General features: G+C 58.0%; 105 protein-coding genes and 2 tRNA genes (2 of these 107 only partly in view). 43 read left to right on the top strand and 64 right to left on the bottom strand.

Going from position 1 to position 114,031, the window contains the following annotated elements:
* From GOV91_RS11265 to GOV91_RS11230, 8 genes are all read right to left on the bottom strand, one after another.
* Positions 1-120 carry the start of an NADH-quinone oxidoreductase subunit A gene (locus GOV91_RS11265; protein WP_050602775.1) on the bottom strand. 246 nt of this gene lie to the left of the window's left edge, so the window shows 120 of its 366 coding nt (coding positions 1-120); its start codon is at positions 118-120; its stop codon lies off the left edge, out of view.
* Between the two features lie 192 nt (positions 121-312).
* On the bottom strand, positions 313-1,095 hold the full coding sequence (locus GOV91_RS11260) for a crotonase/enoyl-CoA hydratase family protein (protein ID WP_171235570.1): 783 nt from the start codon (positions 1,093-1,095) through the stop codon (positions 313-315).
* A gap of 1 nt (position 1,096) precedes the next feature.
* Positions 1,097-1,948 (bottom strand): hydroxymethylglutaryl-CoA lyase, encoded by an 852-nt coding sequence (locus GOV91_RS11255; protein WP_171235569.1) that lies wholly within the window; start codon positions 1,946-1,948, stop codon positions 1,097-1,099.
* 78 nt (positions 1,949-2,026) lie between these two features.
* Positions 2,027-3,958 (bottom strand): acetyl/propionyl/methylcrotonyl-CoA carboxylase subunit alpha, encoded by a 1,932-nt coding sequence (locus GOV91_RS11250; RefSeq protein WP_171235568.1) that lies wholly within the window; start codon positions 3,956-3,958, stop codon positions 2,027-2,029.
* A gap of 3 nt (positions 3,959-3,961) precedes the next feature.
* Entirely contained in the window at positions 3,962-4,387 is a 426-nt protein-coding gene (locus GOV91_RS11245; protein ID WP_171235567.1) for an ASCH domain-containing protein, read from the bottom strand.
* 1 nt (position 4,388) lies between these two features.
* On the bottom strand, positions 4,389-5,996 hold the full coding sequence (locus GOV91_RS11240; RefSeq protein WP_171235566.1) for a carboxyl transferase domain-containing protein: 1,608 nt from the start codon (positions 5,994-5,996) through the stop codon (positions 4,389-4,391).
* Positions 5,997-5,998: 2 nt separating this feature from the next.
* Complete coding sequence (locus GOV91_RS11235) at positions 5,999-6,367, bottom strand: hypothetical protein (protein WP_171235565.1); 369 nt, start codon at positions 6,365-6,367, stop codon at positions 5,999-6,001.
* Positions 6,360-7,826, bottom strand: a complete 1,467-nt coding sequence (locus GOV91_RS11230) for an AMP-binding protein (RefSeq protein ID WP_171235606.1) — start codon at positions 7,824-7,826, stop codon at positions 6,360-6,362. The genes GOV91_RS11235 and GOV91_RS11230 overlap by 8 nt, the downstream gene beginning before the upstream one ends.
* Before the next feature lie 199 nt (positions 7,827-8,025).
* Between GOV91_RS11230 and GOV91_RS11225 the strand changes: the two genes are divergently transcribed.
* Positions 8,026-8,628 (top strand): OmpW family protein, encoded by a 603-nt coding sequence (locus GOV91_RS11225; protein WP_171175189.1) that lies wholly within the window; start codon positions 8,026-8,028, stop codon positions 8,626-8,628.
* 50 nt (positions 8,629-8,678) lie between these two features.
* On the opposite strand, the gene GOV91_RS11220 is transcribed toward GOV91_RS11225, so the two are convergent.
* From GOV91_RS11220 to GOV91_RS11210, 3 genes are all read right to left on the bottom strand, one after another.
* Positions 8,679-9,842, bottom strand: a complete 1,164-nt coding sequence (locus tag GOV91_RS11220) for an isovaleryl-CoA dehydrogenase (protein ID WP_171235564.1) — start codon at positions 9,840-9,842, stop codon at positions 8,679-8,681.
* A gap of 158 nt (positions 9,843-10,000) precedes the next feature.
* Positions 10,001-11,191 carry a DegT/DnrJ/EryC1/StrS aminotransferase family protein gene (locus GOV91_RS11215; protein WP_171235563.1) on the bottom strand — a complete coding sequence of 397 codons (1,191 nt, stop codon included), beginning with the start codon at positions 11,189-11,191 and terminating at the stop codon, positions 10,001-10,003.
* Positions 11,192-11,230: 39 nt separating this feature from the next.
* Positions 11,231-11,902 carry an HAD-IA family hydrolase gene (locus GOV91_RS11210; RefSeq protein ID WP_171235562.1) on the bottom strand — a complete coding sequence of 224 codons (672 nt, stop codon included), beginning with the start codon at positions 11,900-11,902 and terminating at the stop codon, positions 11,231-11,233.
* 134 nt (positions 11,903-12,036) lie between these two features.
* Between GOV91_RS11210 and glmU the strand changes: the two genes are divergently transcribed.
* From glmU to GOV91_RS11190, 4 genes are read left to right on the top strand one after another with little or no spacing between them, the layout of a single operon-like run.
* Positions 12,037-13,389 (top strand): bifunctional UDP-N-acetylglucosamine diphosphorylase/glucosamine-1-phosphate N-acetyltransferase GlmU, encoded by a 1,353-nt coding sequence (gene glmU, locus GOV91_RS11205; RefSeq protein ID WP_171235561.1) that lies wholly within the window; start codon positions 12,037-12,039, stop codon positions 13,387-13,389.
* 3 nt (positions 13,390-13,392) lie between these two features.
* Complete coding sequence (gene glmS / locus GOV91_RS11200) at positions 13,393-15,216, top strand: glutamine--fructose-6-phosphate transaminase (isomerizing) (protein ID WP_171175200.1); 1,824 nt, start codon at positions 13,393-13,395, stop codon at positions 15,214-15,216.
* Positions 15,213-15,782 carry a GNAT family N-acetyltransferase gene (locus GOV91_RS11195; protein ID WP_171235560.1) on the top strand — a complete coding sequence of 190 codons (570 nt, stop codon included), beginning with the start codon at positions 15,213-15,215 and terminating at the stop codon, positions 15,780-15,782. The genes glmS and GOV91_RS11195 overlap by 4 nt, the downstream gene beginning before the upstream one ends.
* Complete coding sequence (locus GOV91_RS11190) at positions 15,779-16,468, top strand: DNA alkylation repair protein (protein WP_171175204.1); 690 nt, start codon at positions 15,779-15,781, stop codon at positions 16,466-16,468. The genes GOV91_RS11195 and GOV91_RS11190 overlap by 4 nt, the downstream gene beginning before the upstream one ends.
* On the opposite strand, the gene GOV91_RS11185 is transcribed toward GOV91_RS11190, so the two are convergent.
* Entirely contained in the window at positions 16,456-16,887 is a 432-nt protein-coding gene (locus tag GOV91_RS11185) for a hypothetical protein (RefSeq protein ID WP_171235559.1), read from the bottom strand. The two genes, GOV91_RS11190 and GOV91_RS11185, sit on opposite strands and share 13 nt — an antisense overlap.
* A 91-nt stretch (positions 16,888-16,978) precedes the next feature.
* On the opposite strand from GOV91_RS11185, the gene moaA reads away from it, so the two are divergent.
* Complete coding sequence (gene moaA, locus GOV91_RS11180; protein WP_171235605.1) at positions 16,979-17,986, top strand: GTP 3',8-cyclase MoaA; 1,008 nt, start codon at positions 16,979-16,981, stop codon at positions 17,984-17,986.
* 1 nt (position 17,987) lies between these two features.
* Positions 17,988-19,310, top strand: coding sequence for a 3-deoxy-D-manno-octulosonic acid transferase (locus GOV91_RS11175; protein ID WP_171235558.1), 1,323 nt, complete (start codon positions 17,988-17,990; stop codon positions 19,308-19,310).
* A gap of 42 nt (positions 19,311-19,352) precedes the next feature.
* Here the strand turns inward: GOV91_RS11175 and GOV91_RS11170 are convergent, their stop codons facing one another.
* The 5 genes from GOV91_RS11170 to GOV91_RS11150 are packed head-to-tail and all read right to left on the bottom strand — an operon-like array spanning position 19,353 to position 25,915.
* Positions 19,353-20,516 (bottom strand): M20 aminoacylase family protein, encoded by a 1,164-nt coding sequence (locus GOV91_RS11170; protein WP_171175209.1) that lies wholly within the window; start codon positions 20,514-20,516, stop codon positions 19,353-19,355.
* 17 nt (positions 20,517-20,533) lie between these two features.
* Positions 20,534-21,697: a M20 aminoacylase family protein gene (locus GOV91_RS11165; protein WP_171175211.1), complete on the bottom strand. Its 1,164-nt coding sequence runs from the start codon at positions 21,695-21,697 to the stop codon at positions 20,534-20,536.
* A 15-nt stretch (positions 21,698-21,712) separates the two neighbouring features.
* Positions 21,713-22,879 (bottom strand): M20 aminoacylase family protein, encoded by a 1,167-nt coding sequence (locus tag GOV91_RS11160; RefSeq protein WP_171235557.1) that lies wholly within the window; start codon positions 22,877-22,879, stop codon positions 21,713-21,715.
* Between the two features lie 43 nt (positions 22,880-22,922).
* Complete coding sequence (argE, locus tag GOV91_RS11155; RefSeq protein WP_171235556.1) at positions 22,923-24,089, bottom strand: acetylornithine deacetylase; 1,167 nt, start codon at positions 24,087-24,089, stop codon at positions 22,923-22,925.
* 5 nt (positions 24,090-24,094) lie between these two features.
* Positions 24,095-25,915, bottom strand: a complete 1,821-nt coding sequence (locus GOV91_RS11150) for an ABC transporter ATP-binding protein (protein WP_171175217.1) — start codon at positions 25,913-25,915, stop codon at positions 24,095-24,097.
* A 284-nt stretch (positions 25,916-26,199) separates the two neighbouring features.
* On the opposite strand from GOV91_RS11150, the gene GOV91_RS11145 reads away from it, so the two are divergent.
* From GOV91_RS11145 to GOV91_RS11135, 3 genes are all read left to right on the top strand, one after another.
* Positions 26,200-27,906 (top strand): peptide ABC transporter substrate-binding protein, encoded by a 1,707-nt coding sequence (locus GOV91_RS11145; protein ID WP_171235555.1) that lies wholly within the window; start codon positions 26,200-26,202, stop codon positions 27,904-27,906.
* Between the two features lie 94 nt (positions 27,907-28,000).
* Positions 28,001-29,008, top strand: coding sequence for an ABC transporter permease (locus GOV91_RS11140; protein WP_171235554.1), 1,008 nt, complete (start codon positions 28,001-28,003; stop codon positions 29,006-29,008).
* Complete coding sequence (locus tag GOV91_RS11135) at positions 29,001-29,981, top strand: ABC transporter permease (RefSeq protein ID WP_171175221.1); 981 nt, start codon at positions 29,001-29,003, stop codon at positions 29,979-29,981. Before GOV91_RS11140 ends, GOV91_RS11135 begins: the two co-directional genes overlap by 8 nt.
* A 6-nt stretch (positions 29,982-29,987) precedes the next feature.
* Here the strand turns inward: GOV91_RS11135 and GOV91_RS11130 are convergent, their stop codons facing one another.
* The 6 genes from GOV91_RS11130 to GOV91_RS11105 form a co-directional block, all read right to left on the bottom strand.
* The gene (locus GOV91_RS11130) at positions 29,988-31,124 is read right to left on the bottom strand and encodes an MFS transporter (protein ID WP_371732304.1); all 1,137 of its coding nucleotides are present in this window, start codon (positions 31,122-31,124) and stop codon (positions 29,988-29,990) included.
* Positions 31,125-31,192: 68 nt separating this feature from the next.
* Positions 31,193-32,470: a DUF3422 family protein gene (locus GOV91_RS11125; protein WP_171235552.1), complete on the bottom strand. Its 1,278-nt coding sequence runs from the start codon at positions 32,468-32,470 to the stop codon at positions 31,193-31,195.
* A gap of 107 nt (positions 32,471-32,577) precedes the next feature.
* Positions 32,578-32,934 carry a VOC family protein gene (locus tag GOV91_RS11120; RefSeq protein WP_171235551.1) on the bottom strand — a complete coding sequence of 119 codons (357 nt, stop codon included), beginning with the start codon at positions 32,932-32,934 and terminating at the stop codon, positions 32,578-32,580.
* 148 nt (positions 32,935-33,082) lie between these two features.
* Entirely contained in the window at positions 33,083-34,534 is a 1,452-nt protein-coding gene (locus GOV91_RS11115; RefSeq protein WP_171235550.1) for an NAD(P)(+) transhydrogenase (Re/Si-specific) subunit beta, read from the bottom strand.
* 13 nt (positions 34,535-34,547) lie between these two features.
* Positions 34,548-36,119, bottom strand: a complete 1,572-nt coding sequence (locus tag GOV91_RS11110; RefSeq protein ID WP_171175231.1) for a Re/Si-specific NAD(P)(+) transhydrogenase subunit alpha — start codon at positions 36,117-36,119, stop codon at positions 34,548-34,550.
* 127 nt (positions 36,120-36,246) lie between these two features.
* Positions 36,247-36,696, bottom strand: a complete 450-nt coding sequence (locus GOV91_RS11105) for an isoprenylcysteine carboxylmethyltransferase family protein (protein ID WP_171175233.1) — start codon at positions 36,694-36,696, stop codon at positions 36,247-36,249.
* A 174-nt stretch (positions 36,697-36,870) separates the two neighbouring features.
* On the opposite strand from GOV91_RS11105, the gene kynU reads away from it, so the two are divergent.
* Positions 36,871-38,064 (top strand): kynureninase, encoded by a 1,194-nt coding sequence (gene kynU, locus GOV91_RS11100; protein ID WP_171235549.1) that lies wholly within the window; start codon positions 36,871-36,873, stop codon positions 38,062-38,064.
* On the opposite strand, the gene GOV91_RS11095 is transcribed toward kynU, so the two are convergent.
* Entirely contained in the window at positions 38,057-38,635 is a 579-nt protein-coding gene (locus GOV91_RS11095; protein ID WP_171235548.1) for a TetR/AcrR family transcriptional regulator, read from the bottom strand. The genes kynU and GOV91_RS11095 overlap by 8 nt on opposite strands.
* Positions 38,636-38,734: 99 nt before the next feature.
* Here GOV91_RS11095 and GOV91_RS11090 point away from each other — a divergent pair, with 99 nt between their 5' ends.
* Positions 38,735-39,199, top strand: a complete 465-nt coding sequence (locus GOV91_RS11090; protein WP_171175239.1) for a (2Fe-2S)-binding protein — start codon at positions 38,735-38,737, stop codon at positions 39,197-39,199.
* Between the two features lie 3 nt (positions 39,200-39,202).
* Positions 39,203-41,443, top strand: a complete 2,241-nt coding sequence (locus GOV91_RS11085; protein ID WP_171235547.1) for a xanthine dehydrogenase family protein molybdopterin-binding subunit — start codon at positions 39,203-39,205, stop codon at positions 41,441-41,443.
* Between the two features lie 45 nt (positions 41,444-41,488).
* Here the strand turns inward: GOV91_RS11085 and GOV91_RS11080 are convergent, their stop codons facing one another.
* The 3 genes from GOV91_RS11080 to GOV91_RS11070 form a co-directional block, all read right to left on the bottom strand.
* On the bottom strand, positions 41,489-42,262 hold the full coding sequence (locus GOV91_RS11080) for a gamma-glutamyl-gamma-aminobutyrate hydrolase family protein (RefSeq protein ID WP_171175243.1): 774 nt from the start codon (positions 42,260-42,262) through the stop codon (positions 41,489-41,491).
* Positions 42,263-42,481: 219 nt separating this feature from the next.
* Positions 42,482-42,907, bottom strand: coding sequence for a heme-binding protein (locus GOV91_RS11075; RefSeq protein WP_171235546.1), 426 nt, complete (start codon positions 42,905-42,907; stop codon positions 42,482-42,484).
* Positions 42,908-42,986: 79 nt separating this feature from the next.
* Positions 42,987-45,122, bottom strand: a complete 2,136-nt coding sequence (locus GOV91_RS11070) for a malate synthase G (RefSeq protein WP_171235545.1) — start codon at positions 45,120-45,122, stop codon at positions 42,987-42,989.
* Positions 45,123-45,331: 209 nt separating this feature from the next.
* On the opposite strand from GOV91_RS11070, the gene pepN reads away from it, so the two are divergent.
* The 7 genes from pepN (at position 45,332) to GOV91_RS11035 (ending at position 54,599) form a co-directional block, all read left to right on the top strand.
* Positions 45,332-47,884, top strand: a complete 2,553-nt coding sequence (gene pepN / locus GOV91_RS11065; protein ID WP_171235544.1) for an aminopeptidase N — start codon at positions 45,332-45,334, stop codon at positions 47,882-47,884.
* The gene (locus GOV91_RS11060) at positions 47,881-48,309 is read left to right on the top strand and encodes a hypothetical protein (protein WP_171235543.1); all 429 of its coding nucleotides are present in this window, start codon (positions 47,881-47,883) and stop codon (positions 48,307-48,309) included. Before pepN ends, GOV91_RS11060 begins: the two co-directional genes overlap by 4 nt.
* A gap of 129 nt (positions 48,310-48,438) precedes the next feature.
* On the top strand, positions 48,439-49,698 hold the full coding sequence (locus GOV91_RS11055) for a hypothetical protein (protein WP_171235542.1): 1,260 nt from the start codon (positions 48,439-48,441) through the stop codon (positions 49,696-49,698).
* A gap of 81 nt (positions 49,699-49,779) precedes the next feature.
* Positions 49,780-51,291: an Asp-tRNA(Asn)/Glu-tRNA(Gln) amidotransferase subunit GatB gene (gene gatB / locus GOV91_RS11050; RefSeq protein WP_171175256.1), complete on the top strand. Its 1,512-nt coding sequence runs from the start codon at positions 49,780-49,782 to the stop codon at positions 51,289-51,291.
* Between the two features lie 148 nt (positions 51,292-51,439).
* Positions 51,440-52,696 carry a peptidase T gene (gene pepT / locus GOV91_RS11045; protein WP_171235541.1) on the top strand — a complete coding sequence of 419 codons (1,257 nt, stop codon included), beginning with the start codon at positions 51,440-51,442 and terminating at the stop codon, positions 52,694-52,696.
* A gap of 80 nt (positions 52,697-52,776) precedes the next feature.
* On the top strand, positions 52,777-53,196 hold the full coding sequence (locus tag GOV91_RS11040; RefSeq protein WP_171235540.1) for a DUF4177 domain-containing protein: 420 nt from the start codon (positions 52,777-52,779) through the stop codon (positions 53,194-53,196).
* A gap of 326 nt (positions 53,197-53,522) precedes the next feature.
* A complete protein-coding gene (locus GOV91_RS11035) occupies positions 53,523-54,599 on the top strand; it encodes a PLP-dependent cysteine synthase family protein (RefSeq protein WP_171175263.1) in 1,077 nt (358 codons plus the stop codon).
* Positions 54,600-54,611: 12 nt separating this feature from the next.
* Here GOV91_RS11035 and GOV91_RS11030 read toward each other — a convergent pair whose 3' ends face one another.
* Positions 54,612-54,866 (bottom strand): BolA family transcriptional regulator, encoded by a 255-nt coding sequence (locus GOV91_RS11030; RefSeq protein ID WP_171235539.1) that lies wholly within the window; start codon positions 54,864-54,866, stop codon positions 54,612-54,614.
* 108 nt (positions 54,867-54,974) lie between these two features.
* On the opposite strand from GOV91_RS11030, the gene GOV91_RS11025 reads away from it, so the two are divergent.
* Positions 54,975-55,601, top strand: a complete 627-nt coding sequence (locus GOV91_RS11025; protein WP_171175272.1) for a J domain-containing protein — start codon at positions 54,975-54,977, stop codon at positions 55,599-55,601.
* Between the two features lie 137 nt (positions 55,602-55,738).
* Positions 55,739-56,287 carry a hypothetical protein gene (locus GOV91_RS11020; protein WP_171175275.1) on the top strand — a complete coding sequence of 183 codons (549 nt, stop codon included), beginning with the start codon at positions 55,739-55,741 and terminating at the stop codon, positions 56,285-56,287.
* Positions 56,288-56,453: 166 nt separating this feature from the next.
* Here the strand turns inward: GOV91_RS11020 and GOV91_RS11015 are convergent, their stop codons facing one another.
* Entirely contained in the window at positions 56,454-57,287 is an 834-nt protein-coding gene (locus GOV91_RS11015; RefSeq protein WP_171235538.1) for a Hint domain-containing protein, read from the bottom strand.
* Between the two features lie 378 nt (positions 57,288-57,665).
* Here GOV91_RS11015 and cobS point away from each other — a divergent pair, with 378 nt between their 5' ends.
* The 4 genes from cobS to GOV91_RS10995 all read left to right on the top strand — a co-directional run bounded on the left by cobS (position 57,666) and on the right by GOV91_RS10995 (position 62,986).
* Positions 57,666-58,652 carry a cobaltochelatase subunit CobS gene (cobS, locus tag GOV91_RS11010; RefSeq protein WP_171175278.1) on the top strand — a complete coding sequence of 329 codons (987 nt, stop codon included), beginning with the start codon at positions 57,666-57,668 and terminating at the stop codon, positions 58,650-58,652.
* Positions 58,653-58,775: 123 nt separating this feature from the next.
* Positions 58,776-60,653 carry a cobaltochelatase subunit CobT gene (gene cobT / locus GOV91_RS11005; protein WP_171235537.1) on the top strand — a complete coding sequence of 626 codons (1,878 nt, stop codon included), beginning with the start codon at positions 58,776-58,778 and terminating at the stop codon, positions 60,651-60,653.
* 137 nt (positions 60,654-60,790) lie between these two features.
* On the top strand, positions 60,791-62,581 hold the full coding sequence (locus tag GOV91_RS11000) for an aminopeptidase P family protein (protein WP_171235536.1): 1,791 nt from the start codon (positions 60,791-60,793) through the stop codon (positions 62,579-62,581).
* A 63-nt stretch (positions 62,582-62,644) separates the two neighbouring features.
* Positions 62,645-62,986: a DUF427 domain-containing protein gene (locus GOV91_RS10995; protein WP_171175282.1), complete on the top strand. Its 342-nt coding sequence runs from the start codon at positions 62,645-62,647 to the stop codon at positions 62,984-62,986.
* Between the two features lie 194 nt (positions 62,987-63,180).
* On the opposite strand, the gene GOV91_RS10990 is transcribed toward GOV91_RS10995, so the two are convergent.
* Complete coding sequence (locus GOV91_RS10990) at positions 63,181-64,434, bottom strand: TAXI family TRAP transporter solute-binding subunit (protein ID WP_171235535.1); 1,254 nt, start codon at positions 64,432-64,434, stop codon at positions 63,181-63,183.
* Between the two features lie 374 nt (positions 64,435-64,808).
* On the opposite strand from GOV91_RS10990, the gene GOV91_RS10985 reads away from it, so the two are divergent.
* Complete coding sequence (locus tag GOV91_RS10985; protein WP_171235534.1) at positions 64,809-66,176, top strand: DUF3179 domain-containing protein; 1,368 nt, start codon at positions 64,809-64,811, stop codon at positions 66,174-66,176.
* A 3-nt stretch (positions 66,177-66,179) separates the two neighbouring features.
* Here GOV91_RS10985 and GOV91_RS10980 read toward each other — a convergent pair whose 3' ends face one another.
* From GOV91_RS10980 to ftsW, 16 genes are all read right to left on the bottom strand, one after another.
* On the bottom strand, positions 66,180-67,865 hold the full coding sequence (locus GOV91_RS10980; protein ID WP_171175288.1) for a chloride channel protein: 1,686 nt from the start codon (positions 67,863-67,865) through the stop codon (positions 66,180-66,182).
* Between the two features lie 100 nt (positions 67,866-67,965).
* Positions 67,966-69,615, bottom strand: a complete 1,650-nt coding sequence (gene recN, locus GOV91_RS10975) for a DNA repair protein RecN (RefSeq protein ID WP_171235533.1) — start codon at positions 69,613-69,615, stop codon at positions 67,966-67,968.
* A 36-nt stretch (positions 69,616-69,651) separates the two neighbouring features.
* Positions 69,652-70,515 (bottom strand): outer membrane protein assembly factor BamD, encoded by an 864-nt coding sequence (locus GOV91_RS10970; RefSeq protein ID WP_171175292.1) that lies wholly within the window; start codon positions 70,513-70,515, stop codon positions 69,652-69,654.
* A 126-nt stretch (positions 70,516-70,641) separates the two neighbouring features.
* Positions 70,642-71,562, bottom strand: coding sequence for a UDP-3-O-acyl-N-acetylglucosamine deacetylase (gene lpxC / locus GOV91_RS10965; RefSeq protein WP_171235532.1), 921 nt, complete (start codon positions 71,560-71,562; stop codon positions 70,642-70,644).
* Between the two features lie 213 nt (positions 71,563-71,775).
* Positions 71,776-73,380: a cell division protein FtsZ gene (ftsZ, locus tag GOV91_RS10960; RefSeq protein WP_171235531.1), complete on the bottom strand. Its 1,605-nt coding sequence runs from the start codon at positions 73,378-73,380 to the stop codon at positions 71,776-71,778.
* A gap of 347 nt (positions 73,381-73,727) precedes the next feature.
* Positions 73,728-74,147 (bottom strand): hypothetical protein, encoded by a 420-nt coding sequence (locus GOV91_RS10955; protein ID WP_171235530.1) that lies wholly within the window; start codon positions 74,145-74,147, stop codon positions 73,728-73,730.
* Positions 74,134-75,468 (bottom strand): cell division protein FtsA, encoded by a 1,335-nt coding sequence (ftsA, locus tag GOV91_RS10950; protein ID WP_171235604.1) that lies wholly within the window; start codon positions 75,466-75,468, stop codon positions 74,134-74,136. Before ftsA ends, GOV91_RS10955 begins: the two co-directional genes overlap by 14 nt.
* A gap of 8 nt (positions 75,469-75,476) precedes the next feature.
* A complete protein-coding gene (locus tag GOV91_RS10945) occupies positions 75,477-76,484 on the bottom strand; it encodes a cell division protein FtsQ/DivIB (RefSeq protein ID WP_171235529.1) in 1,008 nt (335 codons plus the stop codon).
* Positions 76,472-77,389, bottom strand: a complete 918-nt coding sequence (locus GOV91_RS10940; protein WP_171235528.1) for a D-alanine--D-alanine ligase — start codon at positions 77,387-77,389, stop codon at positions 76,472-76,474. Before GOV91_RS10940 ends, GOV91_RS10945 begins: the two co-directional genes overlap by 13 nt.
* 109 nt (positions 77,390-77,498) lie before the next feature.
* Entirely contained in the window at positions 77,499-78,425 is a 927-nt protein-coding gene (gene murB, locus GOV91_RS10935; protein WP_171235527.1) for a UDP-N-acetylmuramate dehydrogenase, read from the bottom strand.
* Positions 78,422-78,715, bottom strand: a complete 294-nt coding sequence (locus tag GOV91_RS10930; RefSeq protein WP_171235526.1) for a hypothetical protein — start codon at positions 78,713-78,715, stop codon at positions 78,422-78,424. Before GOV91_RS10930 ends, murB begins: the two co-directional genes overlap by 4 nt.
* 21 nt (positions 78,716-78,736) lie before the next feature.
* The gene (locus GOV91_RS10925; RefSeq protein WP_171235525.1) at positions 78,737-79,003 is read right to left on the bottom strand and encodes a DUF2484 family protein; all 267 of its coding nucleotides are present in this window, start codon (positions 79,001-79,003) and stop codon (positions 78,737-78,739) included.
* Entirely contained in the window at positions 79,000-79,248 is a 249-nt protein-coding gene (locus tag GOV91_RS10920; protein ID WP_171235524.1) for a DUF2484 family protein, read from the bottom strand. The genes GOV91_RS10925 and GOV91_RS10920 overlap by 4 nt, the downstream gene beginning before the upstream one ends.
* A gap of 75 nt (positions 79,249-79,323) precedes the next feature.
* Positions 79,324-80,733, bottom strand: a complete 1,410-nt coding sequence (gene murC, locus GOV91_RS10915) for a UDP-N-acetylmuramate--L-alanine ligase (RefSeq protein ID WP_171235523.1) — start codon at positions 80,731-80,733, stop codon at positions 79,324-79,326.
* Complete coding sequence (locus GOV91_RS10910; protein ID WP_171235522.1) at positions 80,730-81,827, bottom strand: UDP-N-acetylglucosamine--N-acetylmuramyl-(pentapeptide) pyrophosphoryl-undecaprenol N-acetylglucosamine transferase; 1,098 nt, start codon at positions 81,825-81,827, stop codon at positions 80,730-80,732. Before GOV91_RS10910 ends, murC begins: the two co-directional genes overlap by 4 nt.
* Positions 81,827-82,990: a putative lipid II flippase FtsW gene (gene ftsW / locus GOV91_RS10905; RefSeq protein ID WP_171235521.1), complete on the bottom strand. Its 1,164-nt coding sequence runs from the start codon at positions 82,988-82,990 to the stop codon at positions 81,827-81,829. The genes GOV91_RS10910 and ftsW overlap by 1 nt, the downstream gene beginning before the upstream one ends.
* Before the next feature lie 300 nt (positions 82,991-83,290).
* Here ftsW and GOV91_RS10900 point away from each other — a divergent pair, with 300 nt between their 5' ends.
* A complete protein-coding gene (locus GOV91_RS10900; RefSeq protein WP_171235520.1) occupies positions 83,291-84,472 on the top strand; it encodes an NAD(P)/FAD-dependent oxidoreductase in 1,182 nt (393 codons plus the stop codon).
* Here the strand turns inward: GOV91_RS10900 and GOV91_RS10895 are convergent.
* The 10 genes from GOV91_RS10895 to mraZ form a co-directional block, all read right to left on the bottom strand.
* Positions 84,469-84,843, bottom strand: a complete 375-nt coding sequence (locus GOV91_RS10895) for a glycine zipper family protein (protein ID WP_171092324.1) — start codon at positions 84,841-84,843, stop codon at positions 84,469-84,471. The genes GOV91_RS10900 and GOV91_RS10895 overlap by 4 nt on opposite strands.
* A gap of 99 nt (positions 84,844-84,942) precedes the next feature.
* Complete coding sequence (gene murD, locus GOV91_RS10890) at positions 84,943-86,340, bottom strand: UDP-N-acetylmuramoyl-L-alanine--D-glutamate ligase (RefSeq protein WP_171235519.1); 1,398 nt, start codon at positions 86,338-86,340, stop codon at positions 84,943-84,945.
* Entirely contained in the window at positions 86,337-86,882 is a 546-nt protein-coding gene (locus GOV91_RS10885) for an AAA family ATPase (protein ID WP_171235518.1), read from the bottom strand. Before GOV91_RS10885 ends, murD begins: the two co-directional genes overlap by 4 nt.
* Positions 86,879-87,961: a phospho-N-acetylmuramoyl-pentapeptide-transferase gene (gene mraY / locus GOV91_RS10880; RefSeq protein ID WP_171175328.1), complete on the bottom strand. Its 1,083-nt coding sequence runs from the start codon at positions 87,959-87,961 to the stop codon at positions 86,879-86,881. The genes GOV91_RS10885 and mraY overlap by 4 nt, the downstream gene beginning before the upstream one ends.
* A gap of 36 nt (positions 87,962-87,997) precedes the next feature.
* Positions 87,998-89,392 carry a UDP-N-acetylmuramoyl-tripeptide--D-alanyl-D-alanine ligase gene (gene murF, locus GOV91_RS10875; protein ID WP_171235517.1) on the bottom strand — a complete coding sequence of 465 codons (1,395 nt, stop codon included), beginning with the start codon at positions 89,390-89,392 and terminating at the stop codon, positions 87,998-88,000.
* Positions 89,389-90,888 carry a UDP-N-acetylmuramoyl-L-alanyl-D-glutamate--2,6-diaminopimelate ligase gene (locus GOV91_RS10870; RefSeq protein WP_171235516.1) on the bottom strand — a complete coding sequence of 500 codons (1,500 nt, stop codon included), beginning with the start codon at positions 90,886-90,888 and terminating at the stop codon, positions 89,389-89,391. The genes murF and GOV91_RS10870 overlap by 4 nt, the downstream gene beginning before the upstream one ends.
* Before the next feature lie 22 nt (positions 90,889-90,910).
* A complete protein-coding gene (locus GOV91_RS10865; protein ID WP_171175334.1) occupies positions 90,911-92,698 on the bottom strand; it encodes a penicillin-binding protein 2 in 1,788 nt (595 codons plus the stop codon).
* A complete protein-coding gene (locus GOV91_RS10860; RefSeq protein ID WP_171235515.1) occupies positions 92,695-93,063 on the bottom strand; it encodes a cell division protein FtsL in 369 nt (122 codons plus the stop codon). The genes GOV91_RS10865 and GOV91_RS10860 overlap by 4 nt, the downstream gene beginning before the upstream one ends.
* Positions 93,060-94,052 (bottom strand): 16S rRNA (cytosine(1402)-N(4))-methyltransferase RsmH, encoded by a 993-nt coding sequence (rsmH, locus tag GOV91_RS10855; protein WP_171235514.1) that lies wholly within the window; start codon positions 94,050-94,052, stop codon positions 93,060-93,062. The genes GOV91_RS10860 and rsmH overlap by 4 nt, the downstream gene beginning before the upstream one ends.
* 4 nt (positions 94,053-94,056) lie before the next feature.
* Positions 94,057-94,560, bottom strand: a complete 504-nt coding sequence (mraZ, locus tag GOV91_RS10850; RefSeq protein WP_171235513.1) for a division/cell wall cluster transcriptional repressor MraZ — start codon at positions 94,558-94,560, stop codon at positions 94,057-94,059.
* 992 nt (positions 94,561-95,552) lie between these two features.
* Here mraZ and GOV91_RS10845 point away from each other — a divergent pair.
* Both GOV91_RS10845 and GOV91_RS10840 read left to right on the top strand, forming a co-directional pair.
* Positions 95,553-95,777 (top strand): DUF1127 domain-containing protein, encoded by a 225-nt coding sequence (locus GOV91_RS10845; RefSeq protein WP_171175342.1) that lies wholly within the window; start codon positions 95,553-95,555, stop codon positions 95,775-95,777.
* Between the two features lie 371 nt (positions 95,778-96,148).
* Positions 96,149-96,439: a DUF1330 domain-containing protein gene (locus tag GOV91_RS10840; RefSeq protein ID WP_171235512.1), complete on the top strand. Its 291-nt coding sequence runs from the start codon at positions 96,149-96,151 to the stop codon at positions 96,437-96,439.
* Between the two features lie 4 nt (positions 96,440-96,443).
* Here GOV91_RS10840 and GOV91_RS10835 read toward each other — a convergent pair whose 3' ends face one another.
* Positions 96,444-98,837, bottom strand: coding sequence for an ATP-dependent helicase (locus tag GOV91_RS10835; RefSeq protein ID WP_171235511.1), 2,394 nt, complete (start codon positions 98,835-98,837; stop codon positions 96,444-96,446).
* 180 nt (positions 98,838-99,017) lie between these two features.
* Between GOV91_RS10835 and GOV91_RS10830 the strand changes: the two genes are divergently transcribed.
* The 4 genes from GOV91_RS10830 (at position 99,018) to GOV91_RS10815 (ending at position 106,014) form a co-directional block, all read left to right on the top strand.
* On the top strand, positions 99,018-100,793 hold the full coding sequence (locus tag GOV91_RS10830; RefSeq protein ID WP_171235510.1) for a sensor domain-containing diguanylate cyclase: 1,776 nt from the start codon (positions 99,018-99,020) through the stop codon (positions 100,791-100,793).
* Between the two features lie 39 nt (positions 100,794-100,832).
* Complete coding sequence (locus GOV91_RS10825; protein WP_371732300.1) at positions 100,833-101,954, top strand: alpha-hydroxy acid oxidase; 1,122 nt, start codon at positions 100,833-100,835, stop codon at positions 101,952-101,954.
* Positions 101,955-102,114: 160 nt separating this feature from the next.
* On the top strand, positions 102,115-105,552 hold the full coding sequence (locus tag GOV91_RS10820) for a pyruvate carboxylase (protein ID WP_171235508.1): 3,438 nt from the start codon (positions 102,115-102,117) through the stop codon (positions 105,550-105,552).
* A 78-nt stretch (positions 105,553-105,630) separates the two neighbouring features.
* Complete coding sequence (locus tag GOV91_RS10815; RefSeq protein ID WP_171175360.1) at positions 105,631-106,014, top strand: MAPEG family protein; 384 nt, start codon at positions 105,631-105,633, stop codon at positions 106,012-106,014.
* A gap of 13 nt (positions 106,015-106,027) precedes the next feature.
* On the opposite strand, the gene GOV91_RS10810 is transcribed toward GOV91_RS10815, so the two are convergent.
* Entirely contained in the window at positions 106,028-106,180 is a 153-nt protein-coding gene (locus GOV91_RS10810; RefSeq protein WP_171175362.1) for a hypothetical protein, read from the bottom strand.
* 148 nt (positions 106,181-106,328) lie between these two features.
* Here GOV91_RS10810 and GOV91_RS10805 point away from each other — a divergent pair.
* From GOV91_RS10805 to GOV91_RS10795, 3 genes are all read left to right on the top strand, one after another.
* Positions 106,329-106,403 (top strand) — tRNA-Gly (locus GOV91_RS10805).
* A gap of 33 nt (positions 106,404-106,436) precedes the next feature.
* Positions 106,437-106,511, top strand: a tRNA-Gly gene (locus tag GOV91_RS10800).
* A gap of 81 nt (positions 106,512-106,592) precedes the next feature.
* Positions 106,593-107,459 carry a GNAT family N-acetyltransferase gene (locus tag GOV91_RS10795; RefSeq protein ID WP_217352027.1) on the top strand — a complete coding sequence of 289 codons (867 nt, stop codon included), beginning with the start codon at positions 106,593-106,595 and terminating at the stop codon, positions 107,457-107,459.
* Here GOV91_RS10795 and GOV91_RS10790 read toward each other — a convergent pair.
* Positions 107,456-107,695 (bottom strand): Lrp/AsnC family transcriptional regulator, encoded by a 240-nt coding sequence (locus tag GOV91_RS10790; RefSeq protein WP_050602861.1) that lies wholly within the window; start codon positions 107,693-107,695, stop codon positions 107,456-107,458. The two genes, GOV91_RS10795 and GOV91_RS10790, sit on opposite strands and share 4 nt — an antisense overlap.
* A gap of 154 nt (positions 107,696-107,849) precedes the next feature.
* Here GOV91_RS10790 and hisB point away from each other — a divergent pair, with 154 nt between their 5' ends.
* A complete protein-coding gene (gene hisB / locus GOV91_RS10785) occupies positions 107,850-108,437 on the top strand; it encodes an imidazoleglycerol-phosphate dehydratase HisB (RefSeq protein ID WP_171175366.1) in 588 nt (195 codons plus the stop codon).
* 85 nt (positions 108,438-108,522) lie between these two features.
* Complete coding sequence (gene hisH, locus GOV91_RS10780) at positions 108,523-109,161, top strand: imidazole glycerol phosphate synthase subunit HisH (protein WP_171175368.1); 639 nt, start codon at positions 108,523-108,525, stop codon at positions 109,159-109,161.
* A 3-nt stretch (positions 109,162-109,164) separates the two neighbouring features.
* Here hisH and GOV91_RS10775 read toward each other — a convergent pair whose 3' ends face one another.
* Positions 109,165-109,566: a DUF2147 domain-containing protein gene (locus GOV91_RS10775; RefSeq protein WP_171235506.1), complete on the bottom strand. Its 402-nt coding sequence runs from the start codon at positions 109,564-109,566 to the stop codon at positions 109,165-109,167.
* Between the two features lie 134 nt (positions 109,567-109,700).
* Here GOV91_RS10775 and hisA point away from each other — a divergent pair, with 134 nt between their 5' ends.
* Complete coding sequence (hisA, locus tag GOV91_RS10770; protein ID WP_171235505.1) at positions 109,701-110,420, top strand: 1-(5-phosphoribosyl)-5-[(5-phosphoribosylamino)methylideneamino]imidazole-4-carboxamide isomerase; 720 nt, start codon at positions 109,701-109,703, stop codon at positions 110,418-110,420.
* A gap of 1 nt (position 110,421) precedes the next feature.
* Here the strand turns inward: hisA and GOV91_RS10765 are convergent, their stop codons facing one another.
* A complete protein-coding gene (locus GOV91_RS10765) occupies positions 110,422-110,868 on the bottom strand; it encodes a DUF302 domain-containing protein (protein ID WP_254440651.1) in 447 nt (148 codons plus the stop codon).
* A gap of 120 nt (positions 110,869-110,988) precedes the next feature.
* On the opposite strand from GOV91_RS10765, the gene hisF reads away from it, so the two are divergent.
* The 3 genes from hisF to GOV91_RS10750 all read left to right on the top strand — a co-directional run bounded on the left by hisF (position 110,989) and on the right by GOV91_RS10750 (position 112,705).
* Positions 110,989-111,750 carry an imidazole glycerol phosphate synthase subunit HisF gene (hisF, locus tag GOV91_RS10760; RefSeq protein ID WP_171235504.1) on the top strand — a complete coding sequence of 254 codons (762 nt, stop codon included), beginning with the start codon at positions 110,989-110,991 and terminating at the stop codon, positions 111,748-111,750.
* The gene (locus GOV91_RS10755; RefSeq protein ID WP_171235503.1) at positions 111,747-112,064 is read left to right on the top strand and encodes a phosphoribosyl-ATP diphosphatase; all 318 of its coding nucleotides are present in this window, start codon (positions 111,747-111,749) and stop codon (positions 112,062-112,064) included. Before hisF ends, GOV91_RS10755 begins: the two co-directional genes overlap by 4 nt.
* A gap of 68 nt (positions 112,065-112,132) precedes the next feature.
* Positions 112,133-112,705 carry a hypothetical protein gene (locus GOV91_RS10750; RefSeq protein WP_171175378.1) on the top strand — a complete coding sequence of 191 codons (573 nt, stop codon included), beginning with the start codon at positions 112,133-112,135 and terminating at the stop codon, positions 112,703-112,705.
* On the opposite strand, the gene GOV91_RS10745 is transcribed toward GOV91_RS10750, so the two are convergent.
* The 3 genes from GOV91_RS10745 to GOV91_RS10735 all read right to left on the bottom strand — a co-directional run.
* Positions 112,702-113,172, bottom strand: a complete 471-nt coding sequence (locus GOV91_RS10745; protein ID WP_171175380.1) for a CoA-binding protein — start codon at positions 113,170-113,172, stop codon at positions 112,702-112,704. The two genes, GOV91_RS10750 and GOV91_RS10745, sit on opposite strands and share 4 nt — an antisense overlap.
* A gap of 196 nt (positions 113,173-113,368) precedes the next feature.
* Positions 113,369-113,821: a YHS domain-containing (seleno)protein gene (locus GOV91_RS10740; RefSeq protein WP_174836676.1), complete on the bottom strand. Its 453-nt coding sequence runs from the start codon at positions 113,819-113,821 to the stop codon at positions 113,369-113,371.
* A gap of 103 nt (positions 113,822-113,924) precedes the next feature.
* Positions 113,925-114,031 carry the final stretch of a hypothetical protein gene (locus GOV91_RS10735; protein WP_171176233.1) on the bottom strand. The gene runs 175 nt beyond the window's last position, so 107 of the gene's 282 nt are visible here — the last part of the coding sequence; its start codon lies beyond the right edge, outside the window; it ends in the stop codon at positions 113,925-113,927.

Here is a 114,031-nt window from a genome sequence, read left to right as displayed (position 1 = left end):
TTCGGGGTCTGGATTGCGGACGGCCAGAACCACAGCAGCCAGAATCAGGACGATCCCAAGGCCAACGGCAACGGCCAGAAACACCAGAATCGGGAGGTACTCCCGCAGCAGGTCTTCCACGAATAGCTCCTTTCCTGCGCATATCCCAAAAGGGTGCGCCGTCAATTGGCGTGTTGACTGGACATTCTCTATCCCTGCGGGGTCAGGGGGTCAACCGAACACAGTGCCCCACGACATCAAACATGCGCTTGACAGCGCGGCATAGAATCGCAGCGGGGTTTCTTGCCAAGGCCAAGCGGTTCTTTGTTAAACCTACTTATTCCATGCAGGTTTTCGTTTTTCGAAGAACGCCGCAATTCCTTCACGCGCCTCTTCCGTTTCCCAGCGTTCAACCAGTTCCCCGATGGTCTGGTCTATCACAGCGTCATCAATGCGCGGGCCCAGAGTTCTGATCAGCTCTTTGGCCGAGGCAACCGCGCCGGGCGCGCATGACAGATAGGGGCGAATTTCGTCCTCTATCGCATCCGCAAGCTGTTCCGCGGACACCGTCTTTGCCAGCAAGCACAGCTCAACAGCTTCTGCAGCATCGAACAATCGGGCCGACATAAACACTCTGCGCGCACGCGCTTCGCCCATACGGGCGATGACGTAAGGCCCGATGGTGGCAGGGATCAGGCCCAATCGGGTTTCGGTCAGACCCATCTTGAGGCTGTCCACCCCTATTGCGATGTCGCAGACAGCAGCCATCCCAACACCGCCGCCAAAGGCGTTACCCTGTAGCGCGCCGATCAAAGGCTTGGGCAGTGTGTTCAAAGCTTGCAGCATCTCAGCCAGCTTGCGGGCCTCGGTGAAACGGGTCGCTTTATCCGCCGCCATCTGATCCTGCATCCAACCCAGATCGCCACCTGCGCAAAAGCTCTTTCCGGCTGCGGCCAGAACAACGACCCGAACGGTATCGTCCTGCCCCAATTGCTCTGCGGCCTGGGTCAGCTCGGTGATCATCTGACCAGACAAAGCGTTGTGCTTTTCTGCCCGGCTCAGGGTCAGAGTGGCTATCCCTCGTGAATCGGTCGAGATCGCGAGTGTTTCAAACATTTCAGCCCCTTAGTGCCTTTGCCATCCGCGCGGCTTCTTCAATCACATCGAGGTCCAGCCCCGTTTCATATCCTAGTCGTTGCAAATGCTCGGCGACGGCTTCAGTGGCCACATTGCCTTCGGCCCCCGGCGCATAGGGGCAACCGCCCAACCCGCCTACGGCTGCGTCGAACACACGCACGCCCAGCGCCAGCGCCGCATCGATATTGTCAATTGCGCGTCCATTGGTGTCGTGGAAATGCCCCGCCAGCCGCGTCACGGGAACCCTTTCGCGCACCGCCAAAAGCATATGTGCGACCTTGTCTGGCGTTCCCTGCCCGATCGTATCACCTAACGAGACCTCGTAGCAGCCCAGCGCAAACAACCAGTCTGCAACCTCGGCCACTTTCTCGGGCGGGGTTGGGCCGTCATACGGGCAATCGGTCACACATGAGACATAACCGCGTACCGGCAGGTCGATATGGCGCGCTGCTTCCAGAATCGGAACGAACCGCTCAATCGATTCCGCGATTGACGCGTTGACATTGGCCTTGGAAAATCCCTCGGACGCCGAGGCAAACACGGCAATCTCGTCTACCTTGGCCGCCAGCGCATCCTCATACCCACGCATATTGGGCGTTAGCGCCGCGTAGCGGACACCATCCGCGCGGTTGATCCCGGCCAGAACTTGTGCCGACCCAGCCATCTGCGGCACCCATTTTGGGGACACAAAGCTTGCGACTTCGATCCGACTAAACCCGGCACGGCTGAGGCAGTCGATCAGTGCCACTTTGTCGGCAACAGGTATCTCACGCTTTTCGTTCTGCAGCCCATCGCGCGGCCCAACTTCATAAATCTCGACCTGATCACCCATGTCTGTGCCCCTTCTGGCTGCTTTTTGTTTTCAAAACGGATGATCTGACCGTGCCACGTGTGGCGACGCGGGTACAGATCACTCTTCCTCCAACCGCACCAAGGCTGCCCCGGCTTCGACTTGAGCACCATCTTCGACCAGCACCTCGGCCACAACGCCATCGCGCGCCGCCAGCAGGGAATGCTCCATCTTCATCGCCTCAAGAATGGCCAAGCGATCACCCTCTTGCACGGCCTGACCCGCTGTCGCAAAGACCGCTTTGACCAGACCTGGCATCGGCGCCTCGATCACATTGGTATCGCCCGTAGCACTGGCATCCCGATCAAGCGGGTCGATCAGATCAAAGCTGCGGCCATAATCCTTAAACACGGTCAGGGTCGACCCACTTACAGAAACGTCTGGCATCGGCGCACCGTTCAGTGTCCAGCGATCCGAGGTCCGCTCGGCCAAGACGCGATCCTCTCCCATTTGCCAAATCTGTCGATCCGGCCCGTCGACTTGCACATCCAGATCCAAGGTTTCGCCCTCAGCGGAGAGTTGCACGGCGCGATGCAACGGAGCCCAAAGAGAGAACCCGGTTTCAAGCGCGACATTCACCAGGTCCAAGGCTGTCATCGCTGCTGCAACGACTGCCACGACCGAAGGTTCTGCTTCCTGAACCAATTCCTCAAGTTCCCGCCCGATCAGACCCGTATCCACATCGCCCGAGGCAAACCCCGCATGACGAGTCAACGCCCCCAGGAAAGCCAGGTTTGTTACGGTACCCGCAACTTTGGTTTTCTGTAAAACCCGGTGCAACGTCTCAAGCGAGACAGAGCGGGTCGGCCCGTGCACAACCACTTTGGCAATCATCGGGTCGTACCATGGGCTGATCGTATCCCCTGCCCGCACGCCACTGTCGGCGCGGCAATTGGCTGGGAATTCCAGATGCGTCAGCGTACCCGTCGCAGGCAGGAACCCTTTCGGAACATCTTCCGCATAAAGCCGTGCCTCAAACGCATGGCCCTGGATCGACAGGTCTTCCTGCTGCTTCGGCAAGCTTTCACCCGCCGCGACGCGCAATTGCCATTCGACAAGATCAACACCCGTAATCGCTTCGGTCACAGGGTGTTCCACCTGCAAGCGTGTGTTCATCTCCATGAACCAGAACCTGTCTGGGCGCAGCCCGTCCGAGGCGTCCACAATGAACTCAACCGTGCCCGCGCCTTTGTAGCCAATCGCCTCGGCGGCACGCACGCCAGCCTGCCCCATAGCCGCGCGCATCTCAGGCGTCATGCCGGGGGCCGGAGCCTCTTCGATCACCTTCTGATGTCGCCGCTGCAAAGAGCAATCGCGTTCGAACAAATGCACCGCATGGGTGCCATCGCCAAAAACCTGCACCTCAATATGGCGCGGCTTGACGACGAACTTCTCGACCAGCACCGTATCATTGCCGAACGCGGTCTTGGCCTCACCGCGGGCGCTGTCCAGCGCTGCGGCAAAATCCTCGGGCCGTTCGACAAGCCGCATGCCCTTGCCGCCACCGCCTGCCACGGCCTTGATAAGAACCGGATAGCCTATGGTATCCGCTGCGCCCGCCAGATGCTCGGCATCCTGATTGTCACCGTGATAGCCTGGGACCACCGGAACTCCGGCCTGCTCCATCAGAACCTTGGCGGCATCTTTCAGGCCCATCTTGCGGATCGCATCCGCTGACGGGCCAATGAAAACCAACCCCGCAGCCTCAACCGCATCCACGAAATCAGGGTTTTCGGACAGAAACCCATAGCCGGGATGGATCGCCTGCGCGCCCGCATCCAACGCGGCCTGAATGATTACATCGCCCTTCAGATAACTCTCGGCAGGGGCCGCACCACCGATATGAACAGCTTGATCCGCCATCTGCACATGCTTGGCCGAGGCGTCCGCGTCCGAATACACCGCAACGCAGGACACGCCCATCTTCTGAGCAGTTTCCATAACGCGGCAGGCGATCTCACCCCGGTTGGCAATCAGGATTTTGTTGAACATAGTTTACTCCTCAGCCGCTAGATCTTCGATGAGGCGGAACCGTTCGCAGAGCAATTCCATCTTGGGATCAAACCCGCCATTGCGCTCAAAATACTGGCGGTGGTGCTCACGCCACCCTTCAAGGGTCTCATTTTCGCCTTCGGCCAACGCAAAATCTTCGGTCACGTCGCAATACCGACAGATCGCCACGTCGACCGTTTCGATCACCAATGCCGGGCGATCATCCCATTCCAGTGCGATATCACGCCGCCCCACGACAGGCTTCGCCGGGCTGTCTTCGGGATAGTCACGCGAAGCTCCGCAAGTCGCCGTTTTCCGACCCGTTCGCACCAGAGACAACAGCTCAGCGCTCAATTCAGCATTGTCGCCAAACTTGAAGGTTTGCGCGCCTGGATAGCGCGCCACGACATCATTCACACAAACGCTCATCTCACATCCTGAACACGCCGAAACGTGTCTCCTCAATCGGTGCATTCAGCGCCGCGCTCAGCGACAGGGCCAGAACGTCGCGCGACTTGCGCGGATCGATGATGCCGTCATCCCATAGCCTCGCCGAGGCATAGAGCGGGTGGGACTGCTCTTCGAACATCTCCAGCGTTGGGCGTTTAAACTCGGCCTCTTCCTCAGCCGACCAAGTGCCGCCCTGCCGTTCGATCCCGTCACGTTTGACGGTGGCCAGAACGCCCGCCGCCTGCTCACCGCCCATCACCGAAATGCGCGAGTTTGGCCATGTCCACAAGAACCTTGGCTGATAGGCCCGACCGGCCATGCCATAGTTCCCGGCCCCGAACGAGCCGCCCACCAGCATCGTAACCTTCGGCACCGAGGTCGTCGCCACCGCAGTCACCATCTTGGCCCCGTGCCGGGCGATGCCTTCGTTTTCGTATTTCCGTCCCACCATGAAGCCGGTGATGTTCTGCAGGAACACAAGCGGCGTCTTGCGCTGCGAACACAACTCGACAAAATGCGCGCCCTTCTGGGCGGCCTCAGAAAACAAAACGCCGTTGTTGGCAATGATCCCGACCGGACACCCTTTGACATGGGCAAATCCAGTTACCAGCGTGTCGCCAAAGCGCGGTTTGAACTCATCGAACCGAGAGCCATCGACCAAACGTGCAATCACCTCGCGGATATCATAGGGCGTGCGCAGATCAGCAGGGACAACTCCAAGAATTTCCTCAGGGTCGTACGCAGGTTCCTCCGACGTTTCAAACTGTAGGCCACGCTTAAGTTCGGTACCGCCCAACGACCCAACCGCCCGCCGGGCCAAGGCAAGCGCGTGCGCGTCATCCTCGGCCAGATAATCCGCCACGCCGGACAAGCGGGTGTGGACGTCTCCTCCACCCAGCTCCTCGGCACTGACGACCTCGCCCGTAGCGGCCTTAACCAGAGGTGGCCCGGCCAAAAAAATGGTGCCCTGCTCTTTCACGATGATCGTCACATCAGACATCGCGGGCACATAAGCCCCGCCCGCCGTACACGAGCCCATCACCACCGCGATCTGAGCAATGCCTTTGGCGCTCATCCGCGCCTGATTATAGAAGATGCGGCCAAAATGGTCGCGGTCGGGAAAAACCTCATCCTGATTGGGCAGGTTCGCACCGCCGCTATCGACCAGATAGATGCAGGGCAGATGGTTTTCCTCAGCAATCTCCTGCGCGCGCAGGTGTTTCTTGACCGACATCGGGTAATACGTGCCGCCCTTTACGGTGGCGTCGTTGCACACCACCATGACCTCGCGCCCCTGCACCCGGCCGATGCCCGCAATAACCCCGGCACAAGGTGCGGCATCGCCATACATCCCGTGCGCCGCCGTCGCACCGATTTCCAAAAACGGAGAGCCCGCGTCTAACAGGTTCGCGACCCTGCGCCGAGGCAGCATCTTGCCCCGTGATTCATGCCGCGCACGGGATTTCTCGCCACCGCCCATCCGGGCTGCATCGGCAGCGGCAGAGATCTGCGCCAGCGCGTCGAGATGCGCAGCGCGGTTTGCTTTGAAGCCCTCGGAGGCGGGCATGGCTTTTGATGTGAGTTTCATTTTTAGATATCCACCTTCAATGCCCGATTACTTATGGGCAAGACCACCACTGCGAAGTAAATTATGTAGAAGATTACGCTCTTTGCAGAAGACGAGAGGGGCCAATTCAACAGCCCTTCAGGGTTGTTCAAATAGATACTAGTCTCATCCAATGCCAAGAAAGGCAAAGGCAGCGTCATCAGAAAAAACAATAGTAAGAAATGAAAAACCCCATTCTTGGACTTAACGCGCAGCCAAGCTTCGCAGTTGCCACACCTTACAGCTGGCACGTACTCCTCACTGCCAACCATAGTGGTCAAAACACTTAAGGGCTGCGGCACCCCATATTTGGGGTACTTTAACCCTGACAGACGCCGCAGAATCTTATTCATTGTCGGTCTCCCCCGCCGCTCGCGCCTTCAACTCCTTCCGGATCACCTTCCCCGTCACCGTCATCGGCAATTCCTCCAGAAACGCCACTTCGCGCGGATAAGAGTAATGCGCCAAACGGTCTTTGACCCAATCTTGCAACTCACGCTCTGCAGCCTGAGCCCCCGGTTTCAGCACCACATACGCCTTGACGATCTCGTTCCGCAGCGGGTCTGGCTTTCCGACCACGCCCACCGTCGCCACCGCGGGATGGGTCAGCAGGCAATCCTCGATCTCGGCAGGGCCGATGCGGTATCCGGCTGAGGTAATCACGTCATCGTCACGTCCGACAAAGCGCAGGTAATCCCCCTCCCAAACGCCGCGATCTCCGGTGATCAACCAATCGCCCCGGAATTTCTCAGCCGTCGCCTCGGGCCGTTTCCAATATTCCAGCAGCATCGAGGCGGATCCGCCCCGGATCGCCACGTCGCCTTCCTCGGTCGTTGGGTTGCCGTCCTCGTCGATCACCGCCACTTCATGCCCCGGCACCGGTTTGCCGATGCAGCCGGGCTGCGCTGGGAAATCCTCGGCGCAAGAGGACACCACCATGTTGCACTCGGTCTGGCCGTAGAACTCATTGATCGTCAGACCAAACGCTTTTTGCCCCCAGGCCAGCATCTCGGCCCCCAACGGCTCACCGCCGGACGCGACCGAACGCAGGCCGGGAATACTCTGATCGGCCGCTTTCAGCATCCGCAAGGCTGTAGGAGGGAAAAACACGTTGCGCACCCCGCCGCGTGCGACAATATCGGCGCAGGCCTCGGGCGTGAATTTCTCAAGCCGCGCCGCGACCACGGGAATACCAAGCGCCAACCCCGGCATCAGCACATCGAACAAACCGCCGATCCATGCCCAATCCGCAGGAGTCCACAGGCAATCGCCCTCACGCAAATGGTTATGACTGATCGAGACACCCGGCAAATGCCCGGTCAGCACACGATGCCCATGCAGCGCGCCCTTTGGGCTTCCTGTGGTACCTGAGGTATAGATCAGCACCGCTGGATCCCCGGGACCGGTGTCGGCGAATGGAACGGGTGCGCCAGCCTCACCAATTTCTGATGCAATCAGAGCTTCGGCCAAATCGCCCAGCAGTGCAGCCCCTTCGGCATCGGTCAGCACAATTTTGGCGCCTGCATCTCCGACCCGCGACCTTAGGGCATCCTGCTTGAACAACTTAAACAGCGGGACAGAGATCGCTCCGATCTTCCAGATGGCCAGATGGGCTGCGGCGCACCAGGCGGACTGGCTCAGCAGCACGCCGACGCGGTCTCCGGGCTGCACACGGCGCAGCAGGGCGCGGGACAGATCATCCGACATATTAGCCAGCTGTCCGCAGGTGACTTGGCGTGCATCCGCACCGGTCAAATCAATCAACGCCACCTGATCTTCGGTATGGCGCAAGCATTGCTGTGCCATATTCATTCGCTCAGGCACGTCCCAGCCACCCCCTGGGCGCAAACCCGGTATGCGCTCAGCGTTTAGCACCGTGAAACTCCCTTGTTTCTCTTACCCTTAACCAGATTGCACCCGGTCCAGCAGTCACCGGAATTTGATGCAGATCAGGGCGACCCGGACACCAGTCTGCGACTCCAGTCCCATCAACAGAACCAAAGGCAAGAATATGACCAAGAAACTCGCCGCATTGACCCTGTCCACCGCCCTTGTGGCGATGGCCGCCCCTGCATTCGCCCAATCGCAAGGAGATTGGACCGTCGGCATCGGTGTCGGCTATCTGGACCCGAAATCCGACAACGGCACGATCGCTGGCGCACCTGCGACGATTGACGCAGATACACGCCCGATCTTCACCGCTGAATATTTCATCCGTGACAACCTGGGCATCGAACTGCTGGCCGCAACTCCGTTCAAACACACCATCGCCCTTGGCGGTGTTGATGCGGCCACAGTCAAGCACCTGCCGCCCACACTGTCGTTGAACTATCACTTCCCGACCAACAGCGCTTGGAAACCCTATGTGGGTGCCGGTCTGAACTATACCATCTTCTTCGATGAACAGACCGCTTTGGGCAATCTCAAGGTCGATGACTCCTTCGGTGTCTCGCTGCAAGCCGGTCTGGACTACATGGTCAGCGATAACGGCGCAGTTCGTTTGAATGTACGCTGGTTCGACATCGACTCGGACGTATCGCTGAACGGTACCAATATCGGCACCGCAGAAATCGATCCGTTCCTGGTCGGCATTTCCTACGTCCATAAATTCTAATCCCATCTCAAAAGCGCCCCGCAGTGACCTCGTCTGCGGGGCGTCTTTTCTCAGAGCATTTCGCTCATCATTTCACGGCCGATCAGCATCCGGCGAATCTCGCTAGTGCCAGCGCCGATCTCCATCAGCTTGGCATCCCGGAAAATCCGGCTGACCGGCGAATCCGACAAGAACCCGGCCCCGCCCAGCGCCTGAACCGCCTGATGCGCCTGCACCATCGCCTGTTCCGAGGCATACAGACAGCACGCCGCCGCGTCCTGACGCGTCACGTCGCCCCGATCACAGGCCTTGGCGACCTCATAAACATAAGCCCGAGCCGAGTTCATCGCCGTGTACATGTCGGCGATCTTGCCCTGCATCAACTGGAAGCTTCCGATGGGTTTGCCGAACTGTTTGCGCTCGGCCAGATAGGGCATCACTTCGTCCAGACAGGCGGCCATGATGCCGGTGCCGATCCCGGCTAGAACCACACGTTCATAGTCCAGCCCCGACATGAGCACGGCCACGCCTTTACCCTCTTCGCCCAACACGTTCTCGAACGGCACTTCAACGTCTTCAAAGATTAGTTCAGCAGTGTTCGACCCGCGCATCCCCAGCTTGTCGAAATGAGGTGAGGTCGAGAACCCTTTCATTTCCTTCTCGATCAGAAAGGCCGTGATCCCCTTTGACCCGGCATCCGGATCTGTCTTCGCATAGACCACCAGTGTATCCGCGTCCGGCCCGTTGGTGATCCAGTATTTATTGCCATTCAGACGGTAATGATCGTTCCGCTTCTCCGCCCGCAACTTCATCGACACAACGTCCGATCCAGCTGACGGTTCCGACATGGCCAGCGCGCCGACATGCTCGCCCGAGATCAGGCGCGGCAGGTATTTCTGCTTCTGCTCCTCACTGCCGTTCAGCTTGATCTGGTTCACGCAGAGGTTTGAATGGGCCCCGTATGACAGGGAAACCGATGCCGAGGCACGCGCGACTTCTTCGACCGCAATCGTATGCGCCAGATAGGACATACCTGCACCGCCATATTCTTCGGGCACAGTGACACCTAAAAGGCCAAGTTCACCCATCTCTTTCCACAGCTCGTTCGGAAACGCATTGGTCAGGTCAATCTCAGCCGCCATAGGCTTGACCCGCTCCTGCGCCCAGCGATGCACCATCTCGCGCAGGGCATTCACATCCTCACCCAGATCGAACTTCATCGTGGCCATGAACATCTACGTCCTCCCTCCGCATTAATGAACAAATGTTCAATAAATTAGTATCAGCGAATACAGGCCCGGTCAATCTTTGTGAGCGCCCCGACGCAAAACGCCGCCCAACACGGGCGGCGTTGCAAAAGATTCAGCGTGCGCCGCAGGCGCACTCCGCATGGTTACGACTGATAGACCACGCCCACCTCGGTCCGGATTATCCGCGCAATCATCTGGCAATCTTCCAGTGAAAACGTCAGGGGTACACGCATGTCCATGACGCCAGCCAGAACACGATCACTTTCTGGCATACGCTCACTGTCGAAATAACGCCAACTGTCATAGCGTGATGTGAACCCGGTTGGCTCGGCCCCTCCGAACCATTTCAGCTCGACCCCTCGCGCCGCACAACGGCTGATCACGTCAGCAACCCGCTCGGGTGACCAGTCCAGCAGCAGAAACTGTATCGAAGATCCGACATAGGTCTCCTCCTCGGGCCGCTCGACCATGGTCAGGCCCGGCGTTCCGCGCAAACCGGTCTCGATCTCGCGATAGCGCTCATTCCAACGCTCCACCTGACGGTCCAGATCGCGCAATTGCGGGCGAAGAATTGCAGCACGCAAATTGTCCATCCGGCCAGAGACATTCGGCGTCGTGTATTTGATCCGCTCGAACACCTCGGGCCCCGGCGCAGCCAGATGGCGCTCATACAGCATGTAGGATCCCGACAGCATTGTGGCTTTGGCCGCCAACTCCTCGTCATCGGTGACCAGCAAACCGCCCTCGCCCGAATTCACGTGCTTGTAAGTCTGGCACGAATAACAGCCGATTGCGCCCTGCCGCCCCGACAACTGGCCCCGCCAGGCTGCACCCATCGTATGCGCGCAGTCTTCGATCACGATCACGCCGGCGGCATCGCACATCTGCATCAGTCGGTCCATGTCACACAGGTGGCCCCGCATATGGCTGAGCATAAGCACGCGCGCCTGATCCAGTTTGCGCTCAAGATCATCCAAATCGATGGTAAGATTCTCGGTCACGCCCACAAAGATGGCCCGCCCCCCAACCGAAGCAATCGACCCCGGCACCGGGGCCAACGTGAAGGCGTTGGTCAGAACGGGATCACCGGGCTGAACTCCAACCGCGCGAAGGGCGGTGGCCAGAGCATATCCGCCAGATGACACAGCCAGACAGTATTTTGCTCCCATCTGCGCCGCGAATTCCTGCTCCAGCAGAGCCGTTTCCCCCAATTCGCCCGCCGCCACGTTATAGCGATGCAGACGCCCGTGGCGCAGAACGGCCAGAGCCGCCTCTATCGCGTCCTCGGGAAGGGGTTCCTGCTGCGTGAAATTGCCAGTAAATGTTTCGGTCATGGTCTTTTTCTGGGGCTCCGAGTGAGTCCGGTCAAGGTTTCAGGCTGCTGCACCTATCAGATCGGGCACGAGGTCCGGCAAATCGTCGAAGTGGTGCAACAGGGCTTCGGGTTCCAATGCCGCCATGTCATCCCCTGACGGTCCGAATGTCACCAAAACAGATGGAACCCCTGCGGCTTTGGCGGTGTTGCGGTCTGTATCCGAGTCTCCGATCAGCACGCACCAATCAGGGTCGCCCCCGGCGCGACGCGCAGCTTCGCGGAGTGGCGCCGGATCAGGTTTGCGCACCGGCAGCGTGTCGGCACCGACCAATGAGGCAAAGCGGTCTCGTACACCCATGCGGGTCAGCAACAATTCGGCCAGATGTTCAGGTTTGTTGGTGCAAATGCCAACACCGTACCCCGCCTTGCTCAGCATCTCGACCGCCTGCAAAGCGCCGGGATAAAAACTGGTGTGGGTGTCGATGTCCTGCGCATAGGCTTCAAGCAGAACCGGGTAATAGGCGTGGACCGTATTCTCATCAAAGGCACCCACGCGTTTTAAACCGTGGGTCAACATCATGCGGCCACCACGCAGCGCTATACCAGCATCCTGTCCATGGACCAGCACATCGCCGTGCCCCATTTCGCGAAAACAATGGTTCGCTGCGGCCAGCAAATCGCCTGACGTGTCCGCCAATGTGCCGTCCAAATCGAATATGACGGTGCGCATATCGCCTCCTTATTCGGCAGGTTTTCGCCGTGTCCTGTTTCAATCGGCAATCTTGTTTGATGGCCGAACGGCTTGCGCCTTTGCCCTCAGCGGATAAAACGGTCGGCAACAAAACACAAAGAGAAAACGATTTCATGAGCATTGCCCTTGTCATCCTTGCCGCCGGAAAAGGCACCAGGATGAATTCGGATATTCCCAAAGTCCTGCATCCCATCGCCCAAGTGCCGATGCTTGTCCACGCGATGCGCGCCGGGTCCGTTCTGTCGCCCGAGCGAACTGTGATTGTCACCGGCCACGGGTCCGAAGCTGTGGCAAAGGTTGCGCAAGGCGAAGACGAAGCGGCGCAGATTGCCGTTCAGGAAGAACAACAAGGCACCGCTCACGCAGTTGCTCAGGCGCGGCAAGCGTTGGAGGAGTTTGAGGGCGATGTTGTGGTGCTTTACGGCGACACCCCGTTTCTACAACCGGACACGCTGGAACGGATGATCGAGGCACGGTCGCAGAACGATCTGGTCATTCTCGGGTTCGAAGCTGCCGACCCCGCACGTTATGGTCGGTTGGTGATGAAAGGCGACAGCTTGGAATGCATTGTCGAATTCAAAGACGCCACTGATGAAGAACGGGCACTAACCTTCTGTAATTCTGGACTTCTTGCCTGTAGCGCAAAACTATTGTTTTCGCTGATCGATGCTGTCGGAAACGACAACGCTTCCGGTGAATACTACCTGACTGACGTGGTGGAAATTGCCCGCAACCGTGGTTTGAACGTGACCGCCGTCGCCTGTGACGAGTCCCAGACACTGGGGGTGAACTCGCGCACGGATCTTGCCGCCGCGGATGCCGTGTACCAGGCCCGCGCACGTGCTGAGCTTTTAGACATGGGTGTCACCTTGATGGCCCCTGAGACGGTGTATCTGGCCGCTGACACTGTGATCGGGCGCGATACAGTGATCGAACCCAATGTGGTGTTTGGTCCCGGCGTCACGGTTGAAAGCGGCGCGACGATCCGGGCGTTTTCGCATCTGGAAGGGTGCCATGTCAGTCGCGGCGCGATCATTGGGCCCTATGCCCGTTTGCGCCCCGGCGCCGAGTTGGCGGAAAACACGCGGGTTGGAAACTTCGTCGAAATCAAGAACGCTGAAATCGCCGAAGGTGCCAAGGTCAACCACCTCAGCTATATCGGCGATGCGACTGTGGGTGCTGCAACAAATATCGGCGCAGGAACAATCACCTGCAACTATGACGGCGTGATGAAGCACAAGACCACCATTGGTGAGAACGTGTTTATCGGGTCGAACACCATGCTTGTCGCCCCCGTAACCGTAGGCGACGGCGGAATGACAGCAACGGGCACTGTCGTGACCAAGAATGTGGAACCTGACGCGTTGGCTGTGGCTCGCGCCAAGCAGGAAAACAAGCCCGGATATGCGCGTAAATTGTTTGATATGTTAAAGGCGAAGAAGGCTCGCCGCGATAAAGAGGCCTGAGATATGTGTGGAATTGTAGGTGTTTTGGGGCAGCACGAGGCGGCCCCTATTCTGGTAGAGGCCCTGAAACGGCTGGAATATCGCGGCTATGACAGTGCCGGAATTGCTACTGTGAATGATGGCGCGCTGGGCCGCAGGCGCGCGGTCGGCAAGCTGGTCAACCTCAGCGACCTGTTGGTGCACGAGCCGCTGCCCGGAAAGTCCGGTATCGGTCATACCCGTTGGGCCACACACGGCGCGCCCTCGGTCAACAACGCGCATCCGCACAAAGCAGGTCCTGTGGCCGTGGTTCATAACGGCATCGTCGAAAACTACCGCGACCTAAGGGCCGAACTGGCCCAGCATGGCGTCGATTTTCAGACCGAAACGGATACCGAAACCGTTGCCTTGATGACCGAGCATCACCTCAACTCGGGCATGTCGCCGGTTGAAGCCGCATTCAAAACGATCGATCAACTCGAAGGCGCTTTTGCGTTGGCGTTTTTGTTCGACGGAGAGGACGACCTGATCGTTGCTGCCCGCAAGGGGTCGCCGCTGGCCATCGGCCACGGGGATGGTGAGATGTATGTCGGGTCTGACGCCATTGCCTTAGCGCCATTGACCAATCAGATCACGTATCTTGAAGAAGGAGACCGCGCGGTTCTGACCCGCACCTCTTTGGAAATCCGCAATGAGGCCGGTGAGCTAGCCAACCGTGAAAAGCGCAAGATCAAGCTGGATCACGCACGCGCTGACAAGGGCGAGCACAAGCACTTCATGGCCAAGGAAATTGCCGAACAGCCCATCGTCGTGGCCGAGGCTATCCGATCTTACTTGCCCACCGGCGGTGACCGCGTTGTGCTGCCGGACACCGAGCTGGATTTCACCAAGCTGGACCGTCTGACCATGGTGGCCTGCGGCACGGCGTTTTACGCCTGTCTGACCGCGAAATACTGGTTCGAACAACTGGCCAAGATGCCGGTCGAGGTCGATATCGCCAGCGAGTTCCGTTACCGCGAGCCTCCGATCACCGGGCGCACCCTGGCGCTGTTCGTCAGCCAGTCAGGAGAAACCGCCGATACGCTGGCCGCATTGCGCTATTGCGAAGGTAAAGCTGACAAGATTGTTTCGGTTGTAAACGTGCCGGAAAGCTCGATTGCCCGCGAAAGCGATATTGCCCTGCCGATTCATGCAGGTGTTGAAATCGGCGTTGCCTCGACAAAGGCCTTTACCTGTCAGCTCAGTGTACTGCTGATGCTGGCACTCAAGGCTGCTGCTGACCGGGGCACGTTGACCGATGAAGAAATCGCCGATCATGCTGCGGCACTGCGTGGATTACCGACTATTTTGAACGCGGCGCTGGATCAGAACCGGGCGATCCGTAAAGCCGCCCAAAGGTTGTCTGAAGCCCGCGATGTGCTGTTTCTGGGCCGTGGCCTGATGTATCCGCTTGCAATGGAAGGCGCGCTGAAGCTCAAGGAAATCAGCTATATCCACGCCGAAGGTTATGCATCGGGTGAGCTGAAACATGGGCCCATTGCCCTGATCGACAAACATATGCCCGTGGTGGTCATGGCCCCGCGTGACACTGTCTTCGACAAGACCGTGTCGAACATGCAGGAAGTGATGGCCCGAAAAGGCAAAGTGATCCTGGTGTCAGATGATGACGGTATAACGGAAGCTGGTGACGGTGTTTGGAGCACCATCCGAATGCCCCACGTTCACAGCAGCCTTGCGCCTATTCTGTATTCCGTTCCCGCGCAACTGCTTGCCTATCACACGGCCGTTGCCAAAGGCACAGACGTGGATCAACCTCGCAATCTGGCCAAGTCGGTCACAGTGGAATGACCTGGCCTGCCCCTGTCACCCTTGCCGGAGATCACGTTCGGCTGGAGCCGCTGAATATTGCACATGCCGAAGCGCTGAAGGCTTCGGCGGCAGATTTGGGACAACTTTGGTATACCTCTATTCCTACTGTCAAAGGGATGGAGGCTGAAATTACCCGCCGCATCGGGTTGCACGACATGCAGCCCTTTACCGTGATGACCCCCGACCGCACTCCGGTGGGCATGACCACCTTCATGAACACGGATGAGGTCAACCGGCGTGTCGAAATCGGGTCGACCTGGATCGGGCGCGCTGTCCAGCGCACCCCGCTGAACACCGAAGCGAAGTTCTTGATGCTGCGCCACGCCTTCGAGGATCTTTCTTGCAATGCGGTCGAGTTCCGAACCCATCGGATGAACTTTCAGTCGCGACGGGCCATAGAGCGGCTCGGCGCGCAGCTGGATGGCATCCTTCGGGCCCATATGGTGATGTCCAACGGCACGCTGCGCGACACGGCAGTATATTCGATCGTTGCCGCGGAATGGCCTACAGTGCACGCGCATCTGCTCCATAAGCTGGAACAATGACAATGGACGAAGCGCTGGCCGCGCTGCAGGCCCATGCCGACCCCGAACGCGCCCAGCAGATGGCGGCCTATCACAAGACCGACCGCCCATATCTGGGCGTTGGAAACCCAGTGCTCAACGACTTGACCAAAGCGTGGCGGCAAGAGCTGGACGTATTCAAACGCGTCGACCTCGCTGGCGCACTGTGGCAAACCAATATTCACGAAGGCCGGATTGCAGCGGCCAAACTGCTGACCCAAGCCCGTATCCGCCCCGACCAAGAAGTTTGGGCCTTGCTGCAAAGTTGGTTGCCGGATTTCGACGCCTGGGCCATTGCCGATCATGCCAGCGTGGCGATGCAAAAGCGCCTGACGGCCAGCCCCGAACGGTTGGAAGAGGTTGAAGGCTGGACCCAATCCAACCACATGTGGACCCGCCGCGCGGCGATGGTTGCGACCCTGCCTTGGACCAAGCAGAACCACCCCAAGCCCGAAGACATACTGCGCCGCGACCGTATTCTAAGCTGGGCTGCCGGATATGTCCCGGATCGCGACTGGTTCATTCAGAAGTCCATAGCTTGGTGGCTGCGTGAGCTGTCCAAACATGACCCAGATCGCGTGATTGCATTTCTGGAAGAATACGGCAACGCGATGAAGCCATTTGCCCGCCGTGAAGCTGGCAAATACCTGAAGGATCAGTTGGCGTAGACCTCGACCTCGACCAGTTCATCCAGCGGCACCAACAAAGCCCGCATGGCGTCCAGCGACAACCGGCTGCCACCGCTGGCTGGGCCCGGGATCGGAACCAGAGTGATGTAAGCCTGCGCCCCGGTTCTTGGCACCACAACGCGCGCCGTTACCTCGCTTTTGACCAAAGGTGTCTGCATCCATCGCCCGGGCGTGGTTGGATCACCCAGCCCGGCGATACTGGTTTTTGCCCCGGCCCAGGTGGGGCGCGCAGATACAGGCTCGGGCTCCAACACTTCTTCTGAAACCGATGTCGTGGACTCCGTTTCGGTAACGGTCTGCGCAGGCGCATCGTCTCTTCCGAAAACGCGGTCAGTCGTGGACCGGACCGCGTCGCAGCCAGCGACCAGCACGCACAGTAACAAAAGCATTTTCTTCATGCCCAAATCCTACAGCCCTGCGCGCATCTGTACCAGCGCAAAGCACAGTTCACCCTTGTCGGGACCCGGTTCCGGCTTTACCTATTACGCCATGACAGCTCCGCTTATCGACCCGTTTGCCCGCGCCATCACATATCTCCGCGTTTCAGTCACGGACCGCTGCGATTTTCGCTGCGTGTATTGCATGTCCGAGAACATGACCTTTCTCCCCAAGAAAGACCTGCTAACGCTGGAAGAGCTGGATCGGATGTGTTCGACCTTTGTGAAGATGGGTGTGGAGAAACTGCGCATCACGGGCGGAGAGCCCTTGGTCCGCCGCAATATCATGACCTTTTTCAACGCAATGACCCGTCACTTGGACAGCGGCGCGCTGAAAGAACTCACACTGACCACAAACGGTTCGCAATTGCATCGCTTCTCAGAGGACCTCTATGCCGCAGGTGTGCGGCGGGTGAATGTCTCTCTGGATACGTTGGACGATGACAAATTCGCCAAAGTCACGCGCTGGGGGCGCTTGAAACAAGTCCTGAACGGCATCGACGCTGCGCAAAAAGCAGGCTTGCGGATCAAGATCAACGCGGTCGCGTTGAAAGGTTTCAACGAACCCGAACTGCCAAAAATCACCGAGTGGTGCGCCGAACGCGACATGGACCTGACCTGGATCGAGGTCATGCCCATGGGCGACATCGGCAACGAAGACCGTCTGGATCAATATTGGTCGCTCAAGGACGTGCGTAAGGAATACGAAAACCACTATACCGTCACCGATCTGGCCGAACGCACCGGTGGCCCCGCCCGCTATGTGCGCCTTGAGGAAACAGGCCAAAAGATCGGGTTCATCACACCGCTGTCTCATAACTTTTGCGAAAGCTGCAACCGCGTGCGCCTGACCTGCACCGGTGAGCTTTATATGTGTCTGGGACAGGAAGATATGGCTGATCTGCGCGCCCCGTTGCGCGATCACCCGGACAGCGAAAAATCTCTGGAAGACGCGATCCGCGCCGCGATCAACCTAAAGCCCAAAGGTCACGATTTCGACTATTCCCGTCAGGCTGTTGATGGCCAGATGAGCCGCCACATGAGCCACACAGGCGGCTGACATGCCCGGCGCAAACGACCGCCCGACGCTGCTGTACCGGTTGTACTGCGGCTTCACTGCTATGGCCCAACCCTTGGCTTGGCTTACCGTGCGCAAGAAGCTGCGCGCCGCAGATGTACCCGAAAACCGTCAGAGGGAAAGACTTGGCTACGCCAGCCTTCCCCGACCCAGCGGTCGTCTGATCTGGTTTCACGCCGCCAGCGTTGGCGAAAGCCTTTCAGTTCTCAGCCTGATCAATCGGCTGGCAGAACGTCTGCCGGATGCCGCGTTCCTCATCACCTCTGGCACACCCACATCAGCTGCCCTGATTGCCAAACGCCTGCCTCCACGAACACGTCATCAATATCCGCCGCTGGATACTGCAGGTCCGGTGAAACGCTTCCTCGATCATTGGAGTCCGGATGCGGGCGTATTTGTCGAAAGCGAAATCTGGCCTCGCCTGATCGTGGAGAGTCATCAACGGAATTTACCACTCGCGCTCTTGAACGCACGATTGTCTGAAAAATCCGTAAAAGGCTGGAAAAAACGCCCGGACACCGCACGCTTCATCTTGTCCAGATTCAGCCTGTTCCTGACCCAGAATGACAAAACGGCAACCAATCTGGTCGACATTGGCGCAGCGCCGGACCGCGTACTTCCGGGCACCAACCTCAAAGCAATGTCTGATCCGTTGCCCGTGGATCAAGGCACTTTGCAAGACATCCAGACACAGATCGCAAACCGCCCCGTCTGGATCGCAAGCTCGACCCACGCAGGCGAAGAAAAAATTATTCTCGCCGCACACAAGACCTTGCTCGAGCGGTGGCCCGACCTGCTCTTACTCTTGATACCGCGCCACCCCGAACGCCGAGGCGATATCGCCACGCTGATCAATGACGCTGGGATGACGGCATCTTTCCGCTCCAATAACGAAACGATCGGGGAAAACACCCAGATCTATGTGGCAGATACATTGGGAGAGACCGGAACTTGGTACGCGCTTTGTCCCATTGTTTTTCTTGGCGGTTCGCTAAAAGAAATCGGAGGTCACAATCCCTTTGAACCAGCTCAGGCCGGGGCCGCCGTGATTACTGGTCCGGGGTATTTCAACTTTGGCGAAACATTTTCCCCGCTGATCGCAACCGGTGGCGCTGTCGAAGTTCAAAACTCCACTGACCTTTCCAAGATCGTGGCGCACTGGTTGTCAGATCAAAACGCTCTGCAAGTCGCACAGGAAGCTGCACAATCTTGTGTAAACACGCAGTCAGATGCTTTGGAATCGGTCATCAATACCTTGTGTTCAGAACTTAATCTGTACACACAGGATCCTTCTTCATCTGGCTAGAAATACCTCGGGGGTGTGGGGGCAGAGCCCCCACCGCCTCCATCAAGCCGCCGGCATTCTTTGTTCAACAATCTCAGCCCACCAGCTGCATCCAGCCGGAATGGCTTCGTCGTTGAAATTGTATTCCGGGTGATGAACCATGGCCGTGTCGCCATTACCCACCAGGATATATGCGCCAGGACGTTCTTCCAGCATGAACGCAAAATCCTCGCCCCCCATGACCAAAGGCGCATCGTCGCAATCCCCGGAAACCGAACGGGCGACATCTGCGGCAAACTCCGTCTGTTCGTCGCTGTTCACCATTACCGGATAACCGCGGATATAGGTCACGTCTGCGGTGCCTCCGAAGGTCGCGGCAACTCCGCTGCAAATCTCGTTGATCCGCATTTCTGCCAGATCGCGCATATCCTTGCTCATCGTCCGCACGGTTCCTTTGATCTGCACCGTCTGCGGAATCACGTTGAAGGCTTTTGACGAGGTTTCAAACGACGTCACAGACACAACCACCTGATCAATCGGGTCCGCATTGCGCGAGGAAATAGTTTGCAGCGCCAAAACCGCCTGCGCGGCCAGGACGGTCGTATCGACCGTCTCATGTGGCTTGGCCGCGTGACCACCACGTCCTTCAAAGGTGATGTCGAACTGGTCGGTCGCAGCAAAGAACGAGCCCGGACGGATCGCGAACTTGCCGACAGGCTGCCCCGGCCAGTTATGCATTCCATAGACTTCCTGAATGTTCCAGCGATCCATCATGCCGTCTTCGCACATCTCACGACCACCGCCGCCGCCTTCTTCGGCGGGCTGGAAAATCACAACAACGGTGCCATCGAAATTACGGGTTTCAGACAGGTATTTCGCCGCGCCCAGCAACATCGCTGTATGTCCATCGTGGCCACAGGCATGCATGGCCCCCGGCGTCTTTGAGGCATAATCCAGCCCGGTCGCCTCGTGGATCGGCAGCGCATCCATATCCGCGCGCAAGCCAATCACTTTGCCTTTGCTGTCCGACTTCCCCTTGATTACGCCCACAACACCTGTGCGCCCAATTCCTGTGACGACGTCATCACAACCGAACTCTTTCAACTTTTCGGCCACAACTGCGCTGGTGCGGTGGGTTTCAAACAGGATTTCCGGGTTCTCGTGCAGATCCCGTCGCCATGCTGTGATCTCATCCTGCAATTCGGCAAAGCGGTTTTTAACTGGCATATCTTCTCTCTCCTAATTCAAGCAGCCGGCATCCGGCGCTCGACCATTTCTGCAAACCACGAGCATCCGATTGGGATAATCTCGTCGTTGAAGTTGTATTCAGGGTGGTGCAACCCGGCGCTGTCACCGTTGCCCAGCACAATGAAGGCTCCGGGTCGTTCTTCAAGCATGAACGAGAAATCCTCACCGCCCATCACCATCGGCGCTTCGATACAGCTGCCTCCCACCGAAACGGCGGCTTCCTCGGCATATCCGGTCTGTGTTTCAGCATTGATCGTCACGGGTACACCGCGCGTATACTCGACATTCACAGATCCGCCGAATGTCGCGGCGATCCCCTTCGCGACCTCTTTCAGGCGCTGTTCGATCAGGTCCCGCATCTCATTGGAATGTGTCCGGACCGTGCCGCGTATCTGTGCCGATTGCGGAATCACGTTGAACGCTTTTGACGACGTCTCGACCGAAGTAACAGACAGCACGGCTTGCAGGATCGGGTCCGCGTTGCGCGACACAATCGTTTGCAACGCCACGATCAATTGCGACAACATCACAGTGGTATCAACTGTCTCATGCGGTTTTGCCGCGTGACCGCCCCGCCCTTCGAGGTGGATGTCAAACTCGTCCGCCGCAGCCAGCAACGGGCCAGAGCGAATGGCAAACTGCCCGGTTGGAACACCAGGTACGTTGTGCATCGCATAGACTTCTTGAATGCCGAACCGGTCCATCAGACCGTCCTTACACATGGCTTCAGCCCCATTACCGCCTTCCTCGGCAGGCTGGAAGATTACGACCGCCGTTCCATCAAAATTGCGCGTCTCAGACAGGTATTTCGCTGCCCCCAAGACCATAGCAGTATGCCCATCGTGGCCGCAGGCATGCATCGCGCCCGGGGTATTCGAGGCATATTCCAGCCCGGTTTGTTCTTGCATCGGCAGGGCATCCATGTCCGCGCGCAGCCCGATCACGCGGCCCTGCGTGTCGCTTTTGCCGCGAATAACGCCAACCACACCGGTACGGCCAATACCGGTGACAACCTCATCACAGCCAAATTCTTTCAGCTTTTCGGCGACCAACGCGCTGGTGCGGTGGGTGTCATACAGAATTTCCGGATGTTGGTGAATGTCACGCCGCCAACCTGTGATTTCATCGTGCATCTCTGCAAGGCGGTTTTTGATCGGCATGTCATTCTCCCAGATTTAAGCGACGGGCAATCGTCGTTCCACAAGCTCGGCAAACCAACTGCAGCCGGCGGGAATTGCGGCGTCATCAAAATTATACTCCGGGTGATGGCACATGGCCGTGTCCCCGTTCCCGATAAAGATGTAGGCTCCGGGCCGTTCTTCAAGCATATAGGCGAAATCTTCGGACGGCATGATCGGGTCCGTGCCGTCATTGATCTTGCCCGCGACAGCCGCCGCCGCTTCGGCCGCGTATGTTGTTTCAGCCTCAGAGTTCACTGTCACAGGGTATCCCGGCTTCCAATCGACCTCGGCCTTGGCTCCAAAGGCCGACGCCGTATCCACGGCAATCCGGCGCACCCGCTCTTCCGCGATTGCGCGGTATTCAGGATCCAGCGTTCGGACGGTTCCCTGTAGACGCACGGTATGCGCAATCACGTTTGACGCTACACTGTCCGTTTCAAAGGTTCCAACTGTCAACACAACGCGTTTGATCGGGTCAACCGTGCGCGAGACCACGGATTGCAAGGCAACAACGATATGTGAAGCCACAAGCGTCGTATCCACAGCGTCATGAGGTGCGGCAGCGTGCCCGCCTTTGCCGGTTACGGTAATTTTGAACTCATCGGATGAGGCCAGCAGCGCACCGGGCCGAATGGCAAACTCACCCACAGGAAGACCGGGCATGTTGTGCATTCCGTAAACTTCCTGAATACCCCAGCGGTCCATCAGCCCGTCCTGACACATGGCCAATCCACCTGCACCGCCTTCTTCGGCTGGCTGAAAGATCAGAACCACGGTGCCGTCGAAATTGCGCGTCTCGGCCAGATATTGCGCCGCCCCCAGCAGCATTGACGTATGCCCGTCGTGCCCGCAAGCATGCATCTTGCCCGAAACAGTTGAGGCATACTCCAGCCCCGTTGCCTCTTCAATCGGGAGCGCATCCATGTCAGCCCGCAATCCGATGACGCGCCCCTGTGTGTCCGAACGCCCCTTGATCACCCCAACAACACCGGTTTTGCCGATGCCGGGTGTAATTTCGTCAACGCCAAACTCTTTCAGGCGGTCCGCAACAAATGCTGCAGTTTCGTGGACGTCATACATCAGCTCGGGATGGGCGTGCAGGTGTCGGCGCCACTTGGTAATCTCGCCATGCATTTCCGCAAGTCTGTTTTTAACGGGCATCTTAAGATCTCCCTCTCGGCTGCCGTCGCCGCTTTACGTCTGATCAAGTGCTCAGCTTTTCAACCAAGCGCTGCATGAATTTGTGACCGGCTTCGAACTGCGCAACCGAGATGAACTCGTTCGGCTGATGCGCCTGCGCAATATCGCCGGGGCCACAAATAACTGCCGAATAACCAGCTTCCTGAAACTGGCCCGCCTCGGTTCCGTAGCTGACAACATGGCTGGCATTGTCGCCGGTCAAGGCACGCACCAGAGTTTCTGCCTCACCGTCCTGTTCAGGCACAAGCCCTGGAATCGAGAAGTTTTCAGACAGCTCAATACGGGCGTCCGGGTGCACTGCTTGCATCCTGGCCTCAATCGCGCGGACCTGTTGAAAATACGCATCCTGCCATTGCGCCTTGGATTCATCCGGCACGGTTCGGAAATCCATCATAAACCGGCAATCCTTGGCCGTAATGTTGTGGGCTGTGCCACCTTCGATCATACCGACATGACATGTTGTCCACGGCGGATCAAACACCGCGGCAACCGGGGTGGGTTCTGCAGCCATGTTCTTAGCATTCTGTTGGTTCGCCCAATCGATCAGAGGCGCGGCCTCCATGATCGCATTGACGCCTGTGTGCATGATCGAGCTATGAACTTCGAATCCCGTGATGTGGGTGTCAAAGCCGAAACCACCTTTGTGCCCCGTCACGGCCTGCATCATGGATGGTTCACCCACGATCACGGCGGATCCTTTGGGCAGAACTTCCTGCATCGCTTCGATCATGGGCGGCGCACCAGTGCAGCCGACCTCTTCATCAAAGCTGAGCGCAAGCTGCAATGGCCGCTTGACCCCAGCGTGATGTGCCTCGACAAGGGCCCAAATGGCCAGCGCATCGAAGCCCTTCATGTCGCAGGTGCCCCGGCCGAAATACTTACCGTCTTTCTCGATCACGGTGAAAGGGTCCGTATCCCACGGTTGCCCATCCACTGGCACAACATCGGTGTGACCGGATAAAACCACCGCGCCTTCTTCGTTCGGACCCACCTGCGCAAAAATCGCGGCCTTGTGCGGTTGGTCCGGGTCCGGCCACCGATGCGGTTCGATTCCGTGGCTTTGAAGATATTCCTCAACCCAATCCACCAGCGGCAGATTGGTTTCACGGCTTACGGTCGGGAAAGAGATCAGCTTGGTCATGATCTCAAGCGGCGTCAGGCGTTTTGCCATTGGTATTAGTATCCGCTATCCGTCGTTAGGATGAAGTGACCCGGCTCAACCTCTTGATAATGCGAAGGTTCAGGCTTGTGGCCAACAGGATGAATAGGAGACGGAATCGGTTTGAAATTCAGGTCCTTTTCGGACTTCCGCTTGTTCGGATCTGCAATTGGAACCGCCTTCATCAATGCCTGAGTATACGCGTGCTGCGGGTTCTCGAAGACACGTGCGCGCGGGCCAAGTTCGACGATGCGACCCAGGTACATGACCCCAACATAATGGCTGACCCGTTCAACCACAGCCATATCGTGGCTGATGAACAAATAGGACAGGCCCAGCTCGGATTGCAGTTCCATCATTAGGTTAAGTACCTGTGCCTGCACCGACACGTCGAGGGCCGAAACGGCTTCATCCGCAATAATCAGCTTTGGGTTCAGGGCAAGAGCCCGTGCAATGGCGATCCGCTGACGCTGACCGCCTGACATTTCATGCGGGAAACGACGCATGAAACTGCGGGGCAGCTGCACCTTGTCGAACAGCTGTGCGACGCGGTCTTGCAGTTCTGATCCAGATGCAACCCCATAGTTGCGCATTGGTTCAGCCACCTGATCCAGCAACTGCATTTGCGGGTTCAGCGACGCGAAGGGATCCTGAAAGATCATCTGCATGTCCAACCGCGCCTTGCGCAGCCCGGACTGATCCAGTTTCATGATGTCCACGCCATCCAGATTGACCTCACCCGCCATCGGCTCAACCAGTCGCAGGATCGAGCGCCCAGCCGAGGACTTGCCACAACCGGATTCGCCCACAAGGCTGAGTGTTTGACCTTTGTTCAGCGTGAATGAGACGTCTTCAACTGCGTGGACGTTCGAAATCGTGCGCCGCAACAACCCACCCTTGACCGGAAAACGCGTCGTCAGATTCTTGACGGTCAGCAGTACATCTTCCGTGCCGGGGATGGGGGCAATGTTTTGTCCTTCCACACCCAACAGTTTCATAGGTTCAGGCGCGGATTTCCCGCGCATCTCACCCAGCTTTGGCACCGCGGCCAGAAGGGCCTTGGTATAGTCATGCTGCGGGTTTTCGAAAATCTCTTTAACAGTGCCCTCTTCGACCTTGTTGCCGCGGAACATGACCACCACTCGGTCGGCCATCTGGGCAACGACTGCCATGTCATGGGTGATGAACATCACTGCTGTGCCGGTTTCCCGCTTGAGACGGTCCATCAAAGCCAAAATCTCGGCCTGAATGGTCACGTCCAAGGCCGTCGTTGGTTCATCCGCGATCAACAGACGCGGTTCGCACGCCATGGCCATCGCAATGACAACACGCTGACGCATACCTCCCGACAGCTCGTGCGGATACTGCTGCAAACGGCGCTCGGGTTCAGGGATCCGTACCTGGCGCAACAGTTCCAAGGCCCGTTCTTCGGCCTGGGATTTCGACATGTCCTTGTGGATTCGCAACCCTTCAGTCAACTGGCGACCGACAGTGAAAACGGGGTTCAGGGCGGTCATCGGCTCCTGAAAGATCATCCCGATCTCGTTTCCGCGAATCTGTTTCATCAGATCCTGGTCGGCTTTGGACAGGTCCATCTCTTCGCCATCACGCCGATCAAACAGCAGCTGGCCGCCTGCAATCTCGCCCCCGCCGAATTCAACCAACCGCATCAGAGACAGCGATGATACCGACTTTCCAGAGCCCGATTCGCCAACGATACAAACGGTTTCGCCCGGATTGACCTCGAACGAGACGTCCTCGACGCCGACGACAGGGCCATCCTTGGTCTGAAATTCCACCCGCAGTTTTTTGATCTGTGCAATAGGCTGATCCAGCACGCGCACGCTCCCCTGACGTTGTCATTTTTGTTCTGAGTGCCGAACGCTACGGCGGGCTACCGGGAAAAGTCAAACGCAATACACATTTTCGCGACGGCACCACTTGCATTTTTCTTAAGTTCTGTTTCGATACCCCACGTAACTGCTTTGGGGAGAGAGCGCGCTTCAAAACGTTAGCGCTATTATCGTTACCGATCAAAACCTTGCCCCAAGGCAGCAACGCCAAGTCCGCAGGCATTGCGGAAATAATCGAGACACAAACGTGTCCAATTCGGGAGTAAATTATGAAAATCAAAACCCTTTTGCTTGGTGCGATTGCGAGCACGGCAATGGCTCCGATGGCCTTTGCCGAGCGCGGATCGGACGGCAATGTCAGCATCATTTATTGGCAAGCGCCGTCGATCCTGAACCCGTTTCTATCCGGTGGTACGAAAGATGTGGAATCAGCCTCATTGGTGATTGAGCCGCTCGCGCGTTACGACCAAGACGGCAACATGGTGCCTTATCTGGCATCGGAAATCCCGACCGTGGAAAATGGTGGTGTCAGCGAAGACCTGACATCGATCACATGGAAGATCGCGCCCGGAATCACCTGGTCGGACGGTTCTCCGTTCACCTCGGCTGACGTGAAATTCACTGCTGACTACTGCATGCATCCCGAAGGCGGCTGCGCGCAGGTCACCAAGTTCGAGGGCGTCACCTCGGTCGAGGCGGTGGATGACCTGACCGTCAAAGTCACATTCGACAAGCCGACCCCCTTCCCCTATGGCCCGTTCGTGGGTGGTGAAAGCCCGATCATTCAGGCCGCTCAGTTCGCGGACTGCCTTGGCGCGAAAGCCCCCGAATGCACCGACCAGAACTTTAACCCGATCGGAACCGGCCCGTTTGTTGTAACCGAGTTCAAACCGAACGACGTCATCACTTTCGCAGCCAACGACAATTATCGTGACCCGGCAAAACCTGCCTTTGCGAGCGTGACCTTCAAGGGCGGTGGCGATGCAACGGCCGCTGGTCGTGCTGTCATGGAAACGGGTGAATTCGACTACGCTTGGAACCTTCAACTGGCGCCCGAAGTGATCGCGCAGATGCAGGAAGGCGGCAAAGGTACCCCGGTTGCAGGCTTTGGCCCGCTGGTCGAGCGTATCATGCTGAACCAGACCAACCCATCGCCCGACCTGCCGGAAGGCGAGCGTTCAACGGCTGCTCATCCGCACCCGTTCCTGCAGGATCCGGCGGTCTACAAAGCCATGTCCATGGCCATCGACCGTCCGCTGCTGGTTGAGATCGGATATGGGCAGGCCGGTAAGGTGACCTGTAACTGGGTTCCCGCCCCTGCGGCCTTCAACTCGACTTCGATGACCTGTGACACGCAGGATATCGCAGGCGCAAATGCGCTGCTGGACGAGGCCGGAATCGTTGACACCAACGGAGACGGCATTCGCGAGAAAGACGGCGTTCCGCTGAAAGTGGTTTACCAAACCTCGACCAACGCTGTCCGTCAGGACTTCCAGGCGCTGATTAAAGAATGGTGGAGCCAAATCGGCATCGAAACCGAGCTGCGCAACATCAACGCGTCGGTCTTCTTTGGTGGTGACCCGGGTTCGCCTGACACCTTCCAGAAGTTCTATGCTGACGTTGAGATGTACGCCAACACCTTCAACGGCACTGACCCGCAGTCTTACCTGGGCAACGGCCTGTGCGACAAAGCACCGAAGCCGGAAAGCCAGTGGCAGGGTGAAAACATCTCCCGCTTCTGCAACGAAGAGTTTGACGCGCTGCACGCCAAACTGGCCGAGACCGCTGGTCTGGAAGCTCGCGCCGAGATCGCGAAGCAGCTGAACGACATCATGGTTCAGAATGGTGGTATGATCCCGCTGGTCCACCGTGGTCGTCTGTCGGCGCACGCGAACACCTTGGGTGGCGTTGTCCTGAACGTTTGGGACAGCGAGCTGTGGAACATTGCGGACTGGTACCGCAAAACCGGCTCCTAAGCACTGATCTTGCAAAGCCGCGCCCCGGTCGTTATCGGGGCGCGGTCATTTGCACACCACCCCAACAAGAAGACGCATATAAAGGCGCCTCTTAATGCTCAATTTCACAATCAGACGACTGGTGCTGGCCGTACCCACGCTGCTGTTCATCAGCCTCGTCATTTTCCTGCTGCTCGAGCTTGCCCCCGGCGATCCGATGGCGCAGGTTCCGCTCACCGTTCCGCCTGAAGTCAAAGAGAAAATGCGCGAAGCGCTTGGCCTAGGCCAGCCGATGCATATCCGGTTTTGGAAATGGATCGTGCAATTCTTCTGGATCGAACCGCAGGTTCTGATCGACCACATGTTTGGCACCACCTTTTCCGAAGGTGATCTGCGTGTGATTTCGTGGCAGACCCGCTCGCCGGTCATGGACATCGTCGCTCAGCGTATTCCCCAGACCTTGTGGGTTGTCGGCACCGCCTATGTGGTCGCCATCCTGATCGCCCTGCCCATCGGCATCTATTCGGCCTACCGCCAGTATTCGTGGTTCGATCAGATGGGCACATTCGTGTCGATGGTTGGTTTCTCGGTCCCGCCCTTCTTCTCGGGCGTTCTGGTGATCGTGATCTTCTCGGTCCAGCTGGGTTGGTTCCCGTCGATCTATGACACAACCCATGTGGTCAACAGCTGGGACAGCTTTGTCGTACAGCTGAAACAGATGATCATGCCGGTCATGGTTCTGGCCTTGCAGATTACCGCACAGCTCAGCCGGTTCATGCGCGCCTCGATGCTGGACAACCTCAATCAGGATTACGTCCGGACCGCACGCGCCAAGGGCCTGAGTGAATACACGGTCGTTATGGTCCATGTCCTGCGCAATTCGATGATCCCAGTGGTCACCGTGATCGCTCTGGGTATTCCGGCCATCTTCGGAGGTGCCATCATCACCGAGCAGGTCTTCAAGGTGAACGGCATCGGCCAATTGCTGATCGGTGCCATTCAGGCCAACGACCTGCCGATGGTGCAAACCCTGACCTTCATCTTTGCCGTGCTGATCGTGCTGTTCAACCTGATCGCCGATGTTCTTTACGGCATTCTGGACCCGAGGATTCGCTATGACTGATACCGACAAATCAGACACGCTGATCCCGGATGAAGGATTGGCAGCCGCCTCGACCGCCGTGCCGGGCGCAGGCGCTATGGAGGAACTGGCAACCCCTCCGCGCAGCCAATGGCGCGATGTGTGGGATCAGTTCAAGACCCACAAGGGCGCGATGGTTGGTGCGATCCTGTTCCTCTTCATCGTTGCAGGTGTCTATCTGGGACCGTACCTGTGGAGCATTGATCCAACGCAGATAGATATCCGTTCGCGCAATCAGGGACCAAGCTGGGCACATCCGTTTGGAACAGACCAGTTGGGCCGGGATATTCTGGCGCGCATGATGTCAGGAGGGCAAACCTCGGTCTCGGTGGGCATCACCGCGATGTTGCTGGCCCTTTTCCTGGGCTCCTTCATTGGTGTTCTCGCCGGGTTCTTCAGGCGGCTCGACGGTCCGCTGATGCGCCTGACCGATCTGTTCCTGGCCCTGCCCCTGCTGCCCTTGCTGCTGGTCATGATGCTGTTGTTCCGAGAGCCTTTATCGGCTGCCTTCGGACTGGAGCGAGGCATCTTCATCCTGATCGTCTGCGCCATCGGCATCACCTCGTGGATGCCGACCGCCCGGATCGTGCGGGGGGATGTACTGGCCATCAAGGAACGTGAATTCGTTCTGGCGGCGCGCTCTATCGGCACCAGCAACAGCCAAATCATCACGCGGCATATCCTGCCGAACGTGCTGTCACCGATCATGGTGTCTGCGACGCTTGGGATTGCCACGGCGATCATTACCGAAAGCGCGCTGTCCTTCCTTGGATTGGGCTTCCCGCCCGACTTTCCGACCTGGGGCCGCCTACTGTTCGACGGGGTAGACTATCTGCAGCAATACCCTGAGCGTGTGTTCTGGCCCGGACTGGCAATCTCGTTGACCGTGCTCAGCGTGAATTACCTGGGCGATGGCCTACGCGACGCGCTGGATCCGCGAATTCGCGGACGTTAAGCAAACTCAGTCGGCGCGCCTGAGCGCGCCGGCCAAAACTGTGATCAGGGCCGCCAGCGGCAGCAACACTGAAAACGCCAAACGCAAGCCAAACAGTTCGGCCAAAAACCCGATCAATGGCGGCCCGATCAACAGCCCCCCATACCCTAGTGTCGCAACACTTGCGATGGCTTGCCCTGGCGGCACAACCGGGTCGCTTGCAGCCCGGCTGAACGCCAGCGGCATAATCACGGCATAGCCTACACCCATCAGTGCAAAACCAGCCAATGCGGGTAGAGGTGTCACTGCTGATACCACAGCAAACACGCCAACTGCAGCGCATAACCCGCCAAATCGGGCCGTGGCAACCGGGCCGAAGCGTGTAATGACAACTGCGCCCGCCAGGCGAAAGGCTACCATTGTCACTGAGAAAACGGCGTAGCCCAAGGCCGCAACACTTTCGGTCGCATTCGTAATGTCGCGCAAATAGATCGCGCTCCAATCCGCGACAGCGCCTTCCCCCAGGGCCCCGCACAATGCGGTGAACCCAACCAACACCAATATACCGGACGGCAGAGCAAACACGGATCCCTGCCCGCGCTCTGAACGTTTTGAAGTCCAACGCACCCAGGAAGAGGTGAGTGCAAAGGCCACGACGAGTCCCCCCGCCAGCAAGAAGTGCGCAAGAACACTCAGCCCCATCTGAACAGCAACATATCCGCTCAGCGCGCCAAGGCCCGCGCCCAGGCTCCACATCGCATGGAAAGAGGACATTACAGGTTTGTCAAAGGTCTGTTCAACCTCAGCCGCCCAAGCGTTCATTGCCACGTCCATAGAGCCGTGGAAGGCACCAAAGATGAACAGGAAGACCGCCAACCCCCAAAATCCACCGGCCATGGCTAGCAGGATTAGCGACAGAGTATAAAGCACTGCAATGACCCGGGTAACGGCAACAGCGCCGAACTGATCCGTGAGCCGCCCGGTGATAGGGAAAGAGCAAACAGCACCAGCCGCCATGAACAGCAACCCATAGCCCAGTTCTTCATGAGACAGACCCAACCTGTCGCGCACAGCAGGGATGCGCGAGGCCCATATTCCGAACAGTGCCCCATTCAGGATAAACATGGCAGAAACAGCCCGCCATGCTGCAATTATGGTAATCACCGAAAACCCTCGCGTCGCTCGCCAACGCCCCTTGTTCTACAGGTCCGGCCGAATTTGGCAATTGACGCTCAACCAAGCCGCTTGCGGATCCGTCGAATTGCGAACCAGACTCCGGCCACCACCGGGACCGTTACCGCCGCCGTCAGCATACCCTTGCTGATCCCCGACGCCGTCAGCGGATACAAAAGATAGCTTACCAAAGAAACCGCGTAGTAGCTGATTGCAACAACGGACAGGCCTTCGACCGTGTGTTGCAGCCGTAACGCCAGATCCGCCCGACGGTCCATGCTTTCCAACAACGCTTGGTTCTGCGCACTGCGTTCCACATCCACCCTGGTCCGCAACAACTCGCCAGCTCGGATGGCCCTGTCTGACAATGCCTGAAGGCGGCGTTCGGTGGATTTTACGGTACGGATCGCAGGGTCATAGCGCCGCATCATGAAATCGGCAAAGTTCTGACCGCCCTGGAACCGCTCTTCCCGCAATACTTCAATCCGCTGATTGACGATAGCTTCGTACGCGCCCGTAGCCCCGAACCGGAACGAACACCGAGCTGACAGAGTTTCAAGTTCAATCGACGTCGACAAGAGATCATGCAGCAGCGCGTCGGGCTGAGCCGAGTTGTCGGTCATCTGCTCCATCAATTGTGTAAGCTGCCCATCCAGTTCTCCAATGCGCGGCATCAGCTGCTTGACGCGCGCAAATCCCAACATGGACATCGCCTTGTAGGTCTCAATTTCGCAGAGGCGTTGAACAATTCGCCCTGTCCGGCGCCGACCGGCACCTTTGGCCACAAACAAAGCAAAGCGCATGTGACCTGCCGGATCGATACGAAAATCACTGGCGCAAACAGCGGCATCGTCCAGCACCCTAGCTACGGCCAGGCTTTCAGGCTCGAACCAATCAAGCAATTTGGACTTAATCGCATCGTCACTTTCGCGCTCAACCACACGAACCATCACAGACGTGACCCTTTGGCCCGGACTGGCCATCAGCCAATCGGGTGGAAAGACTTCGAAATCGGCCGGATTGAACGCACGGTCGCTCACGTTCTGAGCGATTGCCGTGTAGGTGACAAACTCTGTGTGTTGCTCCCATTTCAGCCAATGTCGACCGATCTGACCGGCGTAATGTGTGGCATCAGGCTGAGGGTGCTGCGCGCCATGGCGATCCAGAAGATTGATCAAATGGGCCAAATCCTGGCTACGATCACGCGCAACCGCAGCCTCCGGCTTTTTGATCGCCAGAAAGGCCACTGTGCAGGGCATGGACGCAACCGGGAACGGTCGCGCATGCAATTCATTGGCCAACGCATATCGAAGGGGATGGTCGTCTATCGGTGTCATTCAGGGCTCCGCCTCATCGCGCGCACTATACGATACATATGGCTTTCTTCAATTCTCTTTTTGTTTCATATACTTACAGGGATACAAAGGTATACAAGCCTGCTATCTCATTGATTTGGTTGCCACAGCTCGATCGGGTTGCCCTCGGGATCGTGGATGCGTGCGAATTTCCCAACCTCGCTGTCCCAATCCGGATGCGTTTCAACGGCGATTCCAGCCGCCTCCAGTTGCCGAGTCATGGCCGCCAGATCATCGACACGGAAGTTGATCATCCATTGCTGATCTTCCCGCCCGAAATACTCGGTGTCCTGCGCAAACGGAGCAAAGACAGTATAGCCTTCGCGTTGTTTCCAAGGCACGGGATTGTAATGATCGACGCCCAGGTGTTCCGCGTACCACGCACTCAAAGCTTCTGGATCGCGTGCCCGAAAGAACACGCCCCCTATGCCATTCACCTTCTGCATCACAAACCTCCTGACCAAGCCATTTTATCACAATCCGCTGCTTCATCTGGCTAAAGATACCTTGGAGGTCAGGAGGCAAAGCCTCCTGCAACACAAAAAAGAAAAGGGCGCCCAAAGGCGCCCTTTGCAATTGGATTAAGCCTTTTGATCAGTCGATCATGGGCAGCAGCTTGTCAAGCGACTGTTTTGCGTCACCGTAGAACATGCGGGTGTTCTCTTTGAAGAACAGCGGGTTTTCGATGCCCGAATACCCGGTGCCCTGACCACGTTTCGACACAAACACCTGCTTGGCCTTCCAGCATTCCAGAACCGGCATGCCAGCAATGGGGCTGTTTGGATCTTCTTGTGCAGCCGGGTTCACGATGTCGTTCGAACCGATGACGATGGCCACATCCGTTTCAGGGAAGTCCTCGTTGATCTCGTCCATTTCCAGAACGATGTCATACGGCACCTTCGCCTCAGCCAACAGCACGTTCATATGGCCCGGCAGACGACCCGCAACAGGGTGGATCGCAAAGCGCACATTCTTGCCCTTGGCACGCAGCTTACGGACCAACTCGCTGACTGACTGCTGCGCCTGCGCCACGGCCATACCGTAACCCGGGATGATGATAACGCTGTCCGCATCGTTCAAAGCCGCAGCCACACCATCAGCCTCGATAGCCACCTGCTCGCCTTCGACCTCCATCTGCGGGCCCGAGCTGCCGCCAAAGCCGCCCAAGATCACGCTGACGAAATGCCGGTTCATCGCCTTACACATGATGTAAGACAGGATCGCACCGGACGAGCCCACCAGCGCACCGACGACGATCAGAAGGTCGTTGCCCAGGCTGAAGCCGATCGCGGCAGCCGCCCAGCCCGAATAGCTGTTCAGCATTGAAACAACCACCGGCATGTCGGCCCCGCCGATGCCCATGATCAGGTGATAGCCGATGAACAGCGCCGCCAGGGTCATCAAAAACAGCGGGAGGAAGCCACCGGTGCTGGTATACCAGAACAGGCAGATCAGCGAGAGACCCGCAGCCGCCGCGTTCAATGCATGACCGCCGGGCAGTTTGGTCGCCGCCGACGTTACCTTACCCGCCAGTTTGCCATAGGCTACAACCGAGCCGGTAAAGGTGATCGCACCGATGAAGATACCCAGGAACAGTTCCACGTGCAGGATTGCAAGTTCCGCCGGGGTTTTCTTGGCAATCAGCTTTGCGAATGCCCCCAGATCGGACAGGTCCGCATCTTTGGCGCTGTTAACGATGGCCATTACCTGCGCCACGTTGCCGATTTCAAAATGCGCATTGAAGCCCACAAAGACCGCTGCCAGACCAACCAGCGAGTGCATTGCTGCCACCAGTTGGGGCATTTCGGTCATCTGGACGCGCTGCGCTACGTATTGACCGATCAGACCGCCGCCAATGATCAGCAGGATCGACAGCAGCCACAGGCCAGAACCAGGGCCAACCAGAGTGGCAAAGACCGCCAGCGCCATACCGACGATGCCGTACCAGACCGCGCGCTTAGCGCTTTCTTGGTTCGACAGACCACCCAGCGACAGGATGAACAGAACAGCCGCAACAACGTAAGCGGCAGTAGTGAAGCCAATCATCTACCCGGCCTCCTTAAGATTTCTGGAACATGGCGAGCATGCGCCGGGTTACGAGGAAGCCGCCGAAGATGTTGATCCCGGCCATGAAGACAGACAGCGCCGCCAGCAGGATGACCAGGAACGACCCCGACCCGATCTGCATCAAGGCTCCGACGATGATAATCGACGAGATTGCGTTTGTGATCGCCATCAGCGGAGTGTGCAAGCTGTGTGCTACGCCCCAGATTACCTGGAAACCTACAAATACGGCCAACACGAACACGATAAAGTGCTGCATGAAGCTGGCCGGGGCCACCAGCCCCACCAGCAGCATCAGTGCGCCGCCAACACCCAGCAGGGTGAACTGCTGTTTGGTCTGTGCCTTGAAGGCCGCGATCTCTTGCGCTTTTTTCTCTTCCGGGGTCAGTTCTTTGACTTCCGGCTTCTTCTGCGCCGCAATCGCCTGCACCTTGGGCGGCGGCGGCGGGAACGTGATCTCACCCTCATGGGTCACGGTCGCGCCGCGGATCACGTCATCTTCCATGTCGTGATTGATCTGACCGTCCTTCTCAGGCGTCAGGTCGGTCATCATGTGGCGGATGTTGGTGGCGTACAGAGACGAAGACTGCGCCGCCATCCGGCTGGGGAAGTCGGTATAGCCGATGATGGTCACGCCATTGTCGGTCACGACCTTCTCGTCCGGCACGGTGCCTTCGACGTTGCCGCCACGCTCGGCTGCTAGGTCAACGATGACCGAACCCGGCTTCATCGCTTTGACCATATCCTCCAGCCACAGCTTCGGCGCCGGGCGGTTCGGGATCAAGGCGGTGGTGATGACGATGTCCATTTCCGGCGCAAGCTCACGGAACTTGGCAAGCTGCGCGTTGCGGAATTCCTCTGATTGAACTGAGGCATAACCACCGGTCGCCGCACCGTCCTGCTGTTCTTCCTCGAAGTCCAGATAGACGAATTCAGCCCCCATGGATTCGACCTGTTCGGCCACTTCCGGGCGCACGTCGAACGCATAGGTGATCGCGCCAAGTGAGGTCGAGGTCCCGATGGCCGCCAGACCCGCCACGCCCGCGCCCACGATCAAAACCTTGGCAGGCGGCACTTTACCGGCAGCCGTTACCTGACCGGTGAAGAAACGTCCAAAGTTGTTGCCTGCCTCGATCACCGCGCGGTAGCCCGCGATATTGGCCATCGAAGACAGCGCATCCATCTTCTGCGCGCGCGAGATACGCGGAACCATCTCCATCGCGATGACGTTGGCACCTTTGGATTTGGCCAGCTCCATCCCCTCTTCGTTCCCGGCTGGGTTGAAGAATGAAATCAGCGTCTTGCCTTTGGTCAGACGCTTCATCTCGGTCTCGGTTGGGATGCGAACCTTTGCGACGATGTCCGAGTTCTTCCACAAAGACGCGGCGGTTTTGACGACCTCGACACCGACCGCCTCATAGGCCGCATCCGAGAACCCGGCAGCGGCACCCGCGCCTTTCTCGATGGCGCAGTCATAGCCCAGTTTCTGCAACTGCACAGCGGAGTCCGGCGTCATCGCGACCCGGTTCTCGCCATCCAATATTTCCTTCGGTGTGCCTATTTTCACTGGCAATCCCCCTATTTCTAAGGCCGAGCAGGTCCTCGGGTATGATTCGTTAAGAAAAGATGTATCTTGCGCAACTTTATTTCGCAAGCGCAGCATCCGTTACGTAGTGTCATGGAGGTGCCCACTCCTAAACCCAGCGACGCGTTTTGCGTTCATATCGGGCGAAATCCGCGCGGAAGGTGCGGCGCAACCGGTCCTCTTCTGGCACAATGAACCGACGCTCCAGTACCCAGACAAAGATGGGCACCAGCACCAGCGAGAAGATTGCATCAAACCGAAGGATCAGACCGGTTAGGATCAGAACGTCACCCAGATAGATCGGATTGCGGCTGCGCCTGTAAATGCCCGACTGTACCATGGCACTGGGCGTTTCATGTGGAATCACAGTGGTCTGATGCCGGCGAAACTCAAAAACCGCAAGAACCGCAAGAAGAACGCCGCCGCCGATCAAGACACCGCTGATTAGGTCGGTCAGCCCACCGTCCAACGACAGGCCAAGCCCCATGTATCGGCCCTGTAGCCAAGCCAGCAGGACAAAGCCCGCAAGCCACACAGGGGGAACATCGATCCAGCGCATAGTCTGTCCTTCGTGGGTGACGCCACGTAAGGATACGTGTCGTTTCTGGGCGCTGTCCTACCGTTTTCAGGTCAGAATAGCAAAACCCACGATGTCGCATCAGTGGACAGGCTGCTGCGGATCAGATACGCCGGTGGGTAAACAGCGACAGATAAACACAAAAAACGAGCTTTCATGACCGATTTCGCAGCAACCAAAGCCATGTTCGATCTGCCCGAAGGTGTGATCTATCTGGATGGCAACTCTCTGGGCCCCCTGCCTAAATCAGCGACCTCGCGTGTGCAGGATATGCTGACAGATGAATGGGGTCAGATGTTGATCACCGGGTGGAACAAGGCGGGCTGGATGGGGCTGCCCACTGGGCTGGGCGATCGCATCGGCCGCTTGATCGGTGCCGAACAAGGCAGCGTCGTCACAGGCGACACCCTGTCGATCAAGGTGTATCAGGCTGCGGCTGCCGCGCTTGAACTCAATCCGTCCCGAAAGGTTGTGCTGTCAGATAACGGCAACTTCCCGTCAGACCTGTACATGGCGGATGGCCTGCTACGCTCGCTGGGCGAAGACTATGAGCTGCGCATTGTAGACCCAGAGGATGTGGCAGAAGCAATCACAGAAGAGGTTGCGGTTTTGATGCTGACCGAAGTCGATTACCGCTCGGGCCGGATGCATGACATGAAAGCGCTGACCGAACTTGCACATGCAAACGGCGTGATAACGGTCTGGGATCTTGCGCATTCCGCCGGTGCAATTCCCGTTGATCTGGAAGGTTGCAATGCCGACTTTGCTGTAGGCTGCACATATAAATACCTCAACGGCGGCCCTGGCGCACCGGCCTTTATCTATGTCGCACCTCGACTGGCTGAAACGGTGCGTCCGGCCCTGTCTGGTTGGCTGGGGCACGAAGCCCCCTTTGCGTTTGATCTGGATTATCGCCCCGGCAGCGGGATCGAACGGATGCGCGTGGGCACGCCACCCGTGATCCAAATGACGGCTTTAGCCGCGGCCATGGACATCTGGGACATGGCCGAAATGGCAGATGTCCGAGCAAAGTCCATTGAATTGACTGAGCTCTTCATAACCCGCGTCGAGGCCGCCTGCCCCGAACTGCAACTGGCCAGCCCAAGAACGCCAGAGGTGCGTGGCAGCCAGGTCTCATTCCGCTTCACAGAAGGCTACGCTGCGATGCAGGCCCTGATCGCACGGGGTGTAATTGGCGATTTCCGCGCGCCAGATATCATGCGCTTTGGTTTTACGCCGCTTTACATCGACGAGGCCGACGTAATCCGAGCAACCGAGATTATGGCCGATGTGATGCAGAACAAGTTGTGGGACGCGCCGGAATACAAGATCCGTAAGCGCGTTACCTGACCTCAAGCCCAGCACCGAAAAGGGCGGCAACCTGCGCCACCTGCTGTTCATAGACTTCGGCCCCGGCGCCGATCAGCTTTAGCCCCTTGAGCGTGGCGGTGATCGTCCGACCGGTCTCTGCCGCGTCCGTCTGAAGGCGAACCCGTCCCTCTTGCTCCTGTTGCGTCAGCCAAACCGCATAAAGCCCTGCCAGTTTAGCCTCACCCGCAGCGATGATTTCAGAAGACAGGGATTTGGTGTTGTCCAGCATCTCGAGCCCGTGTGGAGAGGCCAGGATTTTAGCCATCCCGTCCGTCTGCGCCTGCACCGCACGCGTCAAAACCTCGGGCACCGACCCTTGCGTCGCCAGTGCTTCGGCGACCGCAACGCTTTTTTCGGCGTAGTACAATTCGGTCAGCTTGCTGACGATCGCCTCTTTGTTCTTGTAGTGCAGATAGACCGCTGGCCGCGACATCCCCGCCCCACGCGCAATATCGTCCATCGAAGTCTTTCGATACCCGTAGGTGGAAAAGGCTTGAAACGCCGAGTTCAGGATCGCCTTTTGCCGTGAATCGTCATTCGTGTCTTTCATAACCGAAGCACTGACATTTTTTGTTTAAATTGTCAATTGACAGCATGACACTTTTCGCTAAATATGTCAGAAACCAGCCACAGCAAGAAGAGGTGCGCCATGGCGACGGCCCTTAAGATCAATGGAAAGCAACATCAGGTAGACCTGCCTGATGACGTCCCCCTGCTCTGGGTTCTGCGGGATGAGGTCGGATTGACCGGCACTAAATTCGGCTGCGGCGTTGCCGCCTGCGGAGCATGCACCGTTCATATCGACGGCGAGGCCGTGCGGTCCTGTCAGGTCGCGTTGTCGGATGTTTGGGGTGACGTGACCACAATTGAAGGCATCGGAGCACCAGACACCCTAGCCGCCATCCAGCAAGCTTGGGTCGATCATCAGGTTGCGCAATGCGGATATTGCCAGTCTGGACAGATCATGCAGGCCACTGCCTTGCTGGCAGAAAACCCGGCACCTACCGATGCAGACATCGATGAAGCAATGCAGGGCAACCTTTGCCGCTGTGGCACCTACCCCCGCATCCGGGCCGCAATCCACGACGCAGCGTCCAAGCTGAAGGAGGCATAAGCTATGGGTAAAGTTGTCAAAATCCTCCGTCGCACGTTCCTGATCGGTTCGGCTGCAATTGTTGGCGGTGTGGCCTTTGGCGCATATTACGTCACCCGCCCAGCCGCCAACCCGCTAAAACCCGGTGAAGGTCAGGCCGCGCTGAACCCGTTCGTATTGATCGATCAAAATGGCGTCACCCTGTTCGCCCCCCGCGCGGAAATGGGTCAGGGCGTGAAAACCACTTGGACCGCGCTGATTGCCGAGGAACTGGACGTCGACCTGGATCAGATCACCGTTCTGCATGGCCCGGCGGCAGCGGCCTATTACAACTCGGCCCTGGTGGGCGAAGGACTGCCCAACAAGGGTTATGACATCTCGAATTTCCAGCACAATCTGGGTGAGGCACTGGGCGTTCTGGGCAAGACGCTGAGCCTGCAGGTCACTGGTGGTTCGACCTCGATGAAAGACGGGTTCGAGCGGATGCGGCAAGCTGGTGCTTCGGCGCGCGAAACGCTGAAACGCGCAGCCGCAGATCGGTTAGGCGTTGATCCTTTAGAGCTGCAAACAGCCTCGGGCCACGTTATTGCGCCCAACGGCGACAAGATTGCCTATTCCGAGCTTGCCGAGGATGCAGCTGGATTGGAACCGGTCGAAGTGCCTTTGCGCGATCCGTCCGAGTGGCGCTATCTGGGCCGGACCCAACCGCGTCTGGACATGGTTGGCAAGGTGACCGGCACGGCCGAGTTCGGCGTTGATGTCCGCCTGCCGGGCATGAAATTCGCGGCCGTACGCATGAACCCCAAATTGGGCGGCGCGATGAATGGCTTTGATGACGGTGCCGCCCAATCCATGCCAGGGGTCGAGAAGATTGTCGATCTGGGTACAGGTGTGGCCGTGATCGCCAACAACACCTGGTTGGCAAACCAAGCGGTTGAGGCCATCGACGTTGACTGGGGCGACGCGCCCTATCCACCGGAAACCGACGGTATCTTTGCCAAGATAGCCGAGGCGTTTGACGACGCGCCGAATTCGACCATGCGCGACGACGGCGATGTCAGCGTGACGCCCGAGGGCGCGACGGAAATCACCGCTGAATACCAAGTGCCCTATCTGGCCCACGCCACGATGGAGCCGATGAATGCCACCGCACTGTATACCGGAAACGCTTTGGAGCTGTGGTGTGGCAATCAGGCCCCGACCCTGATTCAGTTCCGTGTCGCGAACACCGCCAATCTGGACACGGACGCGGTGCAGATTCACACCACCTATCTGGGGGGCGGATTTGGCCGCCGGGGCGAGTTGGATTTTGGCGAGATCGCCACCAAGGTTGCCATGGCCATGCCCGGCACGCCGGTTCAGACGACCTGGAGCCGCGAAGAAGACATGCGCCATGATTATTACCGCCCCGGCGCAATCGCTCGGATGCGTGGTGCAGTGCACGACGGCAAAGCTGTGCTGATCGACGGAAAGGTGGCGGCGCAATCTCCGACCCAGCAGGCAGTCGAGCGCTACACCGGCTTCCCCGGTGGCGGCCCTGATAAGGTGCTGGTCGAAGGATTCTTCAACCAGCCCTATGCAGTGCCAAACTATCGCATGAGTGGTCATATCGCGGATCTGGCCGTCCCGGTGGGCTTCTGGCGCTCGGTCGGTAACAGCCACAATGGCTTTTTCCATGAGACATTCATGGATGAAATGGCCCATGCCGCAGGGCGCGACCCGCTGGAGTTTCGACTTGAGTTGATGAAGTCCGAACACGCCCCCTCTTCCGGGTGTCTTGAAGCGGTGAAAGAGATGTCGGGCTGGACCGGCCAGACGCCTGAAGGCGTAGGCCGCGGCGTCGCCTTTGCCTACAGCTTTGGCACACCCGTAGCACAAGTGATCGAGGTCGTCGACGAAGACGGCACCATCCGCATCAACAAGGCGTGGATCGCCTGCGACATGGGGCTTGCGCTGGACCCTGACAACGTCAAAGCGCAGATGTTCGGCGGCATGATCTATGGCCTGTCCGCCGCGTGCTATGGCGAAATCACCTTTGCAGATGGTGAAGCTGAACAGTTCAACTTCCCCGACTATGACGCCATTCGCATGCACACGGCCCCGCAGGTCGAGGTGCGCGTTCTCGAGACCAACCGCCACATGGGTGGCGCAGGAGAGCCCGGCACGCCCCCCTCGATGCCCGCGCTCGGAAATGCCCTGTTTGATCTGACCGGAGAACGCGCCCGCAGCCTGCCGCTGATCAACCAGTTCAACCTGCTGGTTTGATCACAAAACGTCGGCTCGCCGCCCCCTAGGCGCGCCGGCGTAAAACTACGCAGTTTTCTGGAACACCTGCGCACCCTTGGACCAGGCTTGCACTGCTGCACCAAAAGCCTCGAACAGAGGGCGCGACACCGGGTCGTTGATGGCATCCCATTCGGGGTGCCACTGAACGGACAGCGTAAAGCCAGGCGCGTCCTTGATATAGATCGCCTCGGGCGTGCCGTCGGGCGCGTGACCGTCAATGACGACGCGCTCGCCAATGGTCTTGATGCCCTGCCCGTGCAGCGTGTTGGTCATGACCTCGACCGCACCAAACAGGTCATGGAACACGCCGCCCTCATCCAGTGTCACAACATGCCGCAGCGCAAATTTCTCTTCCAGCGTACCGTCGGGCGGCATTCGATGGTTCATGCGCCCCGGCAAATCCCGGATCTCGGGATAAAGCGTTCCACCCATCGCCACATTGACCTCTTGAAACCCGCGGCAGATGCCCAGAAACGGTTGTCCACGTTCCACACAGGCGCGAACCAGCGGCAGAGTGATGGCGTCGCGTGCCCGGTCGAACTCTCCATGCGCTTCGGTTTCAGGTTCGCCGTATTCTTCCGGATGCACATTAGGGCGACCGCCGGTCAGCAGAAAGCCGTCGCAGACCTCCAGCAACTCATCGACCGTCACATAGCGCGGATCCGCCGGGATCAGCAGCGGCAGACATCCTGACACATTGGCAACCGCGTCCGAGTTCATCGTCCCGCCGGCATGGGTCGGGTATTGGTCATTCATGAGGTACGAGTTGCCGATGATACCGACGACAGGACGAGACATTCCGCTTTCCTTGTTTTTTCAGCGCTTAACAGGGAAGCTAGCGGCAGCCTCTCAGACGTGCAAGAATACACGCCCTGCATGACAGCGCAGGGACGTGTTCAGGGGTGCACAATACAATCCCTCAAAAGATACTTTAGACAGAATTATTTCCCAATAATTTCCCTCAATCGGGAAATTATTCAAAAGTTTTGGCATTGGCAGGACAAACCAAGCGGAGACTTAAATCTCACCGACTAAACCGGCTGCCTCAATTCCAGCCATTGCAGCCACTGCATCATTGTCCGAGGTGTCTCCTGTCACGCCGACAGCGCCGATCACGGCGCCTTTTCGGTCGCGCAGCAGAACACCGCCCGGCACCGGCACAACCTGCCCACCATAAACGCCATTCACCGCAGCCATGAAATAGGCCTGCGCCTCGGCGCGCTGCATCTGCGCAGTCCCGGCCATGCCCAACATGACCGAGCCATAGGCCTTGCCATGCGCAATCGCGAAACGACCCGGGGCGGCACCGTCTTCGCGTTCGAAGGCGATGACATGACCGCCCGCATCGAGAACCACGGCAGACAGAGGTTTCAACTCCATCTCGCGCCCCTTCTCAAGAGCCTTACGAATGATGGTGCGCGCTTTGCGCAAAGAAATAGCCATCTCTGATCCCTTTCATTTGGATAAAATCTTCTTTGGAAAACAAGGGGTAGGTACTACCCCTTGCCCCGACCCGAACCGTTTACGCCTGGCTTGCCTTCAACTCCAGACGACGGGCGTGCAGAACCGGCTCGGTATAGCCCGAGGGCTGAACACGCCCTTTGAACACCAGATCGCAGGCCGCCTGAAAGGCGATGCCGTCAAAGCTTGGTGCCATAGTCGTATAGCTGGGGTCGCTGTCGTTCTGACGATCCACAACAGCGGCCATTTTCTGCATCGCGGCCATTACCTGTGCTTCGTCCACGATGCCATGGTGCAGCCAATTGGCCAGCGCCTGAGACGAAATCCGGCAGGTTGCGCGGTCTTCCATGAGGCCGATGTCGTTGATGTCCGGCACCTTGGAGCAGCCCACGCCCTGATCGACCCAGCGCACCACATAGCCGAGAATGCCCTGAGCGTTGTTTTCGACCTCACGAGTGATTTCATCGTCGCCTAAATTCCGACCATCCAGCAGTGGAATGGTCAGCAGGTAATCCAGCGTACCGCGCGCACCTCCGGCAGCCAGTTCATCCTGGCGCGCAAGCACATCAACCTTGTGATAATGCGTCGCGTGCAGCGTCGCGGCGGTTGGCGAAGGCACCCAGGCGCAGGTCGCGCCAGACATCGGGTGCCCGATCTTGGCGTCTAGCATGTCGCCCATGCGATCCGGCATTGCCCACATGCCCTTGCCAATCTGTGCCTTGCCTTTCAAGCCGCACGCCAGGCCAATGTCGACATTGCGATCCTCGTATGAGGCAATCCAGGGCGTATTTTTAATATCGCCTTTGGGCAGCATTGGGCCGGCCTCCATTGACGTGTGGATTTCATCCCCGGTCCGGTCCAAAAACCCGGTGTTGATGAACGCCACGCGCGACTTCGCCGCCCGAATACATTCTTTGAGGTTGACTGATGTGCGCCGTTCCTCATCCATAATACCCAGTTTTACGGTATTGCGGGGCAAGCCAAGAATATCTTCGACCATGTCAAAAATCTCGACCGAGAACGCAACTTCCTTGGGCCCGTGCATCTTGGGCTTTACGACGTAGACCGAACCTTCGACCGAGTTACCGCCTTCGCGCTTCAGATCGTGCATGGCGATCAAAGTGGTGCACAGTGCATCCATCAGCCCTTCACCGATCTCGCGCCCCTCTGCGTCCAGCACAGCCGGGTTGGTCATCAGGTGGCCTACATTGCGCACCAGCATCAGCGACCGTCCTTTCAGCGTAGCCTGACCGCCTGACGGTGTAGTGAAGCTCAGGTCGTCAGCCAGCTTGCGGGTGAACGTGGTGCCGCCTTTTGTCACCTCTTCGGTCAGGTCGCCTTTCATCAGACCCAGCCAATTGCCATAGGCCACCACCTTGTCGGCGGCATCGACACAGGCGACCGAGTCCTCGCAGTCCATGATCGTCGACAGCGCTGACTCGAGCCGGACATCCGCGATGCCAGCGGGATCAGTTGCGCCAATGGTACTGGAAGGATCGATCATGATCTGAATGTGCAGGCCATTGTTTTTCAGCAGCACGAATTCCGGTTTGTCCGCCGCACCACCAATCCCGGCAAATTGCGCAGGTTCGACCAGCGCAGGAACCAATCCTCCATCCTTCACTGTAAGGCTGGACACGTCTGACCAAGACCCGGACGCCAGTGGTACGACGTCGTCCAGAAAGGCTTTAGCCCAGGCGATCACGCGCGCCCCACGCGCGGCATCATAGCCACCGCCTGCTGGCAAATCGCCCATAGCGTCAGTTCCGTAAAGCGCGTCGTAAAGACTGCCCCAACGGGCATTGGCAGCATTCAAGGCAAAACGGGCATTGGTGATCGGCACAACAAGTTGGGGACCGGGGGTAAGGGCAATCTCGGGATCCACGTTTGCCGTCTCGATCTGAAACCCATCCCCTTCCGGGACCAGATAACCGATCTCTTTCAGGAAAGCCTGGTATTCAGCAGGATCAATCTCCTGGCCCTTGCGGGCCATATGCCAGCCGTCGATGCGGCTTTGAATTTCAGACCGTTTAGCAAGGAGGTCGCGATTCTTCGACCCCAACTCGTTCACCAACCGCGCCAGGCCCGCCCAAAACTGCTGAGGAGACACATCCGTACCTGGAAGCGCCTGCGTCTCTATAAACTCTGCCAATATCGGATCGATCTGCAGCCCGCTCAGAGTCTGTCTGCCAGTCATGTTCCCGCTCTCCCGCGATTGTGTGCCACTGTATGCTTCGGTGCATTTAGGGGGAAAGTTTCCGATAGGCAACTTTTGTCGAGTGATTAGCAGTATTCGATCCTTCAAAAAGCTGCCTCAAAATCAGCAAGCGAATGAAGCGGGCCAGTTGCAGCCCCTGACCGAAGCCCCTAACGTCGCGCCAAACCAGCACGGATACGAGGCCCCAGATGCGCGACGCTGCCCCCACAACAATTTACCTGAAGGACTACACGCCGTTTGGCTATCTGGTGGATAACGTGCACCTGACCTTCGACCTTGCTGACCACGCCACCCGGGTCACATCGCGCGTCGCCTTTCGCCCAAACCCCGATGCCACGGAGCGGACCTTCTTTCTGCACGGGGAAGACCTCGCGCTGATCAGCGCCTCGATCAACGGCGCTGAAGTCACGCCGGATGTGACAGACAAGGGCCTGACAGTTGCCGTACCGGATGAACCCTTCATCTGGGAGGCCGAGGTCGAGATCGATCCCGGCAATAACACCGCGCTGGAAGGGCTTTACATGTCAAACGGCATGCACTGCACGCAATGCGAGGCAGAGGGGTTTCGCAAAATCACCTATTACCCCGACCGCCCGGACGTCATGTCCACCTTTACCGTGCGTATCAACGGCGACCTTCCGGTGTTGTTGTCCAACGGTAACCCGTCGGGCAAGGGTGAAGGCTGGGCCGAATGGACCGACCCATGGCCCAAACCGGCCTATCTGTTTGCACTGGTCGCAGGAGACCTAATCGCCCACCCCGGCCAATTCACCACCAAGTCGGGCCGCGACGTGGAATTGAACCTGTGGGTTCGTCCCGGCGATGAAGGCAAATGCGCCTTTGGCATGGAAGCCTTGAAAAAATCGATGAAATGGGACGAAGAAATCTATGGCCGCGAATACGATCTAGACGTGTTCAACATCGTCGCCGTGGATGATTTCAACATGGGCGCGATGGAAAACAAGGGGCTGAACATCTTCAACTCGTCGGCTGTTCTGGCCAGCCCCGAAACTTCAACCGATGCGAATTTCGAACGCATCGAAGCGATCATTGCGCATGAATATTTTCACAACTGGACCGGCAACCGCATCACCTGCCGTGACTGGTTTCAGCTGTGTCTGAAAGAAGGGCTGACGGTATTTCGCGATGCGCAGTTCACATCCGACATGCGCTCGGCCCCGGTGAAACGCATTCACGACGCCATAGACCTGCGCGCGCGCCAGTTCCCCGAAGACAACGGCCCCCTGTCACACCCGGTTCGCCCCGAGAGCTTTCAGGAGATCAACAACTTCTACACCGCGACCGTCTATGAGAAAGGCGCTGAAGTAATCGGAATGCTGAAACGCTTGGTCGGGGATGACGCCTATACCAAAGCGCTGGACTTGTATTTTGAGCGCCATGACGGCCAAGCCTGCACCATCGAAGATTGGATCAAGGTATTCGAAGACACCACAGGCCGCGACCTGACTCAATTCAAACGCTGGTACAGCCAATCGGGCACGCCACGCGTCACCGTTTCGGAAGACTGGGCGGACGGCATTTATACCCTGACGTTGAAACAGCGCACCGAGCCGACGCCGGGACAGAATGAAAAGCAGCCTCAGGTAATCCCGGTTGCCGTGGGCCTGTTAGGTGCAAATGGGGATGAGGTCCGCCCGACCGAAGTGTTGGAACTGACCGAAGCTGAGCAAAGCTTTCAATTCACCGGGCTGGCCGCAAAACCCACACCGTCAATCCTGCGTGATTTCTCAGCGCCGGTTATTCTTGAGCATGACGTCAGCAACGCCGAGCGGGCGTTTCTGCTAGCCCACGACACCGACCCCTTCAACCGTTGGCAGGCTGGGCGGTCTCTGGCGCAGGACACTTTGCTGCGAATGATCCAGGATGATGCCGCGCCGGATGCCGATTACCTCGATGGTCTGCTGGCCGTGCTGCGTGACGGAGAACTGGACCCGGCCTACCGGGCCTTGATGCTTGGGCTGCCGACGCAGTCCGAGCTAGCGGCAACCTTGTACGAGCGCGGGCAGACCCCTGATCCGATGGCGATCTGGTCCGCGGTAGAGACACTGCGGCAGGCCACGGCCCAGCACGTACAGGATCTGTTGCCCCGGCTACACAGCGAAGCCTTGGTGGATGGCCCCTATGCGCCGGACGCTGCGCAATCCGGCAAGCGCGCCCTTGGCAGCGCCGCGCTGGCGCTGACCACCCGACTGGATGGCGGAGCAATGGCAGCCGAAGCCTACTCCAAAGCGGATAACATGACCCTGCAACTAACCGCCTTGTCTTGCCTGCTGCGTGCGCGCAAAGGTGAGGCCGAATTGGCCGCGTTCTACAGCCAGTGGCAGCATGACCGTCTTGTCATGGACAAGTGGTTTGGCCTTCAAGTGGCAATGGCTGCACCCGAGGCAACACCCGGTGTGGCACAGTCTCTGACGCAGCACTCTGACTTTAACTGGAAGAACCCCAACCGGTTCCGCGCGGTTATGGGCGCGCTGGCGATGAATCATGCCGGGTTCCATCAGCCTGACGGGGTTGGCTATGCCCTGCTGGCTGATTGGCTGATCCGACTGGATCCCGTGAATCCGCAAACCACTGCCCGCTTGTGTTCGGCATTTCAAACGTGGAAACGATATGATGCCGACCGTCAGGACCTGATGCGTGCGCAGCTTTCTCGCATTGCTGAAACCCCGAACCTGTCGCGTGACACCAGTGAAATGGTATCGCGTATCCTTGGCGCATGACGGACTTCACATTTGCCCGCCAGAACCGAAACACGCGAACATTGGTCATTCTGGCTGCGGTCTATTCCGGTTTGATGGCTCTGGTCGTCCTGTTCGATGCCGCCTGGTGGATCGTATGGCTGCTGGCATTGGGCACCCTGCCAGCTGTGTGGGACGTGATCCAGAATACGCGCGCTGGCGTGCAGATCGATGCGGCCGCCATACGCTGGTTTACCGGCAAGCGTCAGGCAGAGGTCCTGCTGCAGGACATTGATTTTTTCCGATTTGACACGCGGTGGGACTTGTCCGTACGCGTTTCCATCGTTCTGCATTCGGGCAAACGAATCCGTTTACCCGATGAGTCGCTCCCGCCGCATCGAGACCTTGAACCGGTCCTGACACAGGCCGGATTCCGTGTTGAGCGCCATCATTTTACTATTTTCTGAAACACTGGGCCTCTGACCGGTAAATTGGACACAAAAAGCGAAAACTGTTAAGCATTTAACTTGATCTGAGCCCAATATCTCGCCAGATTTATAAGCAGTTCAGTGTTTTTACAGTTTTCGAGTTTTGCCATGTTTCGGTCGTTTAGGGCATTGTTTGCCCAGAAATCAGCCTCATCTGCCCCAACCGCACCAGATTTGTGCGCAACGCAGTCTGCTTTGGCTGCTGCTTTGCCGGATCAAGGGCAACTCAACATTCCTGTTGCGCGAACAGGTGATGAAAACCTGATCGGACATTCCACAATCGAGCACGGCCGTCACCTTGCCAGACAAGATCGTTGGGAAGATCTTTCCAAGGAGATGCGCGCGGCGGATCAGGATCGTGCTGCCGTGTCGGACGGAATGCCGATTGCCGACCTTCTGGCATTTGGGGCCAGATCGGATGTGGTGCTGGCTGCGGAACATGCGCTGACGGATGGAAAGGCCATTTCGGACTATGACCTGTTGGGAGGTATATCTGAGCTTGAAGGCGAAATGGCAGACTTTCCCGATGATCCGATGATCGCTACTGTCGTGTCCCTTGCCCATATCGATCTGGCCTGGGCTTGGCGCGGAACCGCCTCGGACGCGGCACTGCCGCCGTTGCACCGATCGCGCTGTGCGGCGCATTTCGACCGGGCCGCGTCGATCTTGCCCAAATGCCGGGCTGATGCCCCGGACAGCCCGCTGATTGCTGCGGCAAGCTGCGCGCTTTTGGCCGGTCAGCGCAGATCCAATGCGCGTGTGTCAGACGAATACGAGCGTCTGATCACGCTGGATCCGCGCAACCAACGGCACATGCGTGCCATGGGCAGCCATCTGTTGCCCCGGTGGTTCGGAAGCTACGATGAATTGGAATTGCAAGCGATGCGTACTGCGGCTCGGACCCAGGGCGTCTGGGGTGCTGGCGGCTACACTTGGGTCCAATTCGACGCCATTGCATTGGATGAAGAAGCCTGTGCGCGTGTCGATACCGAGTATTTCCTGGACGGTTTGCGCGACATCGTGCGGCTGCGGCCCGACCAGCAAATGATCAATATGCTCTCGGCCTATTGTGCAATCACCATCCAGAACGGACGAGGAGTGAACGAACAAGCCGACCAGTTCCGAGCACAGATGCGCGAGACCGCAAACTGGTTGATCCGCGACCACTTGACCGAGTTGCATCCCATGATCTGGGCCCACGCGACCGCAGGTTTTAACAACTCCGTCCGCATCAACTCGCCCGAGCGGTTTGCCGCGCGGGGTCAGCGGGATGCATTGCGGGCAATCTCGGATCTGTTCCGAGACGAATTGCGTAGCGGTATGGATGTGACCTTCACACCAACAGGCCTACAGTTTTCCCAGAACTGAACGCGTCAGGATTCCCCCTTGCCCCTAGGCCCTGCCGGGCCTAATACGCAGGCTTAGACTTCTGCGGAAATGAGGCGCGCCATGCTCGATCTGACATACGAAATGCCCAAACCCAAGACCATTGCCGGGGCCAAGCACGACTGGGAACTGGTGATCGGGATGGAGGTGCACGCTCAGGTCTCGTCCAATGCCAAGCTGTTTTCTGGTGCGTCGACCCAATTCGGGGCCGAGCCGAACTCGAACGTGGCCTTCGTCGACGCGGCGATGCCGGGAATGCTGCCTGTGATCAACGAATATTGCGTTGAACAGGCTGTGCGCACCGGGCTGGGCCTGAAGGCGGACATCAACTTGAAATCGGCGTTTGACCGCAAGAACTATTTCTACCCCGACCTGCCGCAGGGCTATCAGATTTCGCAGCTGTACCACCCCATCGTGGGCGAAGGTGAAGTGCTGGTTGAAATGGGTGACGGCACCGCGCGCATGGTTCGCATCGAACGCATTCACATGGAGCAGGATGCGGGTAAATCGATCCACGACATGGACCCGCATATGTCCTTTGTTGACCTGAACCGGACCGGCGTTTGCCTGATGGAGATTGTCAGCCGCCCCGATATTCGCGGGCCGGAAGAGGCCGCCGCCTATATCGCCAAACTGCGCCAGATCATGCGTTACTTGGGCACCTGCGATGGCAACATGCAGAACGGCAACCTGCGCGCCGACGTGAACGTATCGATCTGTTTGCCGGGTGCCTATGAGAAGTATCAGGAAACGCAGGATTTCTCGCATCTTGGCACGCGGTGTGAGATCAAGAACATGAACTCGATGCGCTTTATCCAGCAAGCGATCGAGGTCGAAGCCCGCCGCCAGATCGCCATCGTCGAAGGGGGCGGTGAGGTCGAACAGGAAACCCGCCTGTATGACCCGGACAAGGGCGAGACCCGCTCGATGCGGTCCAAGGAAGAGGCGCACGATTATCGTTACTTCCCCGACCCTGATCTGCTGCCGCTGGAAATCGAACAAGCGTGGGTCGACGACATCGCCGCGAAGCTGCCCGAACTGCCCGACGAGAAGAAGGCACGTTTTATCAGCGAATTCGGCCTGACCGACTATGACGCATCGGTTCTGACCGCCGAAGTGGAATCGGCTGCGTATTTCGAAGAGGTCGCCAAGGGCCGTAACGGGAAACTGGCTGCGAACTGGGTCATCAACGAACTGTTCGGCCGGTTGAAAAAAGAAGACCACGACATCACCGACTCGCCGGTTTCTCCGGCGCAGTTGGGTGGGATCATCGATCTGATTTCGTCGGATGCCATTTCGGGCAAGATCGCCAAGGACCTTTTCGAGATCGTCTATACCGAAGGCGGTGATCCGGCGCAGATCGTCGAAGACCGCGGCATGAAGCAGGTGACCGATACCGGCGCCATCGAAGCTGCTCTGGATGAAATCATTGCCGCCAACCCGGCGCAGGTTGAAAAGGCCAAAGTGAACCCGAAGCTGGCGGGCTGGTTTGTCGGTCAGGTCATGAAGGCGACCGGAGGCAAGGCGAACCCGAAGGCCGTGAACGAACTGGTCAGCAAAAAGCTTGGGTCGTAACCCGTTTTATGTGTACAGGTCTGCCAGCGGCAACGCGTGGATTTGTACACATCGTATTCTCACGAAATCTTAAGACTGGGGGGGCAAGCCATCGGCTTGACTTCCCCCTGTTCGCGCTCTTTCTTCGCCTCCAGAGAGGTTAGGTATCATGCAGAACAGATTTGATCAGGAACTCGAAGACCGGCTGGTGCGATACGCGGCCATTGACAGTCAGAGTGACGAGACTTCCCCTACAACCCCAAGCACGCAAATCCAGTTCGACATGCTGAACCTGTTGCGCGACGAGCTGGCCCAGATCGGCGCGCAGGATATCGAGATCACAGGCGATAGCGTGGTGGTTGCAACCATTCCCGGAAACGCTCAGGGGCCGACAGTGGGCTTTTTGGCGCATGTGGATACGGCCCCACAGTTCAACGCCACAGGCGTCAAGCCACGTGTCATCAAGGGATACAATGGCGGTGACATCTCATTCCCCGACGATCCTGATCTGGTTCTGTCGCCGGAAGAAAACCCCTATCTGGCCGAGAAAATTGGGCATGACCTGATCACCGCTTCAGGCACGACCCTGCTGGGTGCGGATGACAAGGCGGGCGTGTCGATCCTGATGACCATGGCACGGCACCTGATCGAAAACCCGGATATTCTGCACGGACCGATCCGCATCGCCTTTACCCCGGATGAAGAGATCGGGCGCGGTGTAACCGAACAGCTGCCCAAGAATCTGGGCGCGGATTTCGCCTATACGCTGGACGGTCAGGAAGTCGGTGAGATCGAGTACGAGAGCTTTTCAGCCGACCGTGCTGTGATCAAGATCGAAGGCGTTTCGATCCATCCCGGTTTGGCGAAAGACAAGATGGTGAACGCAGCACATCTGGCGGCCAAGATCGTTCAGACGCTACCTCAGGCCACCATGACCCCGGAAACCACCGATGGGCGCGAAGGGTTCATCCATGTCACCGACATGAATGGCGGCTCTTCCGAGATGGAGATCAAACTGATCCTGCGTGATTTCGAGCTGGACGCACTGGAAGCCCAGCGCAACATCGTGCGTCAGGTGTGTGCCGCCGTACAGGCCACCGAACCACGCGCGACCATCACCTGCGAGATCAGCCATCAGTATCGCAACATGCGCTATTGGCTGGAAAACGACATGACGCCAGTCGATCTGGCCCGGGATGCCTGTCGTGAGTTGGGGATCGAACCTCTGTCCGTCCCGATCCGTGGCGGCACCGACGGGTCGCGCCTGACCGAGTTCGGCACCCCCTGCCCCAATCTGTTCACTGGGATGCAGTGTATTCACGGGCCGATGGAATGGATTTCGGTGCAGGACATGGCGCTGGCGACCGAACTGTGCCTGTCGGTTGTGACCAAGGCAGCACAGACTGGTGGCAATCATCAGGGCTGAAATCCGCCGGTTGGGCAACGGCTCTTTCCCTCGGGGATCAGCGTGTTAGTTTATCGCGAACAGGTGTTTAGGAACAGTTGATGCAGCGCTACGAATACAAGGTGATCCCCGCCCCACAAAAAGGTGTCAAAGCCAAGGGCGTCAAAACGGCTGAGGGTCGCTTTGCGGTCTCGGTTGAACAGGTCCTGAACCAAATGGGTCAGGACGGCTGGGAATACCAACGCGCCGAATTGCTGCCCAGCGAGGAACGCGCGGGCCTGACCGGATCGACCACAAACTGGCGCAACGTGCTGGTGTTCCGGCGCGTGGTGGAAGAAGAAGTTGACGCACCTGAAATCGGCACAGCACTAGATATGGACAGCACCCCGTTGGCCCAGCCAGTACCGGGCCCTGACGAGGTTCAAGCGCCGAAACCGATTGCCGCGGAAGCGGATGAACCGCCCTTGTCTTTGAAACGGTCTGATGAAACACCCGAGGCCGGTGAAATCTCAAAAACCTAATCTTTGTAGCAGGGATTGGTGTCTTTATCAGGCCCCTTGACTGCCTGCTATATTGAGAAACCTCTAAGTCTTTTAAATTTACCACCCCTTCAATAAGGATTTTTTTTCGCAACCAGCGTCTAGATTTATCCCTTGATGGATCCAGCCCGCTTCGATCGCGAATGATCGGGACAGACGCTTTTCAACGCGTATTCTCGCCCGAAAAAGAACGGAAGTACCAAAAAATGGCAGCGACTTGAACACAAGCGGTAAACGCCATTTGAAAAAGGGATACGCCCCCCGAAAATCTATGGCATGTTAACTGAATAACCGGGAGGGACATCAAAATGGCTATTCGGCAAACGCAAGGGCGGGCACGCCTGTATGACAGCATTCTCGATACAGTAGGCGACACGCCTTGCATCCGGGTCAATCGGATCGTGCCAGAACATGTGACCGTCTATGTGAAGTTCGAAGCGTTCAATCCCGCCGGTTCGGTCAAGGACAGGCTGGCGCTGAATATCATCGAAGCAGCGGAACGCGACGGGCGATTGAAACCGGGTCAGACAGTTGTCGAGGCAACCTCGGGCAATACCGGCATCGGCCTTGCCATGGTTTGCGCGGCCAAGGGCTATCCGCTGGTTGTAACGATGGCAGAAAGTTTCTCGGTCGAGCGGCGCAAGCTGATGCGCTTTCTGGGGGCCAAGGTCGTTCTGACCCCCAAGGCGCAGAAAGGGTTTGGCATGTACACCAAGGCCAAGGAACTGGCCGAGGAAAACGGGTGGTTTCTGGCCAGCCAGTTCGAAACCTCTGCCAATGCCGATATCCATGAGAACACGACCGCGCGGGAAGTTCTTGCAGATTTCGAAGGGCAGCGACTGGACTACTGGGTGACCGGATACGGAACCGGCGGTACGGTTTCCGGTGTATCTCGCGTCCTGCGGAAGGAACGGCCGGAGACAAAGATCATCCTGACCGAACCAGCCAACGCCGCAATTGTGTCATCGGGGTACACCAACACCCGCAACGAGGATCATCAGCCGACCGAGAGCCACCCGAATTTCGAACCGCACCCGATTCAGGGATGGACGCCGGACTTCATTCCCTGGGTCCTGCAGGAAGCCATAGACAACGAATATTACGACGAACTGACCCCTGTGCCCGGACCCGAAGGGATCGCGTGGTCACGCCGACTTGCCTCGGAAGAAGGTATTTTTACCGGAATCTCGGGCGGGTCGACCTTTGCCGTCGCAATGAAGATGGCCGAATCCGCGCCAGAGGGATCCGTTTTTCTGGTCATGCTGCCGGACACTGGCGAGCGTTATTTGTCGACCCCTTTGTTCGAAGGCATCGAAGACGACATGACAGAAGAAGAATATGCGATTTCGGCGTCAACGCCCTCAGCGCAGATGAGCGCAGACTGACGTTCTGCGCGTTCAGGTATCGATATCCAGTGCCAGCGCGTGAATGCGGGGCACGATATCGCCCAAGGCATTGTGAACCGCACGATGACGGGCGACACGATTTTGCCCTTCGAAGGCGGCGGCGCGAATGCGGACGTTGAAGTGGCTTTCACCACCATCCTGATAGCCCGCGTGGCCGCGGTGGCTTTCGCTGTCATCGATCACCTCAAGCTCGCGCGGGTCAAAGGCAGCTTGCAGGCAGGTTCGGATCTCGTCAGTCACGCTCATTTTTTCGCTCAGCGGTAAAAATTTTACCGCCCCCCTCTTCTACTTTCGGCTGCTTAGATTAAACTGCTGCCTCCGAGTCGAAAAGATGCGTTCGTGAGGATTGAGAGCATGGCGAAGTCAGACCCCTTCGGATTTGATATGTCCGTTTCCAGCGCCAAGAAAAAGAACCCGCGCGGGCGCCGGGGCATGTCAGGCGCGTCCGAGACGTCAGTCCGGATCTGTGATCATGAGGGCTGCAACGAGCCGGGCAAGTTCCGCGCACCCAAGGCACCGGATGTGCTGGATGATTTCTTCTGGTTCTGCCAGCAGCATGTGCGCGAATATAACCAAAAGTGGAACTTCTTCGACGGTACCACCGAGGCCGAACTGAACGCGCAGCGATCAAAGGACAAAGTGTGGGAACGTGAGACCAAGCCGATGGGCGACCCCGAGGCCCGTGCCTGGGCCCGTCTGGGCATTGAGGACCCGCATCAGGTGCTGGGTGCCAACAGCACGCAGAACAAAGGCCGCACTTCGGGTGGTGGTGGCCGGCGCCTGCCCCCCACCGAACGCCGAGCAATCGAGATTCTGGAAGCCAATGACAGCTGGTCCAAGGCAGAGGTGCGCAAGGCCTACAAGAAGTTGATCAAGGTTTTGCACCCGGACATGAATGGCGGTGATCGCTCGCAAGAAGAACAGCTGCAAGAGGTCGTCTGGGCCTGGGACCAGATCAAGGACAGCCGGAACTTCAAATAAATCTGCGACCCGACAGCTGTGGCTTTGTGTGTACACTGCCCGGCCCGATTGCGATCAAGCTCACTGGAAACCTTGTTCAATTCCCGCAATAGTGGTGGAGTTTGAACACGGGTATTAACGGAGCAGCCGCTGTGCGTATGCCATACCTCCTTTTGCTTTTTTCGCTGGGCGTTTATTTCGCGGCCCCGTTTCTTCCGCCTGAATTCGCGTTCGCCCGAGAACTGAGCCTGCTATTCATTGTCATCAGCCTGATTTGGGGGCTGCGCGCGTGGCTCAGGTGGCGCAAAGCAAACACATGGATCATCGTGGACGGGTCCAACGTGATCCATTGGAAAGAGGGTAAGCCGGATCTGGGCACATTGCGGCTGGTGCTGTCGGCGCTGAAGACGGCCGGGTTCAAACCGGGTGTCGTATTCGATGCAAATGTCGGCTATAAGCTCGACGGCGAATACATGAACGACCGGGCGCTGAGCCGCGCTTTGGGTCTGCGTACCAAGCAGGTCATGATCGCACCCAAAGGAACGCCGGCGGATCCTTTGATTTTACAAGCGTCGCGGGACAGCAAGGCACGCATTATCACAAATGACCGGTTTCGGGATTGGGTGGACGAGTTTCCGGATGTTTTGAAAGCGGATCGCCTCGTGAAAGGCGGCTTTCGTAACGATGAGCTTTGGTTTTCGCTATGAGTAGGTGACCGTCGTTTCAAAGCTAAAGTTTGCGCGCGGTGCTGTGACGTACTTTATGTGGCGCCCTCATTTCAAATTGATGGTAGTCGATCTAGAGAAGCAAACTTTGCACTAACTTGCTTGACCGCGGTGTAGATCAGTAAATGGCAGGGCTTTCTCCGCAAGCTTAACTTATTATTACAAGTGCTTCCCAACGCTTCAAGCAACTCAGGCGAGTTTGTGAGGGCACTGTCGAGCGATCACTTAATTCCGAAAATAGCGTTAGCAACTCTTTTACGTCTTCGCGGTGGAAGGATTTCAGCGCTATATCACCCAGAAATAAACTTTCAGTTGGCAAACCGTTGGACATCAGTATTGCGTGGCGACAGCAAGCAATGTGGTAGTACGTGACTGGCTCATTGAAATGAACCTGACGAATGGTTTTGTCGTTCACCAGATGGATTGCTGCGGCAAAGACTCTAGGCTCTCCGTACAGAAGTTCTGCGCGCCATCCTTCCAGAACAATTCTGTGTTGCGGAGATACGTACAAATCGCGGTGAGGAATGCCTTCTCCCAACGCTCCCTTTTGGATACAAACGGGGTGCAATTGAGGGTTGCGCCTCAAATCCTCCGCGCTCAGGGTCTTTTCTCCAATCCACTCAATGGGCAGCAGATCACCACTGGAAAGGCGCACTTTATCCCCAACTGACAGTTCCTCGACAGCGCAATACCCTTTTTCGGTCGCTATCATAGTGCCCTTCACGAAACACGGCACAGTTCCAGCCGGAAGCGCGACGGTCGCTATAAGAGAGTCGTTATTCCCATTACCAGGACCCGTAGACGCGAATATTTCGACGGTCAGCTGCGTGTTGGGAGGAATGACGACACCGGGGGTGAGGTCAACAGTTAAAACCCCGCTCGACGAAATCGAAACAGAATAATCTGAAGGGTTCAATCCCCCTGTCCCCGTAACAACAACATTCCATGAAGCTCCGGCCTTGGTCGCGGTGTATTGTTGCATAACCGAAGACGACCCACTGGGGATTGCGATCGAAGAGGGGCCTAGAATTGTTAGCGCCATTTGAGCTTTTTTCCGTTAGCCAACACCGAGAGCCGATTATGCATCAACATATCGTCGATTTAACCCATTATATTTTATTATTGCAATGTTGATATGTTTGGTGGCTTTACGGCTGCGCGCCTCAAAGGCAAAACGTCCCTTTTTTGGTTTGAGCCGTAAGTCACGAGCCTCGGCGCGCTATGCCGATAAGGCCAGTTTCAAAGAAACATCCCCTCAGCGTTTCCGCGCTGCCTCTTTCCCTTGCCCTTGCCCGCAATATGTTGCACCACACACGGGTTCAGACCCAGCAAGACGGGCCACAGGATAAGGACAAGACGAATGGCTGACGGATCGATCGACGTAAACGCGAAACCCACCGAAGATATCTCGGTCCGCGACGTATTCGGCATTGATACGGAAATGAAGGTCAAAGGCTTTGCCGAGGCCACAGACCGCGTCCCGGCCATCGACCCTACCTATAAGTTTGATCCTGAAACGACCTTGGCGATCTTGGCGGGCTTTTCCCACAACCGTCGTGTAATGATCCAGGGCTATCACGGCACTGGCAAATCGACCCATATCGAACAGGTTGCAGCGCGTTTGAACTGGCCTGCTGTGCGTGTGAACCTGGATAGCCATATCAGCCGGATCGACCTAATCGGCAAAGACGCAATCAAGCTGCGTGACGGCAAGCAGGTGACTGAATTCCACGAAGGTATCCTGCCCTGGGCGCTGCGCAATCCGGTCGCCATCGTGTTCGACGAATATGATGCGGGTCGCGCGGACGTGATGTTCGTAATCCAGCGTGTTCTGGAGCATGACGGCAAGCTGACCTTGCTGGACCAGAACGAGATCATCACGCCGAACCCGAACTTCCGCCTGTTTGCCACCGCCAACACCGTTGGTCTGGGCGATACTACGGGCCTCTATCATGGCACACAGCAGATCAACCAAGCCCAGATGGACCGTTGGTCACTGGTCTCGACACTGAACTACCTCAGCCACGATGCCGAAACGATGATCGTGCTGTCGAAAGCGCCGCACTATAACACGGCTGAAGGTCGCAAAACCGTTAGTCAGATGGTCACTGTGGCCGACCTGACCCGGACTGCGTTTATGAATGGCGATCTGTCGACTGTCATGAGCCCCCGTACGGTAATCAACTGGGCACAGAACGCCGAGATTTTCCGCGATGTCGGCTATGCTTTCCGCCTGTCCTTCCTGAACAAGTGTGACGAGCTGGAGCGTCAGACCGTAGCCGAGTTCTATCAGCGCTGCTTCGACGAAGAGCTGCCGGAAAGCGCGGCAAGCGTAAGCTTGGGGTAATCCGCTGGAGTTCGCCCGTTAACGGGCGCAATGCCTCCGGCGGAGGTATTTTTAGCCAGATGAAGGCGGATCCGGTTTCTCTGTCGGTAGAAATCGGATCTGCAATGTGAAAGGCTTGGGGACATGGCACAGAAGAACGACAACCCTGCTGATCCGTTCAAGAAGGCTTTGGCCGAGGCAACCAAGGTCATGGCCGATGACCCCGAGCTGTCCGTAACCTATACGGTTGATCCTTCGGGCATGTCCGGCGAGGCGATGCGTTTGCCTCAGGTTTCGCGCCGGATGACGCGCGAAGAGGTGCTTCTGGCACGCGGCACAGCCGACGCTCTGGCCTTGCAGCGCAAATATCACGACGATGCCACTCATGCGCGCTATGCGCCTCCGGGGGATATGGCGCGTGACCTCTATGAGGCGATGGAGACCGCCCGCTGCGAAGCGATGGGCGCACGGGATATGCCCGGCACCGCCAGCAATATTGACGTCAAGATCGGACATGAGGCGATCCGGCGCGGCTATGACCAATGCAAGCAGCCTGCCGATGCACCTCTGGCTGTGGCAGCAGGCTATCTGATCCGGCACTTGGCCACCGGGCGCGATCTGCCGCCTGCGGCCGAGAACATCATGAACCTTTGGCGCGGTTTCATCGAGGAACAGGCCGGAGGCACGCTGGAGAATCTGGACGAGATTCTTTCGGACCAAGCCGAGTTTGCCAAATTTGCCCGTCAGGTGATCAAGGATCTGGGCTATGGCGACCAGCTTGGGGATGACCCCGATGAGCTGGACGAAGAACAGGAAGACCAGGCCGAGGAAGACGCCGAGGAACAACCCGATCCCGATAGCACCGGTCAGGATGACCAGGACGAGCAGGACGCCGATGCGACCCCTGAGCAAAGCCAGGAAGAGCAGCAGGATCAATCTCAGGCTCAGGTCTCGATGGACGAGATGGCCGAGGATGAGTTGGGCGATGAGGCGGAGATGCCTGAAGGGGAAGCGCCGCTGGAGCCGCCTGCACCGCCTCCTGCATCTGAAGCTGACCCGGATTACCGCGTATATCTGGACACTCATGATGAAGAGATCGCAGCCGAGGATCTGGCAGAACCAGCGGAATTGGAACGGTTGCGGGCCTATCTGGATCAGCAGCTCGAACCATTGAAAGGGGCGGTTTCACGTCTGGCTAACAAACTGCAGCGCCGCCTTCAGGCACAACAGAACCGATCTTGGGAGTTCGACCGCGAAGAAGGCATTCTGGATGCCGGCCGATTGGCCCGCGTAGTTGCTAACCCGACCACGCCGCTGAGCTTTAAGGTCGAGAAAGATACCGAATTCCGTGACACCGTGGTGACGCTGCTGTTGGACAACTCGGGATCAATGCGCGGGCGTCCTATTTCCATAGCGGCAATCTGCGCGGATGTTCTTGCGCGGACGCTGGAGCGCTGCAACGTAAAAGTCGAGATTCTGGGCTTTACCACGCGGGCGTGGAAAGGTGGTCAGGCGCGTGAAGCGTGGTTGAACGATGGTCGACCGCAGCAACCCGGACGCCTGAATGACCTTCGACACATCATCTACAAGGGCGCGGATGCGCCCTGGCGGCGCGCACGACCAAATCTGGGCCTGATGATGAAAGAGGGGCTTCTGAAGGAAAACATCGACGGTGAGGCCTTGGAATGGGCGCATCGTAGGATGCTGGCGCGGCGCGAGGCGCGCAAGATCCTTATGGTCATTTCGGATGGTGCTCCGGTCGATGATTCCACGCTGAGCGTGAATCCGGCCAACTATCTTGAAAAGCATCTGCGCGACGTGATCGCCATGGTCGAAAAACGCAAGATGGTCGAGCTGTTGGCAATCGGGATCGGTCATGACGTGACCCGCTATTATGACCGCGCCGTGACAATCACCGATGTGGAGCAGTTGGCAGGTGCGATGACCGAACAACTGGCGGCCCTGTTCGACAGTGATCCGCGTGCACGGGCGCGTGTGATGGGGATGCGAAAGGCCAGCTGAGGCTGGCTTTGCCTCCGGCGGGCGTGTTTTTCCAAAAGATGAAGCGCCAATGGGCCATCAGGTACCGGGACGCTGATCTGGACATTTTTCCAATTGCACCTCAGGGTCTGCCGGAAACGCAGCAAATGAGGCCCTTCATGTTCCAATCCTTTCAAGTGACTGCTCGCCCGGAACAGGGCCCTCCGCGACTGGCAGCTCTGCGGGATGAGATCGCACAGGCAGGTTTGGACGGGTTTCTTATCCCGCGCGCGGACGCACATCAGGGGGAGTACGTAGCGCCACATGATGAACGTTTGGCTTGGTTGACAGGCTTTACCGGCTCGGCCGGTTTTTGTGTCGCCCTGAGCGATGTCGCGGGAGTTTTTATTGACGGTCGGTATCGTACACAGGTCAAGGCGCAAGTGGCCGAGGATTTCACGCCGGTGCCCTGGCCCGAGATCAGTCTGAGCACTTGGTTGAAAGAGCAACTGCCAGATGGCGGCAAAGTTGGGTTTGACCCCTGGCTGCACGCGGCAGGTCAGATTTCCAGTACGATGCGCGAATTAGACGGCACAGGTATCGAACTGGTACGGTGTGACAACCTTGTGGACCGGATCTGGGCAGATCAGCCCGCCCCGCCGATGAACCCTGTCAAGTTGCATCCGATTGAGTTCGCCGGGGAATCGGCCGACAGCAAGATTTCTCGTCTGGCCGCGGGGTTGCATCGGGACGGGAACCTAGCGTCAGTGACCACTCTGCCAGACTCGATCATGTGGCTGCTGAACATTCGCGGATCGGACATTGCCTATAACCCCGTGGCCCATGGGTTTGCTGTGCTGCACGCGGTTGGCAGGGTTGATCTGTTCATGGCAGAGGAAAAGCTGGCGGAGGTTCGCGATCACCTGGGATCAAACGTCGCTATCCATGACCCGCGCACCTTCCTGGATGCTGTAGCGGCATTGAAAGGACCGGTGCAGGTGGATGACGCCACGCTGCCTCAGATCGTGGCGGATGCGTTGGGCGACGCGATGACAGAGGGTGGCGATCCTTGCGCCCTGCCCAAAGCTTGCAAAAACCCTGCCGAAATCGCTGGCAGCACCGAGGCGCATTTGCGCGATGCGGTGGCTGTGATTGAGACCTTGTGCTGGTTGGACGGACAGACCCCTGGCAGCGTGACCGAAGCGCAAGTGGTCACGCGTCTGGAAGAGAACCGGCGCAAGGACAATGCGCTTCAGGATATCTCGTTCGACACCATCGCAGGGACCGGGCCGAACGGTGCGATCATGCATTACCGCGTGACCGAAGAAACTGATAGCCGTTTGGAAAACGGTCATATTCTGGTGTTGGACAGCGGCGGGCAATATCTTGACGGCACCACCGATATCACGCGAACCATTGCCATCGGTAACGTCGGCGCAGACGAGAAAATCTGTTTCACACGTGTGCTGAAAGGCATGATCGCCATGTCGATGCTGCGCTGGCCCGCTGGGCTTGCAGGCCGGGACATAGAATGCGTGGCCCGCACACCGTTATGGGCTGCGGGTCAAGACTTCAATCATGGGGTCGGCCATGGGGTCGGTGCGTATCTGAGTGTGCACGAGGGACCCCAACGCCTTTCAAAAGTAAGCCATGTACCGCTCAAGCCCGGTATGATCCTATCGAACGAGCCCGGATACTATCGCGAAGGTGCCTTTGGCATCCGCATTGAAAACCTTGTCGTGGTAGAAGAGGCACCAGCCCTGCCCGGCAGCGACGCAGAGCGCGCAATGCTGAACTGGCGCACCCTGACCTTTGTGCCGATTGACCGCAGGTTGATCCTGGTGGATATGTTGACGCCTGATGAACGCGACTGGCTGAATGCCTATCACCGCGACGTGGCGGAAAAGATCCGCCCAAGGCTGGGACATGACGCGCAACTGTGGTTGGATGCCGCAACAGAACCGGTCTGACACAGGACTGTTACATAGAACGGGCAGAGGAGAGGCCCAAATACGACGAGGGAAGGAATAGGAATGACTAAGATCACGATCCAAAAAGCGCCGGGCAAATGGAGCGTCCGCTCGGGCGGTGCGATTCTGGGCGAGACGAATAACGCTCTGGAACTGCACGAAGGCGACAAGGATCCGGTGATTTACTTCCCGCGTGGCGATATCGCGATGGCGTTCTTGGATAAGACCGACAAGGTGACCCATTGCCCCCTCAAGGGCGACGCGACGCATTTCTCAATCGTCAACAAGTCATCTGTGACTGAAAACGCGGTCTGGAGCTATGAGGACCCGATCCCGGACGTGGCCGAAATCAAGGGCCATTTGGCGTTTTATCCGGTCGATTCCGTGAAGGTGGAACAGATTTAGAATAGCCCGCTGAACGTCGAGAGGTGCCAGCGGTCGAATGCTGGCTTTAGGGATGACTTCGGCGGGAGACTAGCTGACTTTGACCAGATTCTGGCATCCGGAAAGCAGACTATGTCACGCAAAATCACCCGACGATGCTTTCAGAATCCTTTGTTAGCGCCGAGAAATCTGAACCTGTGCGACAAATCAAACGATCAAGGGCTTTCGCTTCGCGCGACCGGATCGGATTCTTGTTCAGCAGCGCTGCGGCGCGTGATCTCTTGTCGAATTAAGCCTATATGCAGTCGCGCGTCATACGCACCTTGACGGTAAGCAAGCGGCAAGTTGAGATTGGCAATGTTTGCATCCAGCTCTTCGATACTTTTCGCCACCGCGTTTAAATCGCTTTGTGTCCGGGCTTGTGCCAATTCTTCCTCTAGCGCTGCGATCCGCTGATAAAACCGCCACACGCGACGTTTCTGAAACCACACATATCCGGATGGAACGATCCGCAAAAGCGGTGCAAGGAAAAGCAAGGGCAATAGTAATAGAAGAACACGGCCAAACTGAGCAGCAATCCAATAAGGTAAAACGGCATGCAAAAAATTTGGGCCGGTATTTATCAATTCTTCAGCAACTTTGTTTAACGGAGCGGGCGGAGACTCGGTTTTCGGGTATTCCCTTGCACCTTGCAGAATGCCGGGCTGACCATGGATGATCTTTGCAGCAGCAACCAAACGATCTGCAACTGCCGGATGCAGATCAGGGCCGCCAATCATTGACGCTCTCAATGCCAAAATCTTTACGTCTTCTGGGGGTCTTGGCGGGTCAAGAGTGATCGACCCGGCAGGCACGGTCACCGAACTTGCCCCTTCTAGCTTCAGTGCAAGCGCATCGACTAAAGTCATAGGGACGAATTCTATATTGGGGTCAAAAATCGCGTCCATGAGATAAGGCGCATCAAGAGGCGCGACAAACAATGCGGCATCGGCTTTGCCGGTGTAGAGCGCATCGATGGCATCCAAGCCACCTGCATCCACTAGCGTGATGCCGGTATCTTTATGCCCCGCCGCTTCTATCAGGGCGATCGCAGCCGCACGGGTTCCGGACCCCTCTGTTCCTGCTGCAAGTCGGATGCCGTCCCATTCCCCTGCATTGCCGCCAATTGGGCCGGGTTTTCCTTGAAACACCACCATTGGTTCAAGAAAAATGGCACCCAATGATTGCAAGCCGCTTTCCTGAGGAAGATCCAGACCACCTTGAACAAACGCGACGTCGACTTCACCGGAAACAAGTTTTTCGATGTTTTCTACAGAACCTGCGGTCTCAACCAAATCGATTTGAATGTCGTCGCGTGCAAGTTCTGCTTTGTATAGTTGCCCAATCTGCCAATAGCCCCCTCCGTTAACTCCGGCCGCAAGCCTAATGCTACTGGGTGGTTTCAATCCAAGAATCAAAAACGCAATCAACCCAACAAACAGAATGGGAAGAAGAACAAAGATGAGTACGCGCATGAATTCTCACACTCAGATGATCCGAACTGCTCCTTAAACCTCGCTTGTCCGCATTCTCCGCGTCAACGAAAATCAATCTAACTGAGCAGCGAATGACACGTTGGCCCCAAAGCCTGACGGCTATTTGGCTAAATACAAAACAGCACCTGTTGTTGCACTAAAGCCAATTTGCCCGGTGGCTTAATATGAAAAAACTCATCAATCAAAGAAGATGGTACCAGCTTGAACTTAGCCAGGAGGCTTGCAACTGGATCCACCTCACACATCTGTGGAATGCATGTGAGCTGCAGAACGGGCACACTGGCCACCGGATATCGCCGGAGGCTTTCATGTCGATTTCACGTCGCAGTTTTGCAGGGATGATCGGGGCTGGTGCGTTCGCCCCCATTGCAGTGTGGGCGCAAGAGGATCCTGTGCTTGAGGCATTGCGCAGCACGCTAGATGGGCGCCGCACCGCGTTTGAGGCGCAGATGGCTTACCTCAGGGATCGCGGCCAACTGGACGTTGTTCCTGGGTTGTTGACCGCGATGCGCTATGCAGATCGCCGACGGGACGAGATTATCGAGGTGATGGAGGCCCTGACCGGGCAGAGATTTGGGAATGACTGGTTCGAGTGGATGCTGTGGCAAGAACGGAACCCGCAGATTGTCCCCCACCCTTCGCTGATCCCATTCAAACGCGAGGTGCTGCTGCGGATCGATCCGAATTTCGATGTGTTCCTACAGCCAGAATACCTGCAACGCGACCGGATGAAGATCCGGTTGGAAGAAATCGCATGGGGCGGGGTGCATAAGGATGGCATACCATCTTTGGACAACCCTACCCTGATCTCGGCATCGAATGCCGGGTATCTGAAAGGCGACGATCTTGTGTTTGGCGTGGCCATCAACGGGGATGAACGCGCATATCCGTTGCGGATCATGGGCTGGCACGAGATGTTTAACGAAGTGATCGGTGGCGTACCCGTAGCGCTGGCATATTGCACGCTCTGCGGGTCCGGCATTCTTTTTGAAACGCAAGTGGCGGGACGGCGAAAGCCGTTCATTTTCGGTTCGTCAGGGTTCCTCTATCGGTCGAACAAGCTGATGTTTGACCGCGAGACACATTCGCTGTGGAACCAATATACCGGCAAACCTGTTGTGGGTTCCTTGGTAAATAGCGGGATCACATTGAAACAGCGCCCGGTTGTGATCACTACGTGGGACAGCTGGAAGACCTCGCACCCTAAAACGCGCGTCCTTTCGCTGAACACCGGGCATCGGCGCAACTATGGGTCGGGCGTTGTCTATCGAGACTACTTCGCCTCAAGCGAGTTGATGTTCCCGGCTGTGGTGGACCAGTCCAGACATCGGCAAAAGGACTACATTTTTGCCGTCCGTCAGTTCGGGGCAGCGCGGGCCTGGCCGCTGAGTGCGTTCAAGAGCAAACCGGTGATCAACGACGCCATCACCCAAACGCGGCTGGTTCTGATCGGAGATCCAAAGGAACGCAGCGTGCGCGCCTATGAGCGTAAAAGCCATTCTTTCAAAGCAACGCAAAGCGGTTTGCAAGATAGCGCAGGACAAAGCTGGACCGTGACTGAAGACGCGTTGATCGGACCAGATGGCAAGCGCCTGTCTCGTGTTGCAGGCCATATCTCGTACTGGTTTGCATGGGACAACTACCTGGGCGATGCTGCCAGTATTTATGGTGGGTAACGCCTAGGAGTGCTCCTCGGCGGCCGTGGCGGCAAGCGCTCTGTTGTAAGCCTTGAGCGCGTCAACGTGATACAGCGCCCCGACGGGTGTTTCAGTGCCATCGTCTTCCAGAACAATGACTGGAATGCAGGGGATGTCGTCGCGGTCGAAATAAGGCATTGCAGCTTCCAGCGTTGCGCTTGCCTGAACGCACAAGCCTTGTTCAATCAGCCCTTGGGCCTCTTCCTTGGTGATCGAGCGCGGGTCGCCTATGGGGCGCATCACGACCCCGGCGCGTAACATTGCCAAAAGATACGCCTGCGGTCCGGCGGCAAGGTGGACATCACGGCGCTCTAACTGTGTAAGGAAGAAAGACCGGTCCACCAGACGCGAGGCCAATGCCGTGGACATGGACACAGTTACCATAACTGCAAGACCAATCTGCCAGTCCCCGGTCAGTTCAAAGACGATCAAGGTGGTCGAGATCGGCGCGCCCAATACCGCCGCGGCCACGGCCCCCATTCCCGCAAAGGCATAAAGCGTGTGTGTACCAGACACATCCGGCAGCAACCCGGTGGCAATCAGACCAAAAGCCAGCCCGGTCAGCGCCCCAATCATCAACGAAGGTGAGAACACGCCCCCACCCATACGACCACCCATCGTGATCGCGACGGCCACCGTTTTCAGGACGGCGAACAGTATCGCGGTGGTCAGAACCAAATCACCAGTCAGCGCGCGGATCGTGGTTTCGTACCCCACGCCGATGATGTGCGGAAACCAAATCGCCAAAAGACCCAGCATCGCACCAGATACTGCTGGGCGCAGCCAACCGGGAATGGAAAGACGGTTCTGAATATGGCTGCCGATATCCTCGGCAAAAAAGATCGACCGCATCAGCAACAATGCGACAAAGCCGCAGATAAGGCCCAGGATCAGGAAAGCCGGAAGCTCGACATAAAATTGCAGCGACCCCGGCGTATCCAGAGTGAACTCTGTAACATCGCCATATTCCAACCGGTTGATCACAGTCCCCGCGACCGAGGCGATGACGATCGGAGCAAACGCGTGCACGGCGAAATGGCGCAACACAACCTCAAGCGCGAACAAAGCACCGGCGATGGGGGCGTTAAAGCTGGCTGAAACAGCGGCGGCAACGGCACAGCCCAACAGGTCGCGACCCGTGATCCCATCCGCGTGGATGCGATTGCTGACCCACGTGGAAATCACCCCGGCCATATGCACCACCGGACCTTCGCGACCCGTTGATCCGCCCGAGCTGAGCGTGATCAGCGACGCGAAGAACGAGGCGATGCCCGCCTTGACCTCGACCCGTCCGTCGGTGACCGCAGAGCCTTCGATCACATCGGCCACGGACCTTACACGCCCGTCATTGGTGAACCGGTTCAGGATGACACCCACAACCAGACCACCGATGATGGGAATAATCAGAACCATGAACCACGGAAGTTTCTCGGCATGACTGTGCAGCAGCAGAATGTCATCGGTGTCATAGAGGTAAGCCTGCAAAGCCCGGATAGCTTTGCGAAAGCCAAGCGCCATGAACCCTGCCGCGATACCGATGGCCAGTGCGATGAACCAAAACTGGATCTGGCTTGGCCCCCGGCGCAGCATCACCCGCCACGCATCCTTGATCGCGGCCAGAGCCTGATTGAACTGGTTGCGCAGAACGGTGCGGGTCGATTGGGTCATTGGCCCTCGGGGATCATCTCTTAACCCTTAGTAAGCCACGGAGCGTCCATATAAAAGTGAGATAGCGACAGTGTGAGCACCGTTTCGCGCCATAGGCGTGTTAAGCCTGCAGCAAAGCCCGGGCAGCGGCGCGGGCTTCCTCGGTGATTGTATCGCCTGCCACCATGCGCGCGATCTCATCCACTCGGTCCGGTTCGGCCAAGGGAATAACAGTGGATAGTGTTTGTCCCTCTGTCACCTGTTTCTGCACGCGCCAATGATGCGCGGCACGGGCGGCGACCTGGGGGGAATGGGTGACAACCAGCACCTGTCCGCCCTGCGCCAAGGACGCCAGCCTGCGCCCGACCGCATCGGCTGTGGCGCCGCCAACGCCCCTGTCAATCTCGTCAAAGATCATCGTGCGCGCGCTGTCATCGCCAGTTAGACAAACCTTGAGCGCCAGCAAAAAGCGGCTGAGTTCACCGCCCGATGCAATCTTGTTCAAAGGACCGGCCGGAGCGCCGGGATTGGTCGCCACAGTGAACGCCACTGCGTCAGCGCCTTCGGGGCCCGGCTCTGCCAAAGTGAGTTCGGTTTGGAATACGGCGCGTTCCATCTTGAGCGGGGCCAGTTCAGTCATGACGGCAGCATCCAGCCGCCCAGCAGCCGCCTTGCGGGCTGCGCTCAGCTCGGCAGCGGCGGTGTCATAAGCGTCCTGCGCCGCGTTCAAGGCTGCACGTTTGTCCGCCAGATCGGCGTCACCCGCCTCCAGCCGATTCAACCGGTCGCGCAAAGTGTCGGCAAATGTTCCCAGATCATCCGGCGAAACATCATGCTTTCGCGCCTGTGCGCGGATGGCAAACAGGCGTTCCTCAGCCCGCTCCAGTTCCGCCGGGTTGAAATCCAGCGCCTGAAGGCAGGCATTCACGCCATCCTGCGCCTCGCCCAGTTCAATCATTGCCCGCCCCAGTGCCGCAATCGGATTCTCCAATTGACCGCCCGCGTTGTCGGAAACGCCCTCCAGCCAGCGGATAGCGTCGGACATCGCCCCTTCGGCCCCATCGCTGGACAGCAATTCAAAGGCGCGGGCGACATCATCACGGATACGCTCGGCCCCTTGCATCATCCGTCGACGGGCATCCAGTTCGGCGTCCTCGCCCGGTTGCGGATCAAGCTGGTCCAATTCGGCCACGGCATGGCGCAGGAATTCTTCTTCGCTGCGGACAGCGGCCAGTGCGGCCTCGGTTTCGGCTAGTGCCTTGCGTGTGCGTGACATCTCGGTCCAGGCCGCACGCACTCTGGCCAAGTGATCCGAAACACCGGCGAAGTCGTCCAGCATCGCCCGATGGCCACGGGGATTCAGCAACCCACGATCGTCATGCTGGCCGTGCAATTCGATCAAAGTTTCAGACAGCGCACGCAACACGTCGCCCGAGCAGCGTCGGTCATTGACCCAAGCTGTCTTGCGCCCTTCAGCACTGTTTACCCGGCGCAAGATCAGTTCTTCGCCACCCGGCAAACCAGCTTCGGCCAGAATCGCATGAGCGGGATGGTCGGCGGATAGTTCAAACTCGGCGACGACCTCGCCCTGTGCTGCACCCTGCCGCACCAATTCGGCCCGTCCGCGCCAGCCCAACACGAAACCCAACGAGTCCAGAAGGATCGACTTGCCCGCCCCGGTTTCCCCCGTCAATGCATTCAGGCCCGGCTGGAATGTCAGTTCCAACCGGTCAATGATCAGCATGTCGCGGATATCCAGGGCGCGCAGCATCGGGTCTTTACCATCCCACGCCAGAAGCCATGGCGATTACAACCACTCACCCTTGATGGTCTGACGATAGATCGTGCTGAGCCAGTTGTTACCACGGCTCTTGAGATCGAGACCGCGAGACGTCAGCAGCTTATATGCGTCGTCATACCATTCCGAAGACTGGTAGTTGTATCCAAGAATGGCACCAGCCGTCTGCGCTTCGTCCAACAGACCAAGGGACAGGTAGGCTTCGACTAGACGATAGAGTGCTTCGGCAGTGTGAGAGGTGGTCTGGAAATCTTCAACGACCACACGGAATCGGTTGATTGCCGCGATGTAATGATCCTGACGCAGGTAATAGCGCCCGATCTCCATTTCTTTGCCTGCCAGATGGTCGAAGGCAAGGTCAAACTTCAGAACGGCCGATGTGGCGTATTCGCTGTCAGGATAAACCTCGATCACAGTGCGCAATGATTGCAGCGCCTGGAACGTCAAACCCTGATCGCGGCCAACCTCATCGATTTGGTCATAATAGCTGAGCGCCAGCAGGTATTGCGCGTAGGCTGCATCTTCATCCGTGGGGTAGAAGTCGATATATCGCTGCGCAGCGGCCCGGCTTTCTTCATAGTTCTTATCCGTATGGAAGGAAAACGCCTGCATGATCAGCGCGCGTTTGGCCCAATCGGAATAAGGATACAGGCGTTCGACTTCCGAGAAATACCACGCGGCATCGTCCGAGCGATTCTGCGACAGTTCATATTCACCACGGGTGTAGATCTGTTCCGGCGTGAACCCTTCAAGGTTCTGGCTCCGGTCAGCGCCCCTGTTGCCGAAAAGGCCGCCCCCATTACCACACGCCGCCAAAACTGCTGTCAGAAGAATCGCGCCTGCGAATCTGACTGCCGCTTTGCTGCCAACCATACCGCCCATCCTTGTCGTCTTACTTAATGGGGATCGCCCCGAATTGAGCCATGGTCTAGCACAGAAAATTCCGGTGCAAAACGCCTTATGCAACATCTGGCGCAAATGTCGTCAGAGTTGATCAGCCTAGGCGACTTCGGGAATTTCGTTTACGATCAACCCCTGCCCTGGCAAACGCGCGGCTTGTTGCGGTGTACACAGCACCGGACGCACCGCACCCGGCGTTTCGAACAGGTTGCGCAGCAAGGTGTTGGTCAAAGAATGGCCTGACTTGTTACCAGTGAAGTGGCCCAGAATCGGACCACCTGCCAGATAGAGATCGCCCAGAGCATCCAGCATCTTGTGACGCACAGCTTCGTCGGCGCGGCGGAAACCACCCGGGGTCAGAACTTCGTTCCCCTGAACGACAACAGCGTTGTCCAGCGTACCGCCCAAGGCCAGCCCGTTGGCGCGCATGGCTTCAACATCGGTTCGACGGCAGAATGTACGGCAATCGCTGAGTTCGCGTGCAAAAGAACCGTTGCGCATATCCAGCGTTTTAGTCTGGCTGCCGATAGCGGTGTCTTCAAAATCGATGTGGAAATCGATGATCAATCCGTCGGCGGGAACGATACTGGCATCCGCGCCTTCGCGCGACGCGGTCACGGGCTTTAGAACCTCATAGGCCAGAACCGGGCTGGCTTGACGGCGCACGCCTTTTGCCATGATCCCGCGCACGAAGTCGATCGAAGACCCGTCCATGATCGGCACTTCGGGACCGTCAATCTCGATCAACGCGTTATGAACACCACATCCGGCCAATGCGGCCATGATATGTTCGATAGTCGAGACTGATACGCCTGAGTCATTCACAAGGCGAGTGCAGAGCGGGGAACGCTCGACTGCATGGTAGATTGCAGGGATCATTGCATCGCCCAGATGAATATCCGTCCGCTTGAACCAAATTCCATGCCCCGCCGCAGCGGGTTTGAGAACCATGGTTGCAGGTTGGCCGCCATGCAGTCCAACGCCTTTGAACGTGACCGGAGATTTGAGCGTATGTTGCAAAATGGACCTCGGTGAGCAGTGTCCAGCCTGCGAGGGCTGTGTTGGACACTCAGTTAAGGAAGCCTGCGTCAAGGCTCAACTCACTCTTTGCAACCGAATGAAACATGTATGTAACAGATCGGCAAAACCCTGCTTACATATTCGTAAACCACCATTTTTAAAAGATAAAGGGCCGCTAAGAAGCGGCCCGGTGAGTGGATTTTGTTACCGCGATCAGTTGGCTTGACGGCGTAGGAAGGCAGGAATTTCAATGCGATCCTGTTCCGGGTCGGCCTCATCATGGGCCGGTGCGGTGGCTTCGGACTGACGCATAACGGGCTGCTGACGCGCTGCTTGCGCCGGTGTATCCGAGGCATGGCCAGTCATTCGGTCGATCAGGCGATTGAAGCCAAAACGCGAGCGTTCTTCAGTTTCAGGCTGCGAAACAGCCTCGGGCTGACGCGGTGCAGCCGGACGCTGCGGTGCGGATGGAACCTTTTGTACAGCCGCCTGTAGACGCTGCAGCGCCTCGGGCGACGGAGTACCAGCGGCATGGCCACGCGGGACGACAAAGCTTTCGGGCGCGGGTTCGACATGTTCGGGCTGCGGCTCGAACTCAGCGACGCGCGGCTGGTAGGCTGGCGGCGGCAGATCATCCTCTTCCCGCTCGTCTCGCGGCTGGAACTGCGGTTGCGCAGGCTCTTCCGCTGCCTCAAACAGCGAAGGTTCACGAGGCTCTTCCATCTGAGGCGCAGCTTCTACCATTTCGGCCGCAACAGGTGCGTCTTCCTGAATGTGCTCTTCCGCCGAAACGGTGCGTGTCAGCGGCTCGGACATTGACCGACGCGCAACAGGTACATCCACGGATTTTTCGCTGGCGTCGATGCCGGTCGCAACGACCGATACACGCATGCCGCCTTCCATGGCTGTATCCAGCGTCGATCCGACGATGATGTTTGCTTCGGGGTCCACTTCTTCGCGAATGCGGTTGGCCGCTTCGTCCAGTTCGAACAGGGTCAGGTCGTGGCTGCCGGTGATGTTGATCAGCACGCCCTTTGCACCTTTGAGGCTGATCTCGTCCAGCAGCGGGTTGGCAATGGCTTTTTCTGCCGCTTGAACCGCACGATCTTCGCCGGTTGCCTCGCCGGTTCCCATCATCGCCTTGCCCATTTCGTCCATCACGGCACGAACATCGGCAAAATCGAGGTTGATTAGGCCCGGACGAACCATCAGGTCCGTCACGCCCTTAACACCTTGATACAGTACGTCGTCTGCCATCGAGAAAGCCTCGGTAAAGGTGGTTTTCTCATTGGCCAGGCGAAACAGGTTCTGGTTGGGGATAATGATCAGCGTGTCGACAACCTGCTGCAGCGCTTCAACACCGTCTTCGGCCTGACGCATCCGCTTCGCCCCTTCGAACTGGAAGGGTTTGGTGACAACACCCACCGTCAGCACGCCCAGCTCTCGGGCGGCTTGTGCGATGATCGGTGCGGCGCCGGTGCCAGTGCCCCCGCCCATGCCGGCGGTGATAAAGCACATATGCGCGCCCGCCAGATGATCGACGATTTGTTCGATGCTTTCTTCGGCGGCTGCGGCCCCTACAGTCGGTCGAGCCCCTGCCCCCAGACCTTCGGTGACCTTTACGCCCAATTGTACGCGTGCCGACGATTGGCTTTGCTGCAGCGCTTGCGCGTCGGTGTTGGCTACCACAAAGTCGACACCGTCCAGCTGTTTCTCAATCATGTTATTTACGGCGTTCCCGCCTGCGCCGCCAACGCCAAATACTGTAATCCGAGGCTTCAGTTCGTCGTGCCCGGGCATCGAAAGATTCAATGTCATGCTCTGTCCGCCTGTATTTATGTCCCGCCAAAGCGGTGTTTTTCTTACCTATCCTTTGTCGATTCTAGCCGGATGATGCGAAAAGGTCACGTCAAAAATCGCGTTTTGCCACAAAATATGGAGGAAATAAGGCATCAACCGGCGGCATTTCGCAGGCTGTGCCAGATATAGCGAAAACGTTGGCGACCATCACAAGACACCCAGCAGGCCGCGAAGGTTTATTCCCCCTTCACGCTCTGACTAGCCGTCAATTACACTGCGGAAAACTGCTCAGGTCCTGCCGCGAGACCTCTGACGGGCCCTGTGGATATCTTGAGGGATAAATCAGCGCACCGCAACCGGATTTTTCAACTGGTCGGGGCATTTGGACAGTTCAGGCTGCTTTCCGTGATGCTGCCCACCTCTTGGATTTCTCCGTCAGCGAACGAGGCGAGCCTGACCATCAGGCGACCTTCGTGCAAAAAGGGCCACCAACACACAGGAATCCCATCCGGGTCGTTGTCATAGAGAAAACAGATTTGACCGTGTGGCGTGGTAATCTGTCCATAGACACAGCCCTGCCCTTCTTCACGCCAGACCGAGACGCGGCGGTTCAGAAATTGCTCGGTCCCGACAAGATCACCGCTGCGAATCTCGTAGAATGTAAGCGTCTTGCCGACTGCAGCGTCCAGAAACGCGTCCGGTGTGATGATGCTTTGGGCCATGACCCCACCGGGCAGCAGGGCAGCGCACAGCGCGGCCCTTCGCAAGTGCTTACCAGTTGTCACGGAACCACCGCACTGCGCGTTTGAACGGGCGCGCGGCATAGGTGTCGACAGGGATCTCGAAATCCCACCACTCATCCTGAGGATGGGCCGCAAACAGGCTGAGACCCACAGCAGAAGAGAAAGCAGGGCCTGTCGCTGATTGCGGCAAGCCATGCACACGCAAAGGCCGTCCCAGGCGCACGCGCTGCCCAAGAATGCGGGTGGCAAGCCCGTCCAGCCCCATGATCTGGCTACCGCCCCCGGTCAGAACAATCTGTTGGCTTGGCATATGATCGAACCCGGCGGCGTCTAGACGAACGCGGACCTCTTCCAGAATCTCTTCGACGCGCGGGCGCATGATACCGATCAGTTCGGCCCGGCTGACAGTGCGACGGTCATGTTCCCAGTCGCCCGTATCGCCACCGATATCAATCATATCACGGTCATCGGCCCCGGTTGCATGCACGCCCCCATTAAAGGTCTTGATCCGTTCAGCCACGGCTGCTGGAACGCCCAGACCCATCGAGATATCGCTGGTTACATGATCTCCACCCATACCGACGCAATCCGCGTAGATCATGTGCTTCTTCATGAAGATCGACACGCTGGTTGTACCACCGCCCATGTCGATACAAGCCGCGCCCAGTTCCTGCTCATCCTCAACCAATGCCGAGATGCCCGAGACATAGGCTGAGTTGGCAATACCCGCCAGCTCCAAATCACAGCGCTTGATACAACGCACAATGTTCTGGATCGCCATCGCGTCGACGGTCAGCATATGCATATCGACCGCAAGGCTCTGGCCCAGTTGCCCACGCGGATCAATCAGGCCCGAACGGTTGTCCAGCGCAAAGTTCACCGGTTGCGCGTGCAGCACCTCGCGCCCCTCGCCGTAATCGGGCACGTCACAGGCATTCAAAACGCGGCCGACCTCGGCTTCGGTCACAAGCTGACCGTCAAGGTCTACCTGCGCGTCCAACCCGTAAGACCGTGGGTTGGCCCCCGAGAAACACGCAATGACGTGATCGACACGAATATCCGCCATCTTCTGCGCTGCCTGCAGTGCGGTACGGATGGCGCGTTCAGTTTCCTGCATGGCGGTGACTTCACCGAATTGCACACCGCGAGAGCGCGTGGTCGCCGCGCCAATGACGCGGAACCCGGTTTGACCGGCCATCGAGCCGATAGTGTTGTCTTCACTCAGCCGACCCGTGCCATCAAAACGCAAAACAAGGCAAGCAATCTTGGAGCTGCCTACATCCAGAATTGCGATGACACCGCGTTGCAATGCCTGCCGCCGCATCTGACGCATGGCGCGTTGGGACTGATAAAGATCGGTCATCATGGTCGTTACTGCCCGTTACTCACGTTCACTTTTGTATTCCACCAGTCTTCGCTGGCGGCTTTGCTCATTCGTATGGTCGGACGCTGGCCAAGGCGCATATCGACCACGGCCACGTCGCGCTCCAGAAGGTCCTGCACTTCGTTGACAGCCAGCACGCGTTCCAGCGCACGCACCGGCCGGTCGGTCGGCAGCATGATGCGCTGGCCGCGGTCCAGAACCAGATCCCAGCGCCGCTCGCCCACGCGCACAAGCCCGCGCACGCGATTGCCCAGACTGCGCGAGGTTTGGAAAAGCTCAAGCGCTTCCGCCACATGGACATCAGCGCCCTTGCCCGCGATCAGCGGAAGACCGATATGGTCCTTGCGCGATGGCGTTTCCTTGACATGAGCGCCGGTCTCATCAAGCAGCTCCAGCCCATCACGGGTGCGCCAAACGATCACGGGTTGTCGTTCGACCACATCCACCTGCAAAATGCCGCCCGGTCGGATACGCACGGTTGCGGATTTCACCGGGTCCAATCCGGTAATCGTGTCGCGCATGTGTTCGACATCCAGATCCCAGGAACTGATCGGGAAATCCAAAGGTACGACCTCGCGAATATCCTCGGACAAACTGGTGCCTGCTCCATCAATGGCCATCAGGTTGACCATGAACTCGGGGCGTTCCTGAATAGAAGTTCGAATGTCAGCGACAAAGGCAGTGACAGCCTCGCGCCGATCTTCCGAGGCGAAGTAAAGCCCAACAGCTGCTGCCGCGGCGCAGATTGGCAGACCTACCTTGACGCCCATGCGAATGCCCGGCGTAAGCATCCAGCGCTGAAGTCGGTAGCTCAGGCGCGACGGTGCAGGATCGCTGCGGCGCGCGGTGCGGGAAAACACCCGCGCCCCACGCAGCCGCAAAAGCGGCTCTGCTTCATGTGTTTCGGTGTCAGCCGATGCGAAATCAGCATCAGGCCCCGCAAGGGGTTTACTGCGATGGATTTCCAGCGAACGGCTGGCGGTCAACGGTCGCATGAGGCGTCCTCCACCATCCAGGCACAAAGCTGGCCGAATGTCATGCCTAGATGGGCGGCCTGTTCGGGGGCCAGCGAGGTTGGCGTCATGCCAGGCTGGGTGTTGGTTTCCAACAGAAACAGCCCGTCCGGTCCCTTGCTATCATCCCAGCGAAAATCCGTACGGCTGACGCCCTTGCAACCCAAAACATCATGCGCGCGCAGAGCGTGATCCATGCAGCGGTCAAAGATGTCCTGCGGGATGTCAGCAGGTAGCACGTGCCACGATCCGCCCGGCTTGTACTTGGCGTCATAGTCGTACCAGCCATCGTCGGTCATGATCTCGGTCACGGTCAGGGCGCGGTCGCCCATCACCGTTACCGTCAACTCGCGCCCTGGCACATATTTCTCGATCATCACATGGTCGGGCATCGCCTCGTCCAGCTGCGGCGGACCATTGGCGTCTTCATGGACGATATAGATACCAACACTGGAGCCTTCGTTGTTGGGCTTGGCAACGTAAGGCGGCTCCATCACGTGAACCTCAATCACCTCGACCTTGGGTGCGATCACGCTGGGCACAACAGGCAGGCCTTCGGACTGGTAAATCTCTTTGCTGCGTTGTTTGTCCATCGCAAGGGCCGAGGCCAGAACGCCGGAATGCGTGTACGGAATCCGCATCCATTCCAGCAGGCCCTGCACACAGCCATCTTCACCCCAGCGGCCATGCAGGGCGTTGAAAACCACATCCGGCTTAATGTCCAGAAGGCGCGCATAAAGGTCGGGACCTGCGTCCAGTTCGACCACTTCAAAGCCTTCTCCCACAAGGGCGGCTGCGCATTCGCGCCCAGAGCTGAGAGACACCTCGCGTTCCGCCGAGGGTCCACCCATCAATACCGCCACTTTGAGGTTTGTCCTGCTCGACATACCCAACGTGCGCCTCAATGTCCCCGGACCTTATGTGGTGGTCCGTACTGCGTTTATGCCTTTGATCCGTCGCCTGAATTAGCCTGTTATTGGTCTGACGGTAGGGGCTTTATTCTTTCAGCGGATCACCGACCCGCATGATTTCCCACTCTAGCGTGATGCCGCTTGTTTCGTAAACCTTTTTTCGCACCTCTTCGCCCAACCCTTCAAGGTCAGCAGCGGTGGCCGCACCGGTATTGATCAGGAAATTCGAGTGTTTTGTGCTCATCTGAGCACCGCCCAGCGTCGCGCCACGCATTCCGGCGTCATCAATCACTTTCCACGCCTTGAGGTCATGCACATCATCCGCCTGCCCTGTTGAAGAAAACCCTGCCGGGTTGCGGAAAGTTGACCCGGCGCTGCGATCTTTGGTCGGCTGGGTTTCATCGCGCTTCTTAAGCTGTGCTTCCATGCGGGCGTGAAGCTCTGCGGGGTCGCCAGAAGGCCCTTGGAACGTCGCCGAAACCAGAACTGCGCCTTCGGGCAAATCGGACTGACGATAGCGAAAGTTCAGATCTTCGGGTGTCAGGTGCTGCACCTGGCCTTGCCGCGTGACGATTGTGGCTTTGCGCAAAACATCCGCCGTATAACTGCCATAGCACCCTGCGTTCATCCGCACAGCCCCGCCGATTGAACCAGGAATGGTCCGCAAAAACGTCAGGTCAACCCCAGCATCCGCCGCCTTTCGTGCCACATGAGCATCCAGCGCTGCAGCCCCGGCGGTCACAGTGGTGCCGGCGACTTCGATACCGTTGAACCCTCGCCCCAAACGGATCACCACCGCGCGTAAGCCACCATCCCGCACGATCAAGTTCGAACCCACTCCCATTGGGAAGACTGGCACATCTGACGGAAGATCGCGCAAAAACGCTTGCAGGTCTTCGAGGTCGGCGGGTTGAAACAGGTAGTCCGCCGGACCGCCGACACGCAGCCAGGTCAGGTCGTTCAGCGGGCGTGCCGGGGTCAGACGGCCCCGAACTTCGGGCAGACCACTCATGCGTTCGACTTTGCCGCCAGCCCACGCCCGCCGACACCCCCTACGATAACAGCAAGAAGGAAGGGAAGGACCGAGCCGGTCAGCCAGATGAACGGGCCGAATGCCTGTTCTTCTTCACCTGTTCCGACGCCTGCCAACATCACGATCAGGACCAACGCAACAGTCGAAGTCAGACCGATGAGCCAGAGCAACCCTTTCATCCCAATCCAGAGCCCGGCAACGAATCCGGCAACCGCGCCCAGGACCAGCGAGATAAGCGGTAAGTAGGCAAAAGTGGCGATGTCGACCATGGGGCCTCCTGAAAATGGCCGTTACTTGTTGGCCGCCTTCATGCCCTGCATTTTCGCCTTTGTCCAACGGGTGAGGTAAATCACCGGCCAGCGCAGCATCGACATGCCCGCAACAAGAACAAGCAACCCGATCCAGGGGCCGTTTTCATATGTGACAAAACCCAAAATGGGGATGCCCACTGCGATCAGACAATAGGCGCGGGTCCAATGGTTGTCCTTGCTGGGCAGCATTGCCAGAATATTGGCGGTAAGCCCCCAGAGGGCCGCGAGGGCAAGAGAAAGACTCATTCCATCACCTCACCACGCACCCATTTGCGCCAGTAATACCGGATCGGATTACGAAACATTGAAGCGAACCCACCCAATGCCAAAACCGACCAAACCCAACCATGAACATAGCCCAACCATATCATCAAACCCGGCGCACAGATCAGCAAAAGGATCCCCGGCGGAAATTGCAGGCGCATCGGCAGCATCGCCACAACGGTGGCGCAGATCACCCATAAGGCAGCCATGATCACGGAATAATCCATTTCCCCCTCCGAGGGCAGGCGATAGCAGCAAGTGCGTCAACACACCTTATGGTTGCGCATTAACGCGCTGAGATGTCAAACAGCTTGTTTCCTCTGCAACCGCTCTGGAAGCCCGTTGGCCCAGGCACTGATTGTCCCTGCCCCAAGGCAGACGACCATGTCACCGGGGCGGGCCTGCTCGCGCACCAGACGTTCTAAATCGTTTTCGTCAAAAAGCGCGCGGGCATGGCGGTGGCCGTGGCGGATCAGCCCCTGCACCAGATCATCGCGGCTGGCCCCTTCAATCGGATCTTCACCGGCGGCAAAAACCTCGGCGATGGCCACGACATCCGCATCGTTGAAGCAGGTGCAAAAATCGTCAAACAGGTTGGACAGACGTGAGTAACGGTGAGGTTGATGGACAGCGATAACGCGGCCTTCGGTCGCTTGGCGCGCAGCCTTGAGGACAGCAGCGATTTCGACCGGGTGATGGCCGTAATCGTCGATTATGGTGACACCGTCGACTTCTCCGACCTTGGTGAAGCGGCGGTTGACGCCGCCAAAATTGGCAAGCGCGTCGCGGATCTCAGTCGCTTTCATACCCAGATGGCGGGCAACAGCCACAGCGGACAATGCGTTCGAGACGTTATGGTCGCCAGGCATCGGCAGGGTGCAACCTTCGATCACTTTGTCTTCGTATTGCAGGTGAATGTCGAAATGCGCAACGCCGCCTTTGTAGGTCAGATTCTCGGCCCGCACGTCTGCCTGAGCATTGAAGCCATAGGTGCGCACACGGCGATCCGTGATGCGCCCGACCAAAGCCTGCACCTCGGCATGATCCGTGCAGCAAACGGCCAGACCATAGAAAGGCAGGTTCGAGACGAATTCGTGGAACCCATCACGCAATTTGTCGAAATCCCCCCAATGCTCCATATGCTCGGGGTCGATATTGGTGACAATCGCAATAGTCGCAGGCAGACGATTGAACGAACCATCGGATTCATCCGCCTCAACCACCATCCATTCGCCCTGCCCCATGCGCGCATTCGAACCATAGGCGTGGATGATGCCGCCATTGATCACGGTCGGGTCGAAGTCACCCGCCACCATTAGCTCAGCCATCATCGTGGTCGTGGTGGTCTTGCCATGTGTGCCCGCAATTGCGATGTTCGAGCGCAGGCGCATCAACTCGGCCAGCATGTCAGCACGCCGGACAACGGGCAGCCCTTGTGCGCGTGCCTCATCCAATTCCGGATTGCCGGGTTTGATTGCAGTCGAAACAACCACAACCGCAGCGTTTTCAAGGTTTTCAGCCCGCTGCCCGACAAAGATTTCCGCCCCCAAACCCGCCAGCCGATCAGTGATCTTCGATGCCTTCAGGTCCGAGCCCTGCACCCGATACCCCAGGTTCAAAAGCACCTCGGCGATCCCGGACATCCCAATCCCTCCGATCCCGACAAAGTGGATCGGTCCTACGTCTTGCGGCAGTTTGGTTGCAGGATTCATGCGGTCTCCTTCTGCGCCAGTTGTTCGACAAGGTGCACCAGACGCTCGGTCGCGTCGGGGGCACCGGTCGAAAGGGCGGCATGGGCCATTTTCTGTGCGGCTTCGGGGTTGGTCAGAACCGTGGTGATTTGCTGCGTCAAGGCGCGAACGTCAAGCGCATTTTCAGGGATCATGATCGCACCGCCCGCCTGCACCAATCCACGCGCATTGGCGGTTTGGTGGTCTCCGGCAGCGGCGGCAAACGGGACCAGGATCGAGGGTCGCCCAATAACCGAGATATCGGCCACGCTGGATGCACCCGAACGCGAAATGACCAATTGGGCGTCCGACATGCGACGGGGCACGTCTGCAAAAAAGGTCTGAACTTCGGCGCGGATGCCATGATCATTGTAGAACGCTGTCACACGCGCGCTGTCCTCATCCCGGGCCTGATGTGAAACGCGGATGTGGTTACGGATGTTTTCAGGCAAGGCGGCAAGGGCCTCGGGCACCACATCGCTCAGGATACGCGCGCCTTGTGAGCCGCCCATGACCAAAATCGACATCGGATAATCGCCGGGTGGAATGTATCCCGCGGCGGCGCGGTCCAGAACGGCGGCGCGTACCGGATTGCCGGTGTGGACGCCCTGTGCGCCCTGGGGCAGATCGGTTGGCCAGACACCGCATGCAACCTGTGCAACGCGAGTGGCAAACAGCTTGTTCACACGGCCCAACACACCGTTCTGTTCATGGATCATGCGCGGGATTTTCAGCAGCGTTGCCGCGCCCAGCGCCGGGATCGACGGATAGCCACCGAACCCGACAACCACGTCGGGCTTATTGCGCATCATCTGAAACGCCATGCTGGTCACGCCGCCCACGATCTTGGGGCCGACCAGCGCCTTGGCTGCTAAACCGCCGCGCGCAAAGGTGGCCGAGGACACCTCGGTAATCTCGGTCGCATCCGGGAAGGCGCCGGTGTAGCGCGCGCCGCGCGGATCGGTAGACAGGCGCACGCGCCAGCCTTTGTGCAGCAATGCCTCGGCCAGGGCCTGAGCGGGGAACATGTGGCCCCCGGTTCCGCCAGCCGCAATCAACAGGTAAGGGTTCCCCATTATCCTCGTCCGCGCAGAATATCGCCAAGCTCGCCCTGTGGACGGGTTCGGGTAAAGGCCAGCAACATGCCGATGGCAATACCGCCCGCGATCAGGGACGACCCGCCATAGCTGACGAAAGGCAACGTCATGCCCTTGGCGGGCAACAGGCGCACGGCGACGCCCATGTTGATCATCGCCTGAACGCCAAACATGCAGGCCAATCCGGTGCCTGCCAGACGAATGAACATGTCCCGTTCACGCATTAGCCGCAGCAGCGACCGCACGACAATCAGCGCATAGAGCGCGATGATAATCAGCACCAGGATCAAGCCGTATTCCTCAGCCGCGACAGCAATGATGAAATCGGTATGGGCGTCGGGCAGCGACCATTTCACCTGCCCTTCCCCTACGCCGACGCCGAACAACCCGCCTTCTCGGATGGCATTGGTGGCATAACCCAGTTGGGTGGTCGGATCGACCTCTTGGTTCAGGAAGCCATCGATGCGGCGGGCAAAGTGCTCGGAGTTTGAATAGGCAAACATACCTGCCAACACCACCGCGCCAGCCATTCCGACCAGTAAAAGCATCGGGGCACCGGCCACGAAATACATCACGCCCCAACCGAACAGGATCAGGCAGGCCTGGCCGAAATCGGGCTGCATCACCAGCATCCCGACAATCGCCATGCACAACGCGAAGGACCAGATCCGTCCCGGAGGGCCATTGATCTCTTGCGACGCAGCCAGCAACCATGCGGCCACGACGATAAAGCCGGGTTTCAAAAATTCAGAGGGTTGCAGCGAGGCAAAGCCCAGCGAATACCAGCGCACCGCGCCTTTGCCAAAATCGGTTCCGAAGACCGGCAGAAAAACCAGCGCCACAAATGACACCAAAAACCCAAGAACGGCCAGACGCCGCATCAAGGTCGGTGACATCATCGATGTCAGCAGCATCGCAATCAGCGCCAATCCGCCGAAGATGGCCTGACGTTCGACATAATGGAAAGGATCGAACCCGTTGCGTCCGGCCAGCGGCGGCGATGAGGCCAAGCCCAGCAGCAACCCAATGGTAAAAAGGATCAGAACGCAGGACATCGTCCAGCGATCAATTGTACGCCACCACTTTGGTAAAATCGGTTCTCCGCGCTGGTCCTGGACCGCGCCATACACCATCTCAGTCATGAGATACCGCCACTCTCTGCCTCGTTCACGTCCCGTTTTCGGGATCTGGTTAGGAGTCTACAGGGATTTTGGCGTTTGGGCTAGTAGGATGAAGGGCAGCTTTGAAAATCTGTGCAGCAAATAATGGTTCCGTGGTCCTGGGCTGCGCCTAATCGTGAAATAGAGGACCAGAAGGAACACGATTTGATGAGCTGTTTGCACGTACAGGCAAGAGTGGAAAGACGATGGAGCTTAAGAATAATTTAGCGATTGATTGTTCCGCCACTTGCTATCCTATCCAAACAACGCCATCCCCCGCCCATGACCTTCGATACGATCATCCTTGGGGCCGGTGCGGCCGGTATGATGTGCGCAGCCCATTGCGGCGGGCGCGTATTGGTGATCGATCACGCCAAGGCACCGGGCGAAAAGATCCGCATTTCGGGCGGCGGGCGCTGCAACTTCACCAACATGTGTGCAGGACCGGGTAACTTTCTGTCGCAGAACCCTCATTTCTGCAAATCCGCACTGGCGCGCTATACCCAGTGGGATTTCATCGATTTGGTCGGTCGGCACGGCATCGCGTGGCACGAGAAAACACTGGGTCAGCTGTTTTGTGATGGGTCATCAAAACAGATCATACAGATGCTGCTGGACGAGATGCGCGATGCAGGAGCAGAGCTGTGGGTGCAAACGTCTCTGCGCGATCTGAGTAAGACCGAAAGCGGGTTTGCACTGGAGGTCGAACGCGACGGGCAGCGTCAGCACCTGACCTGCGCCAATCTGGTGCTGGCCACCGGCGGCAAGTCGATCCCGAAAATGGGCGCGACCGGGTTGGCCTATGACATCGCCGGGCAATTCGGCTTGCGCGTGACCGACACGCGCGCCGCGCTGGTACCGTTCACCTTCTCGGATGGTCGATTCAAAGACTTGTCCGGTGTTTCCCTGCCCGCTCGGCTGTCGAACGACCGCACCAGCTTTGACGAGGCGCTGCTGTTCACGCATCGCGGGCTTAGCGGGCCGTCGGTGTTGCAGTTGTCATCCTACTGGTCCGAGGGTGAGGCGATCCGGGTAAACCTTATCCCCGATTTGCCGCTGTTCGATCTGTTGCGGACACAGCGTCAGAGCGGTGGGCGAAAGGCTTTGACAACCGAACTGGCGCGCCATCTGCCGGCCCGGTTGGTAGACTATCTGAGCAAGGTCATTCCCATGTCCGGGAACCTTGCGGATCAGTCAGATGCGAAACTTTCTGAGCTGACCACAGCCTTATCCGAGTGGTTGCTGGTGCCATCGGGAACCGAAGGGTATCGCACGGCCGAAGTCACGCTGGGCGGGATCGACACCGACGATTTGTCTTCTAAAACCATGGAGGCCAAGGATGTCCCTGGCCTCTATGCGATTGGCGAAGCGGTGGATGTCACCGGCTGGCTGGGCGGCTACAATTTCCAGTGGGCATGGTCATCGGGACATGCCGCCGGTGTTGCCATCGCCGCCAAGCATTAACCTACGACGTTATAGCCGCGTCCACGCATACAGTTGCGCACGATCACTTCCTGATTCTGAGTGTTGTTGATCGCGCTTGCACCAGCACCGATCAACGCACCGGCTGCCGCGGCACGGCCCAGATCACTGGCGCTGTTGTCGATGATCGCAGTGGTTGCCGCAGCACCGGCCGCGCCGATGGCAGCGGCGCCCGCAGTGTTGCTATCGAGCGTCGGCTGAGATCGCGCCAGCGCCTGACAATTGGCCAGATCAGACTGATAATTAGGCCCTACCGCCCCGTCGATAATCGGGACATAGTTCGCCCCGCTATTGGCGCAGGCTCCGGCCAGCGCAACGACAGGAAGGGCGAAGAATATTTTGCGTGCAGACATATCCGCTACCTCTTTGTGAACTGAAGGTGACGCAACCTTACTTCCCACAAAGTGTCAATCTGATTGAGAAAAGTCCAGATCAACCGGCAGAGCGTCGCCTCACGTCAGCCGCTTACGCACTTGTTCGGTAAAGTCATCGCCGCGTTGCTCGAAATTGTCATATTGATCGAAACTGGCAGCCGCCGGTGCCAACAACACCGTGTCACCCTCTTCCGCGTCTTCGATAGCTTGCGCTACGGCGGCCTCCATCGTGGTACAAACCAGGGCGTCCGCTTCCAGTTGCATCGCAAAACCAGCCGCTTCGCGACCGATCACATAAGCTTTGCGCACCTGATCCGCTGCCGTGTTCAGAGCTGCGATACCGCCCTCTTTCTCAAGTCCACCGCAAATCCAGCGGATATTCTTGAACGCGCTCAACGCCTTCAAGGCACTGTCGACATTGGTCGCCTTCGAATCGTTGACGTAAGTAACCCCCCCCGCTTCGGCAATGATCTGGCTGCGGTGCGGCAGGCCCGGATAGGACTGCAGCGCATCGTCGATCACGCGCGGGGCAAGTCCCAGCGACCGGCAGGCAGCGTAAGCCGCGCAGGCGTTTTGGTGGTTATGGGCACCGGGCAGACCTTTGATCGCGCGCAGGTCGATGGACCCTGCCTGACGCCCCTTGCGGTATTCCGACAAGAAACCTTTGCGTGCAAACACCTGCCACCCCGGACCTGTCAGTTTGCGCGCAACCGAGATACGGATCACCCGGTCATCCGTTGGCCCTTCGGCCAGTTGCCCGGCCAGAAACGCACCTTCGATCTCATCAATGCCAATGATTGCGCGGTCTGGCCCGCCTTCGGCAAACAGGCGTCGTTTGGCCGCGAAATAGCCGCCCATGCCGCCGTGGCGGTCCAGATGATCGGGTGAGAGGTTGGTGAATACAGCAACGTCGGGGGTCAGCGCGCGGGCCAGTTCCGTCTGATAGCTGCTGAGTTCCAGCACTACGACCGAACCATCGCCGCCCGGATCAATATCCAGAACCCCGCGTCCGATATTGCCCGCCAATTGCGCCTCGCGCCCGGCCTCGGTCAAGATGTGATGGATCAGCGCCGCCGTGGTGGATTTCCCGTTCGAGCCCGTCACCGCAATCACGCGCGGCGGCGTGTCGTAGTTGTTCCATTCCGATCCCGCGAAGGAACGGAAGAACAGGCCGATGTCGTTGTCCACCGGCACACCAGCGTCCAAAGCCGCGGAAACGACCGGGTTCGGTTCAGGATAAAGATGCGGAATGCCCGGTGAGACGATCAGCGACGCAATGCCGTCAAACGCGCCGTGTTTATGCAGATCGGCGCAAGTGAACCCTTCGCCTTCGGCAGTTTCACGAGCTGCCGGGTTGTCGTCCCAGCACACAGGCTCAGCCTTGCCAGCACGCAAGGCGCGTGCTGTCGCCAAGCCCGACCGGCCCAGCCCCAGAACTGCGACTTTCTGCCCTGAAAAGCCTTTGACCGGGATCATGTCTTATTTCCTTCGTCTAGCTGTGCCTCAAGCCAATCCGCCCGTTCTTCGACAGGCCGCTTTGGAACAAGGGTGGTCTTGAAACCAAGTTTGGGCAAGCGGTCGCACAAACCCTCATATTCCGCAAGAGCGTCAAACAGATCGTGCTTACGCTGACTGTCTTTCACATAGATTTCAGGCCATGGCGGGAACAGAAAAATCTGACGGTCATAGTCAAGCCGGACAATCCGATCTTTCAAGGCTTTGTCCAGATCAGTGTCAGTACGCTCAAACCAGATCAAGGCGTCCAGTGCCGATCGGTCGAATAGAACCAAACCGTCCGGGGCTTGGGTCATGTCGTTGAAAGCCGTCTCGATGACTTTCCGGCAAAACGCTTCGGTATTTGACCAGGGCAAGGCGGTTCCACCGACCTGCTGTTCCGCGATTACGACTCGGCGGCCGGGTTCTATGACAGTCGCATAGCCGCGCCGCGCCATCTCTTGCAGGAGGGTGGATTTACCGCCTCCTGAACAGCCTGACAGCACAATGCGACGTTTGCTCACCGTACCTTCAGCGTTGCCAGTCCGATCATCGCCAGGATCAGCGAGATGATCCAGAAACGGATGACGATGGTCGGTTCAGCCCAGCCTTTTTTCTCATAGTGGTGATGGATTGGGGCCATGAGGAAAACCCGCTTGCCGGTGCGTTTGAAGTAGAGGACCTGAATGATGACGCTCAACGCCTCGACCACGAACAGACCGCCAACCACGGCCAGAACAAGCTCGTGCTTGGTGGCGACGGCAATCGCACCCAGTGCACCACCTAGAGCCAATGAACCGGTGTCACCCATGAAGACCGCCGCGGGTGGTGCGTTGTACCACAAAAAGCCCAAACCGCCGCCGAACAAAGCAGCCGTAAAGATCAATATCTCACCGGTTCCGGGCACGTAGTGCACGTCCAGATACTCGGTAAAGTCCACACGTCCGACCGCATAGGCTATGATTCCAAGGGTCGTGGCGGCAATCATTGCGGGCATGATGGCCAGCCCATCCAGGCCGTCTGTCAGGTTTACTGCATTGGCAGCACCAACGATCACAACGACCGCGAACGGAATATAGAACAGGCCAAGATTGACCAGAGTGTCCTTGAAAACTGGCACCGCCAGTTGGTTCTGCAACGCCTCGGGATGGTGCAAAGATGCCCAGAGCGAGGCCAGAACCGCAATGATAATGCCCAGCGCCAGACGCATCTTGCCCGAAACACCCTTGGTGTTCTGCTTCGACACCTTGGCGTAGTCATCCGCGAACCCGATGGCCGCATAGGCCAAAGTCACAAACAACACCATCCAGACATAGGGATTGTCCCACCGTGCCCAGATCAGGGTCGACGTCACAAGGGCACCTACAATCAGCAACCCACCCATGGTGGGCGTGCCTGCCTTGGAAAAATGTCCCTCGGGGCCGTCATCGCGGATCGGTTGACCTTTGCCCTGTCGCTTGCGCAGAACATTGATCAGGGGTTTTCCGAACAGAAACCCAAAGATCAGCGCCGTCATAAAGGCACCGCCCGCGCGGAAGGTGATATAGCGGAAGAGGTTCCAGAAATCCCCTCCGTCCGACAGGGCGGTCAACCAATACAGCATGACAATACCTTTCTCACACGCGACGTCTGGGCGCGATCACCCATCAAGCGCGCTCCCTTGCCCCATTTTGCGCAGACCGTCAACAATCGTAGCCAGCGCCATGCTGAGAGAGCCCTTTGCCAACACCGTGTCGCCATCGCAGATCAATGAGGGCAAGTGTTCGGCCATCTCAGCACTGGTTTCGAACCAGAGCCCGCGCTTGTCATCGGGTAGCGCCTTGTGCAGGGCTTGCATCAAGGGGCCGATGCAATGCACCTGATTTATTTTCTCCATGGCTGCAACATTCGCCATTTCGGCGTGCATCGCCACTTCCTGCGAGCCCAGTTCCTTCATGTCGCCCAAAAACGCGATGCGGCGGGTACCTTGCGAGGCGGCCAACACGTCCAGCGCGGCCTCCATCGAGGTCGGATTGGCGTTGTAGCTGTCGTCCAATAGTTCGATTTGGCCACCACCAGACAACGGCAAGTTTTCGCGTACGCCGCGCCCCTTGACCGGCGACCACGCTCGCAGTCCCGCGACCGCCTGATCCAGATCGACACCCAGCTCCACGCAGACCGCCAGAGCCCCAAGCGCGTTCATGGCAAAATGGGTGCCGGCAGAGTTGATCTCAAAGCGGATGAGTTGATCACCAACAGTGGCCTGAGCGTTCACGGCGTTGGACGCTTGCTGCACATCGGTCAAACGATAATCCGAAGCCTTGCGGCCAAAATCGACGATCCCCGCCCCGCAGTCCCGTGCACTTTGACGCAGAATTTCAGCGTGCTCGATGTCTGCATTGACAATCGCGGCCCCGCCGGGCTCCAACCCTTCGAAGATCGCCGCTTTTTCATGGGCGATGCCTGCGACCGAAGCAAAAGCTTCCAGATGCACCGCCGCGACAGTCGTGACCAACGCCACGTGCGGACGGGCCTGTTTGGCCAGAGGGGCAATCTCGCCCGGGTGGTTCATGCCGATCTCAATGACGGCGAATTCCTTGTCCCGTGGCATCCGCGCCAAGGTCAGCGGCACGCCCCAATGGTTGTTGTAACTGGCCACGCTGGCATGGGTCTTGCCTTGGGTTTCGAGGATCGTCGCCAGCATTTCCTTTGTCGAGGTTTTGCCGACGCTGCCCGTCACGCCCACTACGCGCGCATCCGTTCGCGCACGGGCCGCCTGCCCTAACGCTTCGAGACCTGCCTGCACGTCGTCAACGACCAGCAACGGTGCCCCTTCGGGGACATCTTCGGGAATGTGAGAAACCAGCGCAGCCCCTGCACCTTTTTCCAACGCCTGCGCGACAAAATCATGACCGTCCCGCGCGGCTTTAAGCGCCACGAACAGATCGCCTGGCTGCAGGGTGCGGGTGTCGATCGATACACCATTTGCAACCCAATCACGCATCGCCTGACCGCCTGTCGCTTCAGCTGCCTCGGATGCTGTCCAGAGTGTCATGCAACCCTCCCATCTAGCGCGGAGACCGAGATGCTGGCTTGTTCAACGTCATCAAAGGGCAGAACCTGATCCCCCACGACTTGCCCGGTTTCATGCCCCTTGCCAGCGATCAGCAGCGCATCACCCGGTTGCAGCGCGTCGATGCCACGCAGAATAGCCTCGGCACGGTCGCCGACCTCGGTCACACTGGCCTGACCTGTGGCCTCAAGCGCACCTTCCATGACGGCTGCACGGATGGTGGCCGGGTCTTCGCTGCGTGGGTTGTCATCTGTTACAAACACGACATCAGCATGGTTCGCAGCCGCCTTACCCATCAGAGGGCGTTTCGTGGCGTCACGATCCCCACCTGCCCCAACGATGGCGATCAGACGCCCCATGACATGCGGGCGCAGCGCCTTTAGGGCCGTGGCCACAGCATCGGGCGTATGCGCGTAATCTACAAAAACCGTTGCACCGTTGTCGCGCGTAGCTGCCAGTTGCATCCGCCCCCGTACGGTCGTCAGATGCGGCAGAGTTTCAAAAACCCGCTCAGGGCTGTCGCCGGCGGCGATGACCAATCCGCAGGCCAGCAAGATATTTTCAGCCTGAAACCCGCCGATCAGATTCAGACGCGTCTGGAAAGTTCGGCCTTGCCAGGAAAAGCGTAGGTCCTGTCCTGTGGCGTCAAACCGCTGATTGATCAGGCATAAATCGGCATCGCCAAGACCAACGGTCAGCACCGATTGGCCTCGCGACTTTGCGATCCGCTGGACCTGCGCGCCCTTAGGGTCACTCAGATTGATCACCGCTGTACCGTCTTGCGGCAACACGCGGTCGAACAGCCCAGCCTTGGCGGCAAAATACGCCTCGAAGGTTTCGTGATAGTCCAGATGGTCCTGAGTGAAGTTTGAAAACCCTGCGGCTGTCAGGTGCACGCCATCCAGGCGGCGTTGCTCCAGGCCGTGGGACGATGCTTCCATCGCGGCATGGGTCACACTATTTTCAGCTGCCTCTGCCAGACAGCGATGCAGGGTGATTGGTTCAGGGGTGGTGTGGGCCAGCGGTGCGGTCCATGCACCCTCGACCCCGATCGTACCGAGGTTGACAGCGGCGTGGCCCAGCTCAGTCCAGATCTGGCGCACAAAGGTGGCAACAGATGTTTTGCCGTTGGTGCCGGTGACGGCGACGATGGTCTGCGGTTGTGCTCCAAACCACAACGCGGCTGCACCGGCCAGCGCCTGACGCGGGTCTTCGACCACAATAAGTGCCGCGCCTGATTCAGAAAGCTCGGCTTCGGCGATCTGGGCCCCTTCGGCATCTGTCAGGATCGCGGATGCTCCCATTCGAAGGGCGTATTGGGTGAACTCCCCTCCATGCACCCGCGTGCCGGGAAGGGCCGCGAACAGGAAGCCGTCTTTCACTTCACGGCTGTCAACAGCCAAACCTGTGATGTCGGGGTTTGCGCCCCCGCGCGCGGTCAGGGCCAGTTGGTTGAGTTTCTTTGTCCTTGTGCCCATGACCCACCTCTTGCCGGACAGCCTAGTTTGAGGTCAGCGTTATAGCAGCGCCCGCCTCAGGCTCAAGCCTAGGACGCAGGCCCAGCAAGGGTGCGACGCGACCAATAAGTTCGGCGGCAACAGGCACGGCGGTCCAGCCCGCAGTGCGGCGCTTTTCGCCATATGCTAGGATCGAAGGTTCGTCCAATGTGACGATCAGAACGTATTTCGGATCATAGGCCGGAAAGATCGTCGCGAAGGTCGCTATGACCTTGTCATCGTAATACCCGCCACGCGGCTTTGGCTTGTCCGCTGTGCCGGTTTTGCCAGCCACGTCATAGCCTTTGACCTCAGCAAAGCTGGCGGTGCCGTCTGTCACCACTTTACGCAACATTTTCTGGGCCTGGCTTGCGGTGTTCTCCGACATGACCCGAGGGCCGTATTGCGGGCCGTTTTTCCGCAGAATGGTCGGGCTGACATAATGCCCGCCATTGGCAATGGCCGCATACCCGGCCGCCAGATGCATCGGGCTGGTCGACAGACCATGACCGTAAGAAATGGTTACAGTGCTCAGTTCACCCCATTTCTTGGGCTTGAGCGGTACGCCACCTTTGGCCTCGACAATTTCAAACGGTGTTGGATCGAACATGCCCAACGTGTTCAGGAAATCCTGCTGTCGCTGCGCACCGATCTGCAACGCCAAACGGCCCGTACCCCGGTTCGAGCTGTGTACGATCACGTCCGCAACGCTGATCTTGCCGTAATTCTTGCCGTTGAACTCTCCGATCGGAAAACGACCGATCTTCATAGGGCCCGACGTGTCGATGATGGTATTGGAATTCACAAGCCCCAGTTGCACGGCCTGCGCTGCAGTGAAAATCTTGAAGACCGAGCCCAGTTCATAGACACCTTGTACATAGCGGTTGAACAGTGGGCTGTCTGATGGATCAAACCCCGAGGTCGGCGGGCGCGGGCGGTCATTTGGATCAAACGAGGGCAGCGACGCGGCTGAGACAACCTCACCCGTGTGTGCGTTCATCAGAACGGCCGAGGCCCCCTTGGCGTTCATGATCTTCATACCGCCATAGAGCACCTGTTCCACAGCCGCCTGAATGGTCAGGTCCAGCGACAATTGCAGCGGCTTGTTGCCGTTGGCCGGGTCACGCAGATAGTCGTCGAACTGTTTCTCGACACCTGCAACACCAATTACTTCGGCGGCACTGACGCCCTCACGACCAAAGCCGGACCCGCCCAGAATATGCGCGGCAAGCTTGCCGTTGGGATAAAGGCGCATTTCGCGTGGGCCAAACAGAATGCCCGGATCGCCGATGTCGTGTACGGCTTGCTTCTGTTCGGGTGAGATGCGTTTTTTGATCCAAAGGAACTTGCGCTTGCCGGTGAAGTCCTTGACCAGACGCTCTTTGTCCAGATCCGGGAAGATTGCCACCAACTGATCTGCGGCGGCGATCGGATCGATCATCAGGGGCGGCTGCGCGTATACCGAATAGGTGTCCAGATTTGTTGCCAGGATGCGCCCTTCGCGGTCAACGATATTGGCGCGCTGCATGGCAATGGTCGCACCCGGCGCACTTGCTACTGGCTCCTGCGCCTCGGACGTGGCCAGCATACCCATGCGGGCACCAACAACCGAGAAAGCGCAGAAGAAGAAGAAGCCCAGCACCAACAGGCGCCCTTCGGCGCGGGCGCGGGCGCGGTCTTTCATATCCTCGTGGCGTTTGCGGATGTTTTCCCGTTCAATCGCCTTTGGATTTTCACCTCGGGCGCGAGCATCAAGAATTCGGGCCAGGGGGCGCAGAGGCGTGCGTGTCATGGAATCTGCACCTCGCCCAACGCCTTAATGTCAGTGATGACCTGCAACTCAATCGGATCAACGATGGGCAGATCGGGGTCTTCGGCATAGGCAATCTGATCGGCACGCCCAAACTGCTCCGCCCGCAGCGGCAACAGTCCCAGACGCTCAAAGTTCAAATCTGCCAATTCGCGCAGTCGGTCAGGGCGGTTCAGATAGGCCCATTCCGCGTTCAAAACGGCCAGCCGTACCTGCGCCATGCCAATCTCGCGCTGGAGTTTCTGCGTTTCCTTCACCACCTGTTGGGTCCGGTAGTTTTCCTGATAGGCCCACAGCGCCAATCCAAAAACGGACAGAGCGGTCAACACATACAAAATACTCTTCATTTTGCCCTTCCCCCCAGTTGCGGCATCCCTATGGCACGGGCCTCAATTTCCCCTGCCGGTGCCTCAGTTCGGATTGCCACGCGCAGTTTGGCCGAGCGCGCACGCGGGTTTTCCTGCAATTCCAGCTCATCCGGGCCTACGGCCTTACGGGTCTTCAGCGTGAATTGCGGCTGATCCTGCTCGATTTCAGGCGCGTAACGGTTCGCACGCCCTGTCTTACCCGCGCGGGATTGAAAGAACCGCTTGACCATCCGATCCTCGATGGAATGGAAGGTCACAACGGCCAGTTGCCCGCCAGGCTTTAACGCCCTTTCCGCGGCCATCAACCCCTGAAACAGCTCCTCATATTCTGCATTGACCGCGATCCGCAGCCCTTGAAAGCTGCGTGTCGCCGGGTGCGATTGTCCCGGCTTGGCGCGCGGCAGGCAGGATTCAATAATCTCAGCAAGACGCAGGGTCGTAGTGATTGGTTCTTCGCTTCGCGCCTTCACGATGGCTTTGGCGATCCGGCGGCTCGCGCGTTCCTCACCGAAATGGAACAGAATATCCGCCAATTGTGCCTCGGTCGCCTCATTCACCAGATCGGCGGCGCTTTCGCCTTCCTGACTCATGCGCATGTCCAAGGGGCCGTCTTTCATGAAAGAAAACCCGCGCTCGGCCTGATCCAGCTGCATCGAAGACACACCAAGATCCAGCACCACACCATCCAGATCCTGAGCGTATTCGTCCATCCGCGAGAATACACCCGGCTGCATCACCAACCGGTCGCCATACCCTCCTGCCCAATCAGCGGCCATTTCAAAGGCCAGCGGATCACGGTCGACGCCAATCACCTTGTCTGCCCCTGCATCCAGCAACCCGCGCGTATATCCGCCTGCCCCAAAGGTGCCATCCAGCCAAACACCCGATACCGGAGACACTGCGGCCAGCAGTGGGCGCAGCAGAACAGGGATATGGGGTTTATCGGAGGAGGAGACAGCGCCGGACATGCCGTCACGCGTCCCCGATGCCATCGAGGTAGACCATCGGGTCAAAATCGTCGGGCAGATCGTCCATCCACTCTTCAGCCTTGGCCAGTTCTTCAACATCGTAGGTTTCGGGCTTCCAGATCTGGAAGGTGTCACCCGCGGCGATAAAGAAGGCCTCATTCTCAAGGTCAATCTTGTTGCGCAGCTTGGCAGGCAAGACCAGACGTCCGGTTTCATCCACGTTTGTCGGGAAGGACTGACCGTGGAACATGCGTTGCAGCATCTTACGCTCCATCGACCCACGTGGCAGAGCGTCGATTTTGGCGTCAACCTCGTCAATCGCCTGCATCGTATAACATTCAAGGTATTTGCGGCGGTGGTCGCCATAGACGATCACAAGCTCTGGATTGTCACCGGGCTGCCAGTTGGGATCGGACGCTTCAAGCACACGACGAAACGAGGCCGGGATCGAGACCCTGCCCTTCGCGTCCACCTTATGGTGGCTTTCACCTCTAAACCTGCGCGCCAAGACGACTGTCCCTTTCGCTTGCGCCCCACCTCAAAATTCACGTTCCCCCCGATGAAAAACGGCGGGTTGATCTGCTGCCACTGATCAACCCGCCGCATTGACCCGCTTTGCGGGATGTCCAGCTGCACGCGCCACCTGGGGGGATGTCTGCTCGCCCGCGCGCCGGATCTCTTGGTTGATGAAAGCGAGATGCCTGTATGAAACCTGATTAGTATTTTTGGTTCGGGGTCGTTTGGTGCCCCTGCTGCCTCGTCCTCATCGGATGTACAAGGGATGCCATGGGAATTCATGGAAATCAATAGGAATTTTTCCAACCGTGTTGCATGAAACACGGATTCGACATGACAAAATGTGGAAGATTCGCCGCCAAGGCACTACAAATAGAAAATTTTAAACTTGAATGCCTATATATAGACAAATACTCGATGGAAAATATTTCCCACGTTTTCCCGTTTTTTCTGAAGTTTTCGCTTAGGCTGGATTTTTTGGCTCGCTGCGGACAGACGTCACATCGAATCGCAACTCAAAAAAACCAGAGATTTAGGCCGCGATTCCCGGCTCAAACCAGAACCGCCCATAAATTCCCGTAAGCTGACCCAGCACAAGCAAGGAAGCGGGGCTTGGGTCCCGCTCCACCCCAGAAACCCGGAATCATCAAGACGTCGCCACCTCGCTAAATGTCATTCCAGGAATCCACCGAAACGTCAGGCACTGGCTGTCCACGATATAAGTCGCACAAATTCGCGCCGAATGCGCTCAATTCAAAGGCAGGCCACAGCAGCGCCTTTTTCAGGCCTTCAAAGGCACCCCATGGTAAAACCTATATTTTAAAGGTGTATATCTCTGTGTCGGGAAAAACCAAACCAATCTATGCATTTGCTGCATAGCAGCATTGATGAAGTGACCCATTGTGCAATTGCAGCATTTGCCTATCTTCAGGCTCAAGCAAACGCCGAATGACATCGGTAACGCAAGACAGACGGATGATGAAAATGGCAATCGCAAGCACACATACAGCCCCCAAGAGCGCACCGGCGTTCGGATTGAGCACACTGGTCGAAACCGCCAAGACCCGCTTTGCACGCTATCGCATGTACCGTCAGACTGTGAATGAACTGTCCAGCCTGTCGAACCGCGAACTGGCCGACCTGGGCCTGCACCGTTCGATTATCCGCCGGGTCGCAATGCAGGCGGCAGAAGACAACACCGCGCGTTAAGCGCACCAGAGATACCGAGATCAGGCCCTTCCTCCTCCCATTAGGGTCTGTAATCAGCGGCAACGTCTTTCCTCCTCCCTGACGTTGCCGCACCCTATACCGGCCTCAAGATGCCGGAACGTGATACATCGAGGCTCTCCTCCTCCCTGCCTTGATGTTGAAAGCGCGCGGCGACGTCGTCCTCCTCCCTGACGTCGCCGCGTCTTACCCATACCGGGCTCAAACCCGGGTTCGTATACATCAGGGCTCTCCTCCTCCCTGCTCTGATGTTGACAAGACGGCGGTTCCCTCCTCCTCCCTGGGAACCGCCGTTTTTTGTTTTTCTGACACTGGTGTAAGATGGCCCTCTGATTTCGGATCCGGAGGACGCCATGGCCGCCTATTTCATCGCGCAGATCGACATCCACGACCCGGATGGGTATCAGGAGTATCTGGCGGGCTTCATGCCGATCTTTGATCGCCATGGCGGCCGTTTGCTCACCGTTTCTTCCAAACCGGTCGAACGTATCGAAGGCGATTGGCCGGAAGGTGGAATTGTGCTGATGGAGTTTCCGGACCTTGCCGCAGCGAAAGCCTGGAAAGATGACCCCGACTACATCGCACTGGCAACGATCCGACAGGCCACGGCATCGACCAATCTGGTTCTTGTTGAAGGATTATGATGCCTTAGAACGGAACGTCATCTTTGTTGGTCAGGAATCGTGACACCACTTTCTTGGTGCCCGCCTTATCGAAATCGACCTCGACCTTGTCGCCCTCGATACCGATGACCGCGCCATAGCCGAACTTCTGGTGGAAAACGCGTTCACCCAGCGTGAAGCTGGCCAAAGCGGTGGCGTCGATCACCGTGTTCCGACTTTCGCGGGGTTGTGACGTGCCATATTGCCCCTGCCGCGCTTGCATCCGTTTCCAGCCCGGTGAGTTATAGACATTGGCTTCGGCTGCGCGGGATTCGATTCCCGCTGTCTGGTGCCCGCCGCCATAGAGGCCGGGAGGAGTCAGAACCTCTACATGCTCTCCCGGCAATTCGTCGATGAAACGCGAAGGCATGGAGTTCTGCCATTGCCCAAAAACCCGCCGGTTGGCGGCAAAGGAAATCGTACAAACCTCTTCCGCGCGGGTGATGCCGACATAGGCCAGGCGACGCTCTTCCTCGAGCCCCTTGAGCCCGGATTCGTCCATCGACCGCTGCGAGGGGAACAACCCGTCCTCCCATCCTGGCAGGAAAACAACCGGAAACTCGAGCCCCTTGGCTGCATGTAGAGTCATGATCGACACCTTGGCCCCATCCGAATCCTGTTCGTTGTCCATGACAAGGCTGACGTGTTCCAAAAACCCCTGAAGGTTTTCGAAATTGTCCAGTTGGTTGACCAGTTCCTTAAGGTTTTCCAAACGCCCCGGCGCTTCAGGGGTCTTGTCGTTCTGCCAATGAGCAGTGTAGCCGGATTCGTCGAGGATGATCTGGGCCAGTTCGATATGCGTATGCTCGGGCGCACCGAACCGCAGGGGTGATCCGTCATCAATCACCGAGTCGTCGTCTACCTCGATCCGCGGGCCGCGCGTCATCGCGTTCCACCGCGCCAGCCCATCAATCAACTCGCGCAGGGCTTTGCCACCCTTCCCCTTGATCAGCCCATTGTCGACGGCGATCCGTGCCCCATCAACCAGAGAAACACCGTTTTCACGTGCAGTCATCTGAATGGTCTGCTGCGCCTTGTCGCCAAGGCCGCGTTTTGGAGTGTTCACTATACGCTCAAAGGCCAGATCGTCTTCGGGGCTGATCACCAGCCGGAAATAGGCCATGGCATCGCGAATCTCCATCCGTTCATAGAATCGCGGGCCGCCGATCACTTTGTAAGGCAGACCAATGGTCAGGAAGCGGTCTTCGAACGCGCGCATCTGGTGCGAGGCGCGGACGAGGATGGCGATTTCATCCAGGGTCACCGGGCGGATACCGCGCGTACCGCCTTGCATCGCGTCGATTTCCTCGCCGATCCAGCGGGCTTCTTCCTCGCCATCCCAATGGCCGATCAAGTTGACCTTGTGGCCGTCTTCGGCGTCGGTCCAGAGCTCTTTGCCCAGCCGGTTTTCATTGCCCCGAATGACGTTCGATGCGGCTGCTAGAATATGCGGGGTCGAGCGGTAGTTCTGCTCCAGCCGCACCACATAAGCGCCCGGGAAATCCTTTTCGAACCGCAGGATGTTGCCCACTTCAGCCCCGCGCCAGCCGTAAATCGATTGATCGTCGTCCCCCACACAACAGATATTCTTGTGCCCTCCGGCCAGCAGTCGCAGCCACAAATATTGAGCAATGTTGGTGTCCTGATACTCGTCCACCAGAATGTAGCGGAACCAGCGCTGGTATTGCTCCAACACGTCCGGATGGGTTTGGAAGATCGTGACCATGTGCAGCAGCAGGTCACCGAAATCTACCGCATTCAACTCTCGCAGGCGCGTCTGGTACTGTGCATAAAGCTCAATACCCTTGTTGTTGTACGCCCCAGCATCGGCAGAAGGCACCTTATCCGGTGTCAGCGCACGGTTTTTCCAATCGTCGATAATACTGGCCAGCAACCGCGCAGGCCAACGCTTGTCATCGATGTTCGCAGCCTGAGTAAGCTGTTTCAGCAGTCGTTTCTGGTCGTCGCTGTCCAAAATAGTGAAGTTCGATTTCAGATCGACCAATTCCGCGTGACGGCGCAGCAGCTTGACGCAGATCGAGTGGAACGTGCCCAGCCACGGCATCCCTTCGGCAGGCTGGCCCAGCAGGCGACCGACCCGCTCTTTCATCTCGCGCGCGGCTTTGTTGGTGAATGTCACCGAAAGAATCTCATTCGGACGGGCCCGCGCCGTATTGAGCAGATGCGCGATCCGGGCCGTCAGAGCCTTGGTTTTGCCCGTCCCTGCCCCAGCCAACATCAGAACCGGGCCATCCAGATGTTCGACCGCCTCCCGTTGCGCTGGGTTCAGCTCATCCAGATAGGGCGAAGGGCGCACGGCCATAGCCCGCGCCGACAGCGATGCGCCCTCGAAGGCGTCCATTTCTTCAAAACTGCTCATGGATCCAAACTACGCTGGATCAGCCCGGAGGGAAAGAGTTTGTTCACGGCTTGTTCACAGGCTTTTCATACTTCTTTTTGCGTAAATTCGAAACAATGAAACGAACATCGCCGCTTAAAAGTTAACCCTCTGTCAAACTCAGGGCCGGATGCTGATCCCATTGCTGTGGGAGCGGGAAAGATGGAACAGACGAATCCGACGACAGGTTCATCGCGTTTGAAAATGGTGGGTGCGGGCCTCATGCTGGTCGTTCTGACGGCCGCAGCTGGTTGGGGCATCTACGTGGTCCCCGCACCAGTAGTGGATCGCATGCTGGAAGCAGACCTGCGCAAAAGCGCCGTGCGGCTGAGCCGTCAGGTCGAAAGCAATTTAAGCAGTCTGGAGGCGACATTCCGCGATCATTCGCTCAGCCCGCATGACCAGGATTTTCTGAATCTGTTGCCAGAAACCTCGGACATCTACCGGTTCAAACTGTTCGATGCATCAGGCAACGTATTTTGGTCGACCCGCAGCAGTGACGTTGGCTCGGTGAACACAAAACCTTACTTTAAGTCTGTCGTTGCCGCCGGCGGCCTTTATTACAAACACGAAGAGAAACCTATCACGGAAATTGACTCCTTTGCCCCTGATCGCCGCGGGAATAAGGGGCGGAACAGCCGCCATGTCGCCGAGGTCTATACACCGATTATCAAAGATGCGACGTTTCTGGGGGCAATCGAATTCTATTCGGACATCACGGACCTAAGGAATCTGTTCATCACGCGGGTGCGCTTGTCTCTGGCAATCCTCAGCGGAGTGGCGCTTCTGGCTCTGACAACTGTGATCCTGATTGTCCACCGCACCAACCTGCGTCAAGTGCGCGACCTTCGCAAACGAGCCGTGAAAGAGCGGGAATTGATGGACGAACAGCTGCGCTTGGCCCGCGAAGTACGCTTGCTGGGTGAGTTGAATGAATGGCTGCAATCCAGTCGATCGCTGGATGAGCTGTTCGATATGGTGTCACGCTTCATGACCCACATCCTGCCCGAGGCAGAGGGCAGCGTTTATGTCTATTCCAACTCTCGCGATGTTCTGGACGGTTGCGCCAGTTGGAATGGCGGCACGCACAAGTCGCATATTCACCCCGAAGGCTGCTGGGGATTGCGGCGGGGACGCACCTATGAATTCGGCGCATCCGAGATCGACTTTGTCTGTGAACACGCCGAACCGCATGATGGGCGACCCTATTTCTGTTTTCCCATCCTCGCGCATGGCGAAACCGTCGGCCTGCTGCATCTTAGGGCGCTTGTCGGGCGTGACGCATGTTTTCACAAAAGTCGTAAACTCGCGCAGCTGTGCGCCGAGCAGATCAGCATGGCCATTGCCAACGTCAGAATGCGCGATCAATTGCATGACCAATCGGTACGCGACCCTCTGACTGGCCTATTCAATCGTCGTCACTTGACGGAAACGCTACGCAAGTCGATCAGTCGCAGCCAAAAGACCGGAGCGGCGCTGAGTCTGATCGCCGTGGACGTGGATCATTTCAAAAAGTTCAACGACACGCATGGGCACGACGCGGGTGACATGGTCTTGCGTGCGGTTGGGGCCGCGCTGGAACAGGGCTGCGACCGCGACGAGGTGGCCTGTCGCATCGGCGGTGAAGAATTTATGTTGATCCTACCCGACAACACCCCCGAAGACGCCATAACCCGCGCAGAGCACCTGAGACAGGCAGTCGAAGCCGTCACCGTCCGCTATGGCGAAAAGGCCTTGCCCCGCATCACCATCTCGGTCGGGGTGGCGCATTACCCGAAGCACGGAACCATGCCACAGAATCTGATGCGCGCGGCCGACGATGCGCTTTATGCGGCCAAGGACAAAGGGCGCAACCAGGTTGAGGTAGCCAGCGAAACCCAGAATCAGGTCAAGCGACCCCTCGCCAAAGGCAAGCAGACCCACCCGGACGCGGCCTAATACCCTTGCCGAATCACGCAGCGGGTCGGATCAATGCGCATGGACCTGCACAGCACCTTTCCCGGCATACCGGATTTGAAACGTCACGCGCGCCGCCGCCTGCCGCATTTCGTATGGGAATATGTCGAAAGCGGTACGGGGGCGGAAACGACTCTGACACGAAATCGAAAGGCGCTGGATGACGTCCGCCTTTCGCCCTCGATCCTGCACGGCGAACTGGAATTTGATACGTCGAGGACCTTACTGGGCCGTGATTACCCTTTGCCCTTTGGGATCGCGCCGATCGGGATGTCGGGGTTGGTCTGGCCCGACGCGGAGCGCCTGTTGGCTCAGGCAGCCGCGCAGGAAGGGATTCCGTATTCTTTATCCACAGTGGCCAGCCAAAGCCCTGAGGACCTGGCGCCGCACTTGGGACCAAACGCCTGGTTTCAGCTTTACCCGCCGCGCGACCCAGACATTCGCAAGGATATGTTGGTTCGGGCGCATCAGGCCGGGTTTCGAACCCTTGTGCTGACTGTGGATGTCCCAGTAGCCTCGCGCAGGGAACGACAAACCCGCTCGGGCCTGAGGCAACCACCAAAGCTGACGCCGCGTTTGCTGGCACAGATTGCGACAAAGCCCGCTTGGGCCATGGGTATGCTGCGCAATGGCGTGCCGCATATGCGCACTCTGGACAAGTATATCGAAGATCCGGGCGATCTGCCGCCGACGGCCCATATTGGGTACCTGTTGAGGACATCACCGGGGTTGGACTATGTATCGTGGCTGCGCGATCATTGGGACGGAGGCTTTGTGGTCAAAGGCATCTTGCGTCCCGAAGATTCTGACAGACTGGAACGGGTTGGTGTGGACGCCCTGTGGGTCTCGAATCACGGAGGTCGCCAATTTGACGCAGCCCCGGCCAGCATTGAAGCTCTTCCAGCTATTCGCGACGCCACCAATTTACCGCTAATATTTGACAGCGGTATCGAAAGTGGCCTGGATGTACTGCGCGCGCTTTCCCTAGGCGCCGATTTTGTCATGCTTGGGCGCGCTTTTTTGTACGGGTTGGCGGCACTTGGCCCTCGCGGCCCCGCGCATGTCATCGATGTTCTGAGACAGGATCTGCACGCAAATATGGGTCAGATGGGTCTGGCGGCACTGTCTCAAATTGAGAGATAGTGTTAATAATTTGATGCTGCAGCGCGGCATGCGTATAAGGCTACAGCGGCCAAAGGGCGTTTGCGAGCGGTAACATGCCGGTTCTACCCAGAAGAACGGATATACCTGCGCGTATTGTTCGCCCAATAACACGCCCATACACAAAAGACCGGGACTTAATATGACAGACTTCACCAAGATCCTGATTGCCAACCGCGGCGAGATTGCGATTCGCGTTATGCGCGCAGCGAACGAGATGGGCAAACGCACTGTTGCTGTCTTTGCCGAAGAGGACAAGCTTGGCCTGCATCGTTTCAAGGCCGATGAGGCCTATCGCATTGGCGAAGGCATGGGCCCGGTTGCTGCATATCTGAGCATTGACGAGATTATCCGCGTGGCCAAGGAGTGTGGCACGGACGCGATCCATCCGGGCTATGGCCTGCTGTCCGAGAACCCGGATTTCGTGGATGCCTGTGTGCAGAACGGGATCACCTTTATTGGCCCCAAAGCCGAAACCATGCGCGCTCTGGGCGATAAAGCCAGTGCGCGGCGTGTGGCGATTGAGGCTGGCGTTCCGGTCATCCCCGCAACCGAAGTGTTGGGTGATGACATGGACGCGATCCGGGCCGAGGCCGCCGAGATCGGTTATCCGCTGATGCTCAAGGCCAGCTGGGGCGGTGGTGGTCGGGGTATGCGCCCGATCGAGTCCGAGGACGAATTGGAAGAAAAGGTGCTGGAAGGCCGTCGCGAGGCCGAAGCCGCCTTTGGCAATGGTGAGGGCTATCTGGAAAAGATGATCACCCGCGCCCGCCACGTCGAGGTTCAGATACTGGGCGACAAGCATGGTGAGATCTATCACCTTTATGAGCGTGACTGCTCGGTCCAGCGCCGCAACCAGAAAGTGGTCGAACGCGCCCCTGCCCCATACCTGTCCGAAGAGCAGCGCGCGGAGATCTGTGAACTGGGGCGCAAAATCTGCGCCCATGTGAACTATGAGTGCGCGGGCACTGTCGAGTTCCTGATGGATATGGAAACCGGCAAGTTCTACTTCATCGAAGTGAACCCGCGCGTGCAGGTGGAGCACACTGTCACCGAGGAAGTCACCGGTATCGACATCGTTCAAGCACAGATTCTGATCGCAGAAGGCAAGACCCTGGCCGAAGCCACAGGCGCTGCCAGCCAGGCGGATGTGCATCTGAACGGCCATGCGCTGCAGACCCGGATTACGACCGAAGACCCACAGAACAACTTCATCCCCGACTATGGCCGCATCACCGCCTATCGCTCGGCCACCGGTATGGGCATTCGTCTGGATGGCGGCACCGCCTATGCGGGCGGGGTGATCACGCGGTATTACGACTCGCTGCTGACCAAGGTGACGGCCAAGGCCCCGACGCCTGAGGCCGCGATTGCCCGCATGGACCGCGCCCTGCGTGAATTCCGCATTCGCGGTGTCAGCACCAATATCGACTTTGTCATCAACCTGCTGAAACACCCGACCTTCCTGTCGAACGAATACACCACCAAGTTTATCGACACGACACCCGATCTGTTCGCGTTCAAGCGCCGCCGCGACCGGGGCACCAAGGTTCTGACCTATATCGCGGACATTACGGTGAACGGGCACCCCGAGACAAAGGATCGCCCCGAACCGCGCGCCGACTTGAAAGAGGCCAAGCCCCCCGCGCAAAAGGCCGAACCACAAATGGGCACCCGCAACCTGCTGGAGCAAAAGGGCCCGCAGGCCGTGGCCGATTGGATGAAGGCACAGCGTCAACTGCTGATCACCGACACCACCATGCGCGACGGGCATCAGTCACTGCTGGCGACCCGGATGCGGTCGATCGACATGATCAAGGTTGCTCCGACTTATGCGGCCAACCTGCCGCAGTTGTTCAGTGTAGAATGCTGGGGCGGCGCAACGTTCGACGTCGCCTATCGGTTCCTGCAGGAATGCCCGTGGCAGCGTTTGCGCGACCTGCGCGAAGCGATGCCGAACCTGATGACCCAGATGCTGCTGCGTGGAGCAAACGGGGTCGGCTACACCAACTACCCCGACAACGTGGTGCAGGAATTCGTACGCCAGGCGTCCAAGAACATTGATGTCTTCCGCGTGTTCGACTCGCTGAACTGGGTTGAGAACATGCGTGTGGCGATGGACGCTGTCGTCGAGAACGGCAAGATCTGCGAAGGCACGGTTTGCTACACGGGCGACATCCTTGACCCGGATCGGGCCAAGTACGACCTGAAGTATTATGTCGGCATGGCGAAAGAGCTGCGCGACGCAGGTGCGCATATCCTTGGCCTGAAAGACATGGCGGGTCTGTTGAAACCAGCCTCGGCCAAGATCCTGATCCGCGCGCTGAAAGAAGAGGTCGGCTTGCCGATCCATTTCCACACCCATGACACCGCCGGTATCGCCAGCGCGACCATTCTGGCCGCGTCCGATGCGGGTGTGGACGCCGTGGACTGCGCGATGGACAGCTTCTCGGGCAACACGTCACAGGCAACGCTGGGCACCGTGGTCGAGGCCCTGCGCCACACCGACCGCGACACCGGGCTGGACATCAAGGCAATCCGCGAGATCAGCGACTACTTCGAAGCGGTTCGCGGTCAGTATGCGGCCTTCGAATCCAGCCTGCAGGCCCCGGCGTCCGAGGTCTATCTGCACGAGATGCCCGGGGGTCAGTTCACCAACCTCAAGGCGCAGGCGCGTAGCCTGGGTCTGGAAGAGCGCTGGCACGAGGTCGCGCAGATGTATGCCGACGTGAACCAGATGTTCGGTGACATCGTGAAGGTGACACCCTCATCCAAGGTTGTTGGCGACATGGCGCTGATGATGGTCAGCCAAAACATGACCCGCGAACAGGTCGAGGACCCGGCAACTGACGTCGCCTTCCCCGACTCGGTCGTGGACATGATGCGCGGCAATCTGGGTCAGCCTCCGGGTGGGTTCCCCGACACCATCATCAAGAAGGTGCTGAAGGACGAAGCCCCCAACACAGAACGCCCCGGCAAGGACGTGCCTGCGGTTGATCTGGAAGCCACCCGCGCCGAACTGTCCAAGCAGCTGGAAGGCAAAGACGTCGATGACGAGGACCTGAACGGCTATCTGATGTATCCCAAGGTGTTCCTGGACTACATGGGACGTCATCGGATCTATGGCCCTGTCCGAACTCTGCCTACACGCACCTTCTTCTACGGCATGGAGCCGGGCGAAGAGATCACGGCTGAGATCGACCCCGGCAAGACGCTGGAGATCCGCTGTCAGGCGATAGGCGAGACCGATGAAAACGGCGAAGTCCGCGTGTTCTTTGAACTGAACGGCCAACCCCGTGTCATCCGGGTACCGAACCGGATGGTCACATCAAGCACCCAGGCGCGGCCCAAGGCTGAAACCGGCAACCCCGATCACGTCGGCGCGCCAATGCCGGGGGTCGTGGCAACGGTTGCCGTAACTGCGGGACAAGAGGTCAAGGAAGGCGACATGCTGTTGACCATCGAGGCGATGAAAATGGAAACCGGCATCCACGCCGAACGCGACGCAACCGTCAAAGCCGTTCACGTGCAACCAGGCGGCCAGATCGACGCAAAAGACCTGCTCGTCGAACTGGAATAAGCCGTCGAACCAGCTAAAGTTCAAAGGGCCGTGCGGGAAACCGTGCGGCCCTTTTCAATGCTGGAACGGAGACAGACCATGCTTGCAATCACACCGATCTACGCGGCCCTGATCGCAATCCTGTACGTAGCGCTCAGCGTCAAAGTGATTCTACAGCGCCGTAGCGACAAAATCTCGGTCGGCGATGGCGGCAGCAAACTTATGATCAAGGCGATACGCACGCATTCCAATTGCGCCGAATACGCACCCATCGGCCTTTTGCTGATCGCAATGGTAGAGTTGCAAGGCGCAGGTAGCCTGACGTTACACGTGTTGGGCCTGATGCTGTTGGCCGGGCGTCTGTTGCACGCATACGGGTTTGGCAGAACGCCGCAGATCGTCATTCTGCGACAGCTTGGAATGGGGCTGACGTTCACAGCAATATTGGTAACCGCGATCGCGAATCTGGTCCTGGCCCTCTGACTGTAGGCGGGGTTTATCCCGCCAACACCAGCGTTTCGACCAGTGGCGCGCGCATCAGGACTGGGTCGACCTCGACCACCTTGTCCTCAACCCGTGCGCATAGCATCGTGGTCAATATGATCAGCGCGGCCAACAGCGCCATTTTCATATCAGCTATACGTGCCATTTTCATTCTTCAGCCCCTCTTATTTTTTCACGCTCTAGATTTTCAACGAGCTGGGCTCGGATTTCCGTCGAAAGATTTTTCCTCTTTTTTGCGTTTTTCCGCTTGCAGCCTCGCGTGGGAATTTATACATCCCTCCTCACTCAACGGCGCGGGCGTAGCTCAGGGGTAGAGCATAACCTTGCCAAGGTTAGGGTCGGGCGTTCGAATCGCCTCGCCCGCTCCATTGAGAGGTCTTTGGACCACATATGTATCTGATGCGGGCGTAGCTCAGGGGTAGAGCATAACCTTGCCAAGGTTAGGGTCGGGCGTTCGAATCGCCTCGCCCGCTCCAGATACCAACCGATCCGAACATGCTGGTTCTTTGCAGCGCGTTGCGCCATTCTGGTCGCATTACGCAATGCAGGATTACCCGATGTCTGATTATATCATTCGCCCACTCACTGCTGCCGAAGTCCAGCACGCTGTGGATTGGGCCGGTCGTGAAGGATGGAACCCCGGCGTACACGACGCCGAGTGCTTTCGCCCAACGGACCCGGACGGGTTTCTGGGCGGATTTCTGGATGGAGAGATGATTTCCTCGGTCTCGGCGGTGAATTACAACGCCGATTTCGCGTTTCTGGGCTTTTACATCGTTAAACCCGAGTTCCGGCACCATGGTCATGGGCTTGAGATAGCGCAACATGCGCTTGCTCATTGCGGCAGTCGTAACATGGGTCTGGATGGCGTTGTCGAGCAGCAGGAAAATTATCGCAAATCCGGCTTTACCTTCGCGTATAACAACTACCGATTTGCCGGAACAAAAATGCGGATGCTGGCGAAGCTGGGTACATCTTCGAATGATTGCGTAGCGGATCTGAGCAGTGCGTCAGATGAATTGAAAGCCTATGATCGCGACATGTTTCCCGCTGCACGCGATCTGTTCCTTGAAAGCTGGCTCAGCGCTTACAATCACGTATCAAAGGTCTATTCCGACAATGGCAGAATCCAAGGCTACGCAACGCTGCGCCCTTGCATCACCGGATACAAGGTTGGTCCACTGTTTGCAGACAATACCGACATTGCAAGGGCTCTGTTAGCAGCTCTGCTGACGGCGATTCCCGAAGACCACAACGAGCATGAGGTTTTTGTGGACATGCCACAGCCCAACACATCAGCCTTCGCTTTGGCCGACGCGCTTGGACTGGACAAAGTGTTTGAAACCGCCCGGATGTATTCCAGCCATCAGCCGGATATCGATCTGGACCGAATCTTTGGCGTGACGACGTTCGAACTGGGCTAGAACGCCTTGAATGTCATGGTGGTCAGCGAGCGTTCGATGTTAGGGATCACTAGCAAGTGTTCGTTGATGAAGTGGCCCACATCCTCGGTCTCGGGGATATAGAGCTTCAGAAGCAGGTCATATTCGCCGCTGGTGGAATACAGTTCGGAATGAATTTCGCGCAGGGCGATTTCTTCGGCCACCTTATAAGTGGTGCCGGGTTTGCAGCGGATCTGGATAAAAACGCAGGTGGACATAGTGTGACCCTATCGGTTCGTGTTGCTTGCAAGCTGACACGGGGCACAGCCGGGTGCAATCCCCTGCAACAGTTTGGCCTGAATGCCACCTATGGTCTGGATAAGGCAGCCCAACCCCGTCTATAAGCGCGCCTGTAGCAAAAGGAATTCGCCCATGCGCAGCGCTTCGATCAGCCGCAAGACCGCCGAGACCGAGATCACGGTTCAGGTCAATCTGGATGGCACCGGCACCTATGACAACCAGACCGGTGTTGGCTTCTTTGACCACATGCTGGATCAGCTGGCGCGCCACTCGCTGATCGACATGACGATCAGTGCCAAGGGTGATTATCACATCGACGACCATCACACGGTCGAAGATACCGGCATCGCGCTGGGTCAGGCACTGACGCAGGCTCTGGGCGATAAGAAAGGCATCCGCCGTTATGGCGAATGTCATCTGCCTATGGACGACGCACAAGTGCGCTGCGCGCTGGACTTGTCGGGCCGTCCGTTCCTGATCTGGAATGTAGACTTGCCCACGCAGAAGATCGGCACGTTCGACACAGAGCTTGTGCGAGAGTTTTTTCAGGCGCTCAGCACACATGGCGGCATCACCCTGCACATCGACCAGTTGCACGGCTTCAACAGCCATCACATTGCCGAGGCGGCTTTCAAAGCTGTCGCGCGCGCTTTGCGTGATGCAGTCGAAACCGATCCACGCAAGGCGGATGCGATTCCATCGACCAAGGGTGCTTTGTAGGCGGTGGTAAGGGGCGCCGCCACTCTTGGCCTTTGGCCAATTCACCCCGCCGTATTTGGAACAAGAAGAAGAACAGGTCCGTATCATGTTGACTGCGATCATTGATTATGAGTCGGGCAATCTGCACTCGGCCGAGAAGGCTTTTCAGCGCATGGCGCGTGAATTGGATGCCGGTGAGGTTGTTGTGACCTCGGACGCAGACGTCGTGGCGCGTGCGGATCGTTTGGTGTTGCCGGGTGATGGGGCCTTTCCGGCCTGTGCCGCCGAGCTGCGGGGACACAGAGGCATCTATGATGCGATGGTCGAGGCAGTCGAGCAAAAGGGACGACCGTTTCTGGGCATCTGCGTTGGGATGCAACTGATGGCCACCAAGGGCCATGAATACAGCGAAACCGATGGTTTGGGCTGGGTTGCAGGTGATGTTGTCCGAATTGAGCCTTCGGATGCAGCCCTAAAAGTCCCCCATATGGGCTGGAATGATCTGGTCCTGGAAAGCGATCATCCAGTGTTCGATGGGGTGAAATCCGGTGATCACACGTATTTCGTCCACTCCTACCATTTTCGTGTGAGCGACCCAGCACAGCGGCTGGCTTACGTTGATTATGGGCAAGAGGTCACGGCCGTGATTGGCCGCGACACGATGGTTGGGATGCAGTTCCACCCCGAGAAAAGTCAGGACGTTGGGCTGCGTATGCTGGGCAACTTCCTGACCTGGAACCCCTAAGGATTACTGGACGCGCGTCCAGGTTTGGCCGCGACAGATCAAACCACCCGCCACACAACCCTTGACGGTCAGCTTGTTCTGCCCGTCCAGCGACATTTTCGAGTTGTAGGTCTTGTCGCGGTCCGGGGCCCAGATCTTGCCGCTGTCATAGCTGCCGCTACCTTCGGGCACCATGTCCCAGATGATCTGTTTGCCCAGATTTTCGTATTCCAGCTGCTGGTTGCCATCCGCATCAAAGGCGCTGTCGATTGTGCCGCAAATCGCGCTGCCGCATTCGGAAATCGTGACATGCAGGTAACCACCCGTGTCACCCGGCGCAGTCTTCCATAGCCCGTCAACAGGATCTGCTGCCAAAACACTGGTCGCAAGAAGCGACAAACCCGCTGCAAACGTAAATTTCTTCATGATTTTCTCCCTGTTTTGAGGGCAGTCTGACCCGCCAAGGACCGACGGGCAAGAATGACCCAGCGTCGCGTTGCATCCCCTGCCCTGCCTGTGCGATACCCCGCGCGTGTAACAAAGATATAGGGCCACCCGACATGATCCTCTACCCCGCCATCGACCTCAAAGACGGCAATGCGGTGCGCCTGCTGCGCGGTGAAATGGACAAGGTCACTGTGTTCAATGAAGACCCTGCCGCACAGGCCCGCACCTTTGTCGAGGCGGGATGCGAGTGGCTGCATCTGGTCGATCTGAACGGCGCGTTTGCGGGTGAACCGGTTAACGCAGCTCCGGTCGAGGCGATACTGAAAGCCTGCGACGTGCCCGCTCAGTTAGGCGGTGGTATCCGCGACATGGCCACGATCGAAACGTGGATCGACAAGGGATTGGCGCGGGTCATTTTGGGCACCGTTGCGGTCGAAAACCCTGATCTGGTGCGCGAAGCGGCCAAAGCCTTCCCCGGCAAGGTCGCCGTGGGCATTGATGCGCGCAACGGTATGGTGGCGACTAAAGGCTGGGCCGAAGAGACTGACGTGCAGGTCACCGATCTGGCCCGCAGTTTCGAAGACGCAGGCGTGGCCGCAATCATCTATACTGACATCAACCGTGATGGCGCGATGCAGGGCCCGAACATCGAGGCGACAGCAGCCCTCGCTCAAGCGGTTTCTATCCCCTTGATTGCGTCGGGTGGCGTCAGCTCTTTGGATGACCTGATCGCCCTGCGCGACTGTGGTGTCGAACTGGACGGCGCGATCTCGGGTCGGGCGCTGTATGATGGCGCGATTGACCTGGCCGAGGCCATTCGCGCCCTTAACTGAACTACTGCGCGGCAGCGGCGGTCAGTTTCGCCAAAGCGCCGCGCATCTTTTCGATGACGGGTGACTTTTCGACCTCATCCAGCTCATCCATCGTTTCCTTGGGGTCTTCATAGGCCAGCCAGACCTGACCGCTGGCGTCCTCATAGGCTTGCACCTTGAGCGGCAGGAACAACCCAGCACGCGGGTCGATCTGCATGGCTGGCGTGCCCAGCGCAGGGTTGCCGAAAATCAGCACCTGATTGGCAGGAATGGGCGTACCGACCTTTTCCGCTCCGGCCGCATGGTCGATTCGCGCAAACACGGTGGCCCCGGCATTGCCCACTGCTGCTTCCAACGCATCCAGCGCCTCAGCCACGGATTTACTTGTTTGAACTTTGATGATGCCGTCAGCCATGGCGGATAGTACGCCCCCGAATGTTAGAATTGAAGCCAGAAGAAGATGTTTCATCTCGATAATCCTTTTCATGAATTTCACCCCTAATTTCCATGGCTTCACGATGGATCACAATCACAAGTCTGGCATCAGCGGTGCTTTGCCGGTAAAGGTCCGGCAACGAAGGACACCCAGATGCTGAAAACCCGGATCATTCCCTGTCTTGATGTCGCTGATGGCCGCGTGGTCAAAGGCGTGAATTTCGTTGGCCTGCGCGACGCGGGCGACCCGGTGGAATCGGCCAAGGCCTATGACGCCGCCGGCGCTGACGAGATATGTTTTCTGGACATCCATGCGACCCACGAAAACCGCGGAACGATGTTTGATGTGGTGAAGCGCACGGCTGAGCAGTGCTTTGTCCCACTGACAGTGGGCGGCGGTGTACGCACCAAGGAAGATGTCCGTGCCCTGCTGCTGGCTGGGGCGGACAAGGTCAGTTTCAACTCGGCCGCCGTCGCCAACCCGAACGTGATCGCGGAATCGGCGGACCAGTTTGGCAGTCAATGCATCGTTTGCGCCATAGACGCCAAGACCGTCAGCCCCGGAAAGTGGGAAATTTTCACCCATGGTGGGCGAAAGCCCACCGGCATTGATGCGGTCGAATTTGCCAAGACCGTTGTTGCCAAAGGGGCCGGAGAGATCCTTTTGACCTCGATGGATCGTGACGGCACCAAGGCGGGCTTCAATTTGCCCCTGACCCGCGCCATTTCCGACGCGGTGAATGTACCGGTAATCGCCAGCGGAGGTGTCGGCAATCTGGACCATCTGGTGGAAGGTGTCACCAAAGGCGGTGCAAGCGCCGTACTGGCTGCTTCGATCTTCCATTTCGGCGAATACACCATCCGCGAGGCCAAGGAACACATGGCCGCTGCGGGCATTCCGATGAGACTGACATGAGCATTCTGCACGACCTGTCCAACACAATTGAGGCGCGAAAACAGGCTGATCCGGACTCGAGCTGGACGGCCAAACTACTGGCCAAAGGCCCCGAAAAATGCGCCGAGAAGTTTGGCGAAGAAGCCGTTGAGGCGATCATTGAAGCCGTCAAAGATGACAAGGCCAAACTGACCTCCGAGGCCGCAGACGTGCTGTATCACCTGCTGGTCATGCTGGCGGCTCGGGACGTGGCGCTGGATGACGTTCTGGCCGAGCTTGCGCACCGTCAGGGCGTCAGCGGTATCGCGGAAAAGGCTTCCCGCCCTAAGAGGTAACACCTGGGTTCCGCGTCGCTGTTTGGACCGCTATACTTGGACGTCAGATTGGCAGCCGAGGGCGCGACATGATCCGAGTTTTGATGCTTGTGGCAACGCTTGCCATCGTCGCGGGCTGCTCTGCGCCACCGCCCTCGACTGGGGACCAGGTTCAACGCCTGGCAACTGAAATTCAAAGTTTGGGCCCTGACATAGATCCCGAAGAAGCCCAACGAGCGGCGCAGGTTGCCTACGCCTACACCGCACAGCTGGTCGATGAATACCAGATCACTGACCCGCCATTGATCCACAACGCAAAGGTCAACAAAGGCGTGCGCCCACGCGGGCTCTGCTGGCACTGGGCCGAGGACATTGAGCGTCGTCTGAAGCAGGAAAATTTCCAAACGCTTGAGATGCATCGCGCCATAGCCAATGCCGATAATCCGCTGAGAATCGACCACTCCACAGCGATCATCAGCCGCAAGGGGGAATCGTTGTATGACGGTGTCGTACTGGACCCGTGGCGCTATGGCGGGGTGTTGTTCTGGTCTCCGCTGGTCGAGGACACCCGTTACGAATGGGTGCCGCGCGACGTGGTGCTAGAGAAGCGGCGACAGGAACAGGTGGCCCGGCTGAAACCCTATCAGCCAGCAACGCCCTAAAGTTTGGACGAGATGATTCCGGTCGAAAATCCGCCCATGCGCAGCTCGCCAAACAGGCGCTGATACTCGATCTTGGGACAGCGGTTCATCACTACGTCAACGCCCCGTGCTTCGGCCTTTGCCTCCGCTTCGGCATGTTCAACCCCGATCTGCATCCAAATCGTGCTGAGAGAGGGAAAAACGTCCAGAGCTTCGTCAACGATAGGCGGCACAGCTTCGGACCGCCGAAAAATATCCACCATATCCACGGGCTCGGTTATGTCCGAAAGACTACCTCGCACTGTCTGACCGAATAGGTCTTTGCCTGCATGGCCTGGATTGACCGGGATCACATCAAATCCCTTCAAGGTTAGATAGCGCGCCACGTAGAAACTGGGTCGCACAGGGTTCAACGACACTCCTACAACGGCAACTGTCTTGGTGCGTTGCAGAATGGTTTTGAGGTGCTGATCGGGATAATTTGACATGCCCTATCCTTAACAGGGTTATCAAAAGAAAAAAGCGCCCAAGACAGCTTGGGCGCCAGTTGTTGGAACGAGGGACAGTGAAATGACCCGCGGCAGTTCCGTTCCGCGGTCACTGTGACATTTAGGCATGAGTTGGTGAAAAAAAAGAGGGGGCGCGCATTTTTGTGATGACTTTTCACAATTAGCCGATTCTTGCCTAGTTGTGGTACAAGATCACCGGCCAGTTTTCTTCCGCCATTTCAATGAATTCCGCCCTATCCTGCTGCCACATCATCTCAATCTGCTTTGAGTGCGTCAGATACAGGCGGCCATCGACCACCTGCCACGCATTGGGATCGGTGCTTTTCAGAACCCCTTTGGCCATCGCGTAAGAACAATACCCGCCAAACTGCGGAGCAAAGGCCCGGGGGTTGCTTTCAAAGCGCTCTCGGTTTTCCGCAGATGAAAAATGCCATTTTGCCCCTTTCCACATCACAGCGTTTTCCGGGGCACCCATAACGGGCGTCGCGCCTTCGAAGTAGGTCACGGGATCATACCCGGCCATCGCCACACCTTCGGTGGCGAAATAGACGGGATTGTCCTGCGCGGAAACGGCAGAAGAAAGGAATACAGCGCTTAGCGCGCCAAGGATGGAACGTTGGATCAGCATCGCCACGTCAGAGTCTGGAGTCTTGAGGTATCAACATGCAAGTTTTCGGCGGTAACGGAAGCCCCGTTGACAAGGATGTGATCGAGTTTCAACGCAAGGGCGCCTAGTCGAAAATATCCTCAATCACGTCCCAGGCTTCGTCAAACACACGTGAGAACACGCTCTTTTTCTTCTTTTTACGTTTTGCCCTTGAATGCACCATATGAGACA

The organism is Ruegeria sp. HKCCA6837, assembly GCF_013034475.1.
Lineage (GTDB): Bacteria > Pseudomonadota > Alphaproteobacteria > Rhodobacterales > Rhodobacteraceae > Ruegeria.
Note: the sequence above shows the minus strand (reverse complement) of the source record. Positions and strands in the feature narration are given on the sequence as shown.

What these genes read in the sequence shown, in the direction of transcription:
- cobT (WP_171235537.1), top strand. Translation starts at nt 58,776, where the DNA reads ATGGCACAGAAGAACGACAACCCTGCTGATCCGTTCAAGAAGGCTTTG.
- GOV91_RS11075 (WP_171235546.1), bottom strand. Translation starts at nt 42,907, where the DNA reads ATGGCTATTTCTTTGCGCAAAGCGCGCACCATCATTCGTAAGGCTCTT.
- GOV91_RS11220 (WP_171235564.1), bottom strand. Translation starts at nt 9,842, where the DNA reads ATGTTCATGGCCACGATGAAGTTCGATCTGGGTGAGGATGTGAATGCC.
- cobS (WP_171175278.1), top strand. Translation starts at nt 57,666, where the DNA reads ATGGCTGACGGATCGATCGACGTAAACGCGAAACCCACCGAAGATATC.
- GOV91_RS11245 (WP_171235567.1), bottom strand. Translation starts at nt 4,387, where the DNA reads ATGAGCGTTTGTGTGAATGATGTCGTGGCGCGCTATCCAGGCGCGCAA.
- GOV91_RS10930 (WP_171235526.1), bottom strand. Translation starts at nt 78,715, where the DNA reads ATGGTCGACATCGCCACTTTTGCCTACTTACCGCTTATCTCGCTGGTC.
- GOV91_RS10910 (WP_171235522.1), bottom strand. Translation starts at nt 81,827, where the DNA reads ATGGGGAACCCTTACCTGTTGATTGCGGCTGGCGGAACCGGGGGCCAC.
- GOV91_RS10745 (WP_171175380.1), bottom strand. Translation starts at nt 113,172, where the DNA reads ATGTCAAATTATCCCGATCAGCACCTCAAAACCATTCTGCAACGCACC.
- murF (WP_171235517.1), bottom strand. Translation starts at nt 89,392, where the DNA reads ATGACACTCTGGACAGCATCCGAGGCAGCTGAAGCGACAGGCGGTCAG.
- GOV91_RS10830 (WP_171235510.1), top strand. Translation starts at nt 99,018, where the DNA reads ATGGAACAGACGAATCCGACGACAGGTTCATCGCGTTTGAAAATGGTG.
- argE (WP_171235556.1), bottom strand. Translation starts at nt 24,089, where the DNA reads ATGGCAAAACGCCTGACGCCGCTTGAGATCATGACCAAGCTGATCTCT.
- GOV91_RS11035 (WP_171175263.1), top strand. Translation starts at nt 53,523, where the DNA reads ATGGCTATTCGGCAAACGCAAGGGCGGGCACGCCTGTATGACAGCATT.
- hisF (WP_171235504.1), top strand. Translation starts at nt 110,989, where the DNA reads ATGCTGAAAACCCGGATCATTCCCTGTCTTGATGTCGCTGATGGCCGC.
- GOV91_RS11195 (WP_171235560.1), top strand. Translation starts at nt 15,213, where the DNA reads ATGACCTGGCCTGCCCCTGTCACCCTTGCCGGAGATCACGTTCGGCTG.
- GOV91_RS11000 (WP_171235536.1), top strand. Translation starts at nt 60,791, where the DNA reads ATGTTCCAATCCTTTCAAGTGACTGCTCGCCCGGAACAGGGCCCTCCG.
- hisA (WP_171235505.1), top strand. Translation starts at nt 109,701, where the DNA reads ATGATCCTCTACCCCGCCATCGACCTCAAAGACGGCAATGCGGTGCGC.
- GOV91_RS11060 (WP_171235543.1), top strand. Translation starts at nt 47,881, where the DNA reads ATGACGGACTTCACATTTGCCCGCCAGAACCGAAACACGCGAACATTG.
- GOV91_RS11250 (WP_171235568.1), bottom strand. Translation starts at nt 3,958, where the DNA reads ATGTTCAACAAAATCCTGATTGCCAACCGGGGTGAGATCGCCTGCCGC.
- murB (WP_171235527.1), bottom strand. Translation starts at nt 78,425, where the DNA reads ATGAGTGGTCTGCCCGAAGTTCGGGGCCGTCTGACCCCGGCACGCCCG.
- GOV91_RS10985 (WP_171235534.1), top strand. Translation starts at nt 64,809, where the DNA reads ATGTCGATTTCACGTCGCAGTTTTGCAGGGATGATCGGGGCTGGTGCG.
- GOV91_RS11210 (WP_171235562.1), bottom strand. Translation starts at nt 11,902, where the DNA reads ATGCGCACCGTCATATTCGATTTGGACGGCACATTGGCGGACACGTCA.
- pepN (WP_171235544.1), top strand. Translation starts at nt 45,332, where the DNA reads ATGCGCGACGCTGCCCCCACAACAATTTACCTGAAGGACTACACGCCG.
- GOV91_RS10790 (WP_050602861.1), bottom strand. Translation starts at nt 107,695, where the DNA reads ATGTCCACCTGCGTTTTTATCCAGATCCGCTGCAAACCCGGCACCACT.
- GOV91_RS10870 (WP_171235516.1), bottom strand. Translation starts at nt 90,888, where the DNA reads ATGGGCACAAGGACAAAGAAACTCAACCAACTGGCCCTGACCGCGCGC.
- hisB (WP_171175366.1), top strand. Translation starts at nt 107,850, where the DNA reads ATGCGCAGCGCTTCGATCAGCCGCAAGACCGCCGAGACCGAGATCACG.
- GOV91_RS11105 (WP_171175233.1), bottom strand. Translation starts at nt 36,696, where the DNA reads ATGCGCTGGATCGATGTTCCCCCTGTGTGGCTTGCGGGCTTTGTCCTG.
- GOV91_RS11055 (WP_171235542.1), top strand. Translation starts at nt 48,439, where the DNA reads ATGTTTCGGTCGTTTAGGGCATTGTTTGCCCAGAAATCAGCCTCATCT.
- GOV91_RS11240 (WP_171235566.1), bottom strand. Translation starts at nt 5,996, where the DNA reads ATGAAACTCACATCAAAAGCCATGCCCGCCTCCGAGGGCTTCAAAGCA.
- GOV91_RS10940 (WP_171235528.1), bottom strand. Translation starts at nt 77,389, where the DNA reads ATGTCGAGCAGGACAAACCTCAAAGTGGCGGTATTGATGGGTGGACCC.
- moaA (WP_171235605.1), top strand. Translation starts at nt 16,979, where the DNA reads ATGACAGCTCCGCTTATCGACCCGTTTGCCCGCGCCATCACATATCTC.
- GOV91_RS10795 (WP_217352027.1), top strand. Translation starts at nt 106,593, where the DNA reads ATGTCTGATTATATCATTCGCCCACTCACTGCTGCCGAAGTCCAGCAC.
- GOV91_RS10825 (WP_371732300.1), top strand. Translation starts at nt 100,833, where the DNA reads ATGGACCTGCACAGCACCTTTCCCGGCATACCGGATTTGAAACGTCAC.
- GOV91_RS11115 (WP_171235550.1), bottom strand. Translation starts at nt 34,534, where the DNA reads ATGATTGGCTTCACTACTGCCGCTTACGTTGTTGCGGCTGTTCTGTTC.
- pepT (WP_171235541.1), top strand. Translation starts at nt 51,440, where the DNA reads ATGCAGAACAGATTTGATCAGGAACTCGAAGACCGGCTGGTGCGATAC.
- rsmH (WP_171235514.1), bottom strand. Translation starts at nt 94,052, where the DNA reads ATGTCCGGCGCTGTCTCCTCCTCCGATAAACCCCATATCCCTGTTCTG.
- gatB (WP_171175256.1), top strand. Translation starts at nt 49,780, where the DNA reads ATGCTCGATCTGACATACGAAATGCCCAAACCCAAGACCATTGCCGGG.
- GOV91_RS11085 (WP_171235547.1), top strand. Translation starts at nt 39,203, where the DNA reads ATGGGTAAAGTTGTCAAAATCCTCCGTCGCACGTTCCTGATCGGTTCG.
- GOV91_RS11090 (WP_171175239.1), top strand. Translation starts at nt 38,735, where the DNA reads ATGGCGACGGCCCTTAAGATCAATGGAAAGCAACATCAGGTAGACCTG.
- GOV91_RS10740 (WP_174836676.1), bottom strand. Translation starts at nt 113,821, where the DNA reads ATGCTGATCCAACGTTCCATCCTTGGCGCGCTAAGCGCTGTATTCCTT.
- glmS (WP_171175200.1), top strand. Translation starts at nt 13,393, where the DNA reads ATGTGTGGAATTGTAGGTGTTTTGGGGCAGCACGAGGCGGCCCCTATT.
- GOV91_RS11145 (WP_171235555.1), top strand. Translation starts at nt 26,200, where the DNA reads ATGAAAATCAAAACCCTTTTGCTTGGTGCGATTGCGAGCACGGCAATG.
- GOV91_RS11125 (WP_171235552.1), bottom strand. Translation starts at nt 32,470, where the DNA reads ATGACACCGATAGACGACCATCCCCTTCGATATGCGTTGGCCAATGAA.
- GOV91_RS11080 (WP_171175243.1), bottom strand. Translation starts at nt 42,262, where the DNA reads ATGTCTCGTCCTGTCGTCGGTATCATCGGCAACTCGTACCTCATGAAT.
- GOV91_RS10980 (WP_171175288.1), bottom strand. Translation starts at nt 67,865, where the DNA reads ATGACCCAATCGACCCGCACCGTTCTGCGCAACCAGTTCAATCAGGCT.
- GOV91_RS11235 (WP_171235565.1), bottom strand. Translation starts at nt 6,367, where the DNA reads ATGAATAAGATTCTGCGGCGTCTGTCAGGGTTAAAGTACCCCAAATAT.
- murD (WP_171235519.1), bottom strand. Translation starts at nt 86,340, where the DNA reads ATGATCCCGGTCAAAGGCTTTTCAGGGCAGAAAGTCGCAGTTCTGGGG.
- glmU (WP_171235561.1), top strand. Translation starts at nt 12,037, where the DNA reads ATGAGCATTGCCCTTGTCATCCTTGCCGCCGGAAAAGGCACCAGGATG.
- GOV91_RS11070 (WP_171235545.1), bottom strand. Translation starts at nt 45,122, where the DNA reads ATGACTGGCAGACAGACTCTGAGCGGGCTGCAGATCGATCCGATATTG.
- kynU (WP_171235549.1), top strand. Translation starts at nt 36,871, where the DNA reads ATGACCGATTTCGCAGCAACCAAAGCCATGTTCGATCTGCCCGAAGGT.
- GOV91_RS10860 (WP_171235515.1), bottom strand. Translation starts at nt 93,063, where the DNA reads ATGAAGAGTATTTTGTATGTGTTGACCGCTCTGTCCGTTTTTGGATTG.
- GOV91_RS10765 (WP_254440651.1), bottom strand. Translation starts at nt 110,868, where the DNA reads ATGAAACATCTTCTTCTGGCTTCAATTCTAACATTCGGGGGCGTACTA.
- GOV91_RS10865 (WP_171175334.1), bottom strand. Translation starts at nt 92,698, where the DNA reads ATGACACGCACGCCTCTGCGCCCCCTGGCCCGAATTCTTGATGCTCGC.
- GOV91_RS11135 (WP_171175221.1), top strand. Translation starts at nt 29,001, where the DNA reads ATGACTGATACCGACAAATCAGACACGCTGATCCCGGATGAAGGATTG.
- GOV91_RS11215 (WP_171235563.1), bottom strand. Translation starts at nt 11,191, where the DNA reads ATGACCGAAACATTTACTGGCAATTTCACGCAGCAGGAACCCCTTCCC.
- GOV91_RS11185 (WP_171235559.1), bottom strand. Translation starts at nt 16,887, where the DNA reads ATGAAGAAAATGCTTTTGTTACTGTGCGTGCTGGTCGCTGGCTGCGAC.
- GOV91_RS11140 (WP_171235554.1), top strand. Translation starts at nt 28,001, where the DNA reads ATGCTCAATTTCACAATCAGACGACTGGTGCTGGCCGTACCCACGCTG.
- GOV91_RS10900 (WP_171235520.1), top strand. Translation starts at nt 83,291, where the DNA reads ATGACCTTCGATACGATCATCCTTGGGGCCGGTGCGGCCGGTATGATG.
- GOV91_RS11175 (WP_171235558.1), top strand. Translation starts at nt 17,988, where the DNA reads ATGCCCGGCGCAAACGACCGCCCGACGCTGCTGTACCGGTTGTACTGC.
- GOV91_RS11190 (WP_171175204.1), top strand. Translation starts at nt 15,779, where the DNA reads ATGACAATGGACGAAGCGCTGGCCGCGCTGCAGGCCCATGCCGACCCC.
- ftsW (WP_171235521.1), bottom strand. Translation starts at nt 82,990, where the DNA reads ATGACTGAGATGGTGTATGGCGCGGTCCAGGACCAGCGCGGAGAACCG.
- GOV91_RS10820 (WP_171235508.1), top strand. Translation starts at nt 102,115, where the DNA reads ATGACAGACTTCACCAAGATCCTGATTGCCAACCGCGGCGAGATTGCG.
- GOV91_RS10920 (WP_171235524.1), bottom strand. Translation starts at nt 79,248, where the DNA reads ATGGATTATTCCGTGATCATGGCTGCCTTATGGGTGATCTGCGCCACC.
- GOV91_RS10775 (WP_171235506.1), bottom strand. Translation starts at nt 109,566, where the DNA reads ATGAAGAAATTTACGTTTGCAGCGGGTTTGTCGCTTCTTGCGACCAGT.
- GOV91_RS10755 (WP_171235503.1), top strand. Translation starts at nt 111,747, where the DNA reads ATGAGCATTCTGCACGACCTGTCCAACACAATTGAGGCGCGAAAACAG.
- GOV91_RS10970 (WP_171175292.1), bottom strand. Translation starts at nt 70,515, where the DNA reads ATGGTTGGCAGCAAAGCGGCAGTCAGATTCGCAGGCGCGATTCTTCTG.
- hisH (WP_171175368.1), top strand. Translation starts at nt 108,523, where the DNA reads ATGTTGACTGCGATCATTGATTATGAGTCGGGCAATCTGCACTCGGCC.
- ftsZ (WP_171235531.1), bottom strand. Translation starts at nt 73,380, where the DNA reads ATGACATTGAATCTTTCGATGCCCGGGCACGACGAACTGAAGCCTCGG.
- GOV91_RS11165 (WP_171175211.1), bottom strand. Translation starts at nt 21,697, where the DNA reads ATGCCGATCAAAAACCGCCTTGCAGAGATGCACGATGAAATCACAGGT.
- GOV91_RS11260 (WP_171235570.1), bottom strand. Translation starts at nt 1,095, where the DNA reads ATGTTTGAAACACTCGCGATCTCGACCGATTCACGAGGGATAGCCACT.
- GOV91_RS10945 (WP_171235529.1), bottom strand. Translation starts at nt 76,484, where the DNA reads ATGCGACCGTTGACCGCCAGCCGTTCGCTGGAAATCCATCGCAGTAAA.
- GOV91_RS11160 (WP_171235557.1), bottom strand. Translation starts at nt 22,879, where the DNA reads ATGCCCGTTAAAAACAGACTTGCGGAAATGCATGGCGAGATTACCAAG.
- GOV91_RS10815 (WP_171175360.1), top strand. Translation starts at nt 105,631, where the DNA reads ATGCTTGCAATCACACCGATCTACGCGGCCCTGATCGCAATCCTGTAC.
- GOV91_RS11020 (WP_171175275.1), top strand. Translation starts at nt 55,739, where the DNA reads ATGCCATACCTCCTTTTGCTTTTTTCGCTGGGCGTTTATTTCGCGGCC.
- GOV91_RS10925 (WP_171235525.1), bottom strand. Translation starts at nt 79,003, where the DNA reads ATGAGTCTTTCTCTTGCCCTCGCGGCCCTCTGGGGGCTTACCGCCAAT.
- GOV91_RS11170 (WP_171175209.1), bottom strand. Translation starts at nt 20,516, where the DNA reads ATGCCAGTTAAAAACCGCTTTGCCGAATTGCAGGATGAGATCACAGCA.
- GOV91_RS10835 (WP_171235511.1), bottom strand. Translation starts at nt 98,837, where the DNA reads ATGAGCAGTTTTGAAGAAATGGACGCCTTCGAGGGCGCATCGCTGTCG.
- GOV91_RS10840 (WP_171235512.1), top strand. Translation starts at nt 96,149, where the DNA reads ATGGCCGCCTATTTCATCGCGCAGATCGACATCCACGACCCGGATGGG.
- GOV91_RS11095 (WP_171235548.1), bottom strand. Translation starts at nt 38,635, where the DNA reads ATGAAAGACACGAATGACGATTCACGGCAAAAGGCGATCCTGAACTCG.
- GOV91_RS10845 (WP_171175342.1), top strand. Translation starts at nt 95,553, where the DNA reads ATGGCAATCGCAAGCACACATACAGCCCCCAAGAGCGCACCGGCGTTC.
- GOV91_RS11040 (WP_171235540.1), top strand. Translation starts at nt 52,777, where the DNA reads ATGCAGCGCTACGAATACAAGGTGATCCCCGCCCCACAAAAAGGTGTC.
- GOV91_RS11025 (WP_171175272.1), top strand. Translation starts at nt 54,975, where the DNA reads ATGGCGAAGTCAGACCCCTTCGGATTTGATATGTCCGTTTCCAGCGCC.
- GOV91_RS11255 (WP_171235569.1), bottom strand. Translation starts at nt 1,948, where the DNA reads ATGGGTGATCAGGTCGAGATTTATGAAGTTGGGCCGCGCGATGGGCTG.
- murC (WP_171235523.1), bottom strand. Translation starts at nt 80,733, where the DNA reads ATGAATCCTGCAACCAAACTGCCGCAAGACGTAGGACCGATCCACTTT.
- GOV91_RS11230 (WP_171235606.1), bottom strand. Translation starts at nt 7,826, where the DNA reads ATGAATATGGCACAGCAATGCTTGCGCCATACCGAAGATCAGGTGGCG.
- ftsA (WP_171235604.1), bottom strand. Translation starts at nt 75,468, where the DNA reads ATGACCGATCTTTATCAGTCCCAACGCGCCATGCGTCAGATGCGGCGG.
- GOV91_RS11015 (WP_171235538.1), bottom strand. Translation starts at nt 57,287, where the DNA reads ATGCAACAATACACCGCGACCAAGGCCGGAGCTTCATGGAATGTTGTT.
- GOV91_RS11225 (WP_171175189.1), top strand. Translation starts at nt 8,026, where the DNA reads ATGACCAAGAAACTCGCCGCATTGACCCTGTCCACCGCCCTTGTGGCG.
- mraY (WP_171175328.1), bottom strand. Translation starts at nt 87,961, where the DNA reads ATGCTGTATTGGTTGACCGCCCTGTCGGACGGAGGGGATTTCTGGAAC.
- recN (WP_171235533.1), bottom strand. Translation starts at nt 69,615, where the DNA reads ATGCTGCGCGCCCTGGATATCCGCGACATGCTGATCATTGACCGGTTG.
- GOV91_RS10895 (WP_171092324.1), bottom strand. Translation starts at nt 84,843, where the DNA reads ATGTCTGCACGCAAAATATTCTTCGCCCTTCCTGTCGTTGCGCTGGCC.
- GOV91_RS11120 (WP_171235551.1), bottom strand. Translation starts at nt 32,934, where the DNA reads ATGCAGAAGGTGAATGGCATAGGGGGCGTGTTCTTTCGGGCACGCGAT.
- GOV91_RS10995 (WP_171175282.1), top strand. Translation starts at nt 62,645, where the DNA reads ATGACTAAGATCACGATCCAAAAAGCGCCGGGCAAATGGAGCGTCCGC.
- GOV91_RS11030 (WP_171235539.1), bottom strand. Translation starts at nt 54,866, where the DNA reads ATGAGCGTGACTGACGAGATCCGAACCTGCCTGCAAGCTGCCTTTGAC.
- GOV91_RS10810 (WP_171175362.1), bottom strand. Translation starts at nt 106,180, where the DNA reads ATGGCACGTATAGCTGATATGAAAATGGCGCTGTTGGCCGCGCTGATC.
- GOV91_RS10750 (WP_171175378.1), top strand. Translation starts at nt 112,133, where the DNA reads ATGATCCGAGTTTTGATGCTTGTGGCAACGCTTGCCATCGTCGCGGGC.